Below are 115,343 nucleotides of genomic sequence, written 5' to 3'. Positions count from 1 at the left end.
CTATTCGGTGACATTCTGTCTGATCTATGTGCTGGTCTTGTTGGTGGCCTAGGTATGGCGCCTGGTGCGAACATTGGTAAAGATGCAGCAATCTTTGAAGCTGTTCATGGTTCAGCTCCTGACATCGCTGGTCAAAACTTAGCGAACCCAACCTCTGTTATCCTAGCGTCTATTCAAATGTTAGAGCACTTAGGTATGGCAGATAAAGCTGAGAAAATTCGTAAAGCTGTGGCTGATGTGATTGAGTCTGGTGACCGCACTACTCGTGATTTAGGTGGTTCTCACGGTACTACTGATTTCACCGATGCAGTATTAGAAAGACTATAAGTTTATAGTTTTCACATCTGGTAAATAGCCTCGACTCGTTCGGGGCTTTTTTATGGTTCTCGTTTCTTTAACACGTCGTAAACGAATTTCAAAAGATTATCATCAAGCTCTTTGCCAATAATATCCTTTGGTTTGAGCCCCATGGCATAGAAGTACTGCCTGAGCTCTTGGTACTGTGCCGCATGTTTCATGGCTTGGCTTTCATCCGAAAAATCTTGCTCTAGAAAAGAAAGAGTCAATACAAAAAACGTCTCCATCAAGCGACAGCGACGTAGATGTTTAGCTTTAGGTGATTTTTCATCATCCTGATGAGTATGATAAAGCCGTTTCAAGTGGTTTAAAGCTGTAATACCTGCTCTGGAAATCGAGATACTCGCCCCTACTGCTATCCCAGCTTCTGCTGTTACGCCTCCTAACTTTAGTCCTTCTCCTAGAATCCCACCTAGATCAAAGGCAATGTCACAAGCATTTTTTAAAATACGTTTACCACAAACACTCTTAAGCTCTCTAACCAGTTCATAACGCCTTGCTTCTAATATGTCGTCATCTGACTCTTGATATAGCCTTTGTGAACGACGGAGTGTCGGAGCCGTCTGCGTAAAATATTCCATTTCCGTTATAGAAGTTTTTCTAGCTTCTGATTTATCAAACATAACTCGTAGTACCGGATCCGTAACTAAGGAATCCTTTAATCGATCTTTCATTTCACACAATTCACTGTATGAGAATGCATTATCCGCTAAATAAATCGCTCTCTCCGTTATGCTCATGATATTGAAAAGAATACCTAATCCAGGAATGGCCTCAGCGAGGCCTACTGTAGAATGCCCAACTAACTCCAAAATACCTTTTGTGGCTTTTAGCAGGTTTCTTATAATTCTGAGCAATTGCTTTGCAAATCCAGCACCTTTTTTTAGAATATCAACGGCCCCAATACTTTCTAACTTTCCAAGCGCTGGCTCACCTTCATAAAACTCCTTCACTAAATGACAAATATCAATGACCATGTGTAAAGCCTCATTGATACTACTTTGAATATCATTGACCACTCCACAACCATTTGCGATACCTTCGGCAACCGCCTTAACGGTTCCTTGCCCAACGAGAGTGACCATCCCACCTGCAACTTCCCCAGCCCCTAGCACTATACCCAAACCAGCAGATGCAGAGTTAATAGCAGCATCAATACTCTTTACATCCCATCCTTTTATTACGTCACGCCCTTCTAGAATTAACTGAGCCAATTGGCCAACTTGCTGCATGACTTCTGATGCTTGTTCAAGTTCACCTTCCATATGAAAACTTTCAAGGTTAGTCGTCATACGGGAAATAGCCGTTTGGTAGCCCCCCATAGCACTGGTTTCTGCTAGGTTTCTATGTTTTCCTTGAAACGAAGTAAGTTGTTCATGAACTAATTTTTTAGCTTCTTCCCATTCCTTTTGTGCCGCTTGCTTTTCTTTTTTATGCTCTTCGCTTAACTTTTTTTCTATTAAAAATAAAGTGGGATCCCAGCCCGCTTTTTTTTGCGCATTTGCTGTTCTAATTTTTGAAAATGCTTGCTTCCATTGCGCCACTTCTTTCTTTACTTCTCCTTCTGTACTAAAGGTATCACTGTAATGCGGTGACGCTGTAGGTTCAAAAGACATAGGTGCGCTATTGGGAGAGGTTGCGAGTGGAGAGTTGGGGTGCAAACTTGCCCTTCGAGACTTCAAGGCTTTACGACATAACTCTCTGGTTTCAGAGACTTCCTTGGCACGCTTTTCGGTGCTTTTCTTTTGTTGTTGATACTTCCTAAAAATTAAAATTTTCTTTTTAACATTTTCTAGTTCTACACCTTTTAGCTCTCTAATTGGCAAAATACCCACACCTGATGAAGTTGAAGAAAATCCAGAAGACCTTCTGCGATAATCAGATATTGGAACAACTTCGTTGAATAATAATGGGTCCTCGCTTACAGAAGGTAGTCTCCCTAACAATTTACGCTCTACTTTTTTTCTTATGTGCTCAAGCCTCACGCTTTCTATAGCATGCTTGGTACGAGTAACAAACTTTCGCAATTGACTTGGCGATGATGTTTCTTGTTCCTCTACCTTTAATGCCTCGTACCCCCTCTTATCCTCCAGAAGAGTGTTACCACGCATAGTTGCAACAGCAGCCTTAACCTTTGAGTGCACACTTTCTTCTTCAATGACTTCAGGAATGTCCACCATATCTCCGGACTTAACCTTCGGATTGGAACTCCTTCTTACATGCATTCTTTCCAGTGTCTGAAAATCAAATACAGTGACGAGCTTTGGTGAGCCTGTATTGATAAATAGATCATCCTCTAACTCTTCATTTTCAGGAATACCAAAAACTTCAACGACATGCCCTATTTCACTATCAATGAGTTCATGTAATAGCTCTTCTGAATACAACTCAGTTTCTCGGGCTAAAAAAACCAATAATGGTTCACCCTTTATCTCAATATTTTTGGCTGCCCCATCTAAGGCTAATTTGTGCAGAATGTTCTGTCGAAGTGTTTTAAAGCAATCCCACTGTTTGTGAAGTGCAAACTCAATAATTGCATCACCGTCATCATCTACTGCCAATAGATCAGCCTGAGGGAGCAACAAAAAAATAGTCTCGAAAAGGAAATCAAGATTTTCTGTATCTTCAGAAAGTTCTTGGGAAAATAGCAGGTGCAGTAATGTCTCACCTTTCGAGGATTGACATTGCACAACGGAGCTCATGCCGTTTCGTTTTAAATGAGCGGTAAAAAGCCTTAGTTTGCTGTAATCTCCACTTTTAGCTAAATGAACTAGAAAAGGCTCACCATCCACGGGGAAATCTAAGCGTGTACAAGGTCTAGCAATTAACAATTCGACGGCTTGTTCTGTGCTTCCGCTAAATAGAAGCTCTTTATCTTCTTCATAAAATGTACTTTGCTGCCTCAACAGTTTTGAGTTAGGTGGCGGTGGGAGGATTGGAACTTGAGTAGTGGACATTTTTGATTTTACAAAGGACGGAATAGGCTCTTGTACCATAGAGATATTTATCCATGCACTTTATATGGGCGCCAATACAGCCAAGCTTAAGCTCTGTAAAAATAATGTATGTTTTTATTAACAAAAACATGCCACTATGGATTTAACATCACTTACTTAGAAGGATTTAGTATGACTAACAAGCTCTTAGTATCTAGCCTCATATTTCCGTTATTTCTTTCTGGATGCCAACTGTTTAAGCAATGGGAATGTAAACCAACAGATTGGTATTTACAGGGATTTAATGACGGATATGCAGGAAACCCTTCATACAGTATTACAACTTACCAAAATGCCTGTGCAGGAAACACGGAAGTAAGAGTAAATGCCCAAGAGTGGCAACGGGGCTATGAAAAAGGACTCACAAAATATTGCCGCGCGGATAACGGCTATCGCATAGGAAAATCTGGCATAACATACCATGGCGTTTGCTCAAATGCTGACTTCATAAAGAACTATAAATTAGGTCGTCAGCAATATGAGATAGAGCAACGTAAACAACAGCTAAGAAGTGAAATCAGAGAGCTGCGTAATCAAATGGCGAATGAACCTGAGTTCAAAGAGAAAGAACGACTTCAAGAACAAATCGATAAGATCGAAAGAAGGATTGATAACTTATCTAAACCTGATGTCTCTGTGCATATTGAGTTTTGATTTTTTAGCGAAAAAAGAGTGCCTAAATATGGCACTCTCCTTTCGACAACAATTTTATCGCGTTCTTAAATTTATCAAGTTGGATATACCCTCTGCGCTTTGCAACTTCGTTGCCATTTTGATCGTAAAAAATTGTCGTAGGTGAGGCTTTAAAACCACCTATTTTTCTCAAAAAGACCTTACTGGCTTTTGCTGCAAGTAACTCATCATCGTAATGTTTAAGGCTTCTTTTTAGTTGCCGCTTAGAACCATTCGTACCAACTAAACTGATATGAAATTGATGCTGGCAACGTTGCTGAAGCTGAGTAAGTTGCTGCGCTTGCTTTTTACACCAGCTGCATTGTGGTTGAAACAACATAATCACGGATAACTTTCCAGCTTGAGCCACTTCCACATGTTGTTGTCCTGCTCTGAGAGAAGGCAATGTCATATTCATTGCATGAAGGTGGAACGAAAACACACAAGCACTCAGAAAGAGTACTTGTGTAATTCTTTTGGTAAGGGAATTGACCATTAAAGCTTAACTTCTACGCCAGCGTAGATTTCACGCCCATGCAATGAACCGTAAATGTAGGCCACATCAAAGTCACCATTGGCATCGAAGAACAATGGAGAATCACCACGTTTTATTTGGGTTTCTTCAAAGATATTTGAAACGCCCGCATAAATTTTCGTACTTTCGGTTAACTGATATTGTGCTTTGATATCAGACGTTGAGAACGCAGGAGCATTCAAGGTTTTCTTAGTACTCTTATCCCCTTTCTTGTCAAAACCTTCGTAACCGTATTTTGCTAAGTCTTTACTGCCAAACCACACGGTTGACCAAAAGACTTTTAGGTTTTCTTTTTCATATTGAATTTCAAAGCTGGCACGCTCTTCGACTGGCGCAATCGAGTAAGATGAGCGGAAGTTTTTATCGTAAATAAACTTCTCAACACTGGCGTTAACTGTCCAATTATCATTGATGGTGTAACCCGCGGTAATATCAAAGGTACTGACCGAAGCCGTGTCTTTTAATTGAGTCAGTAAAGGCACGCCTTTATCCGTTTCTTCGAGACTGGCAAGGTTCTCAACTTCAGAATGAGCAATAGAGGTAGTGATGGCTAATTCATCCGCATCATAGGCCAAAGAGTAACTGACAGAAAGCGACTCTTCTAACGAATCAACATCAATTTGATAGCCTTTTTTAGAATCCAAGATCCCGTGATCCGTTTCAAAGAATGATAATGGAGCACGATAACCACGACCCGCAGAAAAACGAGAAGTAAACTCATCATTATGGAAGTAACGCATATCTAGACGTGGAGCAATAAACGTTTCTTCAATTTCAACGCCCACTTTCTTAGGGTCAACGAAGTCCGCCATGACTCTGTCTACACGAACTGCTGTCGCAATTTCGAACTCATCCATTGGTGTCCAAGTGCTTTGTAAAAACAAGCCTTTGGTTTCATAATCGAATGAATCACTTTGGTAAGTGGGTAGTTTGCTTAGAGCATCTGTCGATGAACGCATTTTTTCATGGCGAATATCTAAGCCATAAGTTAGTGAAAACTCATCGCTAAAATCAGTATCGAATTTCGCACGAGCATAGGTCATTTTATCGTTAGCTTGATAATCAATACCTTCATAAAATGAATCTTGTTTATGCTTGGCATAGCTTACTGCAAATTCAGCAACGGTCTCATCAGAAAGTTCCGATAGATATTTTATGTAAGCTTCATCACGCGTGGTTTTGATCCACTCTGTCGTTTCCCAAGGCTTACCTATGTATTTCTTTCGAACATCATCATCTTCAAATAAATGCTCTGAGTCTTTTTTGTCGTAACTGGCAATGGCGGCACCAATGGACTTCACATTTTTACCAATAACAGGGCCACCAAAAATTTCAGACTGAATTTTTGAAATTCGAACTTGAATGTTACTACTATCAGAAACATCTTGGCTAATAAGAGCTGTAATTGATTGGTTTTCGATAAATGGCGCTTCACTCACTCCGTTATTATCATGATCTTCTTGGTCTTGCTTGTCATACTGGCCAACCAAAGTAAGACCTGTCGTGCCATCTTCTGATACACCTGTTGCCATGGTTTTGATAGCAGTAAAGTCATGTGAACCTTTAGCCACATCAACGGCAACCTGATTATCGTAGGCTTGTTTAGTAATAATGTTGACGGTACCACCAATCGCTTCTGGCGCAATTAATGACGCACCTGCACCACGAGCAACTTCAATGCGATCAACACCTGTTGTCGCAATCGCATCTACACCATAAAAGCCAGAGATAAGGGTATGGGTAGGTAAACCATCAACCAGAATCGTTGTATGCTCACCTTTCATGCCGTTAAGCATAATGCGCTTAACACCACACATAGAGCACTCATTAGAAACGTTAACACCAGGTTCGTTATTAATCGCAGCAGTCAGGTTTAATGCATTTTTATTTTCGATCATCATTGCATCTAATACTTCGGTCTGCTGGATAACATCTTTTAAGCGACCAGCCAGATCGAGTTTACGACGAACACCTTGAACTTGAATCGATTCTATTTCTTGATCAACTCCGTCATTTTCAGCGGCTTCAATCAAAGTTGGTGTGGAAATAAAAGAAACTGCGAGCATAGCAGAATAAAGTGGCGAGAATTTCATAGTGACCCCATACGTCTTATTTTGGTATCAAAAACGAGCGTAATGTAATCAATTCTCATTTACTTAAAATTGATCAACATCAAGATGAAGGGCAAGCTAGAAACAAAAAAGCTATGATTTTCACCATAGCTTAACGTGTATCACAAATTTGTTATCATTAAATCGAGATAAATTAAAATCCTTTCGATGGATTTAACCAAAGATGAACTGTGACCTCATCTCTGTCGTGGTACAAATGCTTACATTGGACTTTAAAGTCTTCAACACCATACTCTCTAAGCATTTCATCCATTTTAGCTAAGATTTGTCTTACTTCTTTAAAGCGACTTTTCATTGGTAGCTTTAAGTTAAAAATGGCTTCTTTGAACCAACCTCTTACCGCCCAATCTTCAATTAACTCAGCCACACGAGACGGCTTTTCCACCATATCGCAAACTAGCCAATACACATTCTTTCTTGGCGGTTCAAACTTAAAACCATCTTCGCGGTAATGTTTTATTTGCCCCGTTTCCATGAGATTTTCATTCATAGGACCATTATCGACAGCCGCTACGAACATGCCACGGCGAACGAGCTGATACGTCCAGCCTCCAGGGCAGGCACCTAAATCAACCGCGTTCATGCCACTTTTTGCTCGTGCTTCTTGCTCTTCTTTGGTTAAAAAGTGAGAAAAAGCTTCATCCAATTTTAACGTTGAGCGACTTGGTGCATCTGATGGAAACTTAAGTCTTGGGATCCCCATAAAATGAGGTGAAGTATTGTAGCTAAGTGAATAGCCACAGTAAGCTTGCCCCGGCGCAACAAAACACACATGGATGATTGGACGCTTTGAATGTTCTTTATTAAGAAGTGAACCCGACTTTTTTAAGCTCTGACGTAAAGGTACGGTTAACTTGCGGCAAAAAGTCGATAACTCTTTGGCTTCGTTAGTATCAGGGGTTTCAACTCTTAGCTCACCAGCTTTTTCAACGTCTGCCAGTGACTCGACAATTGGCGTAACCCTGTCATTTTCAGGCAAGTCTTTAAGCAACTCACCAGCAGCAAACATTTGTCTGGCAAAAACCAAGTCATTGAGTTTGATTTGCTCCATCAACTTATCGGCGCCGTCGGCTTCGAACGTTTGAAATACTACGTAGGCATCATTGGGTTTTGTTTTAACAAAGCCACCAATATATAACTCTTCAGCACGCCATTGGATTTCAGCCGCACAGTCTTTTTCATAGCCTGCGCGACAATACAATACTAAGTTCTGCATGAATGTTTGAAACTGGAAATCAAAAGATGCGGCATTATAGCTAAATCAATTTTAAATGACATTTATATTGATTTAGCTACATAACCTAATATATCTACGCTAATAGAAAAATTAGCTCTCTGGATGTACTTCTGTATTACTTTGATAAACCGCTGCTGCTAATAATAACCAACCGATTAAAAAGCCCATTCCACCTAGTGGCGTCAACATGGCCAAAAACTTGGTGCCCGTAAGTACATAGCTATATAAAGAGCCAGCAAATAAAACAATACCGAAAATAAAAGCATAGCAAGCATAATCAAGAAGCTTTGATTTCACCCAATGTCCCGCCAATGCCGCTCCTATCAACGCAAAGGTATGATAGAAATGATAATCCACCGCAAGACCAAAGATTTGTAGCATTTCACCAGAAGCAACCGTTTTTAAACCATGAGCACCAAACGCTCCTAGCGCAGTAGCTAAAAAACCACTTAAACAAGCTATTAAGAATATTCCTTTACGCATGACTTTCTCCAATGAATTGCTCACAGTAGTCAATCGCTTGAGCTAAGTTTTGCTCCCAAGTATAGCCTGACATTTTACGAGGTTGCAGACTATGATCGCCATCATTAACCCACTTTATCGCAACATTGTCAGGCAAACTCCATTCAGTCACTTGTTGTGTATTGCCAAATCTGTCCCGTTCACCTTGAATAATACAAATTGGATGCAACGATTCTTCAAGCGGCTCTAGTCTAGGGTTTCCACCTTTAATAGGAATAAATGGATAGCCTACACATATAATCCCTTGAACAGGAATTTCTAGAGTTTTAGACAAAATCGCTGCTACACGACCTCCCATGGATTTACCCATTAAGAAAACTCGTTTAGGTTGATGTTCTTCTACCACCTGTTTCAAAGTATTCTCAAAATGCGCTAACAACCTCGGCATACGCTCAGGAGGTCGTTTTTTGCCATCGCCTTTATTCGCTTGCATATAGGCAAAATTAAAACGTACGACTTTGTAATTTTTACTAGCAAGCGTTTCAGCAAACTCTTGCATAAAGTCTGAATCCATTGCGGCACCTGCACCATGAGCAAACAGTACCAGCGTATCCCCTTCACCATTAACGATAAGATTCATTGTAACAACTCACTTCGAGATTCTTGTGCGAACATCTCCAGCATCCATTCACGAAATGCCACTACTTTACCCAGTTCAGCTTGACTGTTTTGACAAACAAGATAGTAAGCATTTGGGCTAACTAATGCCTCCTGAAACGGTACCACTAATCGCCCCGCTTGGATATCAGGCGCAGCAAGAACACTGTACCCTAAAGCAATACCTTGACCATGGGCCGCCGCTTGTAAAACCAATGATGAATGACTGAAGATCGGTCCATGATTCACATTAATGTCTTTCAGCCCACATTGCTTAACCCAACGCTGCCAATCTTCACGGCTCATATCATGTAACAAAGTATGATGTTTGATATCAGAAATCGAGTTTAATGGTTTGCTTCCGGTAAGTAGCGATGGCGAGCAAACAGGCATGAGAACTTCATTTCGCAATTTATCTAAGCGAACGTCTGGCCAATTACCTTTACCGTAATAAATGGCAACATCCACGTCATCGGTCAAGGATTCATCATCACTATCTACGGCTTTGATGCGCACATCGATCTCAGGATTTTTTTCACTAAACTGAGCTAAACGAGGCACCAGCCATTGAATAGCAAAACTCGGTGACATGGCAACAGTGAGTGCACCTGTTGCGCTTCTTGCCAATAAACGCTCTGTCGATTCCGCCAACTGAATAAAAATATCTTTGATGTCGAGAAAGTAACCTTGCCCTTCTTCGGTTAATAATAGCGAGCGGTTCTTTCGCCTAAATAATTTTAATCCTAAATATTCTTCCAGAGCTTTAATTTGATGGCTTACTGCGGCTTGCGTAACGAATAATTCATCAGCAGCCTTAGTAAAGCTTAAGTGGCGCGCGGCCGCTTCGAAAGCCTTTACAGCGTTAAGTGGTGGAAGACGTCTTGGCATAATTACTCACTCTAATTGAAAGGTGATTTAAGATTACTTTTTCTAATCCGAATTATTACATTTAATCGTTTGTAAACACCAGTACTTTTGACTAAATTTTGCGCCAACGAGAATGGGATTCTGAAAGCCTCAAGTAGTAGCGAGGTCACTCAGGAAACAGCGACGAATACTTTGAGGCAACAAATATGAAAACTCTTACCACTTTATTAGCAACCGCAGCTCTTGGCTTTTTTTCTGCAACTGCATCAGCTAGCAATATTGAAGCAACTAAAATTGATACCGCACAACTTCATCAAGACATTAAAATCGATTTAACACTTTCGATGTCAGGCTTATTCAATAATTTAATGGATACTCAGTCATCAGATTTTTTAGTAGCCAAAAACGAAGAAAAGCCACAAGCTGAAGAAGCTTCTGCTTCAGAAGAGTAATACCACTCGTATCAATTTACTGTTATTTAGATGATGCCTTAGCTTTGAAACTACATCGTTGCAACTTCTTACCATAGTTAAAACTATGATTCGTCATTGCGCCTTGTATTTTCTTCGCTAACGCCTCCCTTAAAACACAGCTAATTGATGTGAATGGTATAGTACCTGTTTAAAGCACATAAAAAAACCGCACGTCTGTTGCGGTTTTTTTGTGTCTTATGAAAACTCGAGCTTGATATAGGTAATAAAAGAAATCAACAAATACAAAAAGAGCAATAGTGTTATAAGACAACCGTCCGTGACAGGATGTCACGGTCGTCAGCACATGGATGTGCGCTTCAGTTGGTGTTAATACTATTGCTCTATAACCATACCTGAGCTAAATCTTACTTAAGCCAGCTTTCACTTTACGAGCATGATGCAGCTTCTTATAGCTTTCAATTAAACGTAAGTGTGGTTCAATGCCCTCTAGCTTCATACTGGTTGGTGTTAAGCCACTAAAGCTCACTTCACCTGTAATCGAGCCCACCACTTGTTCCATCACGTCCTCACCAAACATACGAGTGAAATTATGAATAAAGTGCTCTAGCTCAAGCTCGTCGTCTAATACCACTTCTAATGCTGCCTGCATCGCTTGGTAGAATAAACAACGAGTCACTGTGTTATCGTTATATTGTAAGAACTCTTCCACCAGCTCAAGTGCCGCTTCAAACTCACCTAACGCTAAATAAATGAGTAACTTGAGTTCAAGAATAGTAAGCTGTCCCCACACGGTATTTTCATCAAACACAATACCAATCAAAGTTGGAATATCGGTATTATTATCCAACTCACTTTCTTCTAGTCTCTCAACTAAAGCAGCAAGTGCATCTTCATCAAGAGAGTGAATATTCAGAATATCACTACGGAACTCTAGAGCTTTATTGGTGTTATCCCAAATCAAATCTTCAACAGGGTACACTTCTGAATAATCTGGTACCAAAATACGACACGCTGATGCACCAAGCTCAGTAAACTCAGCCACATACACTTCTTTACCCATCTCAGCCAAGATACCAAATAAGGTTTCAGCTTCCTGCTCATTGGTGCCAGAGAAATCCCATTCATAGAAGTCATATTCAGCTTGATTACTGAAGAAGCGCCATGAAATGACACCGGTTGAATCAATAAAGTGCTCTACGAAGTTTTCAGGCTCTGATACCGCTAAGCTACTGAAGGTTGGCTTAGGCACATCGTTTAAGCCTTCAAAGCTGCGACCTTGCAACAACTCAGTTAAGCTTCGCTCTAATGCCACTTCAAAGCTTGGATGAGCACCAAAAGAGGCGAATACGCCACCCGTTCTAGGGTTCATCAAGGTCACACACATTACAGGGAACTGACCGCCTAGTGACGCGTCTTTTACGACAATAGGGAAACCTTGCTCTTCTAACCCTTTAATGCCCGCCACAATGCTTGGGTATTTATCCAAAACATCTTGAGGGACATCAGGCAGAACAATTTCTTGCTCGATGATCTGACGCTTAACCGCACGTTCAAAAATCTCAGATAAGCACTGAACTTCAGCTTCTTGCAAGTTGTTGCCCGCGCTCATGCCGTTACTTAAAAATAAGTTCTCAATCAAATTTGATGGTACATAAACCGTTTCACCGTCAGATTTACGCTTATACGGAATAGCACAAATACCTCGATCGATACGACCTGAGTTGGTATCAATCAAATTTGAGCCAGCCAATTCTCCATCGGGATTGTAGATTTCTAAACAATAGTCATCCATCAAACCAGCAGGCAGGGAGTCATCGTCTTCAAGTGGGAACCATTTCTCATTTGGATAATGAACAAACTCACTGTCGGCAATTTCTTCACCAAAGAACTGATCGTTATAGAAGAAGTTACAGTTCAAACGCTCAATGAACTCACCTAATGCCGAACACAATGCACTTTCTTTGGTAGCCCCTTTACCATTGGTAAAACACATCGGCGATGCAGCGTCACGAATGTGTAATGACCAAACATTAGGAACAATATTGCGCCATGAAGATACTTCAATCTTCATTCCTAGTCCTTCAAGGAGCTCGGTCATATTGGCAATGGTTTGCTCAAGCGGTAAATCTTTACCCAATATATAGGTGCTACTGTCACCCTCTGGCGCGCCCATCAGCATCGCATGAGAATCGGCGTCAAGATTCTCTACGGTTTCGATTTTAAATTCAGGCTTAGTCTGCACCACTTTTTTCACGGTACAACGATCAATCGAGCGCAAAATACCTTGGCGATCTTTTTCAGATAAATCTTCTGGCAGTTCAACCTGAATTTGGAAAATCTGGTTATAGCGATTTTCAGGATCAACAATATTGTTTTGTGATAAACGAATATTATCCGTCGGGATATCACGGGCTTTACAGTACACCTTTACAAAATAGGCGGCACATAAAGCAGAAGAGGCAAGAAAGTAGTCAAACGGGCTTGGCGCAGAGCCATCACCTTTATAGCGAATAGGCTGATCAGCGGTTACGGTAAAGTCGTCAAACTTAGCTTCAAGACGAAGGTTATCAAGAAAATTTACTTTGATTTCCATGGCATGGGTCCGAAATCATACGTCGAGAGACGTGGAACATGAATGGAAAGGATTATCCTTGTTTTTTAGGCAAGTGTCTTGGGAAAGTTTAGATATTCTAGAAGTTGCAAAAAAAGAGCCGAGATTAGGTCGGCTCTTTCATATATCTGTCCAACAACTTAAAAGCCTGAATAACTATTTGGATACCCAGCAATACCAAGGAAGTAACGCTGGGTAATTTCAGGTGCTTCGCCATTAACCTGTACCGATTTCACCTGCAATGGAGACGCTGACTTTTCAGTAAGCTTACCGTCTGCATCCAAACTAAACATGGCAATATCATGGCTCTTAAAACCTAAAACATAAGCATGGCGTTTATCATAGGTTACATAAATATCTTTCGAATCACCTTCTGTTTCAGTTTTTCGAGTCACCATTTGATCAGGCTCTAAAAGGCTTCCTTCAACATTAAACTTAACCACTTGATTCGAATTAAAACCGACAGCGTATAAGTGATTATCAGGCGATAACCAAGTCCAGCAAGCGGCTGGGCGAGTAGCAGTAATTATCGAACCTGTACTCGAAGGTTGCGAGTTCATATTCGGGCTACTATCGAACACATCATTACTGTTTGTTGTATCTAACGAAATCAAGGCTGCAATGTTATTTCTTAGCCCCGAACTGCCAACATCCGAAATAAAATGACTCGTCAATATGGCATTCGAAACATATACGAAGCGGCTATCAGCAGACCAACTAAAGCCAATCGATCCCAATATGTTTTCATTCGCAAAATATCTTGAATTCAGTAATGAAAAATCACCATTGTTAACGGAGACATCATACAAAAATGTGTGAGCAGGCGTAGAGAGTTCAGTACTTGCAGGGTAAGCCGCATTAACAATTCCAAGTGTTGTTACCGCAACCTTTGTTCCATCGGGACTAAAGCTGACTTGTGCAGGGCCATTTTGGCGAGCTGTATAAGTCGCCAACCTCTTTTGTGGCGTTAATACGCCAGTATCCACATCAAAACGATAAAGGTATAGGTTTCTGGTATCAGGGTTGGAATCCACTAAATGTTCACTGATGGGTTTGTTATATTGATCCAAACACGATTCAAGCTTTTCACCATCAGTTGGCTGAATACAGTGAGAAACATTTTGCTGATTCGCTACAATAACCCAAGTATTTCCAGCAACGGTTTTAACATCTATGCTCACAGGGCGAATTCCGAAAGAATCCATATTTTGAATACCGCTATGTTCAGCTCGTTGATCGATACGAGTTAAGTCTCCGGTTGAATCATTGATTCGAAACACGCTGATACTGCCGTTATTTTCAGTGATGCTACCATCACCTAATGTCTCACCAGCATTAACAACGAGTAGCTTATCGCCCAGAATACGTATTGTGCCTTGCGCATCAATATCACCATCATCAGCATCACCTACGCCTCCAGTACTAAACGAGGCTCTTTCAATTAAGCTACCATCGTCAGCCACAGCGAATGAAATAACACGATTGTCTTGTACGTCATTAGTACTGGTATAAATAAATCGAGTTTGTTGATTAGAAGAACTTGAAGAGCTTGAATTATCACTATCATTACACCCTTGCATTAGAAATAAGCTCGAGAGTAATAAACAGATTTTAGCTTTAGGGTACATACAACACATCCTTATGTTACAGCAAAAAACAACTAAGGACTTAAGTATAGTAAGGTTGAAGCAAGCGAATACTTAAAGATCAAAAATAAAATTGGCTGGCTATTAAAACAAAGAACAATCACAAGTTTTCGGCGTGCAACAAATAGAAGTGAAGCATCAATCAATATAAAAATGTTAATTTATTCACCATTAAGGTTTAACAAAAAAGTAGGTAAAGCTATTTACACTTATATGTGGTGTTTAAAGTAGAGACAAAGCATGATAGCTGAAATTGGTAACTTTCTGTTAAGCTGCATAGGCAGTCAGCCGCGAGATAGGAATGAGCCTATAAATCATCACCATGTTTATAAACATGGTGCCAAACAGGTTGAACTCAGTCCCGCTCAAACAAACTTCCACACTGCTCCAGTAGAATGTTGGTCAGATGATGACTCAAACATCTTTGATTCGTATGTTTTTGTTGAACATCCGGAGCACTCAGATTTTGCATCCTATTATGAACCACGAAGACGTGGAACACCTCCCCCTGCAAAATAAGGTATACACATTTAATCAAAGAGCCCATATCTCAGAGCCATAAAACCGCATTAGTCGGCTTTTTTGAAGAACATGAACGCTCTCTATGTTCAGGTATTCCAAAGCCAAGTGTTCATACTCGTACAGAAAGCTTGTTACAACAACAAGCTGTCATCAGCTGGGATGGGAAATACGTCATTGACTGTTCAAGATTAGAATTTGCTGATTTACTCACTCCATCATCTTCTGTCTCACCAGTATTTGCAAACTGTCTAGGTGAAGCAATTGAAGCAGAAAAACTAAACATGGTTGCTGAATTACAATCAAGGCGTTGTATCGCAACAAGCGAAGCTGAAAAGCTCTGCGCGTCGGCTGAATATTTAACGGACATAAGAAGATTGATTAAGCCCTTGAGTGATGTTGGTAAAGAGCTTTTAAGACTTCAACAAGAAGCTGATGAAACACAGCCAAAACTACCAAAAGTATCTGATTGTTGCGATGTGCAACAATGCAGAATTCCATATAGAGGTGATGGGGCTGACGTCCAAAAAGCTGAATTATTGAAATTACAACAACATCGTTCAATTAAGCCAGACACCACGAACTCTCTACCTAAGCTAGATCCAAATCTGATTTTACAAGCGATTTCGAACTATACAGGGCAGTGGTTTTTACCCTCTGAAATCCCTATTTTTTTGGGTTATGTTAATTCAGATTTTGCTGATGACTGGGCTAAATTGTACGGGTTTATTGAAAGCTATGCTTCGTTAAATTTTGAGCATGGTGACATACCACACCTTCTACAATTAGCATTATTAAAAGTGATTGTTGGTTTGGATAGTGGAACGGTTCAAACACTGGTTGAAAATGATTTATGGGGGTATTTTTTAGACAAAAATCAATATGCTTCAAACAAGGAAAGAAGCTTAACGTCGGACAACGAGCACTTTAGAGTTATTGGACACAATATGGCCTTATTCGCTAACTCTCCTGTGGTTATTCACGAGAAACTATCTACAGGGGTATTCTCTGAAGCTCTAGAAACTCTAGCAAACCGAGCTGATATTGATTCTTTAATTCCAGAGTTATCTGATGTATTAGGTATTCCTGATTTAAATAAAGAACAATTAACAGAAATGGTAACGCATTTGAGAGTGTTAGAACTTGCTGTTACCAATAGAGCTATAGAAGCACAAAAAGAGCTTACTCAACGACTTCCCAACACCAACATACACTCAGCCAATCGCTGTCTTAGTGGTGATTTTGAGGATGGCAACCCCACCATAATAAGGTCTCTCAGGCTACAAGCACTCAAACACCTTGAAGAAGGAAAGCATGTATATGGTTACTCGAAAAGAGAAAAGTTTGTCGGATTAGATCACCGTGAGTTTTATTTACTACAAAACAAATACATTCCAATCACTGATGAGGATGATATAGAAAAATGCGATTCATTTGTTGTATTACCGAAAGGCAGTCCGAGGTTAAAAGATTTACCTTGGCATGTGTTACAAGCACAATCTGAAAAGTAAACCGTGCTCAAACAAAAAAAGGGGACGAAAAGTCCCCTAAAGCACATAACTTAAAAAGCGAATTAAGGACGATACACCTTGACGTTTTTATAGCCTTGTTCAAGTAAATAAAGAGCTTGAAGCTTACTCATCACACCACGGTCACAGTACAGCAAGTAGCTATGACTCTGATCTAAATCGGCAAATTGAGTACCCAGCTTATAGAATGGAATGTGTTTTACTTCTACGCCTTCAATGTCTAAAGGCTTCTGCTCTTCTTCCTCTGGCGAGCGAATATCAATGACGATTTCTTGCCCTTGAAGATCAGCCACAACTTCAGTTTCGGTCACTTGCTGATCCATTTCTTCAGCGATGTCACGAATGTCCATCACTACCGCTTTCGCCACAGTTTCTTCTACCAACTGCTCGGTGAACTTCGCTTCTTCTTCTTCAATTTTTGAAAGCACAGCTTTAACCGTTGGCTTTTGCGAAATCACACCACAGTATTCAGGGATAGACTTAGCAAAGTCTTCGGTACCAATTTCACGGCTTTCATCAATGATGTCTTGCTTATCCATGGTGATCAGTGGACGTAAAATCAATAAATCTGTTGAACGGTCAATCACGTTCAAGTTAGTTAGAGTTTGGCTTGATACCTGCCCTAAACTTTCACCTGTAACCAATGCTTGGATCTTCATGCGATCAGCAACTTTAGCTGCACAACGCATCATCATACGCTTAAGTACTACGCCCATTTGACCGTTATCGATTTTTTCTAAAATCTCGGTTACCACTTCTTCAAATGGAATGGTAATAAATTTAACGCGATGAGATTCACCGTAAGTTTTCCACAGATGATACGCCACTTGCTTAACACCGATTTCGTGTTGAGCACCACCAAGGTTAAAGAAACAGTAGTGAGTACGAGCACCTTTTTTAATGAATTGGAAGCTAGAAACACCTGAGTCAAAACCACCAGAAATTAGCGACAATACATCTTCTTGGGTCGCCATCGGGAATCCACCGAGACCTGGAATACGGTTAACTACCATAAACAGCTTTTCTTGTTCGATTTCAAGGTTTACCGTGATTTCTGGATTTTTCAGTTTTACGCCTTTGGCGTCAGTAAACTGATTTAAACCACCACCGACATAGCGCTCAACTTCATTAGAGTTAAAATCGTGCTTACCAGTGCGCTTTACACGAACACAAAAAGTTTTGCCTGCTAACTGTTCTTTATAAACTGGTAACACTTGCTGATAGATGTGATCGACCGATTCAAAGGTAAACTCTTCAACTTGCAGGGTATGAGCAATGCCAGGAATACAGCTTAATCGCTCAATGACCGATTCTGTGATACTTGATTCATCAGGGCATGAAACTACAATGCGATCCCACTGACGTTGCACCCGCACACCATCATCCACTCGTTTTAGGACGTTACGCATGTTCGACTCAAGCATCTTAGTGAAACGCAGTCTCACCGAGCGGCTTTTCATCATAATTTCAGGGTACAACTTAACTATAAACTTCATCAGGGTTCCGCAAACTTCAATAGGTCAAAAATGAGTGGCGGGATTATATACTCAAACCTGATTAATACCAATTCGGATAGCTTTGAGCTGCTCACACTTCATGATGAATTAACCATAATTAATCACGCTGAACCTAGTTCATTGTTACTATTCCGACAGCGCTGATAAAAAACAACAATACAAACTGATACTTTTATTTTGGGAAATGGTAATTCAATAAGTGCTGCCCCATATCATTATGAATAGGAGTAAAACGGTGGAATTAACACTTGATGGAGTAATCAACACCCAGATAAAGGCAAAAGATTATGATCCTGCTGAAGAATTCGGAACCTTGGAAATAGCAGGCAGCCAATATTCGGTAATAAAGGTAGAAGGAAAATATCAAGCCTCGTTATTAGTTGGTTACGGCGGCCCTGATTGTTTACAAATCATACAAACCATTGAACACTTTTTAAATAACAAATACGGAGCACAACCAGCCTGATAAGCGTTCAACTTTCGCAAAACCTTCACACTGCGACTAACTCAAAGATTTTAGGAATCCCAGCTTTTCTCTTCACCTAAACTCCTGTAAGGTACTGCACCTTTTTCAACAGCATCAGGTAGGCATAAACAATGTTTGTAGGTTTTGATTACGGCAGCGCAAATTGTTCCATTGGTTATATGGAAAACGACACGGTAAAAATGATGCCATTAACGGACAATGGCAACTACATCATGTCGACCCTTTATGCCATGGACAGAGAACTGATTTCAGAAGCCGTATATCGAAACTTACCCGATGATCAAAAAGCGGATTATGCCAAGCTTCGGGCATCGCAATTACGACGCGCTAAAGCCGCTCGCCATGAATTAGATTTAGAACCAAACGAGCAAGCGGTTTTTATTGGTGAGGCAGCATTTAATCACTATTTAGATATGCCTGAAGAAGGCTTTTATGTTCGTTCGCCTAAATCTTTTTTGGGTGCAAAAGGTCTGCGCCCAGATCAAATCGCACTGTTTGAAGATATCGTTACCGTAATGATGCAGCGAGTAAAGCAGCAAGCAGAGAAAAAGCTAAAAGCAACCATTACTCATGCTGTGATTGGTAGACCCGTTAATTTTCAAGCCATTGGCGGTGAAGAAAGCAACTTGCAAGCCGAAGCTATTTTGAGTATTGCAGCAAAGCGTGCGGGGTTTGAAGCGGTGGAATTCTTATTTGAACCCATTGCCGCCGGTATGGATTTTGAAGCCAGTTTAGACTGTGAAAAGTCTGTATTAGTCGTTGATGTTGGCGGTGGTACAACTGACTGCTCATTGATAAAAATGAGCCCTGAGCGCTTAATGGAGACCAACCGTAACAGCGATTGTTTAGGACATAGCGGTCAACGTATCGGCGGAAACGACATTGATATTTCGTTGGCTATGCAAGGACTTATGCCTGAGTTCGGATCAGAATCCTTATTAAACAATAGCCGTAAAATTCCACAACAACCGTTTTGGAATGCAGTAGCGATTAACGATATAAGCGCACAACGAGAATTTGCAGCATTAAGTTGTAAAACTTTACTTGCTGATTTAATGAAAGATACCGATTCACCCGAGAAGCTTTCGCGTCTGCAATATGTTCAAGAACACAGGTTAAGTTACCAAATCGTAAAGTGCGCTGAGTCAGCGAAAATTAGTCTATCAGACAGGGACAATCACTCTGTTGAGTTGGGTTTTATCGAACAAAAATTAAATGTGGACTTAAGCCTAGCCACTTTTGTTCAAGCTATTGAATCACCGATAAGCAAAATCGAAAACCTCATGAGGTTAGCTGTCGAAAAAGCACAATGTGAGCCTGATATCATTTATGTCACTGGTGGTACAGCAAGAAGTCCTGCGATTCATGATCGCATCAAACAGGTGTATCCGAACATTGAAATCATCGTTGGTGATCACTTTGGCTCAGTTACCGCAGGTTTGGCCCGCTGGGCACAAAGGGTGTTTTGATTAATGCACCTAAGGAGAACTAGTGCGAACGGCAACGGAAGCGCACATCCATGTGCTCACGACCGTGACATCCTGTCACAGACGGTTGCCTTTCCACACTAGTCCTCCTCTGTATATTTGGATTTTATTAAGCCTTAACCTTTACTCGATTTCGGTTATCTCGACTTTGCTTGATTAACTCATCACCCACTTGAACCGAATGACAACCTTTTTGCATCGCTTTGGCCAAACGATCATAAAGCAATACATTCACCGAAGCCGCTAAGTTCATGCACCCGACAGTAGGGACATAAACCACGCTGTCGGCGCTATCAATCAACTCTTGGTCAATGGTGCCGTCTTCTGGGCCAAAGATATAGAGCGCATTCTCAGGATGCTCAAATTCAGGTAATGGCGTTGCTCCCACGACTAAATCTACACACACAATGTGATGGTCATTAGAAACTGCTGTTAATAAGTCATCAACACGCTTTAAAGGGATTATTTGAGCAACACTTTTAGTATCAACCTTAGGCTTTTGGGTTTGAAAAGCAGCAGCTCTGTCGTAACGGGTACCAGTATAGAAAACGTTATCCACTTGATAACAACCACAGGCTCGCATCACCGCATCAACATTAATGGGCGTTTTGGGGTTTTGAAGCCCAATGGCAACATGAGTTGTTTTCATCAAATACTTCTCTTCAAACTTAGGGCCTGTTGATCTTTTGTGCTTATTTTTGCAGCGATAAATTGGTTATCTTATGCAAGGCAGAGTTTGTGAAGTGTAGTTACTCTACATAAACAAACGATAACGCAGCAGAAGTGGCCAATTTACGCTGTCTTCGATGCTTTTGAGCACTTCCTGTTCTGTGTTGTGACCAGCTTACTTAGATTACTAAGCTTCACTGCTCACGCCTTGAACAGAAAAGCGCTCAAACAGCACAAAATTTAAGCCTGAAAGATCAACGATGAGATGGTCTCCTCCTCTTATCGGCATCACAATGTGCCAGACTTGGAAATAGATTATTCAAGTTAACAGAGTGAGGAGACCACTATGAAGATTACTACAGTAGGCCTGGATTTAGCAAAAAACGTAAGCCACTTTGTTGGTTGTAATCAAGCTGGAAAAATCGTTAAAAAGAAAATGCTTAGTAGGAAAGACATTTTGCCTTTCTTTGCTCAGTTACCCAAATGTTTAGTGGGGTTAGAATCTTGTGCCAGTGCTCATTATTGGGCAAGAGAGATTGAGAAGCTTGGACATATCGTCAAGCAAATCGCACCTCAATTTGTAAAAGCTTATGTTCGTGGCAATAAGAATGATTACAACGATGCTTTAGCCATAGCTGAGGCTGTTGTGCGACCAGAGATGCGATTTATTCGAACTAAAACTCGCACTCAACAAGATATTCAAGCACTTCATGTTATGCGAAAAAAATGTGAACGTGATAGAACAGCGAATACCAATGAAATTAGAGGATTACTCATGGAATACGGCATTGTTATTCCACAAGGTATTCATAACGTTTATAAGAGGTTACCAGAGCTGTTCGATGCAAATGTAGAAAACGGACTCAGCAACTTATTCAAAGAATTACTAAAACAGCATTATAAAAAATTGGAACAGCTACAAGAGCATTTGGATGTTTACACTCAAAAAATCAAAGAGCTTAGCAAAGTAGAAGCCTGTGTAAAATTACAGAGCATTCCAGGTATAGGGCCAATTACAGCTAGTGCGTTTTATCAACATGTGGGTAACGGTAGTGAATTTAAAAATGGGCGCTGCGTCTCAGCTTCACTAGGTTTGGTTCCAAAGCAACATAGTTCTGGTGGCAAAGATAAGCTTCTTGGGATAAGTAAACGGGGTGATGGTTATTTACGAACCTTGTTAATACACGGAGCGAGAGCCGTGATAAGAGCCAATGTGGGTAAAGAGACCAAGTTGGCTCAATGGATAAAGAAATTAGAAAGCACTCGCGGCCGAAATAAAGCTGCTGTTGCGTTAGCGAATAAGATGGCTCGTGTGGGTTGGGCTTTAATGATAAATGACAGTAGTTATCAGGCCGATTACGCAGCCTGATAACAAGAAACAATATTAACTATAATCATTCCAAAGGATTGCTCAATAAAAAGTAACCGATGACAAACAGGTAAGACCGACATATCGAAAACCTGATAGGGCTGATGAGTTCATAACTCGTGTCAACGATAAGGACGATATGTGCGAAGTTCATCAAGGCTCGAAACCCAAGTGTTTCAACAGAGAAGTCGGATATACGAACGCAAACCTATCCCTGTCAAAAACTATTTTTTATGTTGCAATATTGGAGGAGACCATATACAGGCCCTAGACAAAAAAAGAGGACTTACTTTTCAGTAAATCCTCACGAATATTTTAACTAATTTTCAGTTATTGCCCAACTTTAATCTCGTCAGACTCCATCGCCTTGCCTTGTTCAATCGCAATCTCAACACGACGGTTTTTAGCTCTATTTGCCGCTGAAGTATTTGGAAATAGCGGTTTTGTCGATGCCATACCAACAACTTTTAAACGAGACTCATCAAAGCCTTTCGCTTTGATCATTTCATGAGCGACAGAAAGCGCTCGCTTGCTGGATAACTCCCAATTTGAACGATAAAGCTCATTACTGATTTTTGTATCATCAGTATGCCCAGAAACCGTAATAATACCTGGGATATCTTTCAGCACTTTACCAACTTTGCGCACGATAGGTCTAAATCTAGGCTGTAAAAAGCCTGAGCCAGACGCAAAAGAGCCCTTCTCACGAATACGGATAATAATCTGCTGACCCAGCGATTCGACCTCTAAAGCACCATCTTGAATTTGTTGTTCAAGCTGCTGAGCGATTTTCTTCACTTGCTCGTTGATCTGATCTTGCTGGGCTTGAGCTTCTTGAGAATGTTTAGCTACTTCTACTTCTTGAGAAGTAGCAATGGAGTCACCACCACGTTTCTCCCCCTGCTGCTCTTGAACGCCACCCGCACTGTCTGCATCACCCGGTTGGAACTTCAGGGTTTGCTGAGTCATATCATCGGTTTTTTGATTAATGGTATCGATAGGTGTTGGCTCAGGGCGCCCCGGACGGAACTCTAAAGCAATGACAGAAGTCCCCTTAGGGATGTCTTTTACATTCACTTGGTTTTGCACACCAAAAGCAAACTTCATTGAGCCCGCAAGCTGTTTAAACTTGAGGACATCCATTTCAGAAAATGCCAGCAACAAAACGAAAAAGCACATAAGCAGTGACATTAAGTCAGCAAATGTGGCCAGCCACATTGGCGCTCCGGGAGGTGGGCAGTCACACTTTTTCTTCGCCATCGGTTACTCACCCTCGGCGCTGGCTTCGCCACGTTTTTTCTCTGACAAATAGCTTTTTAAGAAGCTTTCAATCACTCGCGGGTTTTGACCGTCTTGAATGGCTAATACGGCATCCATGATCAAATTGCGATTGAGCATTTCTTCTTCCATTCGCAGCGACAGTTTATCGGCAATAGGCAGTGCAACCATGTTGGCAATCATCGCACCATAAAGAGTGGTCAGTAGCGCAACCGCCATCGACGGCCCAATCGTTTTAGGGTCGTCCATCGCCTGTAGCATGGCTACCAGACCAATCAGTGTCCCGATCATCCCCATCGCAGGTGCTACATCACCCATTGCCTTAAAAATACCAACACCAATTTTGTGACGTTCAGCTGTTAAATCGATTTCTTTTTCTAATGCAGCTCTCACCATTTCACCATCATGCCCATCCACCAGCATATCGATGCCTTTTTGCATGAAGCTATTTGAAATTTGGGCTTCTTCAAGTGCTAGAAAACCGCCTTTACGCGCAGCGTCGGCCATTGAAGTACATTGCTCAATCAGCTCATCAGGTTTATCTAACTTGAACATAAAGGCTTTGATTGCCACTTTAACGGCACCAAAAAATTGCCCTAAGTTGTACTTCATCATTACAACAAACAACGAACCACCAATAACAATAAGAAGTGACGGCACGTTGATGAAAACACCAATACCACCACTGGTCACCATCGACGCTATTACGAAGCCAAAAGCTCCAAGAATCCCAATCAGCGTTGCTAAATCCAAAACCGTCCCTCAATAATTTGTCGCGCCATAAAAACTCGGCTTAGTTTATCTGATGCCAGTGATGAAGTCGTGGCTTCCCAGCTCAACATTTAACCAGTCAGATTACATTTCGCTCACATATTTATCGGTCATGCTTTCTGAAGGTTTAGAAAAAATTACTATTCGTAGCCATAACTGAGCAATTATTCCACGCGGAAATTTGACCCTCACCGCCTGCTGATATACCTTGTGACAGTTTCTAGGGCTGCGAAGGGAGCGGACACTGTGGCAAAAAAATCATCAGACTTAACATTTGAACAATCGTTAAGTTCATTGGAAAAAATTGTACTTGAGCTCGAGAAGGGTGATATCCCTTTGGATGATGCCTTAAAACAATTTGAACAAGGTATTGCCCTTGTTCGCCAAAGCCAGCAAAAGCTTGAACAAGCTCAACAGAAGATCTCAATACTGCTTGATGATAACGGCCAAGAAACACTCGCTCCTTTTGATAATGAAGGTGATAAATAGTGACTCAATCCGTTTTATCTGATGCTCTTTCTCAATACCAAAACCGTATTAATCACTATTTACAACAACAACTTGAACACTTACCCGAACATGCTATTGGCCTAAAAAAAGCCATGCAACATGGTGCGCTATTGGGTGGCAAACGTATTCGCCCCTTTCTTGTCTACAGTGTTGGAGACATGCTTGGCGTACCTTTAGAAAAATTAGATGTTTGTGCCGCCGCCATTGAATGTATTCATGCTTATTCGTTGATCCATGACGATTTGCCTGCCATGGATGATGACGAATTACGTCGTGGTCAACCCACCGTTCACATCGCCTATGATGAAGCTACCGCCATTCTCGCGGGTGACGCGCTGCAAACATTAGCCTTTGAGATTTTATCTGGTAAAACTGAGTTTTCGGCAACTCAACAGCTTGCGATGATCCAAGCCTTGGCTAAGGCCGCTGGATACCTTGGTATGTGTGGTGGACAAGCGATTGATTTAGCGTCTACTGATAAGCAGATTGATTTAGAGCGATTAACACAGCTACATGCTTTAAAGACTGGCGCTTTAATTTCTTGCTCTGTTGAATTAGCTCTGATTGCTGCAGATGCGACAAACGCTGATAGAAGGTCATTGGTGAAATACGCTCAATCACTGGGGTTAGCCTTTCAAGTTCAAGATGACATCTTAGATATTACCTCTTCTACAGAAGAGCTAGGTAAACCACAAGGTTCGGACGAAGAATCCAATAAAAGTACCTTCCCACAATTACTTGGTTTGCAGGGCGCGCAACAAACTGCAGCACAATTAATTGAGGATGCACTATCAGCCTTGGCTAAATTACCCTACAATACGCAGTTAATCGAACAATTCGCCCAGTATATCGTGGCACGTCGAGTATAAGATTTCAGTAAAGTATGGATATTTCACAATTTCCGGTACTGGCAAAAGCTAATACCCCTGAAGAACTCAGGCTACTCCCTAAAAGCCAGCTTTCTCAATTGGCTAATGAATTAAGAGAGTTCTTACTTAAGTCTGTTGGTAAATCCAGCGGACATTTTGCTTCTGGCCTTGGCACCGTTGAACTGACGGTGGCACTTCATTATGTCTATAACACGCCCTATGATCGTTTGGTGTGGGACGTTGGTCATCAAGCTTACCCACATAAAATTCTAACCGGTCGTCGCGACCGTATGCATACCATTCGTCAAAAAGACGGTTTGCATCCTTTCCCATACCGTGAAGAAAGTGAATTTGATACATTTAGTGTCGGTCACTCCAGTACTTCTATCAGTGCTGCATTAGGTATGGCAATTGCAGCTGATAGAGAACAATCTGGCCGAAAAATCGTATCTGTAATCGGCGATGGTGCAATTACAGGTGGTATGGCTTTTGAAGCTTTGAATCATGCTGGAGCATTGCACAATGACATGTTAGTCATTTTAAATGACAATGAGATGTCAATTTCTGAAAATGTTGGTGCGCTAAATAACCACCTGGCCCAAATCATGTCGGGACGTTTCTACAGTAGCATTCGCGAAGGCGGCAAAAAAGTGCTGAAAGACATGCCGATGGTGAAAGAAATGGTGCGACGCACCGAAGAGCACCTTAAAGGCATGGTGGTTCCAGGGACTTTATTTGAGGAACTGGGCTTTAACTACATTGGCCCAATTGATGGCCATGATGTTAATGCCTTAGTTGAAACACTTGCCAACATGCGTCAGCTTAAAGGCCCTCAGTTCTTGCATATTATGACTAAAAAAGGTCGTGGATATGCCCCAGCGGAGAAAGATCCTATCGGCTGGCATGCGGTGCCAAAATTCGATCCCAGTGAATTTAAAAAACCTGCAAGCAAACCTAGTAACCCAAGCTTCTCTCAGGTATTTGGTAAGTGGATATGTGATGTAGCCGCTAAAGATGAGAAAGTACTTGGTATTACCCCTGCTATGCGTGAAGGTTCAGGCATGGTTGAGTTTTCACAACGATTCCCTAAGCAGTATTTTGATGCCGCGATAGCTGAGCAGCATGCTGTCACTCTAGGTGCAGGCTTTGCAGTAGAAGGCTTTAAACCTGTCGTTGCGATTTACTCTACGTTTTTACAACGTGGCTATGATCAGCTTATTCACGATGTTGCTTTACAAAAACTTCCGGTGTTATTTGCAATTGACCGTGGTGGTATTGTTGGTGCTGATGGCCCGACTCACCAAGGTGCATTTGACTTAAGCTACCTACGCTGTATCCCTAATATGGTGATCATGGCGCCTGCTGACGAAAACGAATGTCGTCAGATGTTGTACACTGGTTATCGCTATAATGATGGACCAACGGCTGTACGTTACCCTCGTGGTAGCGCAACGGGCGCACAGCAAATCGAAGAAATGACGGCGCTAGAAATTGGCAAAGGCCGCATGATGCGTCAAGGTAAAAACATTGCCATATTAAACTTTGGTACTCGATTATCTTGCGCTTTATCAGCTGCTGAAGTATTAGACGCCACTGTAGCAGATATGCGTTTTGTCAAACCGCTTGATGAAGATTTGTTAAAAGATTTAGCGGCCTCTCACGATGTGATTGTCACACTAGAAGAAAACGCCGTTATTGGTGGAGCTGGCTCTGGTGTGGTTGAATTCTTCGCTAAGCAAAAAATACTCAAGCCTACATTGCAGCTTGGATTACCTGATGAATTCATCAAACAAGGCACTCAGAACGAAGTTGCTGCTGAACTGAATATTGATGAAGAAGGTATCATTAAACAAATCAATGAATTTCTAAAATAGGGGCTTTTTCAGCCCCTTTTTCTTTTTTGACTCATTATCAGCCATTTTAATTAATCATAATTAACCAAACACACTTCAAAATAAATCCAGACTATTAGATAGTCGCACCTAGTGATTAATCAGTACTCATTTTTAACTATGTCAGCTTCAGCTCCACCTGAATTCAACCTTCAGTATGTGATCACAAACAACTACGCTTTCATCAACTGTAGCGATTTGACTCAAATAGCTCATCAGGACGGAAAGTCTGTAACCTTCACTGCTAATGGATTAACTCAAACCTATAATGTGTCGTCCAGTCAATTAGATCATTGTTACTTTGATTGGAAAATTAAGCCGCAAGGTTTTCTTAAATTTTTCATCGATAAAAAACATAAGCCTTTAGTTGAGTTTGTAAAAAGGCGACTTTTCTACAGTGTTAATCTCATACTTTTGATCAAAGATAAAAAAATAAATGATGTTTTTGGTATGTTCAGTGTTGGTGCGAATCTAGATGCATTTTATGTTTGCGCTCCTTATGAAACCCCATTATACGCAGCTGTGGACTACCAAAATGAAGAGGTCGCATCAAGACTCCTCAAAGAAGGAGCTTCCCCTAACACTGAGGCGATGAAAGGAGGATTAACACCACTTCATATCGCAGCTTATAAAGGCAACAAGAATATAGTGAGGTTACTCCTCGCATATCACGCCAATCATTCAGCTTTAGACCTCGATGGAAAGCCTCCACGCATGGTTGCAAAACACCAAGGTCATCATGAAATTGTTGCAATGCTAGAGGCTAAACTAGAAGAAGACCCAAAGATTGTCGTTGGAACTTGGGCACCAAAGCAAGATAAAACTGAAAGCTGGGCAGTAATCCCAGATCCAAAAAAAGAAGAAGACTTAAGTCAACTATTGCAAGAATGTGACTCAAGCACTGAAGAAATACCCGTTCACACCAAATCAGAAAATCCCCAAAAACCTGAAGATAGCCCTCTCGAAGCACACACTTTGACTATAAGTGAAACAAACCAGAACAGTGAAGAACCTTTCGACAATCCTCTCTATCAAGAGGATGAAGTCGCTGAAGAAACTTCAGGACTATAAATCACAAAACGGCGATATGAAATCGCCGTTATAGGAAAAATCAAATTAACCTTGAGACACCATCACCATTGCAGGGCGTAATAGACGGTCGTTCAGCATATAACCTTTTTGCATTACAGCCATTACCGTATTGGCAGGGTGTTCTTCACTTGGCTGCATACCAATCGCTTGATGCTGATCTGGATTGAAAATTTCACCAGTAGGATCAACGACTTTAACGCCAAATTTCTCAACCGCACTGACTAAGGTTTTGCGCGTTAAATTAACTCCTTCGTGTAATGCTTTCATTGGTCCTTCTTCATCTTCGATGTTTAAGCCAGCAACAGCGTGGTCCATATTATCCATTACAGGAAGCAATTCATTTACAAATTTTTCTAGCGCAAATTTACGCGCTTTTTCTACATCCATTGCCGCTCGACGACGAATATTTTCAGTTTCGGCAGCAGCACGTACTACCGAGTCTTTTTGATCATCCACTTTAGCCGTTGCAGCAGCAAGAGCCTGCTCTAACTCTTCGATACGAAAATTAGCTTGAGTGAGTTCATCCACTAGCTCAGGAGACTCTACGGCTTCGGCTTCAGTTGTAACCGCTTCATCCAATTGTTCTTCTTGTACCTTTTCTGCTTTCTTACTCATCTTAACTCCAGCTAAACATGCTATCTTTCTACCACTGCGATGGATTATCTCTCTTTCCATCAGAAAATGGTATTTTATCCACTATGCGCTTATTATGGGGATGATTTTTAACGTTTCAACCCTAAACTGTGCACTCTTTTAGTCTCGCAGTACTAAACTAATTTAAATCTCGATAAAGAAACTTTATTTCGAATTATGACAGCAAAATTTACCACTATTGGTCTTATTGGCAAACCACAACACTCTGGTGCGAATAGTACCCTTACCGCCCTTAATCAATGGTTAAAAAAGCGTGGCTTAAAAGTGCTTATTGAAGCAAGAGTGGCGAAAGATCTGGGTGGCGATATCGAGGCCGCAGAGCTCATCGAAATAGGAAAGCAATGCGATTTAGCTATTGTCGTGGGTGGTGATGGCAATATGTTAGGCGCTGCAAGAGTTTTATCTCGTTTTGACATTGGCGTTATCGGAGTCAACAGAGGTAATTTGGGGTTCTTAACGGATTTAGATCCAGACGACTTTGAAACAACTTTGACTTCTGTTCTTGATGGTGAATTTGAAATCGAGCAACGCTTTTTATTAGAAGCAGAAGTTCATCGTCATGGAAAGTTAAAAGCGAATAACAGTGCAGTTAATGAAGCTGTACTTCACCCTAACCAAGTGGCGCACATGATTGAGTTTGAAGTCTACATTGATGATAAATTCATGTATAGCCAACGTGCCGACGGCATGATCATTTCAACTCCCACAGGCTCAACGGCCTATTCGCTATCGGCTGGCGGCGCAATTTTAACGCCAAATTTAGACGCGCTTATTTTAGTCCCCATGTTTCCGCATACTATGTCATGCCGACCTATTGTTATTGATGCCAACAGCACAATTAAGCTGTTGGTGTCACCTGAACATGACGATAATTTTGAAGTAAGCTGCGACGGCCATGTGCATTTATCAGTATTACCAGGTGATGAAATTATTATTCGTCGCAGCCCTGAACAATTAACACTTATCCACCCTAAAGGTCATAACTATTTTCACGTGCTACGTAATAAGCTAGGCTGGGGTAGCAAACTTTTTTAAGATGTCACAGTTTTAATCCTCAAACTTGTCCAAAGTCAATTTTTCTCATTTACAACTTGTTATCATCAAAATGTGAGAATTGGAACGAAATACTGCTCAATATACGTTTGATCAGTTTGAGGAATGTGAAATGAAAAAAATTATACTACTTGCATTAGCTTGTGCTGTATCAGCACCAGCAATGTCTGCTGATATTGCAGCGGGTAAATCAAAATCAATGATGTGTGCGGCTTGTCATGGAGTTGATGGGATGTCGATGATCCCTATGTATCCAAACCTAAAAGGACAAAAAGCTCAGTATCTTGAAAAGCAATTAAGAGATTTCAAATCAGGTGCTCGTAAAGACCCAACGATGGCACCAATGGCAATGCCTTTATCTGATGCCGATATCAAAAACATTTCAGCTTACTATGCGAGCTTGAAGTAAATTTGAATCGAGCAAAAATTATGGAGACCGCCCCCCTCTCAGGTCTTCATAATTTTGCCTACTTATTTCCTCTAATTATCTATTCCGAGTAAATCACTCAACTAAATTTTGATCTTCGTCAAAACCTCAGTACAACACTCAACCAAATATTGATTTCGATCATTACCCGACTAATTCAGTCAACTTAAGATTGCCCCATAAACGTGCGACATTTTGTCGCACCCTGTGTTAGAGGACACAACCGTGGGCAGTACAATCAGAAAAATTCGAAAATCAGCAGTAACATTTGCGATGCTATTCGTAGCATTGTTGATGGCGAGTTTTTACAGTTATGCGCTTTTTGTTAGCCCCCCCAAAGATCCGTTGCCCATCCTTGAAAAGACCTTTCCTGAGGCAACCACTATCACCGAAAAACAAGGTGAGTATCATCTTAGAAAGATCCTCAAAAACGAAACTTTACTTGGTTATGCTTTTGAGACCAATGACATAGCCAAAATACCAGCTTATTCTGGTGAGCCTGTAAATATGCTGGTAGTCATAGATCCACAGGGAAACTATGTAACAGCAAAAGTATTGGAGCATCACGAGCCAATCATCCTTGCGGGTATCCCAGAAAGTAAACTCGATGATTTTGCTGAGCAATATAAAGGGCTCTCGGTCAAAGACAGACTTAAAGTAGGTGGTAACAAATCGGAAGGTATCACCAATATTGATGGTCTATCTGGTGCGACCGTTACTGTAATGGTAATGAACGTTGCTATCACTAAAGCTGCCAATAAAGCGGCGGTTTCTTTAGGCATTATCGAGCCTAAGTCTGATGTTATTCAGCCTATCTCTACTATCAAACAAGATGTATTTGAAAAAGCTGATTGGCTGAAACTCACAGGCGATGGCTCTATCCGTAAGCTTTACCTAAACCGTGCCAAAGTAGATGACGCGTTTGTTGGTACTGAAGCAGAAAATGTAGAGAAAGCTGAACCTTCACAAAAAAATGATATGTTCGCTGAGGTGTATTACACCATAGCGGATATCCCAACTATTGGTCGCAACCTTCTTGGTGACGCTGAATATGAGTACCAAATTAAGCACCTGAAAAAAGGTGAGCACCTTATTGCATTACTCGGTAATGGTTATTCATTCAAAGGTTCGGGGTATGTGCGTGGTGGTATCTTCGACCGAATTCAAGTGCATCAAAATGATGAAGCCATAGCTTTCCGTGATTTAGACCATCAACGTTTGACTGATATTTATATTGCTGGTGCTCCTCAGTTCCATGAGATGTCACTATTCCAAGTACAAGACCACTTTGAATTTGATCCAGGTGCACCTTGGCAATTCGAACTGTTGGTTCGCCGTCAAACAGGCCCTATCGACAGTATCTTTACCAGCTTTAAAGGTCAGTACGATCCACTTGAAAAGTATGTTGATACGCCACCAGCGATTGTGCCTGAACCAGAGTTAACCTTAGTTCAGCAGGTATGGAAAGACCGTACGCCTGAAGTCATCGTACTGTGTGCATTGATTGGCGTATTGCTACTCGTCTTATTCTTCCAAGACGTGTTAGTTAAACACCCAACCTTTATGCACCGCTTACGTCACAGCTTCTTGATTATTGTGGTTGTGTTTGTCGGCTGGACTTGGGGCGGTCAGTTATCGGTTGTGAATGTATTTACCTTCTTGCATTCATTAATGAGCAACTTCTCTTGGGATTTATTCCTGTTAGACCCAATCATTTTCACCTTATGGTGCGCTGCTGCAGTAACCATCATCTTGTGGGGACGTGCGGTGTACTGTGGCTGGTTATGTCCATTCGGTGCGCTACAAGAGTTAGTTAACGTCGTTGGTCGCTGGTTGAAACTGCCACAAATCGAATTGCCATTTGCCGTGCATGAGCGCTTATGGGCAATCAAATACCTCATTCTACTGGGCTTGTTCGGTCTGTCTTTAGACTCTCTCGCCCTAGCTGAAAAGTTTGCTGAAGTTGAGCCATTTAAAACCACTTTCTTATTGAAGTTTGATCGTGAATGGCCATTTGTTCTGTACGCATCAGCTCTGATTTTAGTCAACTTAGTTAACCGCAAAACCTTCTGTCGCTACCTATGCCCACTCGGTGCCGCCCTTTCAGTAGGCAATGGTATCCGTTTATTCGACTGGCTCAAACGTCGCAAAGAGTGTGGTCAACCATGTCAAACCTGTGCCAAAGAATGTGAAATCCAAGCGATTTATCCAAATGGTGAGATCAATATGCGGGAATGCCATTACTGCTTGGATTGTCAGGTGACCTATTACGACGAGGAGAAATGCCCTCCTCTGAAAAAGAAAGCTTACAAACGTAAGAAACGCTCTGAAGAGCAATTAAAAGAACAAGAAATACCAACAGTATCGATTTAATAACTACCTAGCGCGGCTACAAAGGGTAGCCCAATGATGGAGACAAAACCATGCAAGATAAAGACAACAAAACGGAGCTGCCTTCTGAAGTGCAAGATGCCGGACGTCGTCGCTTTATGGGTGCAAGTGCCTTATTAGGTGCTGGTGCCGTTGCTGCCCCAATGTCAGCTGCGATGTTTGCTTCTATGGCAAAAGCACAAGCTGCAGAAGCTGGCAAAAATAGCCCGTTCGTTCACCCTGGTGAACTTGATGAATACTACGGTTTCTGGAGTGGCGGTCACTCTGGTGAAGTACGCATTCTAGGTATTCCTTCAATGCGTGAGCTAATGCGTATCCCTGTATTCAACGTGGATAGTGCAACTGGTTGGGGTATCACCGATGAAAGTAAGCGTATTCGTGGTGAAGGCGATCGCTTCCTAGCTGGTGACTCACATCACCCACACATGAGTATGACTGACGGTCGTTATAACGGTAAGTATGTATTCATCAACGATAAAGCTAACACTCGTGTTGCTCGTATTCGTTGTGACGTAATGAAAACCGACAAGATCATCACCATCCCGAATGTACAAGCCATCCACGGTTTACGTGTTCAAAAAGCACCTTACACTAAATATGTAATTTGTAACGGTGAGTTCGAAATCCCAGTAGTTAACGACGGTAAAGAGTCTCTAGAAGATGTCAGCACTTATCGTTCAATGTTCAACGTAATTAACGCTGAAACTATGGAAGTTGCTTTCCAAGTAATGGTTGATGGTAACTTAGATAACACCGACGCTGATTACGATGGTAAGTACTTCGCATCTACTTGTTATAACTCAGAAATGGGTACTAACCTAGGTGAGATGATCAGCAACGAGCGTGACCACGTTGTGGTATTCAGCCTTGAGCGTTGTGAAGCTGCACTTAAAGCTGGTAAGTTCAAAACTTATAACGGCAACAACGTACCTGTACTAGACGGTCGCAAAGGTTCTGAATTAACTCGTTACATCCCAGTACCTAAGTCACCACACGGTATGAACACTTCTCCAAGTGGTAAGTACTTTGTAGCGAACGGTAAGCTTTCTCCAACAGTTTCAGTAATTGCTATCGACAAGCTAGATGACTTATTCAACGATAAGATCAAGCCTCGTGACACTGTTGTTGCAGAACCCGAACTAGGCTTAGGCCCATTACATACTGCGTTCGATAACCGTGGTAATGCATATACTACTTTGTTCCTAGATAGCCAAATCGCTAAGTGGAACGTAGAAGATGCTATTGCTCATTACCAAGGTAAGAAAGTTAACTACCTACGCCAGAAGTTAGACGTACATTACCAACCAGGCCACAACCACACCTCTGCTGGTGAAACTCGTGACGCTGATGGTAAGTGGCTAATCTCGCTATGTAAGTTCTCGAAAGACCGTTTCTTACCAGTAGGTCCACTTCGTCCAGAAAACGATCAGTTAATCGACATCTCTGGTGACGAAATGAAGCTGGTTCACGATGGTCCAACTTATGCTGAACCGCACGATTGTATGATCGTACACCGCAGTAAGATGAAGCCGAAGAAACTATGGACTCGTGATGATCCATTCTTCGCAGAAACTGTTGCAATGGCGAAGAAAGACGGTGTTACTCTAGAAACGGATAACAAGGTTATCCGTGACGGTAACAAAGTACGTGTTTACATGACGTCTGTTGCACCAAACTTTGGTTTAACTGAATTTAAAGTAAAGCTAGGTGACCAAGTAACAGTTGTAGTAACTAACCTTGACCAAGTAGAAGACGTGACTCACGGTTTCTGTATGACCAACCACGGTGTTCAGATGGAAATTGGTCCACAAGCTACAGCTTCTGTGACTTTCACCGCTGATCAACCAGGCGTACAGTGGTACTACTGTAACTGGTTCTGTCACGCACTTCACATGGAAATGCGTGGTCGTATGTTGGTTGAAGCATAAGCTTCTACTCATACTCAATTGCCGAAGCACTTTTGTGCTTCGGCTTTTACCGAATGGACTGGTATTAACAAGGGCTTAAAAATGATATGACAATGCGCTTATGTTTTTTTGATTCCAATCGACCCAATGGGCGTCGACTCTTTTCTCGTATTTCCACGACGCTAGCACTTCTTCTTACGTCTTCTTTTGCTTACAGCGCAACCATAACGGTCTCACCTGACCAAGACTTACAACAATTACTTGATAACAGCCAAAGCGGCGATGAAATCTTGCTTAAACAAGGTGAATATCAAGGCAACTTTTCAATTAAACACCCATTAACACTGAAAAGCATTCAACCTCACAAAGCCGTTATTAATTCAGGCGGTAAAGGCAATGGCATTTATGTCAAAAGCGAACACGTCACTTTAGAGAATTTAAAAGTGATCAATTGGGGAGATGATCTTACCGAGCAAGATGCCGGGATTTATGTCGACAAAAACAGTCACCACTTAGCGTTAATCAATAACCAACTCCAAGGCGATGCTTTTGGAATTTGGGTGGATAAATGTGACGACGTGAAAGTGATAGATAACACGGTTGTCGGTAACCCCAAATTACGTTCCTCTGACAGAGGTAATGGCATTCAACTGGCTTCTGTCACTAATGGTATTATCCGAGGCAATACTGCTAGTTTAGTACGTGACGGTTTATACGTTATCGCCAGTAAAAATAACACGCTCGAACACAATACCATGCACGATCTTCGCTATGGTATTCACTACATGTATTCCTATGACAATAAAGTGCAGTACAACCTTTCGTACAACACTCGTGCCGGCTATGCCTTAATGAGCTCACGACGCCTTATCGTCAACCATAACGTCACCCGAAACAGTGAAGATTATGGCTTCCTACTCAATTACATTACTCAATCAGACATCAGTTACAACATTGTTGACCATGTTTGGACCAAACCTGAAAACAAAGTGTTAGGTCGAGAAGGTAAAGGTCTGTTTGTGTACAACTCAGGTTACAACACCATCAGCCACAATATTGTCGATACCGCTGAAATCGGTATTCATCTCACAGCTGGCTCAGAGAAAACCAAAGTCTTTGCGAACTCCTTCATCAATAACCCAGTACAAGTGAAGTACGTGGTCAACCGTGAAGAAGAATGGAGCAAAGATGGAGTCGGTAACTATTGGAGTAACTATTTAGGTTGGGATCTCAACCATGACGGTCGAGGTGATACGCCATTTGAGCCAAACGATGGTATCGACAAAATGGTTTGGCAATACCCAGAAGCCAAAATGTTATTAGACAGTCCAGCGGTGTTGATTTTGCGCTGGATCCAAAGTCAATTCCCTGTATTAAAGCCAGTCGGGGTGAAAGACAGTCACCCACTGATGAAGCCGCTTGCCATTGACGACGAAAAAGACGCTGGCGCCATGGCAATGACGGAGAACAAATAATTATGACTACACATTCTCAACCCATTGTAGAGCTGACAAACGTCAACAAGCACTACGACAAAGTAAAAGCACTTCAAGGCATCAACCTCAAAGTCATGCCCGGTGAAGTATTAGGTTTATTCGGTCACAACGGTGCCGGAAAAACCACAATGATGAAGCTAATTTTAGGTATCATCAAAGCTACTAGCGGCACTGTAAACGTGCTAAATGCCGACCCTATGTCTTCACAAGCCTTTGAAAGCCGTAAACACATTGGTTATCTGCCTGAAAACGTCAGCTTTTATGATCATTTAACGGGTAAGGAAGTTCTCACCTACTTTGCTCGTCTAAAAAAAGTACCTAAACAGCAAATCACAGATCTTCTCGAACAAGTTGGCTTAACTCACGCCATGAATCGTGCGGTAAAAACCTATTCCAAAGGGATGCGTCAACGTCTTGGTTTGGCTCAAGCATTTTTAGGGCAACCAAAATTATTGCTCCTCGATGAACCAACGGTAGGTCTTGACCCAATTGCTACCCAAGAGTTTTATCAAAGCGTAGACAAACTCAAAAGCACGGGTGCGAGCATTATCCTTTGTTCTCATGTTCTCCCGGGTGTTGAGCAGCACATTGATAAAGCCATCATTATTTCGGGTGGCAAACCTCTGGCTCAAGGCAGTTTGCAAGAGTTACGTCAGCAAGCTCAACTGCCAGTAACCATCAAAACTCAAGGCTTAAACGGCGCATTAGTCACTGATGAACGCTTTGGTGATTTTGTTGTTGCCACAGACGAACTTATAGTGCCGGAAGAGAAAAACCTTGAAGTGGTAAAACAGCTATTAGAAAAGAATAACATCTCTAACCTGCAAGTATTGCCTGCCGATTTAGAGCAAGTCTATCAATACTACTTGTCCCAAAAGCCAGCCAACACTACAGAGGAGGCAAAAGCATGAGCCCAGTTTTATCTGTAGCCATTAAAGAGTTCCAAGACGGCTTGCGTAATCGCTGGTTAATCTCTATCACACTCATTTTTGCAATATTGTCTCTCGGATTAAGTTACTACGGCTCGGTAGCGTCAGGGGAAATTGGCTTAACCTCGATTTCATCAACCATTGCCAGTTTGTCTAGCTTGGCAGTATTTTTGATCCCACTGATTGCACTGCTGCTTGCCTATGATAGCTTTGTTGGCGAGCAAGAATCTGGCACCTTATTGCTACTACTCACCTACCCGATTAGCCATACTCAGCTGCTGTTAGGTAAGTTTGTCGGTCAAGGTGCAATTATGGCACTAGCAACCGTTCTCGGCTTTGGCAGTGCGGCAGTACTGCTTGGCTTTCAAATGGATTTTTCCTCAGTGATACACAGCTTTGGTTTGTTCATCCTTACCGCCATTTTGCTTGGTCTGTGCTTTATCTCAATTGCCTATGTCATCAGTTTGGTTGTGACCGAAAAATCAAAGGCGGCAGGACTCGCTTTGATCTTGTGGTTCTTCTTTATTTTGGTGTTCGATTTAGGTTTATTAGCGGTTTTGGTTGGCATGGAAGATGGATTGTCACAAAAACAGCTTGTTAATTTGATGCTGCTCAATCCAGCCGATATCTTTCGTATGGTAAATTTAGCGAGTCTTGATACTTCAGACGTAAACGGTGTATTAGCCGTTGCGATTAATGGCAGTATTTCGCCATTAGGATTATTAGGCTTGCAGCTGGCATGGGTTATTACGCCACTTGTTGCAGCAGGATTGATTTTTAATAGGAAAACACTGTAATGAAATTGGCGACCAAAATCTTATTACTGGCTGTCGGCATCATGCTAGCCGCTTGCAGTAAAGAACCAGAAACCTTGTCGACTCGTGAGGCACAGGCGATTCATGCTGGAGAAGAATGTCATCTATGTGGCATGTTTATCAAAAAATTCCCCGGACCTAAAGGCGAGTTGTATCTTAAGACTTCAGACAAAATTAAGAAGTTCTGCTCAACGCGAGATATGTTTACCTTCTTGCTTGATCCTGAATACAAAAAACAGGTGAAAGAAGCTTATGTACACGACATGAGTAAAGCTCACTGGAAAACGCCAGATGACAATCATTTTATTGATGCTCGCAAAGCATGGTATGTGATTGGTTCAAGTAAAAAAGGCGCAATGGGTAAAACCCTAGCCAGCTTTGGCACTCAGCAACAAGCTCAAGACTTTATGACTGAGTTTGGCGGTAAGGTTTATTCATTTGACCAAATAACCTTACAAATTCTATAAAAGTATTGTTATCCACTCAATTCAAGCGAGGAGCTAATTGAAATTATTAGCTCCCCGTAACCTTATCAATTAGCTCTGATTTATTTTACAATCGAAATAAATTTCCCCATTGGATAAAAAGATGCAACACGAAGAATGGATAAGCCGCTGGAAAGAAAATCGCATTGGATTTCACCGACAAGATTTTAACAACTATCTTTTAGAATACTGGCCTCAATCTAGCTCAGGCTCAGTGTTTGTACCTTTATGCGGTAAATCGTTGGATCTAATTTGGTTAGCAAAACAGGGACACAAAGTCATTGGCTCCGAATTAATCACCAAAGCGGTTGAAGCTTTTTATGAAGAACAAAACCTACCATATCAGTTAAGCAACTATTCAACGCATACGACTTATTCAAACGAGAATATCTGCATTCATCAAGGTGACTTTTTCAGGTTACCTGAAGAATTAATGGATAGTGAATATTTTTATGATCGAGCCGCATTAATTGCCCTACCAAAAGAATATCGTCAAGACTACGCCAAACAACTCCTGCAAGTTGCTCCACGGTTAAAGCAAGGTTTATTAATAACCTTAGAATATGATCAAAACATTGCAAACGGACCACCATTTGCCGTTTTAGAAACTGAAATTAATGAATTGTTTGGTGAGCAATTTATCATTGAGAAGCTCACTCAAGAGATTGTACCCGCTTTTCCTTCCGCTGTTGAAAAGGGCATCACAGAGTTTAACGAAGTCGTTTATCAGCTTATCCGTAAGAAATAATTCTGTTCTCCCTCTGAAAGTCTAGAGCGTGTTGATCTTTGAAACAAACTAAGGGGGAGCTTAATTTTATCAAGTTAAGCAAACGAAAAGAGGTATGTCCGAGAGCATTGAAGTTAGACCTAGAATCAAGCTAGGCTTTAAAACGTTTTACTGTCTATACCAACTCACCAATTTCATGACGGATTCGTCTTGTAGCTTTTGCACTATGTATTCTTTTAACGCTGAGGTTGTTTGACCACTTTTGCCAAGGACTCTTCTGCCCTGAGATAAGCACAAATCAGCAAAACCATTACTAACCCGTTCAACTTCTTTTAGCTGCTTATTATTTAAGGTTGCAAGATAGAGCTTTGCAGAGTGTTCGTTTAATACTTCAATTTCTATTTGCCCATTAATTGGCAAGGCATTATGACCTGCAATAGGGCCATCTTGCTCCGATACAAATGATCCATTGCTTAACTTAACTAAGTTATCGTGATTACACTTATAAATACTTAAGCCTAATGGATTAGGATCGAACAAGCGTAAACCAAGCATATTTTTAACCCTCAATTCGTCATCTAACAGCCCATTATAGAATTGAATTAAATACGCAAATAATTAACCTTTCTTAATTCTTTGAAAAAAAAGGGACTAGGGGGCGTTCCCGAACAGTCCCTTTTATCATTACGCTTTATTATTGCGGTTATTCAAATGCGCCATTGCTCTTTTACGGCGACGCTCTTGACTTAAGGTGAGCTTCTCTTTCTTGCCCTCAAATGGGTTTGAACTTTCGTGGAAACGGAGCTGAATTGGTGAACCGACAATGTTCAATGAACGGCGGAAGTAGTTCATCATGTAACGCTTGTACGAGTCTGGTAGCTTAGATACCTGATTACCATGCACAACCACGATTGGTGGGTTGTAACCACCGGCATGCGCATATTTCAGCTTAACACGGCGACCATTGATCATCGGTGGCTGGTGATCATCTTGCGACATCTGCATGATACGAGTTAGCATTGAAGTGCTCACACGCTTGGTTGCACTGTCATACGCTTCTTCGATAGATTCGAAAATGTGACCCACACCAGTACCGTGAAGTGCTGAGATAAAGTGAATACGAGCAAAGTCAATAAAGCCTAAGCGACGATCAAGTTCACTCTTAACTCGCTCACGGTCATCATTGCTCATGTTATCCCACTTGTTTACCGCAAGCACTAACGCCTTACCAGCGTTTAAGACGAAGCCTAATAAACCTAAGTCTTGTTCGCTGATCCCTTCACGAGCATCAATTACAATCAATACGACGTTGGCATCTTCAATGGCTTTCAGGGTTTTAATTACCGAGAATTTTTCTACAGTTTGGTGTACTTTAGAGCGGCGACGAACACCCGCAGTATCAATCACCACATACTCACGATCATCACGTTCCATTGGGATATAAATACTATCACGAGTGGTACCAGGTTCGTCATAGACTACGACACGGTCTTCACCAAGAACACGGTTAGTTAGTGTCGACTTACCTACGTTTGGCTTACCAATAATGGCGAGCTTAATAGGCAGTTCTTGAAGGCGCTTTTGTTCTTCTTCTGCTTCTTCTTCGGTGTACTCACGAACCTTTTCAGGATCTTCCAGCTCTTTGTCACGGTCAATCCCCATAGCTTCAGCGTAAGGCGCAAGAGCTTGGTCAATCATTGAGGTCACACCGCGGCCTTGTGAAGCCGCCATTTGGTATACATTACCAATGCCTAAGCCCCAAAATTCCGCAATAGCCGAATCACCATCAATACCATCAACTTTGTTCGCAACTAAGAAGGTGGTTTTATCACGTACGCGAAGATGGTCTGCTAAAGCTTGATCCGCTGACGTTAAGCCTGCTCTTGCATCAACCATAAACAACACCACATCAGCTTCTTCAATCGCTGCTAATGATTGCTCTGCCATTTTGGTTTCGATACCTTCTTCTGTACCGTCGATACCTCCTGTATCTACCACAATAAACTCATAACCAGCTAAAAATGCACGGCCGTATTTGCGGTCGCGAGTTAAGCCCGGAAAATCTGCAACAAGAGCATCGCGAGTACGAGTAAGACGATTAAACAGGGTCGATTTACCAACATTGGGACGACCAACAAGCGCCACTACAGGGATCATTTTATGCCTCTATAAACTACTGGTTTTCTAAAGTGGCTAATAATAAAAATCTGCCACCTTAGAAACAAAATAAGCCCTCGGCACTATTGAGCCAAGGGCTTTAAAATATATTAAACAAACAGGTCTTAAGGAAGTGTTACTTCTGCAAGAGTTCCACTTCGACCTTGGACGTATATTTTACCATCAACCACAACAGGTTGAACATATAAACCATCACTGTCGACTCTCACTCTTCCTTCAATCACACCAGATGTACGATTAATAAAGTGTAAATAGCCTTCGTAATCACCAACAATAACATAGTTGTCGATAACAGCAGGTGAAGTTAAGGTGCGGTTAAGTAACTCCGAGTTACTCCATAGCTCTAAGCCATTGCGCTTATCAATCGCATAAACACGGCTATCGCTATCAACCATAAATAAACTCAATCCTGATTCAGCCAGTTCGTGGAAACTGGAATATTTACGTGACCATAGAACTCGCCCACTGCGAGCATCCATTGACACTAAGTTACCATTGTAACTTACCGCAAATAACTTACCGCCAGACAATAAAGGTTTCATGTCTACATCAGCCAAACGGCTAAATTCGTTGCCACCTTTAGGTTTATAAATTGGAGTTTCCCAAGCAATTTGTCCATTTTGCTGTACAACCACTTGTACTTTGCCGTCAGCTGTTCCGGCAAAGAAACCACCGCCTTCGTAATTCACAGCTCCGGTACCACGTAAAGTGAGTGGAGGTAATGAGTTTTCAACAATCCAACGTCGCTTACCCGAGTCAACATCGTAGGCTTCAATAGAGCCATTTACTGTTGTAACGACCACAAGATCATCACCCACAGTTGGAGTCGAAATCAGCTCACCACCAGTTTGAACCTGCCACAACGGCTTACCAGTAGCTTCATCTAATGCAACAAGCACTCCTGCTTCGCCACCAGCAAACACTTTATGACGGCTTACCGTTAGGCCTGAAGCCAATAAAAAATCTTTATCAAACCCTGCATCTTTGATGACTTGAGTTAAGTCTTGCTCCCAGAGTTGCTCATGCGTCTTTTGATCAATCGCAATCACTTCACCATCGCGGCTGCCTGCATAGATTTTTCCATAATTAATTGCAGGACGTAAACGAGAATAATAATCTCCAACACCGTCGCCGACAGAGGTTTCCCAATTGATATCTGGAGAAACTATCTCTTGGATTTCAGGTAATGGATTGATCTTTACTTCATCATCTTTAGATGAGCAAGCCGACAAGAGCGCTACACTTAAACTCGCCGCAAGCAAATTTTTACACCAAGACTTCATGCTGTTCCTTACTTTTAGGCTTGTGTTAGGTTATCCAGCTTCATCTTTAATACTGGGTTATTACCATTATCTTCTGCCGCTAACGCTGCTTCATAAGCTTCTTTTGCCTGTTTTAGATCACCCTGACGAACTAATAAATCACCTTTTAGTTCATCACGTTGAGGAGCAAAGGCTTCGTTGGTTACTTGAGAAAGAGTGGTCAATGCCTCACTCACTAAACCTTGTTCAGCTTGGATACGAGCTAAACGAATAGTAGCCACTTCTTCAAAACCATATCCAGGTTTAGCCGAGATAACGCTTTTAAGCGCCGTAGCGGCTTTATCATATTCACCAACTGCAACCGCTGATTTAGCCAGTTGAAGTTGCAACATGGCTTGGTAACCTTTTTGGTCATATTCTTTTTTGAAGTTAGCAATATCACCAGCGAATTTGGCTTGATCAGATGCATCTTTAACAGCGGCTTGATACGCATTAGAAGCGTTTTGCGCTTGACCTACTTTGTGATCAGAATAGTAATTCCATCCATAAAGACCACCTAAACCAACCACTGCACCAATAATGATTGAGTTACCGTACTCTTTCCAAAAGCGTTTGATAGCTTCAACTTGTTGTTCTTCTGAGCTATAAATTTCCACGCGTTGACCTCTTTATACTAAATCCTTAAGAAAAGCTGCCAATTGATCACGGGCAACCATTTGTTGTTCGTTTCCACCTCGAAGATCTTTTACGCCAACTTCATTATTTGCTAGCTCATTTTCTCCGATGATTAAAGCAAACTGAGCGCCACTTTTATCCGCACGTTTCATTTGCTTTTTAAAGTTACCGCCACCACAGTGGCTCATTACTCTAAGGCTTGGTAGAGCTTCACGCAAGTTTTCAGCAATTTGCACGGCTTGCGGATAGCACCCGGCTCCCATTGCCGTTACGTATACATCAACGGCTGGTGCCACATCTTGGTCTAAGCCCAGTTCTTGTAGTAACAAAATGATGCGCTCAATACCCATCGCAAAACCGACAGCAGGAGAGGCTTTACCACCAAGTTGGCCCACTAGACCGTCATAGCGACCACCGGCTAATACAGTGCCTTGCGCGCCTAAGCTGGTTGTTACCCATTCAAAAACTGTGCGGTTATAGTAATCTAAGCCTCGTACTAATCGAGGGTTGACCGTGTATTGGATACCAACAGCATCAAGTAGTTCACATAATTGTGAAAAATGTTGCTTACTTTCTTCGCCTAAGTAATCCATCAATTCTGGCGCATCGACTAACACAGCCTGAACATCTGGATTTTTGGTGTCTAAAACACGCAGTGGATTACTGTACATACGACGTTTAGCGTCTTCGTCTAATACGTCGATGTGCTTTTCTAAAAATGCGATAAGCGCATCTCTATAGGCCGCACGTTCTTCGCTGTCGCCAAGCGTATTAATCTCAAGTGAAACGTGTTCTTTGATACCAAGCGTTTCCCACAATCTTGCTGAAAGCATTAACACTTCAGCGTCAGCATCGGCACTACCAATACCATAAACTTCTACACCAAACTGATGGAATTGACGGTAACGACCTTTTTGAGGGCGTTCGTGACGGAACATAGGTCCCATGTACCAAAGACGTTGCTCTTGGTTATATAGAAGTCCGTGTTGGTTACCTGCACGAACAGTTGAAGCTGTTCCTTCTGGGCGAAGTGTTAAGCTGTCGCCATTGTTATCCGCAAAGGTGTACATTTCTTTTTCGACGATATCCGTCACTTCACCAATAGAGCGCTTAAATAAATCAGTGCTTTCGACAATCGGGGTTCTTAGCTCGGTATAACCATAGCTAGCCACCGATGCACGCAGGATAGACTCTAATTTTTGCCAAAGGGGAGTTTGAGTAGGCAGAATGTCGTTCATTCCGCGAATCGCTTGGATCTGTTTTGCCACAGTTAGACTCGATGATTAAATAAAACAAAAAATAAAAAAACGCCTCATTATAGGCGTTTTTTTAGTGAAGGTGCAAAAAGTTAGCTTAATATAGTTTTGATGTTCACTCGGTTGCGTCTTGAACATCAATTCGATTTGACATCATCGCTGCTTTTGCTCGGATCTTAGCTTCAAGTTTATCCACTAGATCATCGTTATCAAGGCGTTCTTTTTGACGTACACCGTCTTCATAAAATCCGCTTTTACGGTTACTACCCGCTAGACCTAAATCAGAGACTAACGCTTCACCCGGACCATTAACCACACAGCCAATGATAGATACATCCATTGGAGTTAATACATCTTCAAGTCGTTGCTCTAGTGAATTAACGGTATTGATCACATCAAACTCTTGGCGAGAACACGATGGACAAGCAATAAAGTTAATACCTCGGCTACGAATACGCAGTGATTTTAGAATATCAAAGCCAACTTTGATTTCTTCTACTGGATCGGCAGCTAATGAGATACGCAAAGTATCACCAATACCTTCAGCAAGCAGCATACCTAGACCGATGGCCGATTTAACCGAGCCTGTTCTCATACCACCCGCTTCGGTTATACCAAGGTGTAACGGCTGGTCAATTTTCTTAGCCAGTAAACGATAGGATTCTACCGCTAAGAACACATCAGAAGCTTTAACGGAAATTTTAAACTGGTCGAAGTTGAGACGATCAAGATAATCCACATGACGCATGGCAGATTCAACCAGAGCCTCAGGTGTTGGCTCTTTGTATTTATCCATTAGATCTTTTTCTAACGAGCCACCGTTTACGCCAATACGGATTGGAATATTTTTATCTTTAGCACAATCAACAACGCTACGAACACGCTCTTCGTTACCAATGTTACCCGGGTTAATACGTAAACAATCTACACCGTATTCGGCAACACGAAGCGCAATGCGATAATCAAAGTGAATGTCGGCAACTAAAGGCACTTCTGTTTGTTGACGAATTTCTTTAAAGGCTTCAGCCGCATCCATAGTTGGAATCGAAACTCGTACAATATCCGCACCCACTTTTTCAAGTGACTTAATTTGAGCAACAGTGGCTTCAACGTCAGTAGTTCTCGTGTTCGTCATAGATTGCACACTAATCGGTGCACCGTCACCTACAGGTACTTTTCCCACATAAATACGCGTTGATTTACGTCTTTTGATGGGATTTTCGCTATACATAAATTTTCTCCGTACTGCTTATGGGCCAATCAAGCCACTCAGTGAATCTAGTTCTCAACGGTTATGAGTTTTCAGCTAAGGTCATTCTGGCTGTTTTTCCTGCCGGAAACTTATCCATATCAACTGTCACGCCATCAACTTTAAGCTTAATCGACTCAGGAGCTCCAAAAACGGCTTTAAAAGGTGCTTCACCTTCTACATTGATGACTCTTCCCGATCGTTTTAGCCCAGAAACAATAACCTTACCTGTAGCATCTTGGATGTTTATCCAACAATCTCCAGTTAAAGTTAGATTAATTTCCGTTAATTTCACCGATTCATCTGTAATTTTCTCAGCAGGAATTGCAGATGTTGGAGTGTTTGTTTCTATCTGCTTTTCCGTTTCAAGCTCTGGCTTTAACTGATTTGCTTGAGTTACATTTTCGCTATTATTTGATAGAGGTTGCGGCTCTGAAACCTTTGGGTTATCGCTAGGTACCGCCGTTTTTTCACTTACAACTTCTGGCTCACTATTATTTTCAATTTTGGGCTCAATTACTGGCTTACTCTGACTTATTACCAATTCTTGTTTTTCTTCTAGACTGGGTTTAGATAAATCCACTAATCCTGAAAACATGGTAGATTTTTCAATTCCCCACCAGCCTAGAAGCGCGATTAAAATAGCGACAATAAGATAAGTCACCCACATCCATTGGCTATTGGCCGCTTGCAAAGAAGTTTTATTAGAAAAACTCTGCATACTCGGTGATGGAGGTGTCAATAACTGCTTTTCAATGCATTCATTAATTAAAAAAGGATCTACGGCTACATAGCGAGCATAGTTTTTGATATATCCTCGTGCATACGTGGAGGATGCCATGTTACCAAATTCATCATTTTCGATATCTTCAACTATCGAATTTCTTAGGTTAAGCGCTTTTGCGATGTCTTCAACGCTCAATCCTTTATCATTTCTTGCCGCTTTCAATAATGAACCTACGGTATGAGCAGGCTCTGAGTTAGAGTGGTCCGATTCAGACGCTGGATTAGTTAAATCTGTCATTAGTGCATACTTGCTCGAAATTGCTTAGCCTGTTGCGATTTTGGATACTTGGCTAATAATGTTAATCCGTAATGCTTGACCGCATCATTGTCTTTTTGTGCTCGAGCAATATCAATTCCCAACTGTAAACTTAACGGAGTAGCTATCGCGAGTTTGTGGTATTGCTCAAGTCTAAGTTTAGCTGCGGACAATTGCTGTAATGTTAGCCGAATACGGGCTAATTCCAATATTGAATTAGCTCTTCGAGAATCGTATTTCAAAGCTGATTCAAAATATTGAGCGGCTTTAGATAAGTCACCGCTTGCTTCCATGCACAGACCTAAATTTTCATAGCTGTCTGCAGTACGAGTGTATTTAGGCATATTAATGGCTTTCAGGAACATCTTTTCAGACCGAGAAAACTTCTTTTGTTCGCACAAAAACACACCGAAGTTATTATACGCATCTCCAGTAACATTACGACTGCGAATCGCTCTATCATAGGCTCGTTCGGTACGGGTAATATCCCCAACCTTTTGATAGTAGTAAGCCATGGCGATATGCACTTCTTCCAAATTTGGCGCATATTCCATGGCTTTTTCTAAATTATATTTCGCTTGTTCGGTATTTCCACGTTTTAAGTAGGTTAAGCCAAGCTGCATTCTCTCTAATGCAGCGTTGTCTTTATTAAAACCGGAATCAGTTACTGGCCGGTCTGTTCCTTTGTAAGTCCGTTGTGTCACACAACCCGATGTGAAAAGAAGGGCCGTTACCACACAGCCAATAAGCCATCCTTGTTTCATAGCCAACCTAATGTTTTGCGAACGATTAGGCTATTGTGACTGATATCTTATCTTGTTGCATGCGTTTTTTTGCAAGACGTTTTGTGCGGTCACGAATATCACCAGCTAGCTGCCCACAAGCTGCATCAATATCATCACCACGGGTTTTACGCACGATGACTGTCAGCCCATACTCCATCAATACTTTTGAAAAGCGATCGATGCGAGAATTCGAACTACGACCATAAGGAGAACCCGGATAAGGGTTAAACGGAATGAGGTTGATCTTACAAGGCGTGTCTTTCATCAGCTTAGCTAATTCATGGGCTTGATCAGTGCTGTCATTAATATGATCCAGCATCACATACTCTAGCGTCACTTTGCCGCGATTAGCATTGGACTTTGCAAGATAACGACGAATACCCGCTAAGAAGGTTTCTAAGTTATATTTTTTGTTAACTGGAACCAACACATCACGTAAGTCGTCGTTTGGTGCGTGAATACTCACCGCCAAAGCTACGTCGAGTTCTTCGCCCATTTTGTCTAACGCTGGCACAACACCTGACGTAGATACTGTCACTCGGCGTTTAGATAAACTAAACCCAAAATCATCTAGCATGACTTTAATTGCGGGAATAACATTGGCAAGGTTCAACAATGGCTCACCCATTCCCATCATTACAACATTGGTAATTGGACGCTCACCGGTTTCTTTTTGAAAACCTAAAAAGTCAGATACACGCCAAATTTGTCCAACAATCTCAGCCACGCTTAAGTTACGGTTAAAGCCCTGCTGAGCAGTAGAGCAGAAAGTACACTCTAAGGCGCAGCCCACTTGAGACGATACACAAAGCGTAGCGCGATCATCTTCAGGAATGTAAACGGTTTCAACTTCTTGACCATCGCCAACATTGATGGCGAACTTAATGGTGCCATCGGATGATTTTTGGTAACTGGAAATTTCTGGAGCAACGATTTCACAGCGCGCTGTTAACTTAGCGCGGAGCTTTTTATTGATGTTAGTCATTTCCTCAAAATCAGACACACCAAAGTGATAGATCCACTTCATTAACTGGTCGGCACGGAACGGCTTTTCGCCCATGTCGGCGAACAGTTCACGCATTGCTTTACGATCCAGATCCAGTAGATTGATCTTGTTATCACTCATTGTTGTCTAACCTCAAAAAAACTATTAACAAACCCATCTCAATCACTCATGAGTTGAGGGCGCTGGATTATACTGCGTTTAGTTTTCAATCGCTACTCAGTTCTCTTGTATTTACTGTAAATGAAGCTTTATTTAAGAAGCTTGAGTCTTTTAGACTTTCGACCAATATAGACACAGAAACAATGAGTAATTTGAGGTTAGCTTGCTACTTACTTGGAACGAACAAGAACACCGACTAAGCAATTGTGTTGACTTTGCGTACTACCCGACGCCAAAAGATGGTGATGAGCTTGAACTTACTGTATGTAATAGATTTGCTCAAATAGAAAAAAAGGTTACTTTTAAAGTTACCAAAGTGACGACTGCAAGCGGCACTCATTTCAAATTAAAAGAGACTGGGATGTATGCTGGGTTTTTCCATTTTTTCCGTTTTCGTACCGACATGGAGGTTGCTGTTCAAGATAAGCTCAACGCGGATCTTGCCAATATTCCTCCTGATGCAGATCGAGATCACACAAGGCTAAATCATTTCAAACGTTTGGAGCAATATTCTGTCCGTGGGGATGGAGCCTGTTTTTGGCATGCTTTCCTAGCTGCATTTCATCGAAATAAAACATGGCTTGATCATGGCTCATCTGCTCAAATAACCCAAGCTCTACAAGAGGCTAATGCAACACAACATATACTTAATGCTATCCATTCTTCATTTATCAACAACATTAATCATACTGACGGATTACCTGATTATGTAAAAAGCTATTTCGCTGAACACCCTGATTTTGCACAGATAATATTGGATGCAACAATCAACAGGCGAGATTTTAGGCTGTTTGTACCTTCTTTCGTTCTAGGTTGCCTACCAGATTTTCCACCAGCTAGAAGTGTTAGAGATGCCCATGCCATTCAGCGCTTTATTCTCAATTTTGTCGATAGTATTTTTTATGCTTGTCAAGAAGGATTGCAGTTTCACACCAATACCGACAATATCCACAGATTGGTAGAAAAGGGTGAACCTGTTGCCATGTGTAATCCTCAGCATAATCATTATGAATTATTAGCCAGCCCAGACTATTTCCAAACCGGTTTCACAGCTGAGCCATTACCCGCAACAGGACGCTCTCAGATATTAATGACAAAAACCTGCCCAGAAAGTTTATTAAGATGCGTATTAGCTTTTAAGCTTAATGATCCCGCATGGACGGATGTGGAAAATAAAAGCCGTCAAGAAGTCGCAGCTGAATTCGAAAAACACGGTTTTAAGCAGGTGTTATTATCCGCTCTAGCATCAAAGCTGAATCGACGAGTACAAAATAGTAAAGGAGACCCCACACTTAGGTTACCTAAATATTTACGACAAAATCGATTAATTTCAAACAAAATGCTTGAGGCTATATACCAACATCTATTTTTAGAGGATGGAAGAACAACCAATCATACATGGAAATTACACCGTTTCCTCAACTATAGATACGGGCTTGAAAAAGATGCAGAAGTGTTTGAAGGCGGCAATGCAGTTACAGAAACTTTAGAGCTTGCAAAGATTGTTAAAGGAGCAGCAACTGACAATGAAACAAAAATAGCAACAGTCACACATTCGATACCTAAAAAAACTTCAGGTGACAGCTCCAACACTGATGACGAGTGGTTATGTATTTTTAATGAATCCTTCGGTATTAACGGTATTACATTTCCAAAAACCGAGGACGACGAAACCGCTTTATATTCCATACTTGAAGAAGCCACCCAACGCTTTTTAGAACGATGTCATATACCCAGTGGAGCCTCTGAACAATGCTCTCAAGCCTACATCAATGGCCGAAATGGACATTATTACATTTATAAACCTGATAATTAATCAGTCTATGCTAGTGTTAAAGCTAGGCTAAAAAAGCAACTCTTCTCTTAAGCGATAAAAGGACTTTAGCTTTAGGTATGAATTCAAATCAAGAAAATAGCAGCTACTTAAGTCGCGGCAGTATATTAATGTTATCCACCTTTGCGGGTGGCTTTCTAGTAACCTACATATTTAACGTTTATTTATCTAATTGGCTTGGGCCTGAACATTATGGAAATTATAAGGTCTCTGAAGCCTACATTGGATTGGGCAGCTTAATTGTCATGCTTGGCGGCTCAAGAGCTGTCGCTAAATTTCTAACAACGTCAATCTCAAGCGGCTCTCTTGAAGGGGTTTGGGAATATGTACGATTTTATGCATTACTCACAATAGGCATTTCCTTAGGCCTTGCTGCTTTATTATTTATTTTGCATGAGTGGCATTTTCCTTTTTTAGAAAACGGAAATTATCACCCCATTCTCATTGCAACCTTTGCTCTTCCACTTGTGGCTTTATCCGCCTTATTTGGAGGTATTTTACAAGTCGCTAAACGGTTAGATTTAGCTTTTATGCCTTGGCAAATAGGCTACCCGGGTTTAAGGCTCATTTTTTGCGGGCTCACAGTATTGATTATTGGCAGCCTTGATGACTTTCAAGCTGTACTACTCACTCTGCTCTCCGCATTACTTATCGCCAGTTTTGTAATATGGAAAACCTTCAACTTACAGTTAATAAAAATTGAGCGGCAACCTGATTTTATAAAGCCTATGCAATGGCTAAAAATAACCGCTCCCATGATGATGATCATTGCCCTTCAAACGTTTATGCGCCAAGTTGATATATACATGCTGGAATATATGGACGGTGAAGTTGCAGTAGGTCACTTTGCTGCAGCAATAACCACAGCCGCTTCGATCAATAATATTCAGTCCGCAATGTTTGGGTTGTTAATTCCCTTGACGGTACCCGCGCTTCAAGCTGGTACTCAGGCGATTATAGAAATCAATCGAAAGGGCTTGTTATTGATGCTAAAAACCATCATTCCGGCCTTAATCCTATTGTATTTATTTGGTCATAATTTTCTTGAAATATTTGGGCATGGAAGTGAAGTCACTTATCGGACAATGATAACCCTAGCACTTGGACTAGGTGGCTATGCCATTTTTGGATTAGGCGCTATTTGGCTGCAATATTCAGGCAAAGAAAGTTGGTTAATGCTTAATTTAACGGTAACTGTACTGATAAACAGTATACTTAATTTACTTCTCATTCCCATCTATAGCATTGAAGGGGCGGCAATGGCTACCGCCATTGCTTATATTGGTTCGGCGTGTATTACTGCAATAAAGTTAAAGCAGCATTTGGGCATTTACCCTTGGACCATATCTTCATCAACAGGCCCAACATCCATACCTTCGTAAGATTCCACTTCATACTCTTTTACCAACGCAAAGAAAGTTTGGTTGCGTTGGTAAAGTGAGTCAACGGTATGCTTTTCTTCCATGTCGACACGTAAGAAAATCAAGTCAGGGTTTTCATCTTCTTCGCCAGCTTCCAGAAACCCGATAGGCTCATAACCTTCACTTTCTAGGTAGCTACCTAGCTTGGTAAGTTTTTGCTCACTGGTATCACCAAAAAAATATGACCAACGACACACTTCATCAATATCAAAGTTGGCTTCAGCTTGCTGGGTGAACTCTCGGGTTTCAACAAAAAACGCTTCTAACGTTTCTTTACTAATCTCAGACATAATTTACTTCTATTAAGTTAATTTGAAAGGGAGAATAGCAAGTTATTGGGGCTTCAGAAAGCGCATCAGCTCAGACTCTAGACCATTTAGCTTAATTTCATACATTAGCGCTAATTGCTCGCCTAATTTCCCTTTTGGAAAGCCCTGTTGCTTAAACCAAACTAAATAAGGTTCTGGTAACTTTATCAGTGGAGTGCCGGCATATTTACCAAATGGCATTTTTTGATTGATGGCATCAACAAGTTGCTGCCCTAGAGCTTCATTCATAAACTGATATGATTAATGATAATTGGCAATACTTTAACGATATAAATGTGAAGATCCAACCCGCAGGTTGGATCTGTAAATTAAAGACTGAGTTTTCCCGCAGGGCCCATCAACTTAGGATCAATAAATTGCACAAAACGCATTTGGCGTTTGTAATCCTCACATTGACGATCAATATCTTCACTATAAGGAATGAGTTTATTACCACCTAATATTTTGGCTTCTTCTAGAGCCATGCTGGCATGAGCCGTCGCATTATAAAAATCACTTTTATCCAAACCACGCTCAAGTAGTTCATAACCAATGCTAACGCTAACCTGAAATGGCATCTGTTTGAAACCAGCATTTATTTTTTTGATATCAGAAAATGTTTGCTCTAATGCTTTTACGACTTGCTGTTGTTCATCCAGTAAGAAATACACATAAAATCGATTAAAATCTTCTCGGTAAACTTTACCTTTCCCTACTGCCTTTTTTAAAATATGAGCGACATCTTTGATGACTTGGTTGCCAGTATGTTCACCGTAGTGATCTTTAATCGGCATAATATTATCAAGCTCAACAACCGCTATACCAAATCCTTGTTTGGCTTTATTCGAGCTACGATAGACTTTCAAGCCTCGAGACTCTCCTCGAGTTGTTTTAGGCAAGCCAGTGAGTCTGTCTTTCTGACTTTGAAAAATTACTGCGACTCCTATGGCCCAGCTTCCAAGAAATAACCCAACCAAGGTAAACATTAGCATGTTGCTATATCTGTCATTAGATTCTAGTGACTGGATTTGCTGGCGATGCTTTAGCTCCAAACCCGACATCATATAACCACGACTTTCAGCAAACATCAGATCACGTTCAAGTTCTTCAAAGTTAAATTTTGCGGCTTCAACGGCTAACTTTTTAGCTTTATCATCATCATACAAAAACTTGTGATAAAATTGCTCTCTTTGGGAGTGGTAATAAGCTTGTTGGTAGTCTTTTTGTCGAAGGGCGATTTTTCCTAGCACTTGATGGGCTGTTTTTTTTGCGGAAAATAAACTATTACTTTCAGGTAGCGCAACCACGTATTGAGCTAATTCAGTGGCTTTTTTGAGGTCGTTCAGCCCCAAATAAGCTTTACCTTTCTGGACTTTTACATTTATTATCTCATATTGAAAACTAAATCTTTTGTATATTTTTCGAGCCCTTTCTAAATATTCAATTCCCATTAAATATTTTTGATTATCAACTTCCATCTCACCTAAAACTCGAAAAGCTAATCCATGAAGTACAGGAGAGAGGTTAATATCGCAATTATCAATAATACTGTTAAGACTATTTTTTGCATTAACAAAATCATTTAATAACTTGTAACCAGTTGCGAGAAATAAGTCTGCTTTACATTCTTCTAGTTTATATTTTCCGTTAGAAATTTTTTTTAATTTATCGGCATACTTAAAAACTTGATCATAGGATTCAACATTATTGAAAACATTTAACAATTGCGAATACACACTGACTTGAATTGATATATCATCAATATATTGAATTTGCTCAAGTTGGTTTTGCGCTGCAAATAATGCTCTCGGGTAATCTTGTAGGCCAATATAAGCCGTTTGCTGGTATTGATAAATCTTAATTATTTGCTTTTTTCTATTCGCTGATTTTTCTGCAATAGCTAGAACCCTTAAAGCTTCTTTATATTCCCCTTCATATATATAAGTAATCGATTTTAGTACAAGCAAATCCACTCTTTTATCTAGCGTCAACCCGCTCACTGTCAAGTATTTATCAATGCTCTGCTTAGCACTTAAAATATCTTTATTCAGTATTTTTTTGATTCCTAAAATATCTTGTTCAGTTACACCTTGATTTTCTGATGCGTAAACAAAATTAGCCACTAAAACAGTGGCTATTAAAACTAATATTTTTAGGACTTTACTTTTCATCATTTGGTTGGTGTACAAACAATAGATGAGTAGGAGATCTATGCGGTGCTCTTTCCTTTAGCTTTTGCTCATCAGCACTTAACATTGCAGTAATGTCATCTTCTGATAACCCATATTCTTCCATCACTTCTTTAGGAGCTTTCTGATAGCTCTCAAGTAGCTCAGTATCCTCACCTAACTGAGCTAAAAATTTATCTAACATATACCCTCCATATATAAAATTAAAATAGTAAAACTAGCCTATATCACTTGGTGTTATACCAAGTTTATTTAACACCTTCGTATTGAATGCCATTTTTTTAGACGGCGGAATAAGTAAAGTACTAATACAAGTTAACTCGGCATAAGGAAGATCTTTTAATTTAAGGCGATCAATCCTCGGCTGGAATGTTGGTAAGTTAGGTGATTCATAAATCACAATTTCATGATCGAGTGGGTACCACTCATTTAATTGCTCTACTAATATTTGCAAACGGTCTGAATTGGTGTGAAATTCAGTTAGAGTATGTTCTCCTGCAAGACCTATTTGCCATAGCACTAAATGAACAGCAGGATCTGGAGTATGTTGATAAAACATAAATTGTGTTGCTTCAAAACCTTGATGACCGTATGTACCAGGATCAATACCTAAGTCAGCCCATAAGCAATCTTCCGCTGAAATACCCGGCTCCATATGAGCTTCATACCCTTCTTTACGCAACTGTTTAATAGATAAATGAGAAACACAAGCAAAAACACCAGGGTGACCATAGAGAGCACAAACGACTTTTTTTCCATCTCTTACCGCTTGGCAAATTGCTTGAACCATCTGTGCATAAGTATCACGACGGCTCTTGATTTCTCCTTCTTTTGCATAATAGGGCTGCAAGCTCACTACGTTAGGGTTAAGACGCTCTAACCAGCTCTGAGAAAAAGATTCAGGCATTAATGAAAATACAACATCGGCATTCTCAATATAGCTTTTACTACGAACACTAATGTGACCGGCCAGTTGTAAGCCAGTTCCTACGCAAACTAATGAGCCCAAAAATGTTACCTCTATGTACTTATATTTATCCTTTCGCAGCGTAAGCTACCTAAAAAAAAACCAATACTCAACAACAATTTTTCGCGACAAATCATAGAGTAATCCACTGCATCACACTCAATAACTAGCAACCCTAGCTATCAAATTAGCTAAAACTAGTGTCAACACTCTAACTCAACATTTTATTAACAACGTATTGTTCTAGCTATTGTTTTAAATAAAGAATTTTATTTTGCGGGTTTCTGCTGGGTATTTAGCTCAGCAGGTCATTTTGAAAATGAATATAGCTAACCTTTATTGGGAACTAATTCCTAATCCATCACTCCAAGGCTTCATTACCCTTGTAATCATAGGGATAGCTTGGGTATGATTGCCCCAATAATTAGATAAAGCAGTGGTTGGTATGATCAATAAAAAACAAGGATTGACTCTTTTAAGTGCAGCGGTACTCTCTGTTTCATTAAGTGCTTGTAGTGTATTTGATTGGTTGATCTATAAGCCTGATGTTGCTCAAGGCAACTATATGGATCAACTACAAGTTGATAAACTGCGTATCGATATGACCAAAGCTCAAGCGGAGTATGTTCTTGGTCACCCTGTTTTACGTGACAGTTTTGCAGATAATACTTGGTACTATGTGTATCACTTTAAAAGTGGGCGTGATGCCAGCATTATTCATAAAGAACTTATTTTGCATTTCACCAATGACAAATTAACCAAAGTTACTGGTGACTACGAGTTAAGCAAGGACTTTAATACACCTCTTGATCAAAGTCAGCTCCCTTCTCAAGCTCAGTAATTAAATATTTTGGCGGCTGATTTATTACAGCCGCTTTTCAATTCAGAATTGCTATTTTATCTTACCGCCAGTGGTTTTATTCGCTCTTCCTTCCTGTACCGCTTTTTCTGCCCGACGACGGCGTACATCTTTAGGGTCGGCAATTAAAGGACGATAAATCTCTAATCGCTCTCCAGCTTCCATAACTCGATCTGGTTTAATTAAGTTGCTAAAAACACCAAGCTTTACTTCATCATAATCAATCTCAGGAAAAAAAGTTTGCATCCCACTTTGCTTAAGCACTTCTATAGCAGAAGTTTCGGGAGAAACAGTAACTGAAATGATTTTTTGTTGCTTAGGCAGAGCATAGACAACATCTACTGTAATGTGGTCAACTTCATGGCTCATAACTTCACTCCTTAACCGTAAACAACTTTAGCCCGTTGAGTAAACGCGCCGACCATAGAGCCCATTAACTCTTTAAATACTTTATTAAAAGCAAAATCAATTAAAGAACTGGAAAACTCAAAGTCTAACTCAAACTCCACTTTACAGGCATCTTCTGCCAGTTCAGTAAAACGCCACTCCCCTTTTAAGTGTTTAAAAGGACCATTTTCTAAATTCAATTTGATAGACTTGCCGTTTTCTAGCTGATTGCACGTGGTAAATGTTTTTCGCATTCCTGCTTTACTTACATCTACCGATGCCAGCATTTTCGCACCATCAAAACTGATCACCTTGCCGCCGACACAACCAGGAAGAAACTCTTTATAAGACTCAACGTCATTAACAAGATCATACATTTGCTGGGCACTGTAGCGAACCAGCATACTACGAGCGATTTGAGGCATAAAAATCCATCTGTAAATATTTTGCGCCGATTTTACCACGAAACAAAAAAATCACATCTACATCAAGTGAATCCAATTTAACAATTCGTTTTAGAAGCGTATAATGCGCCACATGGGAAAGAAAAAATCAAAACAAGCCGCGCCCGGAAGTATTGTCCGCAACAAGCGCGCCACCTTCGAATTTAAAATCGAAGAGAAAATCGAAGCAGGTCTTGAGCTACAAGGCTGGGAAGTAAAATCACTTCGCATGGGTAAAGTGACCCTTGCAGACACCTATGTATTCATAAAAGAAGGTGAATGTTGGATGCACGGTTGTACCATCACACCACTGAATACGGCATCGACCCACACTTATTGCGAACCCGCTCGCCTTAAAAAGCTACTACTTAACCGCCGTGAAATAGACAAACTTGAAGGTTTGGTTGAACGTCAAGGCTACACCATAGTTCCCCTTTCTCTTTATTGGAGAAAAGGCGCTTGGGTGAAAGTAGAAATCGGTCTAGGTAAAGGTAAAAAAGAACACGATAAGCGTGATGCAAGTAAAGAACGAGACTGGGAACGTGAAAAATCTCGTACTTTAAAAGGTGCCGTTCGCAAGTAACTGCTTAAGTAATAAACACTTAATCCTATACCTTTTAATAACTTCTAGCTGAGGTACATATTACAAGGTATACTTAAAAGTCTGGGGGCGATTAGGATTCGACAGGATTCGCGAAACCCTGGGAGCATGTCGAGGGGCGGTTGGCCTCGTAAAAAGCCGCATTGTTATAGTTGCAAACGACGATAACATCTACGCTGCAGCCGCTTAATAACCGGTAAGTAGCCCATCCTGCTCACGTTTCTCAAATGGGCAGAGTATTTGGATGGTCATCTCACATTTGATAGCGAGGGAACCTTGTTTGGGGGTGAACCGCGAAACAGTACCAAACTCGCCTGAGAAAATCCTGTCTTTCGGAGTTTCTTCAGGTTAACCAAAAGAAAGACTAAACATGTAGCGCCTTGGATGTAGGCTTTCTGGACGGGGGTTCAAATCCCCCCGCCTCCACCAAATAAAACAAAGACTTAGCTCATCGAGCTAAGTCTTTTTTCTTTTAGAATGTCCACAAAACCGTAGACATTGTCCCTTAAAAACGCCCTAAATAATGAATCCACACTCACTACCATTACAGCTAACACGCTAAATTTATTACAAAATAGCTAGAGCCATTCTTAATGCGTCCAGAAATGTTTCATCCATGGGCAATGATATATTGTGTGGGTCAGTTTACTGGATTTGAAAATCAAAATTGAAAAGAAAACTGTATTTGCGGGAACTAAAAGGTTTAAAGCCTTACAGGCTTTAATGAAGGATAAATCACTTAAAACCTTTAACTCGGAATTCCCTCCAAATAAGTCAGTTATACGTAAGAGTGAAACAAACCTATCTCAACGAGAATACTATTGGCACAGTAAGGCTAAGTAAATCGCCAACGACTTCTTTAGGTGGAGGTGGTAACGGCTCTGCTCGTTTAGGTAAGGCTAAAGCTTCTTTATCCAGTGATGACACGCCTGAGCTAGTCACCAACTCTACGTGTTGAACATAACCTTTTCTGTCTAATTTAAAACGAACCCATGGTATTCCTTCGCGACGTAAACGCTTAGCGTGGCGAGGGTACTTTTTGTACTGCTCCAAATGGGCATTCAGATAGGTGCGCCAGCTGACTTTTCTTTGCTCTGCAATTGGGTTAGTAGCTCCTAATTGCGGTGCGGCAATTTGCTTTTCAGGTGTTTCAATGTCTACGGCTTGCTCTGGCTTAGCTTCTTGTTTTATTGAATCAATACTGCTGGCTTTAACGATTTCCTCAACAGGTTCAGCTTCAGGCTCTTTTGGTTTTTCTTCAACTTTAGGCTTTGGTTTAGCCGTTTCGAACGGGGTATCTTTCTTCGCTTCAGGTGCTTTGACTTCTGGATCAGGCTCGGCTTTGGGTTTCGGCTTTGGTTGGCTTTTTTGCAAGTCAGGTTGCTGCTCTTGCTCAGGCTCTATTTGGGTTTGGTGCTTTTTTTGAGGTGAAGCGATTGGCATCACCAAAGTAACAGGAATAGGTGCAGCGGCGGTCGTTTTTGCAGGTGGTGTTTCTGGTTGCCAAAAGTAATAACCAAATAATGCAGAATGCAATGCAATACTGACGCTAAGACCGATTAAGAATGTAGACTTGTCGTTGGACAAAGGCATCAAAGAGTTGCTCATGGATGCCGATGACCTCCCTGATAATAATCGCTTGATGCGGCTACTATGCTCATTTGGCATGGGTTTCATTGCCCGCCCTCAACGCCTTCTAAGCCAACTAATGCAATTTGCAAATACCCCGATTGATTAAGTTGATTCACCACCGCCATTAAATCCTTGTAAGCAATATTCTGATCTGCACGAATATAAATCCGTTGCTCTTTATTTTCCAGCATTGCATCCAGTTGCGGCACTAACTGCTCAAGATTTACTTGGTTATCGTCATCCAAAGTTAAGGTATTGTCTTTTTCGATGGTGAGAAATAACGGTTTTTCAGGTGCAGGTTGCGGTTTGGCACTGGAATTTGGTAAGTCCACAGGAATACTCACTGTAGCTAACGGTGCAGCCACCATAAAAATAATTAACAACACCAACATCACATCAATGAATGGGGTTACATTAATGTCATGGTTTTCTGCGAGTTCGTTAGCATCACTGCCTAAATTATTAAAAGCCATAGTTGTTCTCTATATTTATCCGTTCTTTCTTTTATCCAAATCTCGACTCACGACAATCATCAGCGCACTAGAAATATCGGCTAATAAGGCTTTGTAATTGGTGATGGCACGAGCAAAGTAGTTATAGAGTAATACCGCAGGGATCGCAGCCACCAAACCAATTGCCGTTGCCAGTAATGCTTCAGCAATACCCGGTGCCACAACCGCTAAGTTTGTAGTTTGGGTTTGGGCGATGCCGATAAAGGAGTTCATGATCCCCCACACTGTACCAAATAAGCCAACAAAAGGTGCTACCGATCCCACACTAGCAAGAATACCTGTGCCTTTATTGATTTGCGCACCTGCATTAATTTGTAGGCGTTGTAAACGTTCATTCACTCGCTCTTTAATGCCTTCATCGTTTACCTTACTATCGCTGTTCGAAAACGAAAGCTTAAGTTCGGTAGCGGTCGATTGAATCACACTTTGTGCAAACGGATTATCAATACACTTTATTTGCTTACAATCATCGAACTTTTCTGCTGAAAGGATTTGAGATAAAAAACCTTTTGCTAGCTTGGTTTGTTTATACAGTTGCACTTGTTTGGCAACAAAAATACCCCACGTCAGAATAGAGGCAAGTAATAGCAAAATCATGACTGACTTTACCACCCAATCGGCGGCTAAATACATGCCCCATGGTGATAAGTCAGCAGGTAAACCGTGGCTGACTCCAACGGCGTCATTAGCTTGCGCATTAAGGCTCAACAAGAAAACGAAGATAGAAATAAAAAAACGGGTCATAATCAATCCCTATGATTGTGTAAAAAAGTTGTGTTTAAAATTGTTTTTCTAATTTAAAGTGCACAGCGTGTTTGTCGAAAGAATACAGGACAGCATGGCTGGACTGAGAACGACCATAATTCAGCTGTAAACTCGGTACTAGCCCTGCAAACTCATGCTTTGGAGCTTTCACGATAATGGTGTAGTTTTGAGTATTGTCTTTTCTGGTATCCCTAAAAAATGCGTTGTAACCTTTAAATGATTGGTTGCGAAACGAGCTAAAGACAGTTGTATTAATTCCGTCAGTTAATGGGTACGATAGCCCAAGCCTCAAGCCAAAGTTATCAGAGTTAAAATTGGTATCTCTCGCTCGTTTTTGGCTGTAATCCATACCACCAAACATGGTTAACTTATCCGAAACTCTTTTCCATAGGGTGAAATAACTGGAAAAGTCTATGCCGTTTTGCAGTCGTAAATCCGGCTTTATAAATTCCTGTTTTTTATAATTAAGCTCTAGCTTCATCATTGTCGTTGGCGATATAAAGCGTAACCATTCTGCGGTTAATCCCACCGAAGTAAAGAAAGCTTTTTTATCCAGTAATTTCAATTCAAATAAGGGGGCAATGAACAACTGATTTTTCGCTTCCTTGTAGCTGTAACCTAACTTGGTAATGTACGTCCCTTGGCTAAACTCGCTATGATCTCTTAATTTTTTGTTTCGTCGATCTACAAGGGTAACGTAAGACTCACCATAATAATTACTGGCAAATAGTAGAGTACGCCATTGTATGCCGTTGTGGTTTGATAACGACCAGCGTCTTTCAAGACTAGTTTCAATCCCGACCCCCATTGAAGGAGTGACGAATGGACTGGTTAATACACGATCCGTCAACCCCGAGGCTTGGTTAATATTACTATCAAAACTGGGACCGAATGAGAAAAAGCCATGCCACTCGTCACGATTCCGAATGGCTTTGCTATAAGCGGCAATAGTGGCTTGAACGCCTTGGGTTTTGGGGTCGTATTTAGGGATGAATTTTTCTATTTCAGCAAACTGTTTTGCGGCTTCATTATTTTTATGGTTTTCAAATAGCACTCGCGCCAGTTCTAATTTCGCCAGAATAAAGTCCGGTTTTAAAATCAAAAGCTGGCGATATTTGTTTTCAGCTTGAGTGAGGTTTCCAGCATGTCTTGCCAATCCGCCTTCGGCATACAAAACTAACATCAAGTCATGAGTTACTATGGCTTGATAACGAGGTAAAAACTCTTTTACCGCCGGCCACATTTTGTGTTGTACCGCTAAATACAGCGCACGACCAAGTTCATTAACGTTATTGTTTACGTGATAAGTGCGACCGTTAATCGTGAGTTTCGAGTCCCTTGCTTCTCGTGCCATTTCATCTTGTAAAATGGCTTGCTCTTTTTTTTGTAAACCCTGCTCAGCTTGCTGCTCAAGCCGTAACTGAGTATCTTCGTCATTGGCATAGGCGTTAGCAATAAGAAAAGAGAGCAGTGAAATAAGGGGGACGAAAATAATTCTTTTTACTAACTTAAAGAGAAGCACAGCACGCATTTCCATATTAATTTAAACGAGCACAGGAGCTAGCCCGAAAGCTAACTCCTGTTAGGGCGTATTTACCTTTCAGGTTTAAATTTTGTGCTATTTGAGCACTTTTCTGTTCAAGGCGTAATCAGAGAAGCTTAGACACCTAAGTGAGCTGATTACAACACAGAACAGGAAGTGCTCAAAAGCATCAAAGACAGCGTAAATTGGTCATTTCTGCTGCGTTATCGTTTGTTTATGTGGAGTAACCACACTTCACAAACTCTGCCTTACATAAGATAACCAACTTGTCGCTGCAAAAATAAACAAGAAAGATAAACACGCCCTTAATAACATCAACCTAGGGAAAGCTGATTATTTTTTCTTACCGCCAAAGGCAGTGTCAAAATGACGAATGCCAAATTTAGCCATACCAGCTAATGCAGCAGCATCTTGACCAAAAAAGTGACCTTGAGTTGTACCAGTAACTAAACCATTAGCAATTGCTGAGCCAGAGAAACTTGCATTGCTGCTGTTAATATCAGCATTGATTCTAAGATTTGTTACAAAACCTGAGTTGCTGGTAAGTGTGCCTGTCAACTTATTGCTGTTAAAGTTAGCGGTAAAATCACCACCTAAAGCATTACCGTGGTTAATTCCTGTCACGCTGTAGGTAGCAACACCACCAGTTGGCATAGTGGTGCCTTTATTGTCACCGACATAATAAACCGCACGACGTCCATCGTTTGCACTTGCGCCAGACATATCTTGTGCCCATTCACCAAACCAGACATCACCAGTACCCGCTTTGGCAAAATTGAATGTGCCTAAGTTAGTGTGTTCAGCTGGCGCGCCTGCTGGCGGAGGCGTGTCCATCACTAGCTGATAGAAGCCGTTAACAACGTTCGAAGATTGAGTCAGACCCTTGAAATCAATAATTCCGTCAAGCCCCATACCATAAACACCAATTCCAGCGAATCCAGGCTTGTGAGTCTTTCCGGTATCAATGACAGATTTTCCTACTTTGATATAGCCTTCAAAGCTTTGCCCACCAATAATGTCCGCTTGAGCAAAACCAGTAACAGCCATAGCAGCAATAAGTGCCGTTAATTTTAATTTCATTTCACATTTCCTTTTGTTGAGGCGTTTACCTCAGAGTTTATAAAGCCAATAAGCCCATATACTTATTAGCGGTTAGGTGTGGCTGCGGATTAAAACACAACCACAAATTTGGTTCCTACTTAATAAGCCGTACGAGATAAAGAAAGGGGAACCCCATTTTTGAATTTTTTTATGATTTTTTTGAAGAGTTTGATTTATTACTAGAATGCGTATTTAGGCAAGCACGTCGCTCCTGCGAAGGCAGGAGCCCAGTGACTTATTGAAACGTTTAAAATATGGAAATCACTGGATGCCTGCCTACGTAGGCATGACGGGTTAGGAATAGTTAAAACTTAACTTTCATTCCCAGTTTAAAGGTGCGACCCGGTGCTGGGTGGCTGGTGATGGTCATAGGTTCGACATAGTAACGGTTGCCTAAGTTCGTCCCTGTCAACTCAAAGCTTAAGAAGTCCTTAACTTGATAGTTCACATAAGCATCAACCGTCGTTGACGCGGCACGTTGTACAGGGTCGTCATCGTGACTCTTTGATGAATAGTTAATACGCATACCGGTTTCTAAGTCTTTATCTAAGAAACGCGCGCCCACTAACAAGTTACCAGACAATGGAGGAATGGCACGGGCGGCTAAGTAACCATTACCAGTACCGCCAGAAAATCCAGCGCGAACACAGGATTGTTGCGATTTGGCGATATCAAAACCTTGTTTGGGAACAAAAGACTGCTCTATAGCTGTTCCAGCATCACAAACCTGATTTTTCAAATTGTAAGCCAAACCTAAGTCAGCAAATAAGGTGCCATTATCGTAACGACTTTGGAACTCTAAGCCACTGATATGCTGTTTTTCCATATTGCTAAAATGCAATTGACTACGATCCATTACATCATCAATGGTTTGGTCGAAGTAGGTTATCTTGGTACTAAGATTGTCAAAGTTATGAATATAGGCAAGCTCAACAATGCTAGCACGCTCTGGTTTTAATCCATAATTTGGGTTATAGGTAGCAGAGAAGCCGTATGTACCTTCAAATAAGCTTGGGAAGCGCAGCGATTCGGCGTATCGGATATAACTGCGGCTGTTATCGCTAAAAATAAAGGTCGCTTGTGCTTCTGGCATCCAACCTGAGCCTTTAAGCTTACTTGGCATAACACGCTCACCTATTGCTGCACCAGTACTGCAAGACTCAGGAATAATCCTCAAGCGTTTTATTTCAGCAGCTGATAAGCAAGGATTGCCCGCACGACTAAATTTACCATTACTGTCACGCAGCCATTCTTTCGTATTGTCTTTTACGTAGGTTTTATCGTTATTAATCCTAGTGGTTGCCTCTGCAATTAAACGATTAATCGTGCCTTCGCGATCGGCTAATGCATCAGCTAAATCGGCCTTAAGTTTATCAAGCCTTGGTTGCCTTTCAGCAATAAGAAGTTGCTTTAAAAATGGAGGAAAAGCCGGATTAATTCTTATACCATGAATTTCATTTTCAAGGTTTTGAATATCAGCTCTAATTTTATCAAATGCACTAGGATCAAATTGGGCTCTAATCTCAGCCGATTTAGCGTCAATTCTTGCTTGTTGCTCTTCTGCGGTACGTGTTTCGGTGGTTTTAAAGCGTATGATTTTACCAGTTCCTATTGTACCTGGCGAAACTGCATTAAGGTCTCCGGCGGCTTTTCGGTTTACCACATAATCATCACGCAGCGAGTAATGACCATAACGCGCACCGGCATTTAAACGCAGAAATTCAACCGGTTGCCAATCAAATCGAAAACTACCATTAAACTCCTTACGGGTACCTGCGCGGCGAGGACCTTGCCAACCATTATTTGTATCATTAACATTTTTTATGGACAGTGGCGGCAAGCCTAGTTTAGGCCGTAATTGTTCGTATTGGTAACGACCCGCAAGCGTTAGGTTTAAGCCATCTGCTAACTCCATTTTATTACTAAAATTAGCTCCGAAGCGTTTGGCTGTATAATCTGCTTGTGCGTCATTAAACAAAATGTTCGCTTTGGGGTCATTGTTTTCTGGAGTTTTTCTTCTGTAATTTTGTACCGCACCGCCACCTCTTAATGAAAAGGTATCAGACAAAGTTGTCCATACTTTAGCCTTTACATTTAATAATGGATTTTCAGGATTCCAGCGGTAGTCAACATTATAAGCTTGTAGCTTCATTTTACTGATTGGCCACTGAGCTAATTTACCTCCTTCAACACGATTGGCAGAGCGACTGGCTAAAATTTCTCCCACCTTAGCATCAGTATAGCGAGCACCCACTTGTATTTTTTGAAAATCACTCAGCTCATAAGTAGTTTTAAGCAGGAAAGACTTCATTTCTACAGAAGTATTGGGGACCTCTTCACCCGGAATATGAGATAAACCGACATGACGAGGTTCGATAACAGGATTACGCCCCTGTAGCCCTCCTTCCGGTCTAGGTTGCTGATAAAAGCCTGCGCCTTTAGTACCTGTAAAATAATTGCCTTTTTTACGATAGGCATAAGCGCCTAAAATATCCCAGTTATCGCCTCGTTTTGCCACAGCAAGACGGAATGAATTGTCTTGACCGTTAAATAAGTTGTTACTGCTACCACCACGCTGACGAGGGGCGATTTCTAATGCGCAATCTCGATATAACGATAAACATTTAGGGTTTACAGTATCTGGGCTACCAGAAGGGTTGTATAAAGGCACATCATGCCAGTCCTTACCATAGTATAAGGTAGGCTCTCGTACTGAAGTACTGTTGCTACTGGTATCTGCGATAAACTCCATCCCAAAGGTGTCACCTTTATCAATAATATCAATGGCGGATAGCGTCTTAATTTCAACACCACCACCCACTGAGGTATGGGCATCAGGGTTTAATGAAGGGCCTTTGTGTACGGTAACATTACCAATCAAGTTAGGGTCGATATAGCTGCGGTTTGACGCACCGCGATAACCATTCCAGACAGTTAGAGCTTGTTCAGTTCCGTCGATGGTGACTGGAACACGCCCCGGACCTTGGAAGCCACGAATGTTAGGGTCGATACCACCACCTGCATGTGGATCGCCACTAAAGGTGTTAGGTAAACCTTTAAAAATATCGGCAGGGCTAGTGCCTTTAAAGCGTTCAATGTCTTTTTTACCGATAAAGCTGGTTGAGGCGTCTTCGTCATATACTGTGTTGTATCCGGCTTCGTCACGGTCGTCGCCGCTTTGGTACTCGCCCGTTACTCGTACTGCTGACAGTTCGATATCACTGTCGTTTCCCGCTGTACCGCTAGCAAATAACGCCACACTGTTACCATTAAATTGGTATTGAATATTGCTGCCTTTCAGCAACATTTGCAGTGCTTGTGCTGAGGTGTAACTGCCTTTTAATCCAGAAGTGCGTTTACCGTCAGTCAGCTTGCCTGCACCACTAAAGAACACGCCTGTCGCACGTGAATATTGGGTGAGTGCATCCGACAGTGAACCTGCTTGAATATTAAAGCTGTGGTTTTGCGTTTGTTGCTGCTCAGTTTGGGCGGCAAAGGTATCGGTTGCCATAGTTGTGCCGAATAAGCCAAAGCAGACACAAACGGCTAAGTGGCTAGCACGCAAAGGCTGCTTAACGGTGGAAGCGACTTTCGATTGACTTCCAAGTTGTTGTCGAGACATTGTTGTTTCCTAGTAAAAGGCAAAAGTGAGTTAATCGGTTATTTTCAAACCATTTGGGTTGGGCGTTTTACGCCCATCTAATTAGGTAACCGAACGAGATAAAAAAAGGGGAACCACTTTTTTGAATTTTTTGTCAATTTTTTTATTGGCTTGAATTTTTTGACGAAATATTCACCCACCAAGGCGAGATTTGAGTGATTTTTATGGGTAGAGAGTCTTGCAATAATTGCAGTGCCAACTCAGGCTGTTGAGTCGGATAGGCACCGATGACTTTGATATCTTCAATATCAGGAGCAACACCAAGATAACCCAAGCGATAGCGACCTAATTCAGCCACTAATTGTTTTAAACTGATGTTGTCAGCCAGTAAGATGTGTTTATGCCAAGCACCATGTTCAGCAGCAACCTTAGTAGGCGTCTCTATTGTATCTTGGGTAAAAAAGCTTTGCTGTCCTGCTGAAATCACCTGCTTTTCACCATTACGAGTTTTGATTTCAACCGCACCGTCAAAGACCGCTAACAATTGACGATGCTCGTATTCTCGTACCGTAAATTGTGTGCCAAGTGCCGTTAGCGTCGCCATTGAGGTTTCGACTTTGAACGGGCGTTGGTTTTTATCTTTGGCAGTTTCGATGTAAATCTCGCCTTGCAGTAACTCGATGACTCTGGCGTTCGAGGTGTAATTGATGTTGATTGCAGAATCGGTGTTTAGCCAGAGTTTACCCCCATCTTGCAGCTGAACTTCAGCCACTTCACCAACACCTGTATAGCGATCCGCATTAAAACGATTGGCGTAGTGTTCCGCCAATTCTGGTAATTGGGTAAAGCGGACACCAAACCATGCCACACACATCATCCCTCCCGCTTGCAGTAAGCGACGACGAGACAGACGTTGTTCACGAATTGTGGTGATGGTTTGACAGGTATTAGCAAATTGGTCATTTTGCGCCTTGGCGAAACGACCACTGATATTTTCCACATACTGCCAAGCTTGTTGATGTTGTGGGTTTTCAGCTAACCACGCTCGCCATTGCTGATGATCAGCTTCGGATTGATTTTCATCGTTGACCACCACGAACCAAAGCGCAGCTTGTTGCAATTGCTGATGAGTTGGCTTTGGCGTGTTGGTATTTACTGTTGCAGCGTGCATCTTCCGTGACATCTTGATGTTCTAATTATTGGTAGTGGCGAGATTCAATGAGTAAGCATTCGAACATAGCACGTGCCATGTATTTTTTGACCATGCGCTCTGATACTTCAAGCTCTGCAGCAATTTGCTTATAAGTAAGGCCGTCCATTTGCGACAGTAAAAAGGCCGTGGCAACGTTTTCAGGTAAGTTTCGCAGCATCTCATCAATTTCACAGATGGTTTCGATGATAATGGCTCGATCTTCTGCGGATATTTCTTCCAGTTCAGGACGCTCAGCTAAGGTTTCAAGCCAAGCCTGTTCGACTGACTTTCGTCGCCACATATCAACACACAGCCCGTCTGCAATACAGCGAAGGTAGCGCCTTGCTGCTACCACAGTATCAAGTTGAACAGTTTTACCTAGTAAACGCACAAAAGTATCTTGGGCTAAATCAGCCGCTTTTTCTGGACAAGATACCCGACGATACAACCAAGACTTCAACCAGTGATTATGGTGTAAGTACAAGCTCTCAATTTTTTGAGGATTAGAGTTGGCTAGGCTATATGTTGACATAACGCAATCTTAATGAGAATTATTATCGTTTGTGTATTTTATACATCAAAATTCAAATTGCAATACGCTGGACGATTAAATACTGCTGAGATACCTAGGTCATTGCTTGGATTTATTTTTTACGATAGTGCTTTGTCTTTCGATGAAGAATAGGTAATTGTTAAGTGAACTTAAAAGCATCTCTTTATTGTGCAACTTTTAGACAGGTTCTTTTTGTATTCTATAGAATTATAGAATTTTTTATTAACGTAATTTGGTGTTGAAATGAGTATCGAATTAGCATACTTTAAATATGTTACAACATATCAAAAGGCTCTGTTATGAAAAAAGGTATCCATCCTGAATACGACTATGTGGTATTTAGAGACTCAAGTTCAAATACTGATTTTTTAATAAGATCAACATGTAAAAGTGATAAAACAGTGACATGGACGGATGGCAATACTTATCCATTAATCCATTTAGATATCTCAAGCGCTTCTCACCCTGTATACACAGGGGAAAAACAACAGGCTAAATCCGAAGGGCGAGTTGCCCAATTTAATAAGCGTTTTGGAAATACTGCTTCAAAATCACGTTAGGAAGTCTTTCATTATGCAAGTTTTAAGCTCACTCAAAAGCGCAAAGAATCGAAGCAAAGACTGTCAAGTTGTCAAACGACGAGGCAAGCTTTACGTAATATGTAAAAGCAACCCTCGCTTAAAAGCTCGCCAAGGTTCAGCAAGAAAGTCTAAATAGAGGTTCAATACTGGGGTACTGATATATTTCTTGAGCTTGCTTTGTCCACAAATAAGACAAACAGAATGGCTAGCATTATTAAAATAATGATTTTAAGTGTGTCCACTAAGTGTCCACACAGCCGCTACGTGACGGTCTCTGATGATACACATCGGTATTTTAAGTTATTGAAAATGCTCTACAACGCCCATGGCACGGTAACTAGAATAAAATGTAGGCTTTCTGGACGGGGGTTCAAATCCCCCGCCTCCACCAAATAAAACAAAGACTTAGCTCATCGAGCTAAGTCTTTTTTCTTTTCAATGGCGACAAAATGGCGACAGCGAAAAATTTTGTGGCGGCAAAAGATCTCGTAAGTGGATTTTCTTTCACTTAAGATTGAAAGGAATTTTTCATTGATAGAACTAAATCTGACTTACAATAAATTTTTCATCCGTCAAGGATGTCTCATTTTTTTGATGCTGGTTTCTGCCTATATTTGTGTTTTTATGGACAGCTTAAGTTCCAGCTCTATGGGCAAAGCTGCTCTAATCCTGCTCGCTACTCCATTTGTCGTTATAAACTTTTTTTATGAAATTTTTGCATTCAATAAATCGCCAAAAAGCTTAAAAATTGACTTAGAAGCTGGAGAGCTCAGTATCGGAAATAAGAAATACCTTTTTAAAGATCTTAAAGAAGTGGCTCTATTTGAAGAAAAAGTAAGTTCTGATGGTAGATTTGAATACAAAATAGAAGTTATCCGTGAACCAGAAAACAAACTGTTAAAAGCAAAATATGTTTTTTCATGCAACTTAACCGTTCCTCAGCTCAAGGAACTGGCTGATACATCAAATGGTATAAAGCTATACATTTTTGAAAAATGAAGCTACTTCATCAGCTATTTTTATAGAAGAAAAAGCCTTCTTAGTGAATCATTTACTTGCCTGAAAATCCAAACGAATAATGAAATTTTTCTCATTGTCTTTAATGTATTCAACTTTCACTCTCCTTCCATTTTGAATAATGCCATCTTGGTATTTACGATTTACGAAGAAATACTTTGGCGTTGCAACATCATTATAAGAAAACCTGATTCCATCAACCTCAAAGCTTTCCTCCCTACTTGCTGCTTTTTCCGTTTGCAGATTTGTAACTACACCAGTAACTGAATAAATTTCACCTCCTTCTATTTTCTGAATTAACGACCTTTTCTGACTTAAAACTATAAAGCTAAAACAGCAGCAAGTGACCATAAGAATTACGATTTTGTAGTATTCAAGTTTCAAAAGTTGCTTTATAAACCTATCATAAACAACTTTCACTCTTCGATAACTCATCACCAGCATGAGGATAGTTAATGGATACAAAAAAATTGAGCTATTTACCGTGCTCATTGAAGTTTCAAAGTAAGGTTGCATATATCAAACAGTTTCTAATTCAATCACAGCCAACATATCTTCATTATCATCATCCATTCCGATCTCATTGAAGCCAAAGCTTGAATAAAAGTCCTTAGCAACTGGATTCTCAGGGTTATAACAAATCTCAATCACTCGGATATCAGGCTCTTGTTTAATTTCGTTTAAGGCAAGCTCAAGTGCATTACGTCCTAATCCTTTATTTTGATGATTTTGGTCAATCATAAAACGCCAGATTGAAATTTTATGTGAAGCCTCTTTAACCCACATAAAAAATCCTACTGGCTCTTCGTCTTGATAAATAGCCCTTGTTTCATAATTGTCATTAAACTTAGACTCAACAATCGACCACATATTAGAAGCTACATAGTCTTCTTGCTCTTCAGTTACCTCAAGATCACATACCGCTTCATAGTTTTGTTTATTGATTGGCTTTAACGCAATATTCAAAATAATTCCTTGTTTAAATTTAACGATTTCAACTTGATTCATCCCTCAAGCAGTAACAGTATTCCGACACTTAGGAAACGCACCACATCCCCAAAATTCATTCCCTGCATTTTTACCTTTCGTAGATTTTCTTAGCACCATATCTGCACCACATTTGGAGCAAGTTTTAACACTGCTTTTATTGCTAACGATTTCTCTTACATGTCTAATGTGCTCAATATTGGTTTTGATGCTTGGTTGTAATCGCCCTGATTCAATTTGCTCGATAAAAGCCGTTACTTGTTCGGTAGTAAAAACTATATCCGTCTTGCTCTTAATGTACTCGACACCACCTCTAGCAAACGTCACATTTTCAGGCATAGGAGTTTTAAAAGTGCTATCACCAATAAAAATAATAACCGAGAATATGTGTTCAGAATCGACATCTAAACAAGCTTCTAGTGTTTTGGTGTGCTTATAATTTTGATGTAATGGGTTTTGAAATTTAGAGGTGTGTTTGAAAATCTTTTGCGTCCATAGCTTCTGATTTTCATTACCAAAAATCCAGCCTTTCATGTTCTTGGTTTCAACAACAAACACACCGAACTGAGACACGATGATATGATCAATCTGAGTTGTTCCATCCCCTGTAGGCAACGTGACATTTTTGATCACTTGGTACTTGCTCTTATCCAAGAAAAGCTTAAACAGCAAATTAACCATCCACTCCCCAAGTACACCTTTAAACCAAGCTGATTTAATAATTGCTATGAAAACAAAGAACGGGATCAGATACCAAAGCGAACCGAAAATCATCTCAAGGTAAATTGATAAGTCCATTTATAATCAAACCCTCTATTCTATACCTGACGAATCTTTTCTGAAGTAACTTATAATCGTTCCAACCCCGAGTAAAATAAAAAACCAGCCCAATATTGGATTAGAACTTTCCGCTGAAAACTGCATATAACTATTACAAAAAAAGAGACCTGAAACGGGAATTAAGACTTTCTTCACAATACATCCTTGAAAGTGGCAATATAAAAAACTTAAGTAGAAGCTTCTAACAACACTGTGCGAAACAAGATTTTTCACATTGAAAACTTAAGGTTGCCACCTTACCCTATAACCAACATAAATGTACACAATCAGGATGTGCCGTAATGAAAACAAAAATAATACCGTTAATTCTATTGGGGTTCATGACCTTATCTTCATCATTAAACGCAAAAGAAATTGGCACTTGGAATCAGATAAAATTTAAAAGTAATCCAGCCATTAACCTTCATCATTTTGTCTTTGAAATGGCTCGAACGGGTAATGATATTACTGAGCAAGGTTGGCAAGACTCATTAACCCAACAAGAGCAAGCTCAACTCCGTGAGTTGGTTGCTTTCTATAAAAATAATTTTTTTGGCAAAAGACGTTCAGCCATGAGAACAATGCCTTGGCTGCAAAATGTTTCACGCTCACTAACTCAATACCATGATGGTATGAGCATTCAGCTAGAGAACAAAAGACATCTTAAGTTATTCAAGCAAGTATTTCCTACCTACAAAAATAAGTTATGGCACAAACACGATGAATACAATAAGGCATGGCTTAGTGACCTTCTTGTAAAACTAAATAAATATGGTCTAAAGATTCAAACTCGACTTGAAGACAGATTTGAAGCACCTTTGTTTGCTGCGAATGAGCATCCCGTTGATATAGTGTATTTCGCAGGTCATCGAAATGGTGCATTTACCCACGAATGGCCTTATACCATGATCAACAGTTCACGCTCTGATTATCAAGGTTATGCCAGTTTAGAAATGATCTTCCATGAAGTTACCCACGCCCACGCTGAAAGCAACCTCTCCAAAACCATTGCTACAGAACTTGATAAAGTAGGCTTAAAACAAGAGCGATATATTTGGCATCCAATACAGTTTTATATTGTCGGTAAAACAACTGAAAAAGTCCTAGCTGAGCAAGGCATAAAATACAGCCAATATGCTACAGACACGATCTTCAGAAGGGGCTACTTTGCAAAGTTCACTCCTACAGTTATGAAGTATTGGCATGGCTATCCAACTGTAAAAAACGCTTCATTGAAGGAAGTTGTGATTGATATGGCTCAGGGGATGTCAGCAAAGTCTAAATCTAAAAATACCCTCTAATTTCTAATGCAGGATTCGCAAAAAGATGGCATTTAGTACCAAATTTGCTGGCATTTGGTACTAAAGCCATTTTTACCATCTAAACCTCACCTTTATACATGGCTATTTCACTTTGAGCGTGGCATAACTTTTAAAAGCAGCAAGTGCTTTGGAGGTTGAGCTATGGGAGCCATTATTACTAAAACTTTGCTATCTGAAATAGAGAAATCTAACTGGAAGCAGTTTTGTCATTCGCATGGCATGAGTGAAGCAGAAATGCTACGTATGCTGATAAACCGAGTATCACCTGAAGCCTCAAACACTGAAGATTTTAAAGCAATCCGTAATAACAAAATCACCATTCGCTTATCAGCTGAGAACCTAAAAAAGCTAAGTTGCCGAGCAAAAGCTGAGGGCTACTTTTATCAAACCAGAACATTAAAGCAGGGCTTAACCTTTACCCCATAGCCAAGCAGCACCACGAACACCTGACGAGCAGCCAAACTTATTTTTCAAAATTGGAGTTTTACATTCTTTACCAAGTACATATTGCTTTAATACAAGTGGTAAACGACGATAGATTTCGTCAATATTAGACATGCCACCACCTAAAACAATCGCGTCTGGATCGAGCATATTGATCATGTGTGCCAAGGCTCTTGCTAGCCTGTCGATGTAGCGTTCAAACGTTTGAGTAGCCAAAGTATCACCTTGATGGAATCGCTCCATAATTTCCAAACCTGTAGATACGTTTCCACCATTAGCCTGATAATCACGAATAAACCCCGTTCCACTTACGTAGGTCTCAATACAATCCTTGTTTCCACAAAAGCATTGTGTCGATTGATATTCATCTTTTGATAGCCAAGGTAATGGGTTATGCCCCCACTCTCCACCAATGCCATTGCCACCACCGTGAACTTTACCGTTAAATACGATACCACCACCGCAGCCTGTACCAATGATCACACCAAATACGACAGCTTTTCCTTTAGCTGCACCGTCCGTCGCTTCGGAAACCGCAAAGCAATTCGCATCATTTGACACTCTTACTTCTCTTTGTAGCAGTTCACCTAAATCTTTATCCAAAGCATGTCCGTTAATCCACGTTGAATTGGCATTTTTTACTAATCCAGTGAAAGGAGAAACAACACCAGGAATACCAACACCTACACTTCCCTTTTGTCCTAATTCAGCTTCGGCTTCGGTAACTAGATCTGAAATGGTAGTTATTGTCCCCTGATAAACCTTGGGCGTAGGTACTCTTTTTCGATAAAGCTCTTTACCACTATCATCCAAGGCCACCAATTCAATTTTGGTTCCACCTAAATCAACACCAAAACGGATCATGCTTCTTCCTCAATTCCTAATAAAAAAGTGGACAAGGCGTCCACTCAATTTTTTAATCTCAATCTAGATAACCTAAGGTTACTTTCCGTATAAAACACCATAAGCTGGGAAAGTTATCTCATTTTTATTTAGGCTTGCCTTAGCTTTTAGTGGATGTTCAAGTAACTGTATAGCTACTAATGCAGGTACTTTAACTTCACGCTCAGAAAGGTTAAAGCCACAGATAACAGTCTCACCTTCAAAGCTGCGTTTAAACATCAAAATCGGTTCTTCAGTTTTAATAAACTCAATATCGCCTGCAATCAATGACGGATGAGATTTTCTCCATACCATAAAGTTTTTGAAAGCCATCAATACAGAGTTTGGGTCATTCTCTTGTACATCAACAGACAAAGGCTTGTGACTATCGACCACAGGTAACCAAGGTTTAGCTTCACTGAACCCTGCATTAGTCTCGTTCACTTTCCATGGCATCGGAGTACGGCATCCATCGCGACCTTTGAATGTTGGCCAGAAGGTAATGCCATAAGGATCTTGTAAATCTTCAAATGCAATATCAGCCTCAGGTAGACCAAGCTCTTCACCTTGATAAAAACAGATGCTACCTTTCAAGCTTGCCACAAGTGCGGTGATCATTTTGCACTGCTCTGAATTTGCTTCGCCCATACCCCAACGGCTGGCAACGCGTTTTACATCATGATTGCTTACAGACCATGATGGCCAACCCGATGCGACATTTTCTTCTAGGCGGCTTACCGTTTCACGAATATAGCTTGCACTATAATCATCAGTTAACAATTCAAAGCTATAGCCCATATGAATACGACCATCTTCGGTGTATTCTGCCATAGTCGCTAATGAATCTTCTGAAGAAATTTCACCTAACGCCGCTGTATTGGGGTACTTATCCATCATGGCACGTAAGCGTTCAAGAAACTCTAAATTCTCAGGCTGAGTGTTATTGTAATAGTGATACTGAAACGCATACGGGTTGTCTTCAGAAAAACCACGCCCCTGACGTTTATCGACAGGTTTAGCAGGGTTGTTTCTTAGTTGTTGGTCGTGAAAACAGAAATTAATCGCATCGAGTCTTAACCCATCAACGCCTTTTTTCAGCCAAAACTCTACATTATCAAGTACGGCTTGCTGCACATCAGGGTTATGAAAGTTGAGATCAGGCTGCGACGATAAAAAGTTGTGTAAATAGTATTGCTGACGACGAGGCTCCCACTGCCAAGCAACACCACCAAAAATCGACATCCAGTTATTAGGTGGCGTGCCATCTTCATTTGCATCTGCCCAAACATACCAATCTGCTTTAGCATTATCTCTTGAATTGCGACTTTCTTTAAACCAATCATGCTCATTTGATGTATGACTTAACACCTGATCAATCATGATTTTTAAATCTAAAGCATGAGCTTTCTCAAGTAACTCATCAAAGTCAGCCATGTTTCCAAATAGTGGGTCAACGTCACGATAGTCGGCAATGTCGTAACCAAAATCCTTCATCGGAGATTTGAAAAAAGGTGATATCCAAATCGCATCGACACCAAGGCTAGCAATGTATTCAAGTTTATTGGTGATCCCTTTTAAGTCACCAATGCCATCGCCATTGCTATCAGCAAAGCTACGTGGGTAGACTTGGTAAATCATGGCGCCTTTCCACCATTGAATTTCAGACTGACTCATTTTATTGCTCGACTTCTTTTGTGCGTAAGTGAGAAAACGATTCACCTACCTGCTTTAGTAAATATCGCAGATAGTAAACAAAGCCTTTGCCTGAGTCATTGTGCATACGAATTCAAAAAACAATTAACCATTTTGTAATAAACTTTCACATCTAACCTAGTGGTGAGATAAAAATCAGCATATCAATACGATTTTCTAGCACCCAACCTAGCTAAAATGTAATTTATTACACAAATGTTTGTTAAAAAACATGAGATATAAAAAGCATGAAAGATTTGGTTGATAACAACATGTAAAGCCGATTTTATTTAGAATCGTAAGCTTTTAATACATAGCCAAAAAAGCAGCACCAATAAAAATAAAAAACATTTAAAACAAAGGAAGAAACTTATATATTTCAACAACTTAAAGGAACTCAAAAATTTTAAACCCTAAAGCATAAAAGTCTTTTTTGTTCTCGAACCGCAGCACTAACTGCTATTATCCAAACTTTGAATACGTATGTAGAAGTTTGTTAGCCATATATTCATTTGATTAACATTCAGCCGTGATGAATTTGTGCCTATAGAAAACAACAAGAACTATAGGAATTAAAGTGGCTGATAAAGCGGTACACGGTATTTAGTAACACTCCGTAACATTCGGCCTCAATAATAATAACTACTTATATGGAGATACTATGTCACCGTTTAAGCCAAGCATGCTGACACTTGCGCTACTATCAGCTGGTCTAAGTGCAAATACTTACGCTGCTGATGAAAAAGTTAAAGAAAAAGAAGCACAGAAAGATGATATCGAAGTTATTGAAGTTAAAGGCTTCAGAACAAGTGTAATAAAATCACTCAACGCCAAACGTTTTAATGACACTATCTCTGAAACTATTTCTGCAGATGACTTAGGCGCACTTCCAGACTCTTCTATTGCAGATGCTTTAACTCGATTGCCCGGTGTTACAGCCGTTCGGACTGGTGGTCAAGCTAGCGGATTAAATATTCGAGGACTAGATGGTGACTTTGTTTTTGCAACCTTAAACGGTCGAGAGCAAGTGACTACTGGTGGTAAACGCGCCATTGAATTTGACCAATATCCATCTGAGTTAATTAATCAAGCTGCTGTATATAAATCTCCAAAAGCTTCGCTTATTGAAGGCGGTGTTGCTGGCACAGTCGAATTAAAAACAGCAGATCCATTGAAAAGTGAAAAAGAGCATTCTTTCAACATTAACGTAAGAGGCGCTTTTAATGATCGCGCAGATGAAGTTTCAGATGCTAATAAATTTGGTAATCGCTTAAGTTTTTCATATCAAGGTAAATTTTTAGAAGATACCTTAGGAATTGCTGCAGGCTATGCGCATTTATACCAGCCATATGTATCCAGTCAATTCATTGGGTTGCGTTTTAATGACGGTAAACGTGATTTAAATGGTTCAGGTTCAGAAGAATCTATAAGTGAAGGCTTCGAAGTACAACAAAAAGGCGGGGAAGATAAGCGCGACGGTTACATGGCTGCGATTCATTGGCAACCTAATGATAATTGGAGCATTAAAACCGATGTTTTTCATTCTAAATTTGACTCAAAGAACTTCGCAAGAGGCTATCGAGTAAAAAATCTTAAAGATGGAAAAATCACCAATCCTATTATTGAAAATGGCTCAATGGTTGGTGGTACTGTTTCTTCTGAAGGAAATGGAAATTTCGCAGTTTTCGTCGTAAACGATGATGATACCAAGTTATCAGACCTAACCTCAGGTGCATTCAATGTTGAATGGAACGATGGGGAAAAGCTAACGATAGCAGCTGACATAAGCTATTCAAAGGCAGATGGAAAATTCGTAAACGGTGGAACGCGTGCTGTTCTCTATAACGATATTGACGCTCAAATTCGAGCTCCGGAATCTGTCACTTATCGTTTGAATGGTCTAAATCACGCTACGGCAAGTTTTTCTGGTGATTACTCCGACATTAATAAACTTGGACTACGCCAAGTTGGTATGTGGCCGTATGATCAACAAAATGAATTAGTCGCTTATAAGCTTGATTTCAAATATGAACTTGAAAATGATTTTTTAAGCTCTGTTGAGTTTGGAGTTCGTTACTCTGAAAGAGAGTTCAATGCACAGCGTTCTCAAGCTGGCTATGGTAATGAATTTGGTAAAAATCCTGACAATCAACCTGTACTTCGCCTCAACAAGGATATGACAAGTGTTGTTGATTTTGGTGGTGAATTATCTGGTTTCCCAAGCTTCCTAAAAATTGACTTTGATAAAGCTGTTGCTCTTGTTAATAAGCAGCTTGCTAAAACTGGAAAAGGTCCATTTAAACCGACTGCAAACTGGGGAAATAGCTGGACAATGATCCAAAGTGGCTCTGTCAATGAAGATGTTTTAGCAGGGTATGTACAAGGCAATCTAGATTTTGAGCTTGCTGATATTAAGGTTACTGGTAATCTTGGTGTTCGCATTGTCAATACAGATCAGTACTCTTCAGGTTTGCAACAAGTAGGCTTTGGTTTAGGTGAAGAAATTGCTGATGACAATGGAGTGATAAGTAAAGATTACATTCGTAATGAAGTTGGTCAAAAATACACAGATTACTTACCTTCACTTAACTTGAATTTTCATTTAACTGAAAACGACCAAATACGCTTTGCAGCAGCAAAAGTAATGGCTCGTCCACCAATTGATAAACTTAAGTCAGGACGTGGAAATTGGTATCACGACAAAGTTGTCAATAAAGGTACTCCACAAGAAAAAACTTATAAAGTATATAACTCTTGGGGAAATACCAGCCCACTACTAGATCCATTCTATGCAGATCAGTTTGATTTATCTTATGAGCGATATTTTTCAGAAAGTGAAGGCGCGTTTGTAGTTGCGTTATTCTATAAGAATATCAAGTCATTCATTAATAACTTCACCATTAAACCATTTGATTTTGAAAAAGAAGGATTTATTGTTCCTGACACAGTAACTGATAATGGTGTTACTTATGATGTAATTAAAAATGAAGGACAATATCAAACTGCGATAAACAACGATAAAGGCGGTTATATTCGTGGATTAGAGCTTGCATATACCCAAATTTTTGATTTTTTACCAGATGCACTTAATGGGTTAGGTTTTACAGGTAGTTATTCTTTTTCAGACAGTGAGGTCAAATTTACAACTAACTTAAGTGGCTCTGATTTAGATATTCCATTACCAGGCCTTTCTAAGCATGTTCTTAATACAACATTGTTTTATACATTAGATGGTTTCGATACTCGTTTAAGTATGCGATATCGTAGTAAATATGTTTCAGAGCAAGTAGCAGTAGAGTCTCAATTGGCATTCTTTGATGCTGAAACGGTTCTGGATTATCAAGCATCGTATGCTTTTGACAATGGCGTGAAATTACTGCTCCAAGTTAATAACTTAACTGATGAAGCAAACAAAACATATTTTGGTAAAAAACACCAAACAGGCACAATCCAAAACTTTGGACGCCAATTTTTCTTAGGCTTTAACTACTCCCTATAATGCAAAGCCACTTACTAGCCCTGCCTTGAGCAGGGCTTTTTTGCTTATACAAGCTTGAATTCAAATTTAAATACAGTTTGCTTAAAACTCAAATGCAAAATTACTTTCAGCACTTGATAAGAACAAAGTTAATCGTAGGTTGAATAAAAAATGAAAAAATATACCTTACTTTTATGCTCAACTTTAGCTACAAGCTTCAGTTTACTAGGCTGCAAATCATCAACAGAGCCAAAATCTGAAGTAGTTACTTCGCAAAACGCTGACTCCCATAAACCTGTCGTCTACCAAATGTTCACTCGCTTATTTGGCAATAAAAATAGCACCAATAAAGAGTGGGGAACTAAAGAGGAAAACGGTGTAGGCAAGTTTTTAGATATTGACGATACCGCCCTAAATGCCATTAAAAATTTAGGTGTTAGTCATGTTTGGTATACCGGCGTTTTACATCACGCGCTAGTAGCCGATTACACAAAATACGGCATTAGCCAAGATGATCCAGAAGTAGTTAAAGGACGTGCTGGTTCTCCTTATGCGGTAAAAGATTATTACAACGTTAATCCAGATCTAGCAATAGATCCTGCTAAGCGGTTACAAGAGTTTGAAGCACTGATAAAGCGCACTCATAAGCATGATTTAAAAGTCATCATTGATATCGTGCCTAATCACATCGCACGTAACTATCAATCGTTAACCAACCCTAAAGGTGTAGAAGACTTTGGTACTCGTGATAACTCTCAATTGGCTTATCACAGGGACAACAACTTTTATTACGTAGAAGGTGAAGACTTTAAGCTGCCGACAAGCTTAGATAACTACAAAGTATTAGGTGGTGAAAAGCACCCACTGATTGATGGTAAATTCATAGAAAGCCCAGCCAAGTGGACGGGGAACGGTTCCCGTAAAGCGCAACCACATTTTTATGATTGGTATGAAACCGTAAAAGTGAATTATGGCGTTCGCCCTGATGGCAGCTATGACTTCCCTCGCCTACCTGAAAACTATGCGAACAAAGATTACCAAGCCCATTTCAAATTTTGGCAGCAACAATCGGTGCCAAGTTCTTGGGTAAAGTTTAAAGATATCGCTTTGTATTGGACAGCCAAAGGCGTGGATGGATTCCGTTATGACATGGCGGAGATGGTGCCAGTGGAGTTTTGGAGTTACCTCAACAGCCACATCAAAATGCAAAACCCGAATGCGTTTTTGTTAGCAGAAATCTATCAACCCAAGATTTATCGTGACTTTATTCACCTTGGCAAAATGGATTACCTCTACGATAAAGTCGATTTGTACGATCGCTTGAAAGAAATTATTCAAGATAAACGCAATACTGACGTGATTGATGAAGTCGCCAACAAGTTTGAAGATATTGATGAAAACCTACTTCACTTTTTAGAAAACCACGACGAGCAACGTATCGCCAGCCCAGAGTTTGCTGGTCGCGCTGAAAAAGCTCTTCCTGCAATGGTGGTTTCTGCAACCATAGGTAAAGGACCAACCATGATTTACTTTGGTCAAACCGTGGGTGAAAAAGCCTCAAAAGACGCAGGATTTGGTAAAGCCAGTCGCACCACCATTTTTGATTACTGGGGCGTGAAAGCACATCAACAATGGATGAATGGTGGCAAATTTGATGGTGCTTTACTTTCTAACGAACAAAAAGCACTGCAAAATTATTACCGAACGCTTCTGACTTTTACTAAAAACTCAAGCGCATTAATGGGCAACTATGTTTCAACGCATACTGCGAATAAAACTTCGCAAGGCTATCATCAAAAACTCTATAGCTATGCGCGTTTTGACGATAAACAAAAGCTGATTGTGATCAGTAATTTTGCTGAAAAGCAGAGTCCTAATATGAGTTCAGACTTGAGCTACCAATTACCTAAAAGCTTAGTGTCGACTTGGCAACTCGCCGATGGAGCTTATCATGTTATAGATAAACTGACAGGTGCATCTCAGCAAATGATTGTGGCGAATGGAAAAGGCAGTATCAAACTTAAACTGAAGCCTTTACAGTCTTATATCCTTGAGTTGCAGCAGTAAGGGACAACCAATAATGAAAACCATAAACGTGTTCCCTAAGACCGCTATTTCTAGCGCAATCGCATTGTGCTTAGCTCTGCCTATTCAAGCTGCTAAATTAGAATCCGCAACGCTTAAAGGTAAGCAGCTACTTCTGGAAACTGATGAAAGCCAAATCACTATTGATGCTATTGGTGAAGGCGCAGTGAGTGTCCACTACCGAATCGAAGGCATGAAGCAATTGCCGTCATTTTCGATTGATGAAAAAGCTTCATACACGAGCGGCAGTCTCACTAAAACCAAGACTGGATTTCAATATCAGCTTGATGATCTAACAATAAAGATCCAAGCCAATCCATTTAAGCTAAGTTATCACCACAACGGAAAACTTCTGCTTGCGGAAGAATCGGGGTTAATCGCTCACGAAAACATACGAGGATTTCGTTTTAAGTTAGACGAAAACGAAAAGCTCATTGGTGGCGGTGAGCGTGTTTTAGGTATGGATCGCCGAGGTCAACGTCTACCCCTGTATAACAAAGCCTCTTACGGTTACACCACCCATGCTGAGCAAATGTATTACGGTTTGCCAGCGGTGATGTCCAATAAAAAATATGCACTGATTTTTGATAATACCGCTAACGGTTGGTTGGATATTGGCAAAACCGAATCTGATATTCTGCAATTCGAAGCGGAAGCAGGCCGCACCGCCTACATTGTTGCCGCAGGCAAAGATTATCCTGAGTTGATTGAAAACCTCACAGAAGTCACCGGACGTCAGCCGATGCCACCTCGCTGGTCGCTAGGCAATTTTGCTTCCCGTTTTGGCTATAAGACCCAACAGCAAACCGAAGGCACTGTGAATGCCTTTATTGAACAAGATATTCCACTTGATGCTGTAGTTCTGGATCTATTTTGGTTCGGTAAAGAAATCAAAGGAACTATGGGGAATCTCGCTTGGGATAAAGATAGCTTCCCTGAGCCTGAAAAAATGATTGCTAACTTTAAACAAAAAGGCGTCAACACGGTTTTGATCACCGAGCCATTCATTCTTTCCACTTCAAAGCGTTGGGATGAAGCACTATCGGCAGATGCGCTTGCGAAGAACTTTGCGGGCAAGGTCAAAACATGGGATTTCTATTTTGGTAACACAGGGCTTGTGGATGTCTTCTCCCAAAAAGGGCAAGCGTGGTTTTGGGAAAAATATCAGCCATTGCTTAAACATGGCGTTGCAGGTTGGTGGGGCGATTTAGGCGAGCCAGAAGTTCACCCTTACGATACTGTTCATACATTGGATTCAGTTAAAGGTTCTCCTAAAGTTACAGCCAATGAAATCCACAATGCTTATGGTCATCAATGGGCAAAGAATTTATATGAAAAACTAACCCAAGCACAGCCGGAGCAGCGACCAATGATCATGATGCGCTCCGGTTTTGTAGGCTCGCAACGTTATGGCATGATCCCGTGGACAGGCGATGTTAGTCGCAGCTGGGGCGGTTTAAAGCCTCAAGTTGAACTGAGCTTACAAATGGGGATGCTTGGCTTAGCGTATACCCATTCCGATTTAGGCGGTTTTGCTGGCGGTGAGAAGTTTGATGCTGAGCTTTACACCCGTTGGCTACAATACGGTGTATTTCAACCTGTATATCGCCCTCACGCCCAAGACAATATTGCCCCTGAGCCAGTGTTCCATGATGAAACCACTAAAAGCATCGTAAGAAAATTCATCAAATTGCGTTATCAATTGCTCCCTTACAACTATACCTTGGCGTTTGAGAACTCAACCAAGGGTTTACCCTTAATGCTTCCTATGATGTTCGCAAACTCAGATAACACCAGTTTTGATAATGCCAATAGCTACTTTTGGGGCGAGGCGTTTTTAGTTACTCCTGTTGTTGATCCAGCTGTAAAACACGTTGAAGTACAACTTCCTCAAGGTGTTTGGTTTGATTTCTTTAATCACACTCGATATCAAGGCGGTAAAACGGTATCGATTCCAACTCAGTTAGAAACGCTCCCTGTACTGGTTAAGGCTGGTAGCTTTGTGCCTATGGTTGAGCCGATTCAATCCACCAAAGATTACTCAACTGAGCAACTTATTTTGCATTATTACCATGATGACAATTTGAAACACGCTTCAGGGCAAATGTTTGATGATGATGGTAAGAACCCAAAAAGCATCGAGCAAGGGCAATATGAACTGGCTTCGTTTAATGCTGACTTTGATGGTAAGCAATTGTCATTCAAATTGGATAGACAACTGAATCAGTATCAACAAGCGGTTGAGCAACGTGAATTAACACTAATAATCCACAACATTCACAGTAAACCTGAAAAGGTTATGGTTGATGGCAAACTCGTTAAATTCGAATGGAAAAGCAACCAACTAACCATTAATTCGATTTGGAAAGATAGCCAATCAATTGATGTAAGCTTGTGAATACGTATGTAAAGAGCTGTTGCTAACGTAACAAGCTCGTTACCATTGCGATATCGCTGAAACAGCAAGAAAGCAAAAAGAATAATAAGGAAAAGCAAATGGTGAACGAAAAGCCGCATTTGAGCTTTTGGCAGATCTGGAATATGTGTTTTGGATTCCTCGGTTTGCAATTTGGCTTTGCGCTGCAAAATGCCAATATGAGTCGGATATTTCAAACCCTCGGCGCAGAGATGGATGCCATCCCAATTTTGTGGATTGCTGGTCCAGTAACAGGCTTGATTGTCCAGCCAATCATTGGTCACTTGAGTGATAAAACCTGGACTCGCCTTGGTCGTCGCCGTCCTTACTTTTTATACGGTGCCATTGTTACCAGTTTAGCCTTAGTCTTAATGCCAAACGCCAGTTATTTATGGATGGCAGCAGGTTTACTGTGGATTTTAGATGCTTCGATTAACGTTTCGATGGAGCCATTCAGAGCCTTTGTTGCGGATAACATGCCGAAAAAGCAGCAGCCTAAAGGCTACTCGATGCAAAGCTTCTTTATTGGTATTGGTGCAGTTGTGGCGTCTATGCTGCCTTGGGTTTTAGCCAACTTTGGTGTTGATAATCAGGCACCTGAAGGTACGATTCCAGACACAGTAAAATATTCGTTTTATGCTGGTGCAGTAGTATTACTTGGCGCAATCGGTTGGACGGTATTTTCATCCAAAGAGTATTCACCAGAAGAACTCGCGAGCTTTGAGCAAGAAGATGATTCAAAAGGTGACTCTAGCCCATTGATTGCTGCTCAAGTCTATTTCCGCAATGGCTTTGGCTGGTTGGCGACAGGTTTACTTACCACCTTTCTTGTATTCTCAAACCAATGGGATAAACAGCTTTACGTTCTGACGGTCAGCTTAGCAGTATTTGGTTTACTGCAATTCATCGTCGCTTTGCGTCGCAAACAGAATGTTGAGCCTTCAGGTTTTGATTCGATTTTTGATGACTTGCTGTCAATGCCTACCGTGATGAAGCAACTTGCAGTGGTTCAGTTCTTCTCTTGGTTTGCTTTGTTTGCCATGTGGATTTACACCACAGCAGCGGTAACCTCTGTGCATTTTGGTTCAACTGATACCTCATCTGCCGCTTATAACGATGGCGCTAACTGGGTGGGTGTACTGTTTGCCGCTTACAATGGCTTTGCTGCGTTAGCCGCAATAGTCATTCCTTTTGTGGTTAAAACCATTGGTTTGCGAAAAGCCCACTTAACTAACCTATTCTTTGGCGCCGCTGGCTTAGGGTTATTCCTAGTAATAGATAATCCTGATTACTTATTGATTTCGATGGTGGGCGTTGGTTTTGCTTGGGCGTCTATTTTGTCACTTCCATACGCCATGTTAGCGGGTTCATTGCCTGCTAAAAAAATGGGCGTGTATATGGGTATTTTCAATTTTTTCATCGTTATTCCACAGCTATTAGCCGCTAGTGTATTAGGCGTATTGTTAAAAGCAGGGTTTGAAAACCAACCAATTTACGCATTATTGATTGGTGCCACCAGCTTTATGGTTTCTGGTCTTTTAACCCTTAGAGTCACAGCAGCTAAGAGCGAGTAACAAAATGAAAAAATTAGTATTAGGACTCACCATTGCTGCCAGCTTTTCGAATGTTGAAGCACAAGATTTTTACGGCACCTTGCATCCATTTGCCAAAGAGAACGTGTACTTTGTCATCACAGATAGATTTGTCGATGGTGATAAAAGCAATAACTACGAGCATGAGACAGGCTTTAACAAACCTCTGAATTGGCCGAATGGCGATAAAGCCAATGTCGGTTACTTAGGTGGTGATTTTAAAGGGCTGTTGTCTCAAGCGGATTACATTTCAGATTTAGGCTTCACCTCCATTTGGATGACGCCCATCGTAAAAAACCCAGCAGATGCCTTTACTGGCGGGGATGAAATCAAGCCAACGGGCTTTGCTATGGATAGAGGCAAGTCTGGCTATCATGGCTATTGGGGGGTGAATTTTTATGAGTTAGATAAACACTTGCCGTCCAAAGATTTAAACTTCCAACAACTTAATGAAAAGCTCGGCAAGCATGGATTAAAAACCATTATTGATGTGGTGATCAATCACGGCTCTCCAGCCTATACGATGCCTAAGCCGCAAGCGGACTTTGGTAAGCTGTACGATAAAAACGGCAAGCTGGTTTCAGATCATATGAACCTGAAGCCAGAGTCACTATCGCCAAAAGCGAATCCAAAACATGCTTGGTTCAATACCAAGCCAGACTTAGCGCAGTTGGCTGATATTAATGTTGAAAACCCGCAGGCGCTAAAATACTTTACCGATGCTTATTTGCAATGGTTAGGACAAGGCGCATCTGCCATGCGTTTAGATACGGTAAAACACGTTCCAGCTAAAGTATGGGGGCAATTCAGTAAAATCATTCGTGTTCAATATCCAAACTTGTTTATGTTTGGCGAGGTGTACTCTTACGATGCTAAGCAAATTGCCAAATACACTTATCCAGAGTTTGGTGGCATGAGTGTATTAGATTTCCCTTTAAAGCAAGCCATGGATAACGTATTTGCCAATGGCAAAGGCTTTGAAGCGCTTAGCTCAGCATTGCATTTAACTAAAGGGCCTTACGCTAACCCATATGAGTTAAGCACCTTTTATGATAACCATGATATGCCGAGAATGAATGCTGACGATAACGGCTTTATTGATGCACACAACCTATTGTTTACCTCTCGTGGTATCCCAGTGGTTTACTACGGCAGTGAAATGGGCTTTATGCGTGGTAAAGGCGAACATTTTGGTAATCGTAATTATTATGGTGTTAACAACATTCAAAAAGCCAAAAAGCATAAAATTGCTCAGCAACTAAAGCAAATAGCCAAAGTACGTAAAGAGAATATTGCCTTGCAGAAAGGACTTCAGATTGTTGAAGAACTAAAAGGTGCTAAAGCCGTTTTTTATCGTGTTTATCAGCATGATGGTGTGAGCCAAACGGCGTTGGTGATGTTGAATAAAGGGGATAAGGCTCAGACTTTCTCTATGCCTGAGAATATTCAAACTGGTCGCTGGGAAAATGCCGTAACAGGTGAAAAGGTTGATATTAAAACTCAATCTAGAGTCACAGTACCAGCGCACGGTGTTCAAGTTCTTCTTTACAATGCAGAGATTACATCAAAGCCATTAATAAAAGCATTAACAGCTTCAATGCAACAGCGATTAGGGACTAAGACTCAACTCTAATGCAACAGTTCAACTAGGGGCAATGGTACGATAAGACAACCGTCCGTTACAGGATGTAACGGTCGTCAATACATGGATGTATGTTTCTGTTGGCGTTCGTACTATTGCGCCTTACATTTACCAATGATGAATTTTTAAATATTTTTAGATGAATTTCTAGTTACTAATTCAGGGCTCAGCATCACTTGCTGTTGTTGATTGCCCTGAATCTTATCAATCAATACTTCCACCAGCATTTCACCCGCTTTATGAGTATCCTGTCTAATTGTGGTCAATGGTGGGTTCATAAACTGAGCAATTTGAATATCATCAAAACCAACCACACTCACATCTGTAGGAATATGCTTACCTCGATCTTTTAACGCTTTAATCGCACCGATTGCAATTAAGTCACTAGCACCAAATAATGCCGTGAATTCTTGACCACTATCTAACAAAGCTAGGGTAGCTTCATACCCTGATTGCTCTGTTGAAATGGCATCCGCTTGGAGTTTTGGCTCAATCGGTAACCCTGATTTAATCAAAGCTTCGGCATAACCTTGGTAACGGTCAAAAAACTCAGGACAATGCACAGAAGCATCGCCAATAAAGGCAATTCTTTTATGGCCTTGATTAAGTAAATGCGTTGCTGCTTGAAAGCCGCCATCTTTATTGTCACAACATACAGACGGATGCTCAGCCAGTTGAGGTCCCCAGCGAACATAATGGGTACCCTGCTCTTCCAGCTGTTTTAATTTCGGCTCAAAAGCAACGGCATCACCGTACCCTAATAGGATGATGCCATCAGCCTTATGGCTGTCTTCAAAGTCGGCATGCCAATCATCGGAATGCTGCTGAAATGAAAGCAGTAAATCATACTCTTTCTTTGCTGTGGCTTGAGTAATAGAGCCAAGCATCGACAAGAAAAATGGATTGATCAGAGAGTTATCAGAAGTCGGATCGGCAAAAATTAGCAGTGCTAGCGTATTGCTGGTTTGAGTTCGAAGACTGCTCGCATGTTTATCTACTTTATAATTCAGTTCTTTGGCAATGCGCTTAACCTCATCAATGGTTTCTTTCTTTACTAAAGGGCTATTTCTAAGCGCTCGTGAAACCGTTGATTGAGAGACACCTGCAAGGTGGGCAATGTCGAGAGAAGTGGCTTTCCCTTTCATGCTGTAGCTTTCCGAATTATTATTATGCCGCCAAAATATATCAAATAACTCACCAAGCTAACAGTGAGTTATTTGATTCAGATTGTTGGCATCGGTATGGATTATTCCATCAACCACATTCTTGCGCTTCTCGCCGGCAAATAGAATTTATGCCATTGGCTTGAAACACGCTGCACATCATTCGATAAGGTATCACGATAGTTACGGTGCCAATACAAATTATCAACCGCCGTATTCACCCACACGTCTTTGCCTTGATCGCATTTGTTTATTCCGACAACACCAAGGTGTTCACGCTTGAACAGTATGAAACAATCATCAGAGTTCACGACTTTCATCCCTCGACCTTGAGTCGCATTATGAAACTTAATCATGCCCTTTATGTCGCTGCGTTTATATAAATCTTGCCAGCGACCATTATCGTTACTTTCATTGTGATCGGAATAAACCAGTGGCACACCACCATCGCGACCAAAGATGTAAGCATTTGCGAGCTTTTCATCAGTTTCATTTAAAATTTGATTGCGAAACCCTGTATTTAACGGAATATCATGAGTGACGCTAAAGGTAATGGCACGGTGATTCGGTAAAGCTTGCCCAAATGCGCCAGGATCGACAAGGTGCTTCATGGTGCCACCAAATGCGAACGCTTTACGAATTTGGCTAAACAGTGGGAAATCGTAAGCACCATGATCAGTCTGTTGTAAATACGGCGCTAAAAAGCGGTCGTAATCTACATGCCCTCTGCCACCATTGGCGATGATTTCACCAAAAACATGAGTTCCCGATTTGATCTCAGGCGTAAACACCTTGTTTATATGAGACATGGTCATATGCTTAGCTGCATCGACACGAAATCCTTTAACGCCCATGGTTTTCAGTGCCTTTAAGTAAGCTTGTTGCTGACTCACTACCCATGAGTTATCCGTTAAATCGGGTAGACCGGGGTCGCCATTACCGCCACACAAACGCTTATTTTGCACTTCCCAAACATTGGTATAGTCACCAATACAACCTGCTGGATGAAAATCTGAAGCAGTAAATAAGTTTTGGCTTAAATCGCCAAATACAGTAATCGATTGGTACTTTTCTGATTGCTGAGAATATTGAGACAGGATTTTACTACCCGGAAAGTTCAAGTCGGATCGTTGACTGGCTTCATTCGCCATATGGTTAAATACGATATCAGCATAGGTATCAACGCCATTGTCTTTGAGCGCTGCAATCATTTGCTTAAAATCATCGGTATCACCTAGTGGATTATCAATCACGCGATAATCTTGTGGCTGATAGCGTGCCCACCAAGCGTCCCCCGTAGATTTATAAGCTGGAGAAACCAACACTTTTTTATACCCAAGTTGAGTGATTTCTTGTGCTTTTTCTTTGACTTCACTGTATTTCCAGTTAAACGCATGCAAGATGGTGTCAGCTTGAGTCATAAAAGATGCAGAACTTGAAAGGAGCAAGGTTACTGCCAGAAGGTTTGTTTTCATTATTATTTCCTGAGTCTGTTTGTTCTAATTATGTAACAGCTCATATCAGGTTAACGTTAGATGAAAAAACAACCAACCTTTTGCAATCGTATTCAATGTTGAGTGTATCTGATGTAATTAAGAAATTTATCAGAAAAAAGACTATAAACTTATAAGCGGAAAAAATTCCCCCTTTTATACAAAAAAGTTACGACGTTAAGTCGTCCGTAAAATATGAAAACCTACAACTCTTCATCTAAACCAAAAGAGAAGTAAACTCTCCACTTTTAAATGGGTTAACCCTATATTCCCATAAAATTAAAACTCGATCACATAACTAGCTTAAAACCTGCTTACAGACTAATTTTAAAGCATAAACTGATTATAAAGGGATATAGTTATGTCAGGTATCAGCTTACAACAAGTTCAACTCGCCGTAGTTGATCACATTCATCAGAGTGGAAATAACGCTCTAGATTGCAATACCAGAATAAAAATGCCTAATGACAAAGAATATACAGTCAAATTTGACTTAAAAAAGCAAAAATTTACAGCAGCTAGAGTTAATACAGGATTCAATCTTCGTGACTGGTTTGCTACAGCTATTTCGTGGGTAAGAGGCAACCGTACTACTGATCACATTCAAAGAGCATTGAATCACCAAGATGCAATTAGGTATACAGCTCGCATGAATAGCACTTATGCTTCGCACCCAGATGCTCCTAATATGCGCATAACGTTAAAACATCCTCCAAAGAATAAAGAAGATAATGGTTTCCTTCATTTTAATCATCCTCAATATCCACAAGCTGCACATGAAAAAATTGCTGCAAGATTAAAAGAAATTTATGGGGTGTAATAAACTAACAGTAGCGATAGGGTTATTTCATTCTCACACCTCAACTCTATCTCCGTGAGTTGGTGGTGTTGAGGTCACGACAAAAATGAAATCTTCTCTATACTGATTGCTTAACTAATGTGGTATTCCACCTTTTGCAATCGTATGTAACTCAAATTGCACATCTAACTTTCTTCTAAACGAGCTCTTGAGTAAGATAGTACTCACTACTCCTAAACATCGGATGTTGCGCTATGAAATCAACCCTCTTAAAAATCACTGTTTTTCTGATCTCGGCAATTGCACTCCAAGGCTGCGGAGGTGGAGGTGGAAGCAGCGGCAATAAAAATGGCTCTTCAAATAATCCCAAGCCCTCCCCTATTATCACTAATAAGATTGTTGGTAAGTGGATTGATTACTTTCCAGAAAATAATTGTAAAGAAGTTCACGAATATAAAGCAGACAAAACTTTTACTGTAAAAGGAAACGAAGCCGAAATTAGAGGTACTTATGAAACAGGCTCTGTATCTAGCAATGGCAGTCAAACTGTTACGCTTAAGTTCACCCAATACAATGGAAGAGTAGATTGTTCAAACTCGACAGGAGCTATTGTTGGTGAAACCGCCAGTTTCAAAGCAACTTACCCTACACATCAGCTTGTTTTAAGTAATCCTTCTTCAAATGAACGAGTGTTTGTACTTAATAAAGCCGTCTCATTCACTACAACTTCCACCCGCGAAGAGCTTCAGGCAAATGAACGACTTTCTTTAAAACTTATCAGTGCTAACGAAAAGCTAGTAAATCCCAAAATCATTACATCACCGTCAGAAGTAAAATGGAATGAAGATGGAGAGTTGTCTTGGACGGCGCCAAATTCCTTTTTTTATCAACAAAGTGAGCATCAATTTAAGCTCACCGCTGATAATACGACAGATGTCTTTACTGGTAATATCAAAGTCAACGATGAAAAAGCGGGGCTCCCCATAGCAAGCTCCTTTACTCTTGATAAAAGTCATGATCATAAACCGATATACGCTGACTTTGATGGCGATGGTAAGAAAGAGCTATTACTACTCAATAGAAACGTTATCAGCTTAGTTGAAGTAACTCATGATGGTTATAAGCATAAGTGGAGTTACCCATATCGATTTAATGGCTCGCCAGATCTATACATTGAAGCTGCTGATATTAATAACGATGGAAAGATAGATATTCTGGTTAGGGATGATAAACACTTATATCAGATCACCGATTTAACCAAAGAAGCTGAAGAAATACTTAGCATAAAGTATGGCTCAATAGATAAATTCAAAGTTATTGACTTAAATAACGATAATACCCCAGAAATTGTTTTTAATACTGAGTTTGGTGCAACACACAGATATATTGGTATTTATGACTTAACAAAAAATGAAGTTATAAAGCAATATGATAGCAAACCAAATGAAGGATTTAAGGCATTTAACATTGGTAATGTAGATGAAGATCCACAACTGGAAATCGTCACCTCTAATGGGTATATCATAGATTTAAAAACTGACGAAATATTTAGGATTTTTAATAAAAACACTTTCTTAGCCCCCATGTTGGTTAACCTTGGCAATACTGACTATAAGATGATAGTACCTGGAAACTCAAGTAACTTAGAGTTTTGGAGTGCTGTTACAAAATCAAAATTATTTGAATACGAATTGATACAAAGTGGTGGAGCTTGTGGTGTAATTATTACCAACCTAACCAATGATGACTCTGACGAAATTGTTGTGCAAGAATGTGCGGATGATTCTCAAGTTGTTATCCACTCTCTGGATTGGAAAGATAATAAGCTCTCAATAAGTAATAGTATACGCGTTCCAGCTAGTGCTTCGCATAATCCATTGCAATATCAATTTTTAGGTGATCTTGAAAATGATAATTCATTGGACGTTATTAACGTTAGAGAAGAGTCCGTATTTGTTATCCCTTTAAATGGAACTCAACATAGTACCTATTCACGTTCACACGATAATAGGTATTATTTAAATTTGGGTTGGGGTGAAGTATCACCTGGAGTATTTAAAAATATTGGCTTAACTTCCGGTAGTTGGTTTGATGAGTATTACCTCACCCATCAAGATAACACTTCAAACACTCTGAAACAGTTTACACTCGAGCGACGATTCACGCCTACCGTTGAAAAAACAGCGCTTAGCGACATTGAGGGTGACGGCACTAGTGAAGTTATTTTCATCGAAGAGGCTGGCATACAAGAAAAACATCTAGTATCGATAAATGCTAACAATGCCGAACAATTACTGAAAATTTCGATAGGTAAAGATTATATTGATTTTTTAAAGATTCACGATGTTGATGGTGACGGAAACAAAGATGCCCTCATTTTTTCCAAGGATAAGCTTAAAGTAGTGAACCTTAAGACTTCTACCATTCATGATGTCACTGGTGACTTCAAAACACTTTCACATTCAGATTATGAGTATGAAGTTTATAGTACACCTAGCAGTAAGACTAATATTCTTCAATATTCACCACGACGTTTTTCTTCTGACTCAAAAACGAGGATCTTTAGTGTAAACCCTTCATTTGTATCAACTAAGACTGCTGAAGAAAAAATTCATACTCGTTGTAAGAAAATGGCTTTTAATCATCAAAACAACAAATTGTATTGTAACCACCAAGGTAGTTTTGTGGATAAAAAGCTCATTGAATTTAGTCAAGATTTAACACCATTAAAGAATATAAGGTTTCCTCAAGAGTGTAATGGCTTTGATGAGATGTTGGTTCATGGCGATCGAGCATTTTTTGGAAACTACATTGTTTGCGGAATATCACTATCCTCAGGAAAATTACTCTGGCAGTCTCCAAGCTTAAATGAGCCAGTCGAAGACGGTTTTCATTTCACTCCTAAAGGGGAAAGTAACGATCGAGAAAGAATTTCTTTTGCTACTAGAACTGCCATTTTTACAACTAGATAAACTCTAACATCTATTCTTAAAACAGGGTTTGGTGCTCAAGCCCTGTTTCATTACTTTAAAAAGTCAAAGTCTTACCTTCTCCCCTTCATTCAAAATATAAAGCGATACTTTAGAATCCATTTTTTTGTGCATATGTAGCAATCTCAATAATGGAGAATGACTGCTTTTATCCCCCATTTTCCAACTGTTATTGCCATAGCCCCAAGGTATCATCACCTTACATTCAAGCTCATCTGCTGCGACTAAGGCATCTTCAGGTGTTAAATGTACGTATCGATACCAATCGCCGTCTTCCTCATGGTGATAAGAAGCAATAGGCATTAAGCAGATATCCATAGCGCCATAACGCTCTTTGATATCTTTAAAATGCTTGGAGTAGCCTGTATCACCTGCAAAAAATAGCTTTTTATCTTTGTGTTCTATCAGCCAACCACCCCACAAGCTTTGATTAAAATCGTTGTAAATAAAGGGAACCAGAATACGACCACTGAAATGATTAGCTGGAACAAAAGACACTGGAGTATCATTTATGTTGGTTGAGGAATACCAAGCCATTTCATTGATATGAAAATTATCATTTTCAAAGTGTTTCGCAAACCCAAGCGGAACCAGATATTTAATATCTCGTTCCATGTTGTCGATATCAGCTTTGTTGAAATGATCGTAATGAATATGGGAATACATAATGGCATCCACATCTTTAAGTTGCTGCTCAGATAACCATTGTTTGGGCTCATTACGGTAAATACCTCCGGTCAGCCAATGGGCAAAGCTGACAGGTGAGTCAAATTGCTTTGTTATTGGATCAAGTAAAAAGCTGCTTTCATCAGACGTCTTAATATAAAAACTGGCGTGACCTAGCCACTGTATTTCGATACCTGTCTGTAACTCGGTTTTTTCATTATGTCCTGTAAAAGTACAATCTTCTGCATCTAGCTTACATTTAACATCAGAGGATTTGGGGTAGCAGTTTTCTTCACAAGTAACAGGATAAATCCGCTCTTTTACCTTTGTTGGGTAAAGATTTTGAAAGACTTGTTGATGTGAGTTTTTTCGATACTTAATTACAGAGTTATCATCAACCAGTCTCTGTACATGATTAGTGTTTGAACATGCAACGAGAAGAGTCCCTAACAGACAGCACAAAAATAACCGCGCCATTTAATATTCCTTTGCTTTTGGTAGTGCTAGCTAAAATCAGTTAGCTAATACCAAATCCACCTTTCTTAGGGAACAAAGTAACATTATGTTTGAGTGGCACAAACTCAAAAGCTGTAAATTTATGTAACAGCTATAAGCCCAACATATAGTGTTGGGCTTCAGTCATTTGAACGTTAGGGCATGTTTAGGTTAATTATTAAAACTGATAATTAAGACCAACACGAATGTCACGTCCAGCGCCCGGTACGCCATTATTCAAAAATGGTGTGTACGCTTTATCTACCAAGTTTTTAACCGTTACGTATCCTTCTAATCCCTCAATGACACTATTTGTCGGTTTATAACTCAAGTACAAGTCTTGAAGTAAATAAGCGTCAGAGGTTTGATTAGTTCTAAAGGCAGACTTCGCAGGTAAATCTTTTTCAGACTTTCTGTCATACCAACGACCTTGCCAAGCAAGTTCGATTTCCTCGGTAATGAAATAACCCATTTTCAATCGAGCATTAGCAGGCGCTAAGTCTTTTAATGGTTCATCTTTACCGGTTGAATCAAGGCTACTGCCTTTATGCTCACCTTTTATGTAAGCAAAGTTGGCATCGACATAAAAGTCAGCTAAGCGATAGTTAATAACTAAATCTGCCCCTTTGTTGTAATACCCTTTTAGATTGGTGTAGTAACCCTGTAACTGTTCAAACTTTCTATCACCCGGTTTAACGCTTGCGCCTAAACGACGTGCGATATCATTTTTACCTTTGTGATAAAACAGTGTCACCTGTGTAGATAGCGTATCGTTATCTGTGAACAATTGCTCTTCTATATGGGTTACACCAAATTTGTAAGCGTTTAATCGTTCGACTTTTAAATCTCGACTGCTACTGATTGCTTTACTGGCTCTTGGAAACTGGACGGAATAGATTTCATCGACCACTGGTGCACGCAAGGTATAAGCATAATCAAAATATAAGTTCGTATCTTGAGTCAATGCGTAATCTAGCGCCACTCTTGGTGAAAAGCCGCTATGATTAACCGCACTATAGTCATGCCCAGCTTCAGGCGTATTGTAATCAGACGCTAGATTTCCTTTACCTTCACTACGAATATGGTCATAACGTAAAGACGGAGAAATGCTTAAGTCCTCAGTTAATTGATATGTTAACTTCGCATAAATTGCAGTGGTACTCTGTTTTCCACTTGGTTGGTAATAAGGTGTATAGCGTCCGAAGTTTTTATTTTCTCTTTTTGCTTGGCTTTTGTTAAATACTAAAGAGTCACGATCGAGATACAGATACTGTAAACCAACCAGTAAACTATGCTCACCAAACAAACTGGTATTGTTAATGTCTACAAAATGGCGTTTATAATCTAACCAAGACTCATGTCCAAACGCACCGAGCGATACAAACATTTTTTCAAATGCAATTTTAGGGCGTACCCAATGACGTTTATTATCGCTGGTTGAAACAAGTACTTGAGTATCAATCAAGTCACTTTGAGGGTTGAAACGATAGTTAAGAGAGTAAGTTTGATCACGATAAGTGTTCATTACTGTCTGAGCAAATAGCGCGTTCGCTAGACCACCATACTTTTTAATATTGTATGCACTGATCGTAGGCATTTTTCCACGGCGAACCGCCCATGGTTGACGACCTTTATCTTGATAATTTGTATAAGATAATGACAGTGAATTAGGACCAGAATCCCAATCTACTTTGGCAAGCACACTATTTTGTCGATAGCCTGAATATAGGAATTTTTTATCATCGGCAAGGGTTGTATCGTTTGCATCGCTATGAGTGACATGTGCCAGAGCTGACCATTCTGAATTGAATTCACCAAATAGGCTCGTCGTATAACGTTTCTCATCATTATTAGTGCGATGACCTAATTTTACTCTGGCACCAAAATGTTCACCTGATTTAAGAAAGTCAGCCGCACTCTTAGTCGTCACATACATGGAGCCACCGAAACCACCATTGCCCGAACGAACGTCATGAGCACCTTTGATCACTTCGACTTGCTTAATCAAGTCAGGATCAACGAAAAATGAACCATAGCGATATTGCTCAAAACCAATAGGGGCATTATCAACAAATACACGAACATCTTCTTGGCGACCAAAACCCCACATATTGATTCGTTCACCACCAACTCGAGTACCACCATCCATATTGACACCCGGTAGCTGGTCAATCAGTTCCGCAAACTGGGTTGCTTGCTCAACTTCTATTTCTTTAAGAGAAATAACAGCCTCACCTGGCGGGGTAAGCTTTATGCTCTTTTTGTAAGCGGTGCCATTAACGGTAATGACTTCAATAGCATCAACTTTAGCTTCACCAAGCGCACTGCTCTTTTCTTCAGCCCAAACGTTATTTTGTACTGCAAGAGCTAACATTGATAAGCAAAATATTTTCCTTTTTTGGTTCACGACATTATTCTCATCTAAAAAAATTGGCGGAATTATATAGAAACAAACCGCAAATGAGAATACTTATCATTAGCAAATTTAAAAGATATATTTGTTAATAAATGTGTACGAGACAGAGTCGTCAAAAGAACGGATGTGTAGCTCTTTCCCATCACTATCAAACTTCTATATACGATATTACTAATTGTTCTTGCGCAAAACACAGCGAATGTTGATGCTGAAGTGCACAAAAATTTCTTTTAAAATATGGTTACAGGAGCAGTGAGCATGCAGTACAACGCTTTCTCAAAAATTTTCTTAGCCATTGGACTGGCACCTTTCTTTGCACATGCAATGGATTCAGCACAGAACACTTCAACTCCCTCAACAAATGAGCAGTATATTGTGGTGTTAAAGTCACCAGTGAAAAACTCACAGATGACAGCACAAAGTCTAGACACCTTAAACGCCAACTTGGTTAACGAACAAGCCATGCAAGCAGTGAATCAACTGGGTGTCAAAGTGGGTAAAAAGTTTCATCGAATGCTTAACGGTTTTGTTGTTACCGCCAATAAGCAACAAGTAGCCGATTTAGCGAAACTTCCGAGTACCGCCTATATTGAGCCGGATTATCAGGTATCCATTATTCCCGTTGATAATCAACCCCCAACCCCTTCAAAAAAAGTGCAGACCAAAAATGTTGACTGGGGATTAGCTCGTATCGATCAGCATAAACTTTCAGATGTAGACGGTAGTTACACCTATCTTTACGATGGTTCTGGCGTTACAGCTTATGTCGTTGATACAGGTTTATATTACAAACATCAGGAGTTTGGTGGTCGCGCATCCGTCTATATCAATAAAAAAGGCAAAGGGTATGAGAAAAACCCTGCCAATGATGTTGGTGACTGTAATGGTCATGGAACGCACGTTTCAGGCACGATTGCCGGCGGAACTTCTGGCGTAGCTAAAAATGTAAACGTGGTTGGAGTAAGAGTTTTGAGCTGTGAAGGAAAAGGAAGTGACAGTGATGTTATTGCAGGGCTAGAAGAGGTATACACATTAGCCCAGCAAGCTAAAACACCTAGTGTGGTGAATATGAGCTTAGGTGGCCCTCAAGTTAGTCAAGCTTTAGAGCAAGCAGTAGATAAGCTGGTTAATTCAGGGATTCCTGTCGTCGTTGCAGCTGGAAATAAAACCAGTGCTGTTGATGTTCTCGATTCTTGTAAAGGTTCTCCAGCTCATGATCCTAACGCCATTACCGTTAGCGCATCAGACGAAAAGGACAAACGAGCCAGTTATTCATATTACGGTAAATGCACAAATATTTTTGCCCCAGGCTCAAATATCATTTCAGCATGGATAGGTAATGATCATGCTTATGCCAAAGCCAGTGGTACATCAATGGCCTCGCCTCATGTAGCTGGAGTTGTGGCTCTGTATTTACAAGAAAACCCTAAGTTAACCCCAACTGAGATCAGTAAAGAGTTAACCGAACGCTCGACTACTGGGGCAATTAATATGAACTTAGGTTGGTTCCCAGGCAGGAAAAACAAAGAGAGAGCTAAGGAAACACCAAACGCTTTAGTTTATTCACTTCCTAATTAGTTAAACCTTAAAACACAGCCCTAAACAGTTTTTATAGGGCTGTTTTTTAATGTCACAACCCAACATCACTTACCCCTTCGTTTGTTCAATTTACAATTAATTACACATTGAAAAAGACTATTGCATTTTTAGCTGATAGGATTTAACAATTTAGCAACAGTACGGAAGAAAGAAATGCTGAACATAACAGGGTTAACTAAGACTTACGATAACGGGGTTAAGGCGCTGGATGGCGTTAACTTAAACATTGATAAAGGCATGTTTGGTCTACTTGGGCCTAATGGTGCAGGTAAGTCTTCACTGATGAGAACCATCGCAGGATTACAAGATGCCGATAGTGGTTCAATCAATTTTAACGGTATTGACGTGTTATCTGATCCGCAATCCATCAGAAAAACATTAGGTTATTTACCACAAGATTTTAACGTTTATCCACGGATCAGCGCCTTTGATTTATTGAATCACCTTGCCATTCTAAAGGGCATTAACAACAAAAAAGAACGTAAAGAAATTGTTGATAACCTTTTAGCTCACACCAACCTTTTCCAACACAAGAACAAAGCCGTCAGTGGTTTTTCTGGTGGTATGCGTCAGCGTTTTGGTATTGCCCAAGCACTGTTAGGCGATCCACAGCTTTTAATTGTCGATGAACCAACAGCAGGACTCGACCCTGAAGAGCGCAATCGCTTTCATAATCTTTTGGTTAGCCTTGGTGAAGAGAAAGTCATTATTCTTTCTACTCACATCGTTGAAGATGTTTCTGAACTTTGCTCTAACATGGCGGTATTGGCTTCGGGCAAAATATTGCTTGAAGGTCATCCGCAACAGTTAGTGCATTCTCTTAATGATCAGATCTGGACTAAGACTTGCGACCAACAAGAAGCGCAGGAGCTAGAGTCTCAGCTAGATGTGATTTCTAAGCGCTTATTTGCAGGTAAAACCATTATCAATGTACTTGCCAATGAGTGCCCTGAAGGCTTTACGCCAGCTCAAGCTGGGCTAGAAGATTTATATTTCTCTACCTTACACAGCCACCGCAACCAATCTGCGGCATAAGGGGGAAGTATGTTTCTATCAAGCTTAACATTTGAATGGCGATATTATTTGCGCCAGCCCTCTTTCTACATAGTGTCATTTTTGTTTTTCTTAATGAGCTTTCTATCGGTTGCTTCTAACAATGTTGTCATTGGCGGCGGTGGTGAAGTAATGAAAAACAGTGCCTACAACGTAGCCATTGCTATCAATATCATGGCATTTATTGCCATGTTCGCCGTGGTTAATTTTGTGGGCAGTACCGCAATTAGAAACCACCAGCACCAAATGGAAGAACTGGTTTATAGCAAACCGTTAAATCCTTTCGCGTATCAACTTGGAAGGTTATTAGGCAGCTATGCGGTTGTGCTAACTTGCTTTGCGTTTGTACCAATCGGTTTATTACTTGGCTCATTTATGCCTTGGTTAGATCAAACTCGCCTTGGTCCAGTCTCTTTGGACTTTTATATTCAGCCATTTTTTGTTCTTGCCGTACCGAGTTTATTTTTAACATCAGTACTGTTTTACACTATGGCGAATCGATTTCGCTCACTAATGGCTTTGTATTTAACCGCTGTTACCATGCTGGTCTTTTTCAGTTTTGCAGGTGTGTTAGCGAGTCGCCCTGAGTATAGAGAACTGGCCGCTTTACTCGATCCATTTGGACGCTTTACTTTTTCTGAAATTACTCGCTATTGGACGATAGCGGAAAAGAATACTCAAATGCTGCCGTTTGATGCTTTGCTGCTGCAAAACCGTTTAATTTGGTTTGGGGTAGCTCTGTTGATGCTGTTTTTCTCTGGCATTTTAAAGCAGCCAACACTAAGTAAGAAGAAAGACACAAAAAGCAAAAAAGTTGAGGTAATACCTGAGCTAAAACCATTAAAAGACCTTGCCACTACAACCACACCAAATAACTTGGATCAATTTTGGGCAAGGGTAAAGTTTGAAGTCAGGCAAGTTATCTTTAGTGCACCATTTCTAGTATTGAGCTTTTTAACAGTATTCAATCTGGTTGCTCCCATGATTGATGACTTTGGTTGGTATGGTACTTCCAATTGGCCATTAACTACAGCAATGGTAACTGACATAGTCCAAGCAACAGGGCTGTTGATGGTCATTATCTTGATCTATTACAGCGGCGAGATTGTATGGCGTGAACGTAACTCAGGCATGGGCGATATTATTGATAGCCTACCTGTAAAAAATATCAGCTTTTGGTCGTCCAAGTTACTGGCAGTAGCTTTAGTTATGGCAACGCTTTATGTGCTTTCTATGCTGACGACAATCAGTTTTCAGCTCATAAAAGGGCAAGGCCATATTGAGCTTTCGCAGTATGCTATCCGTCTAGGATACTTTTACTTGTTACCATTTTTAATGAGTGCGGTTCTCGCCTTCTTCTTACAGGCAATATCGCCTAATAAGTATGTAGGTATGGCACTATTTGTGGCGTACAACTTAACCACAGTCATTATGGCAAATTGGGGATTAGGGCACAGCCTTTATAACTTTGGTACTTCACCGAATACCGAATATTCTGATCTCAATGGTTATGGCTTAAGCCTAGCTCCTCATACTTGGTATATGTTGTACTGGGGCGCATTAACCACAATCTTGTTTGTGATCGGTTTTGGTTTGTATCATCGCGGACCTCAACAACCACTTAAGTCACGCTTAAAGTCGCTGGGTTACCAAATCGGCTTCACAGGTAAAGCGACGATTGCAGCCAGTTTGTTAGTGTTTATCTCTACGGGTAGTTATTTGTATTACCAAACCAAAGTGGTAAACAACTACATCACCCAAGATGAAAGCTTAGACAGACGTGCAGATTACGAAAAAGAGTATAAGCAATATCAATCTCTTCCTCTACCAACGACGACTAAGGTCAATGCTAAGGTGGATATCTTCCCTGCTGATAGAATGATCAAGGCTGACTTTGCAATCACTTGGCAAAATAAATCGGATCAAGCGATTGAAAAGGTATTAATTGGTCTTCCTACTCATACCAAGGCTGAAGATGTCGAAATTGCGATACCTAACTCTAAGCTAGGTGAGTTCCACCCTGTTTATAGAAGTGCTTGGCTGACATTCGATAAACCTGTGGAACCTAATGCAATCATAGAAGGTCACATCAAGCTAACCCGTAAAACAGTAGGAATCGAGGAGTCTGGTGTCGATTATGCCGTTGTTGAAAATGGCACTTTCATCAACAACTGGAGCTTACTACCGAGTTTCGGCTACCAAGACAATTATGAGATTGCTGATCGCCATGAGCGTACAAAACGTGAATTAGCGCATAAAGAACGTGCCAACAAACTGGAAGATGAAAGCTATCATCATCAAAACTTCTTTGGTGTCGATGGCAACTTCATTGAGTTTGAAACCACAATTTCTACTGCCAATGATCAAATTGCCTTAGCACCGGGATATCTGCAAAAAGAATGGCAAGAAAATAATCGTAGCTACTTCCATTACAAAATGGATAAGCCAATGGTTAACTTCTATGCCTTTATTTCAGCCAGATATCAGGTGAAAAAAGAGCAACATAAAGGAATTAGCATAGAGGTGTATCACCACCCAGTACATAACTGGAATGTTGATCGCATGATTGAATCAGTCAAAGATTCTATCGACTACTTCTCGGAGAACTTTGGTCCTTATCAACATAAGCAAATGCGCATTATGGAATTCCCTTCATATCGCAGATTTGCCCAGAGCTTTGCCAATACCGTTCCGTATTCTGAAAATATCGGTTTTATAAGTGACCTGAGAGATCCTGACAACATCGACCCAGTTTATTACGTAACCGCCCACGAAGTGGCTCACCAATGGTGGGGACATCAAGTGGGAGCGGCGAATGTTCAAGGTAGCGCGGTGATTTCTGAATCTTTGTCTCAATACTCAGCTTTAATGGTGCTTGAGAAAAAGTACGGTAAGAACATGCTACGTAAGTTTATGAAGTATGAACTTGATAGGTATTTACGTGGTCGCTCGAACGAACGCATCAAAGAAATGCCGCTATTGCGAAGTGAGAACCAAGGTTATATTCACTATCAAAAAGGTTCAGTGATCATGATGGCACTGAAAGATGCGATTGGCGAAGAGCGTTTAAATGCAAACCTAAAAGCCTTCTTGCAGCGTTATAAGTATCGTAATGACCCATATCCAACGACATTGGATTTGGTGAGTTACCTCAAGATGGGCTTGGACAGTGAGCAAGCACGCTTAGTCGATAATTCCTTTAACCAAATTTCTATCTATGACCTACGCGTTAAAGAGGCTGAAATTACCAAGCTTGAGAACGGGAATTACAAAGTCGATATGACAGTATTTGCTTCTCGTAAATCAGCATCAGGTAAAGGCGAAGAAACCGAACAGCAATTAGATAACTTAATTGATATCGGGATATTTAGCCAAGATCCAGAAAAACTGACGGATGATGCTCAAGTGTTAATGCTCGAAAAACATCGAATTACCTCTGGCGATAACAAGTTGAGCTTTGAGATTAAATCGAAGTCTGAGCCTAAATTCTTAGGTGTAGACCCGTTTGTAAGGCTGGTTGATAGAGACTCGAAAGATAATATTTATAAGCTGTAGTCAGGACTAACATTGCAATCTAAAAAGCCTCATGCTCTATTAATGTAGATCATGAGGCTTTTATTTTTAGCATTAATGACACGTTATTTTTCAATCTTAATATGCTCACTTTCTAAATGAGCGAGATCTGCTTTCAATAGTGCAATGAACTCTTTCGCAGCAGAAGATAACTCTACCGACTTAGGATATAAAATACCAAAAGACATCCATCTTTCAGGTACGATTGGGCGAGTCACCACTTGATTATCAACTATCTTTGCCGTTAGCGAATCTGCAATGGTAATACCTGCGCCATCAGCAACCAAAAAGCAAGCCAGTTGTGATGAGGCCACTTCACAAGCAAATGCCTTTTCCTGTCCCGCTGAGTGAAAAAAGTCTTCCATTTGAGTTCTAAGTAATAGATGCGGCAAAAGTGCGATCATTGCCTCATCTTTTAAATCGCTGGCATTGATTTCTGTTTTGTCACACAAAGGATGATTTAAAGGAAGAATGGCGGCAGCACGAACTTTAAGCAGCACTTCACTACTGATATCTGGATGATTGATTGGAAGTGGACCAATCCCCAAATCGTACTCTCGCCCTAACAACCATTGCTCCGCATCACGGTGGGTACGAACATCAACACTCAAATGAACATCTGAATGTTCTTCTAAAAAGCGCTTTACTGTCGGTGAAACTAACGTTGGTGCCACGCGAGGCATTGCCAGCACTCTTAATCGTTGAGTTTGTGCCGTTCGTATTTCATCAGCAATACGTTTGATTTCATCTAAGTTATCGAGGATACGTCTTGCTTCGCGATCAAAGGCAAGTGCTTGCTGAGTTGGGATCAGTCTTCTTCCGCTTCGTAAAAACAAATCAAGCTTAAGCTCCCCCTCTAAAGACGAAATCAATCGACTGATGGCTGACTGACTTAAGTGCATCTTTTCAGAAGCTTTTGCGATTGAGCCTTCTATCATAGTGATTCGAAATGCTCTTAAGGCTTTGATGTTCATATAGCCTCCATTCTGTATGCAAATTACGCAAGAGTATATTCCTTATTTGCACTTTGGGAAACCGTTAGTTCACTTTAGAGTTATACCATGTAGCACTAAATTAATTTAAGGAGGTTAAAAAATGAAAGCTAATACCCTTTTTATTTTTAAGTTAACCTTGCTGATCTTATTCAGTGCTATGTTCAACACAGCCTATGGCTCAACTCAAAAATTCCCTGTAAAACCGATAAAACTTATTGTCCCCTATAAAGCAGGTGGCGGAGTAGACAGTTATGCTAGAGCCATTGCTGCTGCTCCTTTTTTTCAAAAAACACAGCCTTTTGCCGTGATCAACCAAGCGGGGTACGGTGGTATCAAAGGTACAATGACTTTAAGAAAGGCAAAACCTGATGGTCACACACTCCTGTTAGTTTCTGCCAGTTCATTATTGTTATCGTCATTACATAGAAAGCCCGACCTTGATCCATTCAGTTCATTTCAAGTTATCGCCCAAGTAGGCGAGCTCAATACTGCACTTGTCGTTCCGGCAGATAGCCCTTATCAGAATACAAGTAAACTCGTAAGAGCCATCCAAGATAAGCACTCGAAAATGCGCTGGGGACACTCTGGAAGAAATAGCTTCCACCATTTCAGTGGTATGGGGTTTCTTAACGCTAATCACTTAAAAGTTCGGGATGTGCCCTTTAGGGGGGGCGGTCCAGCTAGAGCCGCATTAATCAGCCATCAAGTGGATTTTGGCTTTATTGGTGTTCAGCAATTAAAAGGCTATGAATCTCTCTTAAAAGGTTTGGCTGTAAACGCCCACACTCGCGATGAAGCAATGAGCAATATTCCAACGTTTACAGAGTTAGGGATAAAGAACTTTAGCCTATCCTCCCCCGTTGTATTACTTGCCCCCAAAAATACGCCCAAGATCATTGTGAACCAGTTACAGCAAATGCTTAAACAGTTAGCAAAGGTAAACACTTTAAAAGAAAAGCTAGCGAATCAAGGATTAAACATTAAGTACGCCGATTCCCAACAAACCCAATTCCAACTAACCGAATTATTTAATCGTATAACTAACCAACTCAACACTTCTCTATCCCCCTGAAAATACCCTTTATGGAGATAATAATAATGAAAACTAATAAGACATTTTTGCTAAGTAGTTTATTTGTAAGCATGTTTGCTAGCACATCAGTGCTCGCTGACTCGACCGAATCTGAAATTGAAGCGCTTAAAACGCGTTTGGCTGAGCTAGAAAAGAAAGTTGAAAAGAAATCAGCGAAAGTTAAAAACACAGGTGCAGGACTTCGTATTAAAGATAAGAAGACTGGGACTAGCTTCAAGCTAAATGGTCGCTTTCACTTAGATTATGACAATTTCGATGGCGCTTATAACGCGAAAAATGATGGTGATAACTCAAACGATCTGTTCATTCGTCGTGCGCGTGTAGGCATTTCAGGAGATCTAAACCAAGATTGGGCTTATCAGTTTGTTTTGGCATTTGGTGGCGGCAACCGCAAAGGTAAAAACCGCGAAGACGGTCGAATTCAAAATGCGATTTTGAGTTATAACGGCTTTAAAAGAAATGGCGGTCCTCAAATCCAAATCGGTAAAATTAAAGAAGATGTCACTTTAGAAGCCGTTACCAGCAGTAATCACATCACTGCAATGTCTCGCTCAGCCATTGTTAATGCTGTATCTCCATTCTTCAACTGGGGTTTACGTGTAAACCAAAACTTCAAAGACTCTGGTTTACGTTACGCGGTGGGTATATATCAAGCCGCAGATGGTGCAAGCAATGGCCGCAAAGAAGGCGATGGCAACAATCTTTGGGCTGTAACCGGTCGTGTAAATTACGCACCGATTGCCACAAAAGACACTGTTATACACGTAGGTGCATGGGGTTCTATTCGTGAACACGGCGATGCAGAGCTTCGTAACCGTGCACGTGGTGAGATCCGTAATACCAATGTTCGTCTACTTGATTCAAATGCAGGCGGTAAAGGTGTTGCTGTTAGCAAAATCAATGAATACGGACTTGAGTTTGCCGCTGTAAATGGTCCTTTCTCTGTTCAATCTGAGTACATCATGCGTGATGCTGATACCACAAATAGCGCTGACTCTGCACCTGAACTATCCGGTTACTACGTAACTGGTAGTTACTTTATTACTGGTGAATCACGTTACTACGACCAAGCTAAAGGTGCTTTCAAGCAACCTAAAGGTGTTAAAAATGCGTGGGAAGTCTATGCTCGTTTAACCAATGCAGATTCAACATTTAAAAACGCGGCGCTCGATAATAAATCACAAGGCACTGAAATTGACGTAATGACCCTAGGTGTGAACTACTACTTGAACTCACAACTACGATTTATGCTGAACTACCAAGACGCAAAAGTTAAAGGTAGCGAGGCAGCCGTTACTAGCCTAGTTGGTACTCAAGACAAAGGAAAAGGCTTCACTGCTCGTGTTCAGTACACGTTCTAAAATCGTTTTTAATGTATATGGGTTACGATCGTAGCCCATTTTCGCTTCACGCTGTCAGTGCAAAACAATAGAATGGAAACCTCCATGTAACATGAAACGGTATAAGGTTGTGCTAAGAGGCGTCATACTCTTTGTTATTGGATTAACGGCACTTTGGCAGTCGTTGCTCATCCCTCATTTAATTAAAGATGAACTCTGGGTTGGTACTTTACCTACTGTCCTTGCCGTCATTTTATGCGCTATTGGAGGGTATTGGATTATTAAAGATTTCCACCACTCGAAAAAACGCGCTTCATTTGATTTACGCTACAATATCAGCCCCATTTTACTTATTGGAGTTAGCTTAAGCTTTTATCTTGTTATTTCTAAACTGGGCTTCTTTATCGCTCTATTACTTTTAAGCCCAATCGTACTGTTCATTTTTGGTATTCGTAAACCGTTCACAATTTTTAGCTTCACCCTCATCGCCACCAGTTTGTCTTATTTACTTTTATATAAAGTGTTTGGTTTAACACTCACTGTTCCCCTTGTCGGTTATGAGTAAACAAGGGGAGTAGCATGGAAATTTTAAATGTATTTCTTCAAACATTACAAGATGCAGAACTATTACTTTTGATCCTTGTAGCATCCATTTTTGGCATGCTAGTTGGTGCAATCCCTGGGTTAACGATCTCTGCCGCCATGGCGATAACCTTACCCCTGACTTACTATATCGATCCTCTTTTTGCCATTGCATTGTTGTACGTAATGGGTAAAGCAGGCAGATATGGTGGCTCTATTGCAGCTATTTTATTTAATACTCCGGGAACCACAGCTTCAACAATCACTCAGCTTGATGGCTATCCTTTAGCTCAAAAAGGACAAGCAGAAAAAGCACTAAAAGTGAGTGCATTGTCTTCTGTCGCAGGCGATTTGTTTGGTGATTTGGTTTTACTGCTTTGCATTGGATTTCTTACATCTGTCGCCCTAAGACTGGGACCTCCTGAGTTATTTTCCATCTACTTAACAACCTTTACAGTATTGGCATTGGTCGTTGATAAACATCCAATAAATTCAATAGTGTGTGTCACGCTTGGCATGCTGGTTTCAACGATTGGTCTTGATCCTATCTCAGGTCAAGAAAGACTGACTTTTGGTATAAATGAGCTCGCAAACGGAATCAACTTGATCCCACTAATGATAGGTATTTTTGTCATCTCAGAAGTGCTTATTCAAGTGGAAAGCGTAAACGTTCAAATTGCTGCGACAAAGAAGGCTAGACAGTTAGTTAACAGAAGAAATAATAGATTAACAAGAAAAGACATTAAACAATGCGCCATGCCTATTTGCTCTGGAAGCTTGATTGGTTCGATTATTGGCTTATTACCCGGTGTTGGCTCCGCCGTTGCCGCCTATCTTTCTTATTCTTTCTCTAAATCACGCTCATCTAAACCTCATTCATGGGGAAAAGGGCAACTTGCTGGCGTAGCCAGTGCTGAATCAGCCAATAATGCCGTTTCAGGTCCATCTATGATCCCACTTTTAACCCTTGGGATCCCCGGTTCAACTATGGGTACGGTACTGCTAAGCGCGTTACTCATCCACGGCTCAGATTTTGGTCCAGCTTTTTTAGTAAGCTCCCAAGACTTTTTTCTTCAAGTTTTCATTTGTGGGGTAATTGGCATTTTATGTTATGGCGCCATTGGCTACTTCATATCACCTTACATTGCTAAATTTACCGCGAGCACGCCAAAAGTCATTATCTACCCCGCCATTTTTATCACGTGCCTTGTTTCCGTTTACTCACTTTCAGGCTCAAGTTTTGATGTTCTTATTATGCTCCTTGCTGGAGTCAGTGGTTGGTTAATGAAAAAGGCACAGCTTTCTCCACCGATTTTTATTATTGCTTTCATCTTAACCAAAGGCGCTGAAGAAAGTTTCTTGCAAACCCAATTACTCTCAGAAAGTAGCATTGATGTCATCTTAGACCGCCCTATCGCTCTAAGTTTTATCGGCTTAAGTATTGTTATCGTCTTGATCCGATGTTTTATTTTTTTAACTCATCGTCGCTCTCATCATGAAACCGACTCGCTATAGGAATTAGTCTTATGCTTCATTGGCAAACTTATCATCACTTGTTTTTTGATGATCATATGAACTCAATTTGGGATGAAGATAGGACACTTCATTTATGGTTAGATATAGAGAAAACCATAGCTAAACATCAGGCGCAGTTGGGACTAATTTCAGCTGATACGGCATTGAAATTAAGCCAGCTTAAAGCTGAATATTTAGATCGCCAAGCCCTTCAGGAAGATATGAAACTGACAGGCAGACCCATACTTGGGCTCGTTAAACAATTGAAAAATGCACTCCCTAAAGCGCAGCAGTCACAAGTACATTTTGGGCTAACCACTCAAGACATAATGGATACTTGCACTGCAATTCAATTAAAACGCTCTCTTGAGCATATAAAGCAAACCATTCGTAAGCTGCTCACAACTATTGACCCCTTAGTCACATCTAGCTCATCTATTACCGCTATTGCTCGAACCAATGGTCAATACGCTATGCCAATGCAACTTTCACAAAAATTCACCTTATGGCAAGCGGAGTTGCAGCGGCGTTTAGAGTCAATCAATCATGTACAAAGCCATTTTTTATGGTTGCAATTAAGTGGCTCTGTGGGCGACTCTAATGCCTTTGGTGCTCATGGAAAGCAATTAAGAGACAATGTCGCAAGCGAGTTAGGCCTAAGCGTTATCGAACCACACTGGCAAAATGCACGGGATGGAATCGCTGAAATCATCAACTCAATTGGATTACTGTGTTCCACTTTAACCAAAATTGCACACAATATTAATTTGCTTTCATCTTCAGATATTGCTGAATTTCAAGAAGTTATCGAAAAAGGTAAAGGCGCATCGTCCTCTATGCCTCACAAGAGAAATCAACGTAACTCTGAAATGGCTGAGGCGATTTCTCGACTCGCAAGACAACACTGTGAGCAAATGAATGAACTAACGTTGCATCAACATCAGCGCCAAGGCGGTGTATGGATAAGTGAATGGTATTTAATACCGCAAATTTTCATGCTCACTTCAGGTGCTCTAAAGTGGATCAATAGCACATTTTGTGAACTTGAAATTAATCATCAGCAAGTGAAAAGTAACCTAAATAGATTTGATTTAGAAAAAGCTCAACGCTGAGACCTATTGAAAATGTTGGTCTGCAACCCTATGTATTCGCGCACAATTCAATCACACACTTTCTCTTAGTCTCAGAAAAAGCAATGGGACTAGGAGGTTATTTATTTCTTACTAACTTCTTAAAGCAACCCAATCATTGCGTTTTGCGCAACTACAACCTCATTCTTTGCACTTTTTAAAAGCATAAACAGCCATTAGAGTGATCGTTATCACTAAGGGTGGTTTTTAAATGTTCTTCATATCACATCACGATTCAGAACATATAAGCCATTGACTTGCTGCGTTAATTAAGAGGCTCAGGCTTCAAAGTAACGCAAACTATTACTAAAAGAAGCAATCCTTATGAGTAAAAATCACATCATAGTATTGAACGTCATCGGCTATATTTTGATGCTCAATACACTACCTTTCGACCCTATGTTAGTTAAAGGGTTGAGCTTATTCATCTTCATCGCAATTCTTTGGCTTACCGAAGCTGTTCCACTTAGCGTTACCGCATTATTGGTTCCTCTATGCGCTACAGTGACTGGGATCCTCCCGTTAAAACAAGCACTATCAAGTTTCGCAACTCCTATCATCTTCCTGTTTTTAGCAGGCTTCACTCTAGCAGCCGCACTTAAAAAGCAAGGCTTAGACGTCGTACTTGCTGATAAAGTGGTGCATCTTGCAAAAGGAAAACTGCTCAATGCAGTGCTGCTGTTATTTGGTTTAACTGCGTTTATGTCGATGTGGATGTCGAATACCGCAACGGTTGCAGTAATGACTCCATTAGCTTTAGGTTTGATCAAACAAAGTGCTGAAAAGCCATCGGCCAAAGTATATCTGTTCACCTTATTAGGTCTTGCTTATTCAGCCAGTATTGGTGGCATTGGAACTCTCGTCGGCAGTCCGCCTAATGCCATTGTCGCTCTTGAAATGAACTTGGATTTTACTGGTTGGTTGAAATATGGCATTCCAGCAATGTTGATCATGTTTCCAACCATTCTGACTGTGCTCTGGTTTAGCATCCGTCCCGATCTGAATCACACCTTCGAGTTCCAACAAAAAGAATTCGTGTTCACCAAAGAACGTATTCTGACTATCTCCATTTTCTTTATCACTATTCTGCTGTGGAGCTTTTCAAAGCCAATATCAAAATCACTTGGCGGCATAGCTAGCTTTGATGTTGTCGTAGCTCTATTTGCTATCGCCATGATTGGCGTCACTCGCCTTGTTGAGTGGAAAGACATCGAAAAAGAAGTCGAATGGGGTGTATTACTATTATTCGGTGGTGGTCTGGCGTTATCGGCAATATTAAAGCTTACCGGTGTAAGTGACTTTATCGCAACCGCGATCAGTAACTCTTTGTACGATACCTCTAGCTGGATTGTAATAGGATCAATTGCTATTTTCGTGGTGTTCTTAACGGAACTATCCAGTAATACCGCTAGCGCAGCAATTCTTGTTCCCATCTTCGTACCTGTAGCTGAGGCACTTGGCGTACCTGCCATCTTTATGGCTGCGACTATCGGTGTTGCTGCGTCATGTGCATTTATGCTGCCAGTTGCCACACCTCCAAACGCCATTGTCTATGCCACTGGGCATGTGCCTATACCTCAAATGGTTAAAAAAGGATTCGTTCTCAATATTCTGTGCGTGTTGTTGCTATTACTGATGGTTCATTTCATCTGGCTATAACACAAAAACCCCGCCCTTACGGTACAACTAAACAATAAGTAAGGGCGACTTTGACATCTCGCAATTAACTTGTAGCAAAGGAAGCAATTATGAAAAAAACAATTCTTTCTCTATGTTTAACCGCCAGTTTGTTTGCTGGTAACAGTACCACCACTCACGCAGAGACTATGGCTGAGCCTTACGCACCTAATGTGTCTGTTTTTGACTCTGTCATTTATCGCGACTTGTTTGGCACCAAAGAAATGCGCCAAGTATTTTCAGATGAGAACTTAATTAAAAACTGGTTGTTATACGAGCGCACGCTTGCCAACGCTCAAGCTAAATATGGCGTCATTCCAAAGAAAAATGCAGAAGCGATTGCCGAAGCGGCACAGTGGAAAAACATTGATTTAGACTTCCTTCGCAAAGGCACCAATAAAACGGGTCGTTCGATTTCAACCCTGACCAAAATCATTCGTAAGGCTGGCGGCAAAGAAGTCAGCAACTATTTGCATTGGGGCAGTACTACTCAAGATGTAATGGATACCGCCACCGTACTTCAAGTAAAGCAAGCCTTAGAGTTAATCGACAAGCAACTTGAGGATGTTATCGCGCTAACGGCTGATTTGGCTGAAAAACACAAACGTACATTAATGGTGGCTCGAACCAATGGTCAGCAAGCCACGCCAACGACGTTTGGCTTCCGTATTGCGACGTATATGGTCGAATTACATAACCACCGTAAACGTATTGCTGACTTGATGCCACGTGTCACCATAGGTCAATCAACGGGTGCGGTAGGAACGCTTGCTGCAACAGGACCGAAAGGGTTAAAAGTACAAGCTGAGGTGATGAAACAACTGGGTTTGAACACACCTTTGATGGCATGGAACGCAAGCCGTGATCACCTTGCTGAAGCAGTCGCAGTTACAGGCTTAATCCACGGTACCCTTGGTCGCCTAGCCACTGACATCAATAACTGGTCTCGCCTTGAAGTAGGTGAAGTGAAAGAAGGTGAAGGCGGCGCAAGTAGCACAATGCCACAAAAGAAAAACCCTCGTGCCTCTGAGTTTATGGGCGGTTTAGCGCAAATGGCTCGCCTTCGTATGTCTGGTGTACTTGAAATCACAGCTCACGCCGATACTCGTACAGGTTCACCTTGGATTGTTGAATGGTCTTTAATTCCTGAAATGTTCTTGATCACCTCTGCGTCGCTAAACCGTGCTGAACGTATGTTTGCCAAGCTTGAAGTTTTCCCTGAGCGTATGAGACGTAACCTTGATTTATCTGAAGGTTACTCAATGTCTGAGTCGGTTATGCAATATCTCGCCGTTAAAATTGGTCGCAATAAAGCTTATAAAGCCGTAAAAACTGCGATTAAAAAGGCGAAGCCAGGTCAAACCTTACGTGAAATCATTCTCGCAAACCCTGAGCTTAAAAAAGAGATTGGTAAAGATTTAGATAAAGTTTTAGATCCGAATAATTACTTAGGCGCAGCACCAGAAATGGTAGAGCGAGCTGTAAAGGCTGTACGTAAAGGCGTTTAACCCTATTTTAAAAACAAAAAGCAGCTAGGTAATAATGTACTTAGCTGCTTTTTATATTTAAAGAGCACTATTGAGAGTTGTGCTTACTCTGATATTGCTTATCAATATAAGTGGTCAATACCATGGCTAAAAAAACACCTACGTAAGTGGCTGAAATTATCCAAATAAAATATTCTTGCATAACACACTCCTTGTGATTAGCTTTTTATAATTAAGGAACAAGCCCTTTACTTAAGTTATAGCAAGACTCCTTGAATTTGCTTCAGTTTTGTGATGAAAATCATACTGTTCATATTCGGTAGATTTATACTAAGATAGTAATGATTACCTTATAAAATTCTTTCTCATACTTTGAGCTCAGGTTTAAGCTGTACCACTATTCAAAGAAAAACGCCTTAAACATCAGGACGGATTATGACTCAAACTGACGCGCTGCATTCTTCTTTTTATGCTCCTGTAAAAAAACTTTCTGCTACTCACGTTTATCGCTCATGCAAGCTCAAATCTCTAAAAACTAAAAACCAAACCACGGCAAAATTAGTCCCTATCAATGAAATTGTTGGACAAGAGCGCGCTCAACAAGCTGTTGAATTCGCGATGGGCATGGAAGAGAAAGGCTACAACATTTTTGCTATCGGTCAGAATGGCTTAGGTAAGCGAACCATGATGTTGCGTTACCTAAATCAGTTGAAGTCTCATAGAGAGTTATTTGATTGGTGCTACGTCAGTAATTTCGATGAACCTCGTAGCCCTAAAGTACTTAAGCTCGATATCGGACTCGCCAATGAATTTAAAGAGGACATAGAAAAGTTAGTATTACGTCTAGTCAAAGCCCTTCCCCTTTCCTTTGAAAATGAGATGTACTTCAAGCGATCAGATCAACTTAAAAAACAACTGGCTGATCAGCAAGATGAAGAGCTATCCAAAATCACCAAAGAAGCTGAAAAACAAAACATTCAATTAGTCGTTACTCCGCAAGGTGATTACCAGCTTATGGCACTAAACGGTAAAGAGCCTCATACCGAAGAGAGTTTTGAAAAACTGTCAAAAAAGAAAAAAGAAGCGATTGAAAAAAGCATCAGAGAGCTTGAAACTAAGCTCAGGCGAGCCGTTCGAACCTTTACCAAATGGGAAGAAGAATTCAGCGATAAACAGCAAGAACATAATGAGCAAACGGCGTTAGAAGTTATTTGCCACTTTATCCAACCTTTATTTGATAAATACAAATCTAATGAAGAGGTCAGTCAACATCTTGTTGCAATGCAAAAAGACATGGTCACTAACGTTGATTTGTTTATTG

The 115,343-nt window shown here is 40.7% G+C and carries 94 protein-coding genes, 1 other RNA gene and 1 pseudogene (2 of these 96 cut by a window edge); 48 read left to right on the top strand and 48 right to left on the bottom strand.

Going from position 1 to position 115,343, the window contains the following annotated elements; genetic code table 11:
* Positions 1 to 327: the 3' end of an isocitrate dehydrogenase gene (locus tag E2H97_RS04570; RefSeq protein ID WP_133406043.1), read on the top strand. 681 nt of this gene lie to the left of the window's left edge; the window shows 327 of its 1,008 coding nt (coding positions 682-1,008); the start codon falls outside the window, past its left edge; its stop codon occupies positions 325 to 327.
* A gap of 50 nt (positions 328 to 377) precedes the next feature.
* Here E2H97_RS04570 and E2H97_RS04565 read toward each other — a convergent pair whose 3' ends face one another.
* Positions 378 to 3,314 (bottom strand): hypothetical protein, encoded by a 2,937-nt coding sequence (locus E2H97_RS04565; protein ID WP_133406042.1) that lies wholly within the window; start codon positions 3,312 to 3,314, stop codon positions 378 to 380.
* A gap of 171 nt (positions 3,315 to 3,485) precedes the next feature.
* On the opposite strand from E2H97_RS04565, the gene E2H97_RS04560 reads away from it, so the two are divergent.
* Positions 3,486 to 4,007 carry a DUF2799 domain-containing protein gene (locus tag E2H97_RS04560; RefSeq protein WP_170308247.1) on the top strand — a complete coding sequence of 174 codons (522 nt, stop codon included), beginning with the start codon at positions 3,486 to 3,488 and terminating at the stop codon, positions 4,005 to 4,007.
* A 22-nt stretch (positions 4,008 to 4,029) separates the two neighbouring features.
* Here E2H97_RS04560 and E2H97_RS04555 read toward each other — a convergent pair whose 3' ends face one another.
* The 6 genes from E2H97_RS04555 to E2H97_RS04530 form a co-directional block, all read right to left on the bottom strand.
* A complete protein-coding gene (locus tag E2H97_RS04555) occupies positions 4,030 to 4,437 on the bottom strand; it encodes a thioredoxin fold domain-containing protein (protein ID WP_170308246.1) in 408 nt (135 codons plus the stop codon).
* Positions 4,438 to 4,520: 83 nt separating this feature from the next.
* Positions 4,521 to 6,653 (bottom strand): TonB-dependent receptor plug domain-containing protein, encoded by a 2,133-nt coding sequence (locus E2H97_RS04550; protein ID WP_133406039.1) that lies wholly within the window; start codon positions 6,651 to 6,653, stop codon positions 4,521 to 4,523.
* A gap of 172 nt (positions 6,654 to 6,825) precedes the next feature.
* Positions 6,826 to 7,908, bottom strand: coding sequence for a 23S rRNA (cytidine(2498)-2'-O)-methyltransferase RlmM (rlmM, locus tag E2H97_RS04545; protein WP_133406038.1), 1,083 nt, complete (start codon positions 7,906 to 7,908; stop codon positions 6,826 to 6,828).
* A 111-nt stretch (positions 7,909 to 8,019) separates the two neighbouring features.
* A complete protein-coding gene (locus E2H97_RS04540) occupies positions 8,020 to 8,412 on the bottom strand; it encodes a DUF423 domain-containing protein (RefSeq protein WP_133406037.1) in 393 nt (130 codons plus the stop codon).
* Positions 8,405 to 9,031: an alpha/beta fold hydrolase gene (locus E2H97_RS04535; RefSeq protein WP_133406036.1), complete on the bottom strand. Its 627-nt coding sequence runs from the start codon at positions 9,029 to 9,031 to the stop codon at positions 8,405 to 8,407. Before E2H97_RS04535 ends, E2H97_RS04540 begins: the two co-directional genes overlap by 8 nt.
* Positions 9,028 to 9,936, bottom strand: a complete 909-nt coding sequence (locus E2H97_RS04530) for a transcriptional regulator GcvA (protein WP_133406035.1) — start codon at positions 9,934 to 9,936, stop codon at positions 9,028 to 9,030. The genes E2H97_RS04535 and E2H97_RS04530 overlap by 4 nt, the downstream gene beginning before the upstream one ends.
* 185 nt (positions 9,937 to 10,121) lie before the next feature.
* On the opposite strand from E2H97_RS04530, the gene E2H97_RS04525 reads away from it, so the two are divergent.
* Positions 10,122 to 10,367, top strand: a complete 246-nt coding sequence (locus E2H97_RS04525; RefSeq protein ID WP_133406034.1) for a hypothetical protein — start codon at positions 10,122 to 10,124, stop codon at positions 10,365 to 10,367.
* Positions 10,368 to 10,746: 379 nt separating this feature from the next.
* Here the strand turns inward: E2H97_RS04525 and E2H97_RS04520 are convergent, their stop codons facing one another.
* Together E2H97_RS04520 and E2H97_RS04515 are read right to left on the bottom strand one after the other, a co-directional pair.
* A complete protein-coding gene (locus E2H97_RS04520; RefSeq protein ID WP_133406033.1) occupies positions 10,747 to 12,942 on the bottom strand; it encodes an OsmC domain/YcaO domain-containing protein in 2,196 nt (731 codons plus the stop codon).
* Positions 12,943 to 13,100: 158 nt separating this feature from the next.
* Positions 13,101 to 14,588, bottom strand: a complete 1,488-nt coding sequence (locus E2H97_RS04515; protein ID WP_133406032.1) for a lactonase family protein — start codon at positions 14,586 to 14,588, stop codon at positions 13,101 to 13,103.
* A 668-nt stretch (positions 14,589 to 15,256) separates the two neighbouring features.
* Between E2H97_RS04515 and E2H97_RS04510 the strand changes: the two genes are divergently transcribed.
* Positions 15,257 to 16,636 (top strand): hypothetical protein, encoded by a 1,380-nt coding sequence (locus E2H97_RS04510; protein WP_133406031.1) that lies wholly within the window; start codon positions 15,257 to 15,259, stop codon positions 16,634 to 16,636.
* Between the two features lie 62 nt (positions 16,637 to 16,698).
* Here the strand turns inward: E2H97_RS04510 and thiI are convergent, their stop codons facing one another.
* Positions 16,699 to 18,150 (bottom strand): tRNA uracil 4-sulfurtransferase ThiI, encoded by a 1,452-nt coding sequence (thiI, locus tag E2H97_RS04505; protein WP_133406030.1) that lies wholly within the window; start codon positions 18,148 to 18,150, stop codon positions 16,699 to 16,701.
* Positions 18,151 to 18,406: 256 nt separating this feature from the next.
* On the opposite strand from thiI, the gene E2H97_RS04500 reads away from it, so the two are divergent.
* Both E2H97_RS04500 and yegD read left to right on the top strand, forming a co-directional pair.
* Positions 18,407 to 18,637: a hypothetical protein gene (locus tag E2H97_RS04500; RefSeq protein WP_133406029.1), complete on the top strand. Its 231-nt coding sequence runs from the start codon at positions 18,407 to 18,409 to the stop codon at positions 18,635 to 18,637.
* 131 nt (positions 18,638 to 18,768) lie between these two features.
* Positions 18,769 to 20,127, top strand: coding sequence for a molecular chaperone (gene yegD / locus E2H97_RS04495; RefSeq protein WP_133406028.1), 1,359 nt, complete (start codon positions 18,769 to 18,771; stop codon positions 20,125 to 20,127).
* A 127-nt stretch (positions 20,128 to 20,254) separates the two neighbouring features.
* Here yegD and E2H97_RS04490 read toward each other — a convergent pair whose 3' ends face one another.
* The gene (locus E2H97_RS04490) at positions 20,255 to 20,794 is read right to left on the bottom strand and encodes an RNA methyltransferase (protein WP_133406027.1); all 540 of its coding nucleotides are present in this window, start codon (positions 20,792 to 20,794) and stop codon (positions 20,255 to 20,257) included.
* 366 nt (positions 20,795 to 21,160) lie between these two features.
* Between E2H97_RS04490 and E2H97_RS04485 the strand changes: the two genes are divergently transcribed.
* Positions 21,161 to 22,183, top strand: coding sequence for an IS110 family RNA-guided transposase (locus E2H97_RS04485; protein WP_133405709.1), 1,023 nt, complete (start codon positions 21,161 to 21,163; stop codon positions 22,181 to 22,183).
* Positions 22,184 to 22,513: 330 nt separating this feature from the next.
* Here E2H97_RS04485 and E2H97_RS04480 read toward each other — a convergent pair whose 3' ends face one another.
* Both E2H97_RS04480 and pomA read right to left on the bottom strand, forming a co-directional pair.
* Positions 22,514 to 23,443 carry a flagellar motor protein MotB gene (locus tag E2H97_RS04480; protein WP_133406026.1) on the bottom strand — a complete coding sequence of 310 codons (930 nt, stop codon included), beginning with the start codon at positions 23,441 to 23,443 and terminating at the stop codon, positions 22,514 to 22,516.
* 3 nt (positions 23,444 to 23,446) lie between these two features.
* On the bottom strand, positions 23,447 to 24,214 hold the full coding sequence (gene pomA / locus E2H97_RS04475) for a flagellar motor protein PomA (protein ID WP_133406025.1): 768 nt from the start codon (positions 24,212 to 24,214) through the stop codon (positions 23,447 to 23,449).
* A gap of 264 nt (positions 24,215 to 24,478) precedes the next feature.
* On the opposite strand from pomA, the gene xseB reads away from it, so the two are divergent.
* From xseB to E2H97_RS04455, 4 genes are all read left to right on the top strand, one after another.
* Positions 24,479 to 24,721 (top strand): exodeoxyribonuclease VII small subunit, encoded by a 243-nt coding sequence (xseB, locus tag E2H97_RS04470; protein WP_133406024.1) that lies wholly within the window; start codon positions 24,479 to 24,481, stop codon positions 24,719 to 24,721.
* Positions 24,721 to 25,611: a (2E,6E)-farnesyl diphosphate synthase gene (gene ispA / locus E2H97_RS04465; protein WP_133406023.1), complete on the top strand. Its 891-nt coding sequence runs from the start codon at positions 24,721 to 24,723 to the stop codon at positions 25,609 to 25,611. The genes xseB and ispA overlap by 1 nt, the downstream gene beginning before the upstream one ends.
* 14 nt (positions 25,612 to 25,625) lie before the next feature.
* Positions 25,626 to 27,485: a 1-deoxy-D-xylulose-5-phosphate synthase gene (gene dxs / locus E2H97_RS04460; protein WP_133406022.1), complete on the top strand. Its 1,860-nt coding sequence runs from the start codon at positions 25,626 to 25,628 to the stop codon at positions 27,483 to 27,485.
* 138 nt (positions 27,486 to 27,623) lie between these two features.
* Complete coding sequence (locus E2H97_RS04455; protein ID WP_133406021.1) at positions 27,624 to 28,574, top strand: ankyrin repeat domain-containing protein; 951 nt, start codon at positions 27,624 to 27,626, stop codon at positions 28,572 to 28,574.
* Positions 28,575 to 28,619: 45 nt separating this feature from the next.
* Here the strand turns inward: E2H97_RS04455 and grpE are convergent, their stop codons facing one another.
* Entirely contained in the window at positions 28,620 to 29,210 is a 591-nt protein-coding gene (gene grpE / locus E2H97_RS04450) for a nucleotide exchange factor GrpE (RefSeq protein WP_133406020.1), read from the bottom strand.
* 195 nt (positions 29,211 to 29,405) lie between these two features.
* On the opposite strand from grpE, the gene nadK reads away from it, so the two are divergent.
* From nadK to E2H97_RS04405, 9 genes are all read left to right on the top strand, one after another.
* The gene (nadK, locus tag E2H97_RS04445; RefSeq protein WP_133406019.1) at positions 29,406 to 30,284 is read left to right on the top strand and encodes an NAD(+) kinase; all 879 of its coding nucleotides are present in this window, start codon (positions 29,406 to 29,408) and stop codon (positions 30,282 to 30,284) included.
* Positions 30,285 to 30,414: 130 nt separating this feature from the next.
* Positions 30,415 to 30,711 (top strand): c-type cytochrome, encoded by a 297-nt coding sequence (locus tag E2H97_RS04440; protein WP_133406018.1) that lies wholly within the window; start codon positions 30,415 to 30,417, stop codon positions 30,709 to 30,711.
* 291 nt (positions 30,712 to 31,002) lie between these two features.
* On the top strand, positions 31,003 to 33,102 hold the full coding sequence (gene nosR / locus E2H97_RS04435) for a transcriptional regulator NosR (protein WP_133408570.1): 2,100 nt from the start codon (positions 31,003 to 31,005) through the stop codon (positions 33,100 to 33,102).
* Between the two features lie 50 nt (positions 33,103 to 33,152).
* Positions 33,153 to 35,048 carry a TAT-dependent nitrous-oxide reductase gene (nosZ, locus tag E2H97_RS04430; RefSeq protein ID WP_133406017.1) on the top strand — a complete coding sequence of 632 codons (1,896 nt, stop codon included), beginning with the start codon at positions 33,153 to 33,155 and terminating at the stop codon, positions 35,046 to 35,048.
* A gap of 92 nt (positions 35,049 to 35,140) precedes the next feature.
* Positions 35,141 to 36,502 (top strand): nitrous oxide reductase family maturation protein NosD, encoded by a 1,362-nt coding sequence (locus E2H97_RS04425; RefSeq protein WP_133406016.1) that lies wholly within the window; start codon positions 35,141 to 35,143, stop codon positions 36,500 to 36,502.
* A gap of 2 nt (positions 36,503 to 36,504) precedes the next feature.
* Positions 36,505 to 37,434, top strand: coding sequence for an ABC transporter ATP-binding protein (locus E2H97_RS04420; protein ID WP_133406015.1), 930 nt, complete (start codon positions 36,505 to 36,507; stop codon positions 37,432 to 37,434).
* The gene (locus tag E2H97_RS04415) at positions 37,431 to 38,249 is read left to right on the top strand and encodes an ABC transporter permease (protein ID WP_133406014.1); all 819 of its coding nucleotides are present in this window, start codon (positions 37,431 to 37,433) and stop codon (positions 38,247 to 38,249) included. Before E2H97_RS04420 ends, E2H97_RS04415 begins: the two co-directional genes overlap by 4 nt.
* A complete protein-coding gene (locus E2H97_RS04410) occupies positions 38,249 to 38,734 on the top strand; it encodes a nitrous oxide reductase accessory protein NosL (protein WP_133406013.1) in 486 nt (161 codons plus the stop codon). Before E2H97_RS04415 ends, E2H97_RS04410 begins: the two co-directional genes overlap by 1 nt.
* Before the next feature lie 121 nt (positions 38,735 to 38,855).
* Positions 38,856 to 39,500 carry a thiopurine S-methyltransferase gene (locus E2H97_RS04405; RefSeq protein ID WP_133406012.1) on the top strand — a complete coding sequence of 215 codons (645 nt, stop codon included), beginning with the start codon at positions 38,856 to 38,858 and terminating at the stop codon, positions 39,498 to 39,500.
* A 147-nt stretch (positions 39,501 to 39,647) separates the two neighbouring features.
* On the opposite strand, the gene E2H97_RS04400 is transcribed toward E2H97_RS04405, so the two are convergent.
* The 9 genes from E2H97_RS04400 to rlmN all read right to left on the bottom strand — a co-directional run bounded on the left by E2H97_RS04400 (position 39,648) and on the right by rlmN (position 49,052).
* Complete coding sequence (locus E2H97_RS04400) at positions 39,648 to 40,034, bottom strand: hypothetical protein (RefSeq protein ID WP_133406011.1); 387 nt, start codon at positions 40,032 to 40,034, stop codon at positions 39,648 to 39,650.
* Between the two features lie 129 nt (positions 40,035 to 40,163).
* Complete coding sequence (gene der / locus E2H97_RS04395) at positions 40,164 to 41,636, bottom strand: ribosome biogenesis GTPase Der (protein ID WP_133406010.1); 1,473 nt, start codon at positions 41,634 to 41,636, stop codon at positions 40,164 to 40,166.
* Between the two features lie 125 nt (positions 41,637 to 41,761).
* Complete coding sequence (bamB, locus tag E2H97_RS04390) at positions 41,762 to 42,940, bottom strand: outer membrane protein assembly factor BamB (RefSeq protein ID WP_133406009.1); 1,179 nt, start codon at positions 42,938 to 42,940, stop codon at positions 41,762 to 41,764.
* 14 nt (positions 42,941 to 42,954) lie between these two features.
* Complete coding sequence (locus tag E2H97_RS04385) at positions 42,955 to 43,575, bottom strand: YfgM family protein (RefSeq protein ID WP_133406008.1); 621 nt, start codon at positions 43,573 to 43,575, stop codon at positions 42,955 to 42,957.
* A gap of 12 nt (positions 43,576 to 43,587) precedes the next feature.
* Positions 43,588 to 44,862: a histidine--tRNA ligase gene (gene hisS / locus E2H97_RS04380; protein ID WP_133406007.1), complete on the bottom strand. Its 1,275-nt coding sequence runs from the start codon at positions 44,860 to 44,862 to the stop codon at positions 43,588 to 43,590.
* A gap of 103 nt (positions 44,863 to 44,965) precedes the next feature.
* Entirely contained in the window at positions 44,966 to 46,081 is a 1,116-nt protein-coding gene (gene ispG / locus E2H97_RS04375) for a flavodoxin-dependent (E)-4-hydroxy-3-methylbut-2-enyl-diphosphate synthase (protein ID WP_133406006.1), read from the bottom strand.
* Positions 46,082 to 46,142: 61 nt separating this feature from the next.
* Entirely contained in the window at positions 46,143 to 47,123 is a 981-nt protein-coding gene (locus E2H97_RS04370) for a RodZ domain-containing protein (protein ID WP_133406005.1), read from the bottom strand.
* On the bottom strand, positions 47,123 to 47,905 hold the full coding sequence (gene pilW / locus E2H97_RS04365) for a type IV pilus biogenesis/stability protein PilW (protein ID WP_133406004.1): 783 nt from the start codon (positions 47,903 to 47,905) through the stop codon (positions 47,123 to 47,125). Before pilW ends, E2H97_RS04370 begins: the two co-directional genes overlap by 1 nt.
* 25 nt (positions 47,906 to 47,930) lie before the next feature.
* Positions 47,931 to 49,052, bottom strand: a complete 1,122-nt coding sequence (rlmN, locus tag E2H97_RS04360) for a dual-specificity RNA methyltransferase RlmN (RefSeq protein WP_133406003.1) — start codon at positions 49,050 to 49,052, stop codon at positions 47,931 to 47,933.
* Positions 49,053 to 49,254: 202 nt separating this feature from the next.
* Between rlmN and E2H97_RS04355 the strand changes: the two genes are divergently transcribed.
* Positions 49,255 to 50,907 (top strand): hypothetical protein, encoded by a 1,653-nt coding sequence (locus tag E2H97_RS04355; protein WP_133406002.1) that lies wholly within the window; start codon positions 49,255 to 49,257, stop codon positions 50,905 to 50,907.
* Between the two features lie 77 nt (positions 50,908 to 50,984).
* Positions 50,985 to 52,307 (top strand): oligosaccharide flippase family protein, encoded by a 1,323-nt coding sequence (locus tag E2H97_RS04350; protein ID WP_133406001.1) that lies wholly within the window; start codon positions 50,985 to 50,987, stop codon positions 52,305 to 52,307.
* Here E2H97_RS04350 and E2H97_RS04345 read toward each other — a convergent pair.
* The 5 genes from E2H97_RS04345 to E2H97_RS04325 form a co-directional block, all read right to left on the bottom strand.
* Entirely contained in the window at positions 52,256 to 52,636 is a 381-nt protein-coding gene (locus tag E2H97_RS04345) for a ribonuclease E inhibitor RraB (protein ID WP_133406000.1), read from the bottom strand. The two genes, E2H97_RS04350 and E2H97_RS04345, sit on opposite strands and share 52 nt — an antisense overlap.
* A 42-nt stretch (positions 52,637 to 52,678) precedes the next feature.
* Positions 52,679 to 52,903 (bottom strand): DUF3820 family protein, encoded by a 225-nt coding sequence (locus tag E2H97_RS04340; protein WP_133405999.1) that lies wholly within the window; start codon positions 52,901 to 52,903, stop codon positions 52,679 to 52,681.
* Positions 52,904 to 52,983: 80 nt separating this feature from the next.
* Positions 52,984 to 54,828, bottom strand: a complete 1,845-nt coding sequence (locus E2H97_RS04335; protein ID WP_133405998.1) for a GGDEF domain-containing protein — start codon at positions 54,826 to 54,828, stop codon at positions 52,984 to 52,986.
* A complete protein-coding gene (locus E2H97_RS04330) occupies positions 54,815 to 55,027 on the bottom strand; it encodes a hypothetical protein (RefSeq protein WP_133405997.1) in 213 nt (70 codons plus the stop codon). Before E2H97_RS04330 ends, E2H97_RS04335 begins: the two co-directional genes overlap by 14 nt.
* Positions 55,028 to 55,060: 33 nt before the next feature.
* Positions 55,061 to 55,852 carry an SAM-dependent methyltransferase gene (locus E2H97_RS04325; protein WP_133405996.1) on the bottom strand — a complete coding sequence of 264 codons (792 nt, stop codon included), beginning with the start codon at positions 55,850 to 55,852 and terminating at the stop codon, positions 55,061 to 55,063.
* Positions 55,853 to 56,255: 403 nt separating this feature from the next.
* On the opposite strand from E2H97_RS04325, the pseudogene E2H97_RS04320 reads away from it, so the two are divergent.
* A pseudogene (locus E2H97_RS04320) lies at positions 56,256 to 56,636 on the top strand (outer membrane protein assembly factor BamE); the annotation flags it as partial.
* 66 nt (positions 56,637 to 56,702) lie between these two features.
* Here the strand turns inward: E2H97_RS04320 and E2H97_RS04315 are convergent.
* Both E2H97_RS04315 and E2H97_RS04310 read right to left on the bottom strand, forming a co-directional pair.
* On the bottom strand, positions 56,703 to 57,038 hold the full coding sequence (locus tag E2H97_RS04315; RefSeq protein WP_133405994.1) for an RnfH family protein: 336 nt from the start codon (positions 57,036 to 57,038) through the stop codon (positions 56,703 to 56,705).
* A gap of 11 nt (positions 57,039 to 57,049) precedes the next feature.
* Positions 57,050 to 57,481 carry an SRPBCC family protein gene (locus tag E2H97_RS04310; RefSeq protein WP_133405993.1) on the bottom strand — a complete coding sequence of 144 codons (432 nt, stop codon included), beginning with the start codon at positions 57,479 to 57,481 and terminating at the stop codon, positions 57,050 to 57,052.
* A 112-nt stretch (positions 57,482 to 57,593) separates the two neighbouring features.
* Here E2H97_RS04310 and smpB point away from each other — a divergent pair, with 112 nt between their 5' ends.
* Together smpB and ssrA are read left to right on the top strand one after the other, a co-directional pair.
* Positions 57,594 to 58,082, top strand: a complete 489-nt coding sequence (smpB, locus tag E2H97_RS04305) for an SsrA-binding protein SmpB (RefSeq protein WP_133408569.1) — start codon at positions 57,594 to 57,596, stop codon at positions 58,080 to 58,082.
* 83 nt (positions 58,083 to 58,165) lie between these two features.
* Positions 58,166 to 58,529, top strand: a transfer-messenger RNA (tmRNA) gene (gene ssrA / locus E2H97_RS04300).
* A gap of 372 nt (positions 58,530 to 58,901) precedes the next feature.
* Here ssrA and E2H97_RS04295 read toward each other — a convergent pair.
* From E2H97_RS04295 to E2H97_RS04260, 8 genes are all read right to left on the bottom strand, one after another.
* Positions 58,902 to 59,777, bottom strand: a complete 876-nt coding sequence (locus tag E2H97_RS04295; protein ID WP_133405992.1) for an energy transducer TonB — start codon at positions 59,775 to 59,777, stop codon at positions 58,902 to 58,904.
* The gene (exbD, locus tag E2H97_RS04290) at positions 59,774 to 60,205 is read right to left on the bottom strand and encodes a TonB system transport protein ExbD (RefSeq protein WP_133405991.1); all 432 of its coding nucleotides are present in this window, start codon (positions 60,203 to 60,205) and stop codon (positions 59,774 to 59,776) included. The genes E2H97_RS04295 and exbD overlap by 4 nt, the downstream gene beginning before the upstream one ends.
* Before the next feature lie 15 nt (positions 60,206 to 60,220).
* Positions 60,221 to 60,988, bottom strand: coding sequence for a tonB-system energizer ExbB (gene exbB, locus E2H97_RS04285; protein ID WP_133405990.1), 768 nt, complete (start codon positions 60,986 to 60,988; stop codon positions 60,221 to 60,223).
* Positions 60,989 to 61,022: 34 nt separating this feature from the next.
* Positions 61,023 to 62,546 (bottom strand): porin family protein, encoded by a 1,524-nt coding sequence (locus tag E2H97_RS04280; protein ID WP_133405989.1) that lies wholly within the window; start codon positions 62,544 to 62,546, stop codon positions 61,023 to 61,025.
* Positions 62,547 to 62,885: 339 nt separating this feature from the next.
* Positions 62,886 to 63,632, bottom strand: a complete 747-nt coding sequence (locus E2H97_RS04275) for a Slam-dependent surface lipoprotein (protein WP_133405988.1) — start codon at positions 63,630 to 63,632, stop codon at positions 62,886 to 62,888.
* 325 nt (positions 63,633 to 63,957) lie between these two features.
* Positions 63,958 to 67,275 carry a TonB-dependent receptor gene (locus E2H97_RS04270; protein WP_133405987.1) on the bottom strand — a complete coding sequence of 1,106 codons (3,318 nt, stop codon included), beginning with the start codon at positions 67,273 to 67,275 and terminating at the stop codon, positions 63,958 to 63,960.
* A 142-nt stretch (positions 67,276 to 67,417) separates the two neighbouring features.
* A complete protein-coding gene (locus tag E2H97_RS04265; protein ID WP_133405986.1) occupies positions 67,418 to 68,437 on the bottom strand; it encodes a FecR domain-containing protein in 1,020 nt (339 codons plus the stop codon).
* A 13-nt stretch (positions 68,438 to 68,450) separates the two neighbouring features.
* The gene (locus tag E2H97_RS04260; RefSeq protein WP_133405985.1) at positions 68,451 to 68,978 is read right to left on the bottom strand and encodes a sigma-70 family RNA polymerase sigma factor; all 528 of its coding nucleotides are present in this window, start codon (positions 68,976 to 68,978) and stop codon (positions 68,451 to 68,453) included.
* Between the two features lie 320 nt (positions 68,979 to 69,298).
* On the opposite strand from E2H97_RS04260, the gene E2H97_RS04255 reads away from it, so the two are divergent.
* The 3 genes from E2H97_RS04255 to E2H97_RS04245 all read left to right on the top strand — a co-directional run bounded on the left by E2H97_RS04255 (position 69,299) and on the right by E2H97_RS04245 (position 70,579).
* On the top strand, positions 69,299 to 69,559 hold the full coding sequence (locus E2H97_RS04255) for a type B 50S ribosomal protein L31 (protein ID WP_133405984.1): 261 nt from the start codon (positions 69,299 to 69,301) through the stop codon (positions 69,557 to 69,559).
* A gap of 13 nt (positions 69,560 to 69,572) precedes the next feature.
* Positions 69,573 to 69,716, top strand: coding sequence for a type B 50S ribosomal protein L36 (ykgO, locus tag E2H97_RS04250; RefSeq protein ID WP_133405983.1), 144 nt, complete (start codon positions 69,573 to 69,575; stop codon positions 69,714 to 69,716).
* Positions 69,717 to 70,111: 395 nt separating this feature from the next.
* Positions 70,112 to 70,579 carry a hypothetical protein gene (locus tag E2H97_RS04245; protein ID WP_133405982.1) on the top strand — a complete coding sequence of 156 codons (468 nt, stop codon included), beginning with the start codon at positions 70,112 to 70,114 and terminating at the stop codon, positions 70,577 to 70,579.
* Positions 70,580 to 70,627: 48 nt separating this feature from the next.
* Here the strand turns inward: E2H97_RS04245 and E2H97_RS04240 are convergent, their stop codons facing one another.
* Genes E2H97_RS04240 through E2H97_RS04230 form a run of 3 tightly spaced genes read right to left on the bottom strand, consistent with a single transcriptional unit; the run spans position 70,628 to position 72,382 of the window.
* Complete coding sequence (locus E2H97_RS04240) at positions 70,628 to 71,089, bottom strand: hypothetical protein (RefSeq protein ID WP_133405981.1); 462 nt, start codon at positions 71,087 to 71,089, stop codon at positions 70,628 to 70,630.
* A 27-nt stretch (positions 71,090 to 71,116) separates the two neighbouring features.
* Positions 71,117 to 71,563 carry a GNAT family N-acetyltransferase gene (locus E2H97_RS04235; RefSeq protein ID WP_133408568.1) on the bottom strand — a complete coding sequence of 149 codons (447 nt, stop codon included), beginning with the start codon at positions 71,561 to 71,563 and terminating at the stop codon, positions 71,117 to 71,119.
* Positions 71,564 to 71,608: 45 nt separating this feature from the next.
* Complete coding sequence (locus E2H97_RS04230) at positions 71,609 to 72,382, bottom strand: NERD domain-containing protein (RefSeq protein WP_133405980.1); 774 nt, start codon at positions 72,380 to 72,382, stop codon at positions 71,609 to 71,611.
* 323 nt (positions 72,383 to 72,705) lie between these two features.
* Between E2H97_RS04230 and E2H97_RS04225 the strand changes: the two genes are divergently transcribed.
* Both E2H97_RS04225 and E2H97_RS04220 read left to right on the top strand, forming a co-directional pair.
* Entirely contained in the window at positions 72,706 to 73,704 is a 999-nt protein-coding gene (locus tag E2H97_RS04225) for a hypothetical protein (RefSeq protein WP_133405979.1), read from the top strand.
* Positions 73,705 to 73,866: 162 nt separating this feature from the next.
* A complete protein-coding gene (locus tag E2H97_RS04220) occupies positions 73,867 to 74,151 on the top strand; it encodes a hypothetical protein (protein WP_133405978.1) in 285 nt (94 codons plus the stop codon).
* Here E2H97_RS04220 and mak read toward each other — a convergent pair.
* Together mak and E2H97_RS04210 are read right to left on the bottom strand one after the other, a co-directional pair.
* Positions 74,134 to 75,033 carry a fructokinase gene (gene mak, locus E2H97_RS04215; RefSeq protein ID WP_133405977.1) on the bottom strand — a complete coding sequence of 300 codons (900 nt, stop codon included), beginning with the start codon at positions 75,031 to 75,033 and terminating at the stop codon, positions 74,134 to 74,136. The two genes, E2H97_RS04220 and mak, sit on opposite strands and share 18 nt — an antisense overlap.
* A gap of 78 nt (positions 75,034 to 75,111) precedes the next feature.
* On the bottom strand, positions 75,112 to 76,725 hold the full coding sequence (locus tag E2H97_RS04210) for an alpha-glucosidase (protein ID WP_133408567.1): 1,614 nt from the start codon (positions 76,723 to 76,725) through the stop codon (positions 75,112 to 75,114).
* A 679-nt stretch (positions 76,726 to 77,404) separates the two neighbouring features.
* Here E2H97_RS04210 and E2H97_RS04205 point away from each other — a divergent pair.
* The 5 genes from E2H97_RS04205 (at position 77,405) to E2H97_RS04185 (ending at position 87,947) form a co-directional block, all read left to right on the top strand.
* The gene (locus tag E2H97_RS04205; RefSeq protein ID WP_133405976.1) at positions 77,405 to 80,242 is read left to right on the top strand and encodes a TonB-dependent receptor; all 2,838 of its coding nucleotides are present in this window, start codon (positions 77,405 to 77,407) and stop codon (positions 80,240 to 80,242) included.
* Between the two features lie 150 nt (positions 80,243 to 80,392).
* The gene (locus E2H97_RS04200; protein WP_133405975.1) at positions 80,393 to 82,288 is read left to right on the top strand and encodes an alpha-amylase family protein; all 1,896 of its coding nucleotides are present in this window, start codon (positions 80,393 to 80,395) and stop codon (positions 82,286 to 82,288) included.
* Between the two features lie 13 nt (positions 82,289 to 82,301).
* Entirely contained in the window at positions 82,302 to 84,704 is a 2,403-nt protein-coding gene (locus E2H97_RS04195; protein WP_133405974.1) for a glycoside hydrolase family 31 protein, read from the top strand.
* Positions 84,705 to 84,802: 98 nt separating this feature from the next.
* A complete protein-coding gene (locus E2H97_RS04190) occupies positions 84,803 to 86,296 on the top strand; it encodes an MFS transporter (RefSeq protein WP_133405973.1) in 1,494 nt (497 codons plus the stop codon).
* 4 nt (positions 86,297 to 86,300) lie between these two features.
* Positions 86,301 to 87,947 carry an alpha-amylase family glycosyl hydrolase gene (locus E2H97_RS04185; protein WP_133405972.1) on the top strand — a complete coding sequence of 549 codons (1,647 nt, stop codon included), beginning with the start codon at positions 86,301 to 86,303 and terminating at the stop codon, positions 87,945 to 87,947.
* 134 nt (positions 87,948 to 88,081) lie between these two features.
* Here E2H97_RS04185 and E2H97_RS04180 read toward each other — a convergent pair whose 3' ends face one another.
* Positions 88,082 to 89,101 (bottom strand): LacI family DNA-binding transcriptional regulator, encoded by a 1,020-nt coding sequence (locus E2H97_RS04180; protein WP_133405971.1) that lies wholly within the window; start codon positions 89,099 to 89,101, stop codon positions 88,082 to 88,084.
* A 101-nt stretch (positions 89,102 to 89,202) separates the two neighbouring features.
* On the bottom strand, positions 89,203 to 90,594 hold the full coding sequence (locus E2H97_RS04175) for an alpha-amylase family protein (protein ID WP_133405970.1): 1,392 nt from the start codon (positions 90,592 to 90,594) through the stop codon (positions 89,203 to 89,205).
* 379 nt (positions 90,595 to 90,973) lie between these two features.
* Here E2H97_RS04175 and E2H97_RS04170 point away from each other — a divergent pair, with 379 nt between their 5' ends.
* Positions 90,974 to 91,432: a hypothetical protein gene (locus E2H97_RS04170; protein ID WP_133405969.1), complete on the top strand. Its 459-nt coding sequence runs from the start codon at positions 90,974 to 90,976 to the stop codon at positions 91,430 to 91,432.
* 233 nt (positions 91,433 to 91,665) lie between these two features.
* The gene (locus tag E2H97_RS04160; protein WP_133405968.1) at positions 91,666 to 94,383 is read left to right on the top strand and encodes an FG-GAP repeat domain-containing protein; all 2,718 of its coding nucleotides are present in this window, start codon (positions 91,666 to 91,668) and stop codon (positions 94,381 to 94,383) included.
* Positions 94,384 to 94,446: 63 nt separating this feature from the next.
* Here E2H97_RS04160 and E2H97_RS04155 read toward each other — a convergent pair whose 3' ends face one another.
* Positions 94,447 to 95,544 carry an MBL fold metallo-hydrolase gene (locus E2H97_RS04155; RefSeq protein WP_133405967.1) on the bottom strand — a complete coding sequence of 366 codons (1,098 nt, stop codon included), beginning with the start codon at positions 95,542 to 95,544 and terminating at the stop codon, positions 94,447 to 94,449.
* A 196-nt stretch (positions 95,545 to 95,740) separates the two neighbouring features.
* Entirely contained in the window at positions 95,741 to 97,936 is a 2,196-nt protein-coding gene (locus tag E2H97_RS04150; protein ID WP_133405966.1) for a TonB-dependent receptor domain-containing protein, read from the bottom strand.
* A 300-nt stretch (positions 97,937 to 98,236) separates the two neighbouring features.
* Between E2H97_RS04150 and E2H97_RS04145 the strand changes: the two genes are divergently transcribed.
* The 3 genes from E2H97_RS04145 (at position 98,237) to E2H97_RS04135 (ending at position 104,185) form a co-directional block, all read left to right on the top strand.
* Positions 98,237 to 99,556 (top strand): S8 family peptidase, encoded by a 1,320-nt coding sequence (locus E2H97_RS04145; RefSeq protein WP_170308245.1) that lies wholly within the window; start codon positions 98,237 to 98,239, stop codon positions 99,554 to 99,556.
* A 174-nt stretch (positions 99,557 to 99,730) separates the two neighbouring features.
* Positions 99,731 to 100,612: an ABC transporter ATP-binding protein gene (locus E2H97_RS04140; protein ID WP_133405964.1), complete on the top strand. Its 882-nt coding sequence runs from the start codon at positions 99,731 to 99,733 to the stop codon at positions 100,610 to 100,612.
* A gap of 9 nt (positions 100,613 to 100,621) precedes the next feature.
* Positions 100,622 to 104,185, top strand: a complete 3,564-nt coding sequence (locus E2H97_RS04135) for an ABC transporter permease/M1 family aminopeptidase (RefSeq protein ID WP_133405963.1) — start codon at positions 100,622 to 100,624, stop codon at positions 104,183 to 104,185.
* A gap of 83 nt (positions 104,186 to 104,268) precedes the next feature.
* Here the strand turns inward: E2H97_RS04135 and E2H97_RS04130 are convergent, their stop codons facing one another.
* On the bottom strand, positions 104,269 to 105,177 hold the full coding sequence (locus E2H97_RS04130; protein ID WP_133405962.1) for a LysR family transcriptional regulator: 909 nt from the start codon (positions 105,175 to 105,177) through the stop codon (positions 104,269 to 104,271).
* Between the two features lie 121 nt (positions 105,178 to 105,298).
* Between E2H97_RS04130 and E2H97_RS04125 the strand changes: the two genes are divergently transcribed.
* The 8 genes from E2H97_RS04125 to E2H97_RS04090 form a co-directional block, all read left to right on the top strand.
* On the top strand, positions 105,299 to 106,270 hold the full coding sequence (locus tag E2H97_RS04125; protein WP_133405961.1) for a tripartite tricarboxylate transporter substrate binding protein: 972 nt from the start codon (positions 105,299 to 105,301) through the stop codon (positions 106,268 to 106,270).
* A 26-nt stretch (positions 106,271 to 106,296) separates the two neighbouring features.
* Positions 106,297 to 107,652: an OprO/OprP family phosphate-selective porin gene (locus E2H97_RS04120; protein ID WP_170308244.1), complete on the top strand. Its 1,356-nt coding sequence runs from the start codon at positions 106,297 to 106,299 to the stop codon at positions 107,650 to 107,652.
* Positions 107,653 to 107,743: 91 nt separating this feature from the next.
* The gene (locus E2H97_RS04115) at positions 107,744 to 108,196 is read left to right on the top strand and encodes a tripartite tricarboxylate transporter TctB family protein (RefSeq protein WP_133405959.1); all 453 of its coding nucleotides are present in this window, start codon (positions 107,744 to 107,746) and stop codon (positions 108,194 to 108,196) included.
* 14 nt (positions 108,197 to 108,210) lie between these two features.
* Positions 108,211 to 109,728 carry a tripartite tricarboxylate transporter permease gene (locus E2H97_RS04110; protein WP_133405958.1) on the top strand — a complete coding sequence of 506 codons (1,518 nt, stop codon included), beginning with the start codon at positions 108,211 to 108,213 and terminating at the stop codon, positions 109,726 to 109,728.
* 11 nt (positions 109,729 to 109,739) lie between these two features.
* Positions 109,740 to 110,840 carry a lyase family protein gene (locus tag E2H97_RS04105; protein ID WP_133405957.1) on the top strand — a complete coding sequence of 367 codons (1,101 nt, stop codon included), beginning with the start codon at positions 109,740 to 109,742 and terminating at the stop codon, positions 110,838 to 110,840.
* A 342-nt stretch (positions 110,841 to 111,182) separates the two neighbouring features.
* Positions 111,183 to 112,517: an SLC13 family permease gene (locus E2H97_RS04100; protein WP_133405956.1), complete on the top strand. Its 1,335-nt coding sequence runs from the start codon at positions 111,183 to 111,185 to the stop codon at positions 112,515 to 112,517.
* Between the two features lie 89 nt (positions 112,518 to 112,606).
* Complete coding sequence (locus E2H97_RS04095; protein ID WP_133405955.1) at positions 112,607 to 114,043, top strand: class-II fumarase/aspartase family protein; 1,437 nt, start codon at positions 112,607 to 112,609, stop codon at positions 114,041 to 114,043.
* 414 nt (positions 114,044 to 114,457) lie between these two features.
* Positions 114,458 to 115,343: the 5' portion of a Lon protease family protein gene (locus E2H97_RS04090; RefSeq protein ID WP_133405954.1), read on the top strand. 1,529 nt of this gene lie beyond the right edge of the window; only the first 886 of its 2,415 coding nucleotides appear in the window; the start codon lies at positions 114,458 to 114,460; its stop codon lies off the right edge, out of view.

Source organism: Parashewanella tropica, assembly GCF_004358445.1.
Lineage (GTDB): Bacteria > Pseudomonadota > Gammaproteobacteria > Enterobacterales > Shewanellaceae > Parashewanella > Parashewanella tropica.
This window is presented reverse-complemented; position numbering and strand designations above follow the sequence as displayed.

What these genes read in the sequence shown, in the direction of transcription:
- E2H97_RS04370 (WP_133406005.1), bottom strand. Translation starts at nt 47,123, where the DNA reads ATGACAGATTTAACTAATCCAGCGTCTGAATCGGACCACTCTAACTCA.
- E2H97_RS04170 (WP_133405969.1), top strand. Translation starts at nt 90,974, where the DNA reads ATGTCAGGTATCAGCTTACAACAAGTTCAACTCGCCGTAGTTGATCAC.
- E2H97_RS04270 (WP_133405987.1), bottom strand. Translation starts at nt 67,275, where the DNA reads ATGTCTCGACAACAACTTGGAAGTCAATCGAAAGTCGCTTCCACCGTT.
- bamB (WP_133406009.1), bottom strand. Translation starts at nt 42,940, where the DNA reads ATGAAGTCTTGGTGTAAAAATTTGCTTGCGGCGAGTTTAAGTGTAGCG.
- E2H97_RS04275 (WP_133405988.1), bottom strand. Translation starts at nt 63,632, where the DNA reads ATGAAATTAAAATTAACGGCACTTATTGCTGCTATGGCTGTTACTGGT.
- E2H97_RS04410 (WP_133406013.1), top strand. Translation starts at nt 38,249, where the DNA reads ATGAAATTGGCGACCAAAATCTTATTACTGGCTGTCGGCATCATGCTA.
- E2H97_RS04100 (WP_133405956.1), top strand. Translation starts at nt 111,183, where the DNA reads ATGAGTAAAAATCACATCATAGTATTGAACGTCATCGGCTATATTTTG.
- E2H97_RS04175 (WP_133405970.1), bottom strand. Translation starts at nt 90,594, where the DNA reads ATGAAAACAAACCTTCTGGCAGTAACCTTGCTCCTTTCAAGTTCTGCA.
- E2H97_RS04265 (WP_133405986.1), bottom strand. Translation starts at nt 68,437, where the DNA reads ATGTCACGGAAGATGCACGCTGCAACAGTAAATACCAACACGCCAAAG.
- E2H97_RS04420 (WP_133406015.1), top strand. Translation starts at nt 36,505, where the DNA reads ATGACTACACATTCTCAACCCATTGTAGAGCTGACAAACGTCAACAAG.
- E2H97_RS04140 (WP_133405964.1), top strand. Translation starts at nt 99,731, where the DNA reads ATGCTGAACATAACAGGGTTAACTAAGACTTACGATAACGGGGTTAAG.
- E2H97_RS04555 (WP_170308246.1), bottom strand. Translation starts at nt 4,437, where the DNA reads ATGACATTGCCTTCTCTCAGAGCAGGACAACAACATGTGGAAGTGGCT.
- E2H97_RS04160 (WP_133405968.1), top strand. Translation starts at nt 91,666, where the DNA reads ATGAAATCAACCCTCTTAAAAATCACTGTTTTTCTGATCTCGGCAATT.
- E2H97_RS04345 (WP_133406000.1), bottom strand. Translation starts at nt 52,636, where the DNA reads ATGTCTGAGATTAGTAAAGAAACGTTAGAAGCGTTTTTTGTTGAAACC.
- E2H97_RS04540 (WP_133406037.1), bottom strand. Translation starts at nt 8,412, where the DNA reads ATGCGTAAAGGAATATTCTTAATAGCTTGTTTAAGTGGTTTTTTAGCT.
- E2H97_RS04310 (WP_133405993.1), bottom strand. Translation starts at nt 57,481, where the DNA reads ATGCCTCAAATCGCTCGTAGTATGCTGGTTCGCTACAGTGCCCAGCAA.
- exbB (WP_133405990.1), bottom strand. Translation starts at nt 60,988, where the DNA reads ATGACCCGTTTTTTTATTTCTATCTTCGTTTTCTTGTTGAGCCTTAAT.
- ykgO (WP_133405983.1), top strand. Translation starts at nt 69,573, where the DNA reads ATGCAAGTTTTAAGCTCACTCAAAAGCGCAAAGAATCGAAGCAAAGAC.
- E2H97_RS04520 (WP_133406033.1), bottom strand. Translation starts at nt 12,942, where the DNA reads ATGGAAATCAAAGTAAATTTTCTTGATAACCTTCGTCTTGAAGCTAAG.
- E2H97_RS04135 (WP_133405963.1), top strand. Translation starts at nt 100,622, where the DNA reads ATGTTTCTATCAAGCTTAACATTTGAATGGCGATATTATTTGCGCCAG.
- E2H97_RS04105 (WP_133405957.1), top strand. Translation starts at nt 109,740, where the DNA reads ATGCTTCATTGGCAAACTTATCATCACTTGTTTTTTGATGATCATATG.
- der (WP_133406010.1), bottom strand. Translation starts at nt 41,636, where the DNA reads ATGATCCCTGTAGTGGCGCTTGTTGGTCGTCCCAATGTTGGTAAATCG.
- E2H97_RS04405 (WP_133406012.1), top strand. Translation starts at nt 38,856, where the DNA reads ATGCAACACGAAGAATGGATAAGCCGCTGGAAAGAAAATCGCATTGGA.
- E2H97_RS04205 (WP_133405976.1), top strand. Translation starts at nt 77,405, where the DNA reads ATGTCACCGTTTAAGCCAAGCATGCTGACACTTGCGCTACTATCAGCT.
- grpE (WP_133406020.1), bottom strand. Translation starts at nt 29,210, where the DNA reads ATGAGTAAGAAAGCAGAAAAGGTACAAGAAGAACAATTGGATGAAGCG.
- E2H97_RS04130 (WP_133405962.1), bottom strand. Translation starts at nt 105,177, where the DNA reads ATGAACATCAAAGCCTTAAGAGCATTTCGAATCACTATGATAGAAGGC.
- E2H97_RS04260 (WP_133405985.1), bottom strand. Translation starts at nt 68,978, where the DNA reads ATGTCAACATATAGCCTAGCCAACTCTAATCCTCAAAAAATTGAGAGC.
- E2H97_RS04440 (WP_133406018.1), top strand. Translation starts at nt 30,415, where the DNA reads ATGAAAAAAATTATACTACTTGCATTAGCTTGTGCTGTATCAGCACCA.
- E2H97_RS04185 (WP_133405972.1), top strand. Translation starts at nt 86,301, where the DNA reads ATGAAAAAATTAGTATTAGGACTCACCATTGCTGCCAGCTTTTCGAAT.
- E2H97_RS04315 (WP_133405994.1), bottom strand. Translation starts at nt 57,038, where the DNA reads ATGAGCCATGAAGTTGACCACATTACAGTAGATGTTGTCTATGCTCTG.
- E2H97_RS04210 (WP_133408567.1), bottom strand. Translation starts at nt 76,725, where the DNA reads ATGAGTCAGTCTGAAATTCAATGGTGGAAAGGCGCCATGATTTACCAA.
- dxs (WP_133406022.1), top strand. Translation starts at nt 25,626, where the DNA reads ATGGATATTTCACAATTTCCGGTACTGGCAAAAGCTAATACCCCTGAA.
- E2H97_RS04330 (WP_133405997.1), bottom strand. Translation starts at nt 55,027, where the DNA reads ATGTTAGATAAATTTTTAGCTCAGTTAGGTGAGGATACTGAGCTACTT.
- rlmM (WP_133406038.1), bottom strand. Translation starts at nt 7,908, where the DNA reads ATGCAGAACTTAGTATTGTATTGTCGCGCAGGCTATGAAAAAGACTGT.
- smpB (WP_133408569.1), top strand. Translation starts at nt 57,594, where the DNA reads ATGGGAAAGAAAAAATCAAAACAAGCCGCGCCCGGAAGTATTGTCCGC.
- yegD (WP_133406028.1), top strand. Translation starts at nt 18,769, where the DNA reads ATGTTTGTAGGTTTTGATTACGGCAGCGCAAATTGTTCCATTGGTTAT.
- E2H97_RS04180 (WP_133405971.1), bottom strand. Translation starts at nt 89,101, where the DNA reads ATGAAAGGGAAAGCCACTTCTCTCGACATTGCCCACCTTGCAGGTGTC.
- E2H97_RS04340 (WP_133405999.1), bottom strand. Translation starts at nt 52,903, where the DNA reads ATGAATGAAGCTCTAGGGCAGCAACTTGTTGATGCCATCAATCAAAAA.
- E2H97_RS04145 (WP_170308245.1), top strand. Translation starts at nt 98,237, where the DNA reads ATGCAGTACAACGCTTTCTCAAAAATTTTCTTAGCCATTGGACTGGCA.
- E2H97_RS04190 (WP_133405973.1), top strand. Translation starts at nt 84,803, where the DNA reads ATGGTGAACGAAAAGCCGCATTTGAGCTTTTGGCAGATCTGGAATATG.
- E2H97_RS04200 (WP_133405975.1), top strand. Translation starts at nt 80,393, where the DNA reads ATGAAAAAATATACCTTACTTTTATGCTCAACTTTAGCTACAAGCTTC.
- ispG (WP_133406006.1), bottom strand. Translation starts at nt 46,081, where the DNA reads ATGTATAGCGAAAATCCCATCAAAAGACGTAAATCAACGCGTATTTAT.
- nadK (WP_133406019.1), top strand. Translation starts at nt 29,406, where the DNA reads ATGACAGCAAAATTTACCACTATTGGTCTTATTGGCAAACCACAACAC.
- E2H97_RS04125 (WP_133405961.1), top strand. Translation starts at nt 105,299, where the DNA reads ATGAAAGCTAATACCCTTTTTATTTTTAAGTTAACCTTGCTGATCTTA.
- mak (WP_133405977.1), bottom strand. Translation starts at nt 75,033, where the DNA reads ATGATCCGTTTTGGTGTTGATTTAGGTGGAACCAAAATTGAATTGGTG.
- E2H97_RS04230 (WP_133405980.1), bottom strand. Translation starts at nt 72,382, where the DNA reads ATGGACTTATCAATTTACCTTGAGATGATTTTCGGTTCGCTTTGGTAT.
- rlmN (WP_133406003.1), bottom strand. Translation starts at nt 49,052, where the DNA reads ATGAGTGATAACAAGATCAATCTACTGGATCTGGATCGTAAAGCAATG.
- nosZ (WP_133406017.1), top strand. Translation starts at nt 33,153, where the DNA reads ATGCAAGATAAAGACAACAAAACGGAGCTGCCTTCTGAAGTGCAAGAT.
- E2H97_RS04095 (WP_133405955.1), top strand. Translation starts at nt 112,607, where the DNA reads ATGAAAAAAACAATTCTTTCTCTATGTTTAACCGCCAGTTTGTTTGCT.
- E2H97_RS04565 (WP_133406042.1), bottom strand. Translation starts at nt 3,314, where the DNA reads ATGTCCACTACTCAAGTTCCAATCCTCCCACCGCCACCTAACTCAAAA.
- E2H97_RS04530 (WP_133406035.1), bottom strand. Translation starts at nt 9,936, where the DNA reads ATGCCAAGACGTCTTCCACCACTTAACGCTGTAAAGGCTTTCGAAGCG.
- E2H97_RS04515 (WP_133406032.1), bottom strand. Translation starts at nt 14,588, where the DNA reads ATGTACCCTAAAGCTAAAATCTGTTTATTACTCTCGAGCTTATTTCTA.
- E2H97_RS04425 (WP_133406016.1), top strand. Translation starts at nt 35,141, where the DNA reads ATGCGCTTATGTTTTTTTGATTCCAATCGACCCAATGGGCGTCGACTC.
- E2H97_RS04195 (WP_133405974.1), top strand. Translation starts at nt 82,302, where the DNA reads ATGAAAACCATAAACGTGTTCCCTAAGACCGCTATTTCTAGCGCAATC.
- E2H97_RS04115 (WP_133405959.1), top strand. Translation starts at nt 107,744, where the DNA reads ATGAAACGGTATAAGGTTGTGCTAAGAGGCGTCATACTCTTTGTTATT.
- E2H97_RS04220 (WP_133405978.1), top strand. Translation starts at nt 73,867, where the DNA reads ATGGGAGCCATTATTACTAAAACTTTGCTATCTGAAATAGAGAAATCT.
- thiI (WP_133406030.1), bottom strand. Translation starts at nt 18,150, where the DNA reads ATGAAGTTTATAGTTAAGTTGTACCCTGAAATTATGATGAAAAGCCGC.
- E2H97_RS04120 (WP_170308244.1), top strand. Translation starts at nt 106,297, where the DNA reads ATGAAAACTAATAAGACATTTTTGCTAAGTAGTTTATTTGTAAGCATG.
- E2H97_RS04560 (WP_170308247.1), top strand. Translation starts at nt 3,486, where the DNA reads ATGACTAACAAGCTCTTAGTATCTAGCCTCATATTTCCGTTATTTCTT.
- E2H97_RS04295 (WP_133405992.1), bottom strand. Translation starts at nt 59,777, where the DNA reads ATGAAACCCATGCCAAATGAGCATAGTAGCCGCATCAAGCGATTATTA.
- E2H97_RS04525 (WP_133406034.1), top strand. Translation starts at nt 10,122, where the DNA reads ATGAAAACTCTTACCACTTTATTAGCAACCGCAGCTCTTGGCTTTTTT.
- E2H97_RS04240 (WP_133405981.1), bottom strand. Translation starts at nt 71,089, where the DNA reads ATGAGCACGGTAAATAGCTCAATTTTTTTGTATCCATTAACTATCCTC.
- E2H97_RS04225 (WP_133405979.1), top strand. Translation starts at nt 72,706, where the DNA reads ATGAAAACAAAAATAATACCGTTAATTCTATTGGGGTTCATGACCTTA.
- E2H97_RS04415 (WP_133406014.1), top strand. Translation starts at nt 37,431, where the DNA reads ATGAGCCCAGTTTTATCTGTAGCCATTAAAGAGTTCCAAGACGGCTTG.
- exbD (WP_133405991.1), bottom strand. Translation starts at nt 60,205, where the DNA reads ATGGCTTTTAATAATTTAGGCAGTGATGCTAACGAACTCGCAGAAAAC.
- E2H97_RS04255 (WP_133405984.1), top strand. Translation starts at nt 69,299, where the DNA reads ATGAAAAAAGGTATCCATCCTGAATACGACTATGTGGTATTTAGAGAC.
- E2H97_RS04110 (WP_133405958.1), top strand. Translation starts at nt 108,211, where the DNA reads ATGGAAATTTTAAATGTATTTCTTCAAACATTACAAGATGCAGAACTA.
- E2H97_RS04490 (WP_133406027.1), bottom strand. Translation starts at nt 20,794, where the DNA reads ATGAAAACAACTCATGTTGCCATTGGGCTTCAAAACCCCAAAACGCCC.
- nosR (WP_133408570.1), top strand. Translation starts at nt 31,003, where the DNA reads ATGCTATTCGTAGCATTGTTGATGGCGAGTTTTTACAGTTATGCGCTT.
- E2H97_RS04280 (WP_133405989.1), bottom strand. Translation starts at nt 62,546, where the DNA reads ATGGAAATGCGTGCTGTGCTTCTCTTTAAGTTAGTAAAAAGAATTATT.
- E2H97_RS04400 (WP_133406011.1), bottom strand. Translation starts at nt 40,034, where the DNA reads ATGCTTGGTTTACGCTTGTTCGATCCTAATCCATTAGGCTTAAGTATT.
- E2H97_RS04150 (WP_133405966.1), bottom strand. Translation starts at nt 97,936, where the DNA reads ATGTTAGCTCTTGCAGTACAAAATAACGTTTGGGCTGAAGAAAAGAGC.
- E2H97_RS04535 (WP_133406036.1), bottom strand. Translation starts at nt 9,031, where the DNA reads ATGAATCTTATCGTTAATGGTGAAGGGGATACGCTGGTACTGTTTGCT.
- E2H97_RS04485 (WP_133405709.1), top strand. Translation starts at nt 21,161, where the DNA reads ATGAAGATTACTACAGTAGGCCTGGATTTAGCAAAAAACGTAAGCCAC.
- E2H97_RS04335 (WP_133405998.1), bottom strand. Translation starts at nt 54,828, where the DNA reads ATGATGAAAAGTAAAGTCCTAAAAATATTAGTTTTAATAGCCACTGTT.
- E2H97_RS04155 (WP_133405967.1), bottom strand. Translation starts at nt 95,544, where the DNA reads ATGGCGCGGTTATTTTTGTGCTGTCTGTTAGGGACTCTTCTCGTTGCA.
- E2H97_RS04455 (WP_133406021.1), top strand. Translation starts at nt 27,624, where the DNA reads ATGTCAGCTTCAGCTCCACCTGAATTCAACCTTCAGTATGTGATCACA.
- E2H97_RS04480 (WP_133406026.1), bottom strand. Translation starts at nt 23,443, where the DNA reads ATGGCGAAGAAAAAGTGTGACTGCCCACCTCCCGGAGCGCCAATGTGG.
- pilW (WP_133406004.1), bottom strand. Translation starts at nt 47,905, where the DNA reads ATGAAACAAGGATGGCTTATTGGCTGTGTGGTAACGGCCCTTCTTTTC.
- E2H97_RS04350 (WP_133406001.1), top strand. Translation starts at nt 50,985, where the DNA reads ATGAATTCAAATCAAGAAAATAGCAGCTACTTAAGTCGCGGCAGTATA.
- E2H97_RS04550 (WP_133406039.1), bottom strand. Translation starts at nt 6,653, where the DNA reads ATGAAATTCTCGCCACTTTATTCTGCTATGCTCGCAGTTTCTTTTATT.